This is a genomic window from Streptomyces sp. NPDC093600 (assembly GCF_044764755.1).
Classification (GTDB): domain Bacteria; phylum Actinomycetota; class Actinomycetes; order Streptomycetales; family Streptomycetaceae; genus Streptomyces.
In genome coordinates this window covers 221,613-332,761 of the sequence record NZ_JBIWIU010000001.1, presented here as the reverse complement: position 1 = coordinate 332,761, position 111,149 = coordinate 221,613, and the positions used below count along the sequence as shown (strand labels likewise).

Sequence of the window (111,149 nt, the reverse complement as noted above, 5' to 3'; positions counted from 1 at the left end):
ACTTGGTGAAGATGAGGGCGGCGATGCCCTCGACGTTCCCGCCATGGGCGCTGTTGGCCGGGCCGAGTCCGTTGAACTCGGTGAGCGAGGCACGGCCGATCCCGGCGATCAGCAGGACGCCGAAGCCGAGCCCGCAGGCGACGGCCCACCAGCGCTGCCCCCTGATGGTCTCCTTCAGCGAGTCGGCGGCCGTGACACCGACCAGCATGACGACGAAGAGGAAGAGCATCATGATCGCGCCGGTGTAGACGACGATCTGGACGATGCCGAGGAAGTACGCGCCGTTGGCGAGGTAGAAGACCGCCAGGACGATCATCGTGCCGGCCAGGCACAACGCGCTGTGCACGGCCTTCTTCATCAGGATCGTGCACAGGGCGCCGATGACGGCGACCGTGCCGAGGACCCAGAACTGGAAGGCCTCGCCGCCGGAGGTGGTGTACGCCGCCAGGGTCGTGGCCGCGAGGTCGGCGCTCATGCGTCCACCTCTTCCGGCTCGCCCTTCTCCCCCTTGGACGTGGCGACCTGCCGGACCGTGCCGGGCGCGGCCTCGGTGACCAGACCGCGGTAGTAGTCCTGCTCGTCCATGCCGGGGTAGATGGCGTGCGGGGTGTCGACCATGTCCTCCTCAAGACCGGCGAGCAGCTGCTCCTTGGTGTAGATGAGGTTCTCGCGGGAGGAGTCGGCCAGTTCGAACTCGTTGGTCATCGTCAGCGCCCGGGTCGGGCAGGCCTCGATGCACAGGCCGCACAGGATGCAGCGGGCGTAGTTGATCTGGTAGACCGCGCCGTACCGCTCGCCCGGGGAGTAGCGCTCCTCGTCGGTGTTGTCGGCGCCCTCCACATAGATGGCGTCGGCGGGGCAGGCCCAGGCGCACAGCTCGCAGCCCACGCACTTCTCAAGACCGTCCGGATGACGGTTGAGCTGGTGCCGGCCGTGGAAGCGCGGCGCCGTCGTCTTCTGCTGCTCCGGGTACTGCTCGGTCAGCCGCTTCTTGAACATGGCCTTGAAGGTCACGCCGAAGCCGGCCACCGGATTCTGGAAATCAGACACCGTCCGTCTCCTTTCCATCACTCGCAGTAGCAGTATCGGAGGTGCCACTGACAACCAGCTCCGCCTCGTGGCGGGGCCGGCGCCGGGGCACCGGCGGCAGGGACTGTCCTGGCTTGGGCGGTACGGGGAATCCGCCGGCCATCGGGTCGAACGGCTCCTCGGGAGCGGCCGCCCCGGCCTCGCTCTTCGCCTTCCTGTCGCGGAACATGTCGGCGATGAAGGAGAGCAGCAGCACGGCGAGGACGGCGCCCGCGACGTAGAGCACGATCGTCTGGAAGTCGTAGTTCGCGTTGCGCAGCGCCCGGACGGTGGCGACCAGCATCAGCCAGACCACCGAGACGGGGATGAGGACCTTCCAACCGAGCTTCATCAGCTGGTCGTAGCGGACGCGGGGCAGCGTGCCGCGCAGCCAGATGAAGAAGAACAGCAGCAGCTGCACCTTGAGGACGAACCAGAGCATCGGCCACCAGCCGTGGTTCGCGCCCTCCCAGAAGGTGGAGACCGGGTACGGGGCGCGCCAGCCGCCCAGGAAGAGCGTCACCGACACGGCCGAGACCGTCACCATGTTCACGTACTCGGCGAGCATGAACATCGCGAACTTGATGGAGCTGTACTCGGTGTTGAAACCGCCGACCAGGTCGCCCTCGGACTCCGGCATGTCGAACGGGGCGCGGTTGGTCTCGCCGACCATCGTGACCACGTAGATGATGAAGGAGACCGGCAGCAGGATGATGAACCAGCGGTCCGCCTGCGCCTCGACGATCGCCGACGTCGACATCGACCCGGAGTAGAGGAAGACGGAGGCGAACGCGGCGCCCATCGCGATCTCGTAGGAGATCATCTGCGCGCAGGAGCGCAGCCCGCCGAGGAGCGGGTACGTGGAGCCGGAGGACCAGCCGGCGAGGACGATGCCGTAGATGCCGACGGACGCGATGGCCAGGACGTACAGCATGGCGATCGGCAGGTCGGTGAGCTGCATCGTGGTGCGGTGGCCGAAGATCGAGACCTCGTTGCCGGCCGGGCCGAAGGGGATCACGGCGATCGCCATGAACGCCGGGGCCGCGGCGATGATCGGCGCGAGGATGTAGACGACCTTGTCGGCGCGCTTGACGACGACGTCCTCCTTCAGCATCAGCTTGATGCCGTCCGCGAGGGACTGGAGGAGGCCCCAGGGGCCGTGCCGGTTGGGGCCGACGCGCAGCTGCATCCAGGCGACGACCTTGCGCTCCCACACGATGGAGAAGAGCACGGTGATCATCAGGAAGGCGAAGCAGAAGACGGCCTTGATCAGCACCAGCCACCAGGGGTCGGTGCCGAACATGGACAGGTCCTCGGCAGCGAGCGGCGTGGTCATGCCTGCACCTCCGTGGAAGCCGCGGGGCCGATGCGGACCAGGTCACCCGGGCGGGCGCCGGTGTCGGAGAGGACGCCGCCGCCGGCCGAGTTGAGCGGCAGCCAGACCACCCGGTCGGGCATCTCGGTGACCTGGAGCGGCAGCCGGACGGTGCCCGCCGGGCCGGTCACGGCGAGGACGTCGCCGTCCTTGACGCCGGTCTCGGCCGCGGTGGCCGCCGAGAGCCGGGCGGGCGCCGCGTGCCGGGTGCCCGCCAGGGCCGCGTCGCCCTCCTGGAGCCTGCCCAGGTCGAGCAGGAGCCGGTGCCCGGCGAGGACCGCCTCGCCCTCGCCCGGCCGGGGCGCGGGCTGCGCGGGCTCGACGGGCTCGGTCGCCCGCTCGCCGGTCCAGCCGCCGAGCCGGTCCATCTCAAGGCGCACGGACCGCAGATCGGGCAGGGCCAGATGCGCGTCGAGGGCGTCGGCGAGCATGTGGAGCACGCGCGCGTCGGCGGGTGCCAGGCGCCGGGTCATCTGCTCGGGCTTGAGCGCGGCCTCGAAGAGGCGCGCCCTGCCCTCCCAGTTGAGGAAGGTGCCGGCCTTCTCGGCCACGGCGGCGACCGGGAGGACCACGTCGGCCCGGTCGGTGACCTCGCTCGGCCGCAGCTCCAGGGAGACCACGAAGGCCGCGTCGAGGGCTTCACGCGCGCGTGCCGGGTCGGGCAGGTCGCGGACCTCGACGCCGCCGACGAGCAGCGCGCCGAGTTCGCCGGTTGCGGCGGCCTCCACGATCTGGCCGGTGTCGCGGCCGTAGCCGTGCGGGAGTTCGCGTACGCCCCAGGCGACCGCGACCTCCTCACGCGCGCGGGGGTCGGTCGCGGGGCGGCCACCGGGCAGCAGGGTGGGGATCGCGCCGGCTTCGAGCGCGCCGCGCTCGCCCGCCCGGCGCGGGATCCACACGAGCCGGGCGCCGGTCGCCGTCGCGGTCCGGACCGCCGCGGTGAGCGCGCCCGGCACGGCGGCGAGGCGTTCGCCGACCACGATGACCGCGCCGTCCCGCCGCAGCGCCTCGGCCGCCTCCGTACCGGCCGTGTCGAGGCCGGCCCCGGTCGTGAGGGCGTCCAGCCACTCGGTCTCGGTGCCGGGCGCGGCCGGCAGCAGTGTGCCGCCCGCCTTCACCAGGCCCCGCGTGGCGTACGAGGCGAGGGCGTAGGTCTTCTGGCCCTTCTTCCGCCACGCCTTGCGCAGCCGCAGGAAGACGCCGGGGGCCTCCTCCTCGGCCTCGATGCCGACGAGCAGCACGGCCGGCGCGGCCTCCAGGGAGGTGTACGTGACGCCGCTGCCGTCCAGGTCGCGTCCGCGCCCGGCGACGGTGGAGGCGAGGAAGTCGGCCTCCTCGCTGGAGTGGACGCGGGCCCGGAAGTCGACGTCGTTGGTGTGGAGGGCGACCCGGGCGAACTTGGCGTACGCGTAGGCGTCCTCGACGGTCAGCCGCCCGCCGGCCAGGACGCCGGTGCGGCCGGGCACGAGCCCGCGGGCCGCCGCCTCCAGGGCCTCGGGCCACGACGCCGGTTCGAGGACCCCCTCGGCGTTGCGGACCAGCGGGGTGGTGATCCGGTCACGCTGCTGGGCGTACCGGAACGCGAACCGCCCCTTGTCGCACACCCACTCCTCGTTGACCTCCGGGTCCTCGGCGGCGAGCCGTCGCATGACCTTGCCGCGCCGGTGGTCGGTGCGCGTGGCGCAGCCGCCCGCGCAGTGCTCGCAGACGCTCGGGGAGGACACCAGGTCGAAGGGGCGGGCGCGGAACCGGTAGGCCGCCGAGGTGAGGGCGCCGACCGGGCAGATCTGGATGGTGTTGCCGGAGAAGTACGACTCGAAGGGGTCGCCCTCGCCGGTGCCGACCTGCTGGAGGGCGCCGCGCTCGATCAGCTCGATCATCGGGTCGCCGGCGACCTGGTTGGAGAAGCGGGTGCAGCGGGCGCAGAGCACGCACCGCTCGCGGTCGAGCAGCACCTGGGGGGAGATCGGTACCGGCTTCTCGAAGGTCCGCTTCTTGCCGTCGAAGCGGGACTCGGCCTGCCCGTGGGACAGCGCCTGGTTCTGCAGCGGGCACTCGCCGCCCTTGTCGCAGACCGGGCAGTCCAGCGGGTGGTTGATGAGCAGCAGCTCCATCACGCCGTGCTGGGCCTTCTCGGCGACCGGGCTGGTCAGCTGCGACCGCACCACCATGCCGTCGGTGCAGGTGATGGTGCAGGACGCCATCGGCTTGCGCTGGCCCTCGACCTCGACGATGCACTGCCGGCAGGCGCCGGCCGGGTCGAGGAGCGGGTGGTCGCAGAAGCGGGGGATCTCGATGCCGAGCTGTTCGGCGGCGCGGATGACCAGCGTCCCCTTGGGGACGGAGATCTCGGCGCCGTCGATGGTCAGCGTCACGAGGTCCTCGGGTGGCACGGCCGCGCCGCCGCCCGCGGGGGAGGACGTGGTGACGGTCATGCGGTCACCTCCTTGTGGTGGTCCGCCCAGGCGGTCGACTTGGCCGGGTCGAAGGGGCAGCCCCGGCCGGTGATGTGCTGCTCGTACTCCTCGCGGAAGTACTTCAGGGAGGAGAAGATCGGGGAGGCGGCGCCGTCACCGAGCGCGCAGAACGACTTGCCGTTGATGTTGTCGGCGATGTCGTTCAGCTTGTCGAGGTCGGACATCGCGCCCTTGCCCGCCTCGATGTCGCGGAGCAACTGGACGAGCCAGTAGGTGCCTTCCCGGCACGGCGTGCACTTGCCGCAGGACTCGTGGGCATAGAACTCGGTCCACCGGGTCACCGCGCGCACGACGCACGTGGTCTCGTCGAAGCACTGGAGCGCCTTGGTGCCGAGCATCGAGCCGGCCGCGCCGACGCCTTCGTAGTCCAGCGGCACGTCGAGGTGCTCGTCGGTGAACATCGGGGTGGAGGAGCCGCCGGGGGTCCAGAACTTCAGCCGGTGCCCGGGGCGCATCCCGCCGCTCATGTCGAGGAGCTGGCGCAGCGTGATGCCGAGGGGGGCCTCGTACTGGCCGGGCGAGGCGACGTGCCCGCTGAGCGAGTAGAGCGTGAAGCCGGGTGACTTCTCGCTGCCCATCGACTTGAACCAGTCCTTGCCCCGGTTGAGGATCGCGGGAACGGACGCGATGGACTCGACGTTGTTCACCACGGTGGGGCAGGCGTACAGACCGGCGACCGCGGGGAAGGGGGGACGCAGCCTCGGCTGGCCGCGCCGCCCTTCGAGGGAGTCGAGCAGGGCGGTCTCCTCGCCGCAGATGTAGGCGCCGGCGCCCGCGTGCACGGTGAGTTCGAGGTTCAGTCCGCTGCCGAGGATGTTCTCGCCGAGGTAGCCGGCCTCGTAGGCCTCGCGCACGGCCTCGTGCACCCGGCGCAGGACGGGGACGACCTCGCCGCGCAGATAGATGAAGGCGTGGTTCGACCGGATCGCGTAGCAGGCGATCACGATGCCCTCGATGAGCGAGTGCGGGTTGGCGAAGAGGAGCGGGATGTCCTTGCAGGTCCCCGGCTCGGACTCGTCGGCGTTGACGACGAGGTAGTGCGGCTTGCCGTCGCCCTGCGGGATGAACTGCCACTTCATTCCGGTGGGGAAGCCGGCGCCGCCGCGGCCGCGGAGGCCGGAGTCCTTGACGTACGCGATGAGGTCGTCGGGCGACATCGCGAGGGCCTTCTTCAGCCCTTCGTACCCCTCGTGCCTCTTGTACGTGTCCAGGGTCCAGGAGTTGGGCTGGTCCCAGAACGCCGAAAGGACGGGCGCGAGAAGCTTCTCGGGGCTGCTGTGGTCGATCTCGGCTGCCAAGGTCATCACTCCCCCTCCCCACTGGCCGTTTCGCCGCGCGGGTGGACGATCTTGTGGTGCGGAATCTCGCCCTTGGCCAGGCGCAGTCCGACGAGCGAGGCCGGGCCGGCCCCTCCGGTGGCCTCGACGGCGCCCTCACGCTCGTCGGGGAAGCCGGCCAGGATGCGGGCGGTCTCCTTGAACGTGCACAGCGGGGCGCCACGAGTCGGCTCGACCGGACGGCCGGCTCGCAGGTCGTCGACCATGCGCTTGGCCGACTCGGGCGTCTGGTTGTCGAAGAACTCCCAGTTGACCATCACCACGGGCGCGAAGTCGCAGGCGGCGTTGCACTCGATGTGCTCCAGGGTGATCTTGCCGTCGTCGGTCGTGCCCTGGTTGTCGACTCCGAGGTGCTGCTTCAGCTCCTCGAAGATCGCGTCGCCGCCCATGACCGCGCAGAGCGTGTTGGTACACACCCCGACCTGGTAGTCGCCGGACGGCCGGCGGCGGTACATCGAGTAGAAGGTGGCCACCGCGGTGACCTCGGCCGTGGTCAGGTCGAGGAGCTCGGCGCAGAACCGCATGCCGGTACGGGTGACGTGGCCCTCCTCCGACTGCACGAGGTGCAGCATCGGCAGGAGCGCGGAGCGGGACCCCGGGTAGCGGGCGATGATCTCCTTGGCGTCCGCCTCCAGCCGGGCGCGGACCTCGGCCGGGTAGTCGGGGGCGGGGAGCTGGGGCATCCCGAGACTCGTGTGTCCGTCCGTCATCGGTCGACGCCTCCCATCACGGGGTCGATGGAGGCGACGGCGACGATGACGTCGGCGACCTGGCCGCCCTCGCACATCGCCGCCATGGCCTGCAGGTTGGTGAAGGACGGGTCGCGGAAGTGGACCCGGTAGGGGCGGGTGCCGCCGTCGCTGACGACGTGCGCGCCCAGCTCGCCCTTGGGCGACTCGACGGCGGCGTAGGCCTGTCCGGCGGGGACCCGGAAGCCCTCGGTGACCAGCTTGAAGTGGTGGATCAGGGCCTCCATGGAGGTGCCCATGATCTTCTTGATGTGGTCGAGGGAGTTGCCGAGGCCGTCGGGGCCGAGCGCGAGCTGCGCGGGCCAGGCGATCTTCTTGTCGCCGACCATGACCGGGCCCGGCGCCAGGCGGTCCAGGCACTGCTCGACGATCCGCAGCGACTGCCGCATCTCTTCGAGGCGGATCAGGAAGCGGCCGTACGAGTCGCAGGAGTCGGCAGTCGGGATGTCGAAGTCGTAGTTCTCGTATCCGCAGTACGGGTCGGTCTTGCGCAGGTCGTGCGGGAGGCCCGCCGAGCGCAGGATCGGTCCGGTGGCGCCGAGCGCCATGCAGCCGGTCAGGTCGAGGTAGCCGACGTCCTGCATGCGGGCCTTGAAGATCGGGTTGCCGGTGGCGAGCTTGTCGTACTCCGGCAGGTTCTTCTTCATGGTCTTCACGAACTCGCGCACGGCGTCGACCGCGCCCGGCGGGAGGTCCTGGGCGAGGCCGCCGGGGCGGATGAACGCGTGGTTCATGCGCAGGCCGGTGATCAGTTCGTACAGGTCCAGGATCATCTCGCGGTCCCGGAAGCCGTAGATCATGATCGTGGTCGCGCCGAGCTCCATGCCGCCGGTGGCGATGCACACCAGGTGCGAGGAGAGCCGGTTGAGCTCCATCAGCAGGACGCGGATGACGCTGGCCCGGTCCGGGATCTGGTCGGTGATGCCGAGCAGCTTCTCGACGCCCAGGCAGTACGCCGTCTCGTTGTAGAACGAGGTGAGGTAGTCCATGCGCGTGACGAAGGTCGTGCCCTGCGTCCAGGTCCGGTACTCGAGGTTCTTCTCGATGCCGGTGTGGAGATAGCCGATGCCGCAGCGGGCCTCGGTGACCGTCTCGCCGTCGATCTCCAGGATCAGCCGGAGCACGCCGTGCGTCGACGGGTGCTGCGGACCCATGTTGACGACGATCCGCTCGTCGTCGGCCTTCGCGGCGGACTGGACGACCTCGTCCCAGTCGCCGCCGGTGACCGTGTAGACGGTGCCTTCCGTGGTCTCCCGGGGGGAGGCAGAGGGAGTGTTCACGAGTACGACCTCCGCTGGTCCGGAGCCGGGATCTGGGCGCCCTTGTACTCGACGGGGATTCCGCCGAGGGGGTAGTCCTTGCGCTGCGGGAAGCCCTGCCAGTCGTCCGGCATCATGATCCGGGTGAGGGCGGGGTGGCCGTCGAAGACGATGCCGAAGAAGTCGTACGTCTCGCGCTCGTGCCAGTCGTTGGTCGGGTAGACCTCGACGAGCGACGGGATGTGCGGGTCGGCGTCGGGTGCGGCGACCTCCAGCCGGATCAGCCGGCCGTGGGTGAGCGAACGCAGGTGGTAGACGGCGTGCAGCTCGCGGCCCTTGTCGCCCGGGTAGTGCACGCCGGAGACGCCCGTGCAGAGCTCGAAGCGCAGGGCGGGGTCGTCGCGGAGCGTGCGGGCGACGCGGAGGAGATGCTCGCGGGCGATGTGGAAGGTCAGCTCGCCGCGGTCGACCACCGTCTTCTCGATGGCGTTCTCCGGAAGGAGCCCCTGCTCGTCGAGGGCGCCCTCCAGCTCGTCGGCGACCTCGTCGAACCATCCGCCGTACGGGCGGGCGGCCGGGCCGGGCAGCCGGATGGAGCGGACGAGACCGCCGTAGCCGCTGGTGTCGGCGCCGCTCTGGGCACCGAACATCCCGCGCTGGACCCGGACCTCCTCGCCGTGGTCCCCGCGCTGCCCCGGCAGGTTCTGCGCGCTGAGCTCCTTGTCGGGATTGGGTGTCTCGTCACTCAACGGAGCAGACCCTTCATCTCGATCGTCGGCAGCGCCTTGAGCGCCGCCTCCTCCGCCTCGCGGGCCGCTTCCTCCGCGTTCACGCCCAGCTTGGAGGTCTGGATCTTCTGGTGGAGCTTGAGGATCGCGTCCATCAGCATCTCCGGGCGCGGCGGGCAGCCCGGCAAATAGATGTCAACCGGCACAATGTGATCAACGCCCTGCACAATCGCGTAATTGTTGAACATTCCGCCCGAAGACGCGCACACCCCCATGGAGATGACCCACTTGGGGTTCGGCATCTGGTCATAGACCTGCCGCAGGACGGGCGCCATCTTCTGGCTGACCCGGCCGGCCACGATCATCAGGTCGGCCTGGCGCGGCGAGCCGCGGAAGACCTCCATGCCGAACCGCGCCAGGTCGTAGCGGCCGGCGCCGGTCGTCATCATCTCGATGGCGCAGCAGGCCAGGCCGAAGGTCGCCGGGAAGACGGACGACTTGCGCACCCAGCCCGCGGCCTGTTCGACCGTCGTCAGCAGGAATCCGCTCGGCAGCTTCTCTTCGAGTCCCATAGGTGCCCCTCAGCCCCTCAGTCCCATTCCAGGCCGCCGCGCCGCCACACATAGGCGTAGGCGACGAAGACGGTGAGCACGAAGAGCAGCATCTCCACGAGCCCGAAAAGCCCCAGGGCGTCGAAGGTGACGGCCCAGGGATAGAGGAAGACGATCTCGATGTCGAAAATGATGAAGAGCATCGCCGTCAGGTAGTACTTGATCGGGAAGCGGCCACCTCCGGCCGGAGTGGGCGTCGGTTCGATGCCGCACTCGTACGCCTCAAGCTTCGCCCTGTTGTACCGCTTTGGGCCGATTAGCGTGGCCATGACCACGGAGAAGATCGCAAACCCTGCCCCGAGGGCGCCGAGCACGAGGATGGGCGCGTACGCATTCACGCTCCTCGCTCCTTCCAGTCGTCCTTGACCGTTGGACCGCAGCGGGCATTCGTCTCGCCGCCTCGAAGATCGCGTACATGTGAGGCAGTTCACAAGCCCGTTTGCCACGCATCCTATGCCTGTCGCTCTGTGATCTGCGACACGGGGTACGCCAAGGACTTTGTGATCTCCACCACGAGGCGAACGATCATGAATTCGGATGAACGGTGATCTTCATACGAGAAGTAGCCAAGTGAGCACGAGCCGTGACATCGGAGGGGGTTCTCCCTGGTCGGAGCCGCCTTGCCCTATCAAACGATGGTGACTACAGGCAAATTCGCGGCGGACTCGCACGGGTGATAGAGGGCTCACCCCACCCGGCCGAGGGGTCCCGAGGAGCGAAGTGGACGCGCGGGGACGGCCCCCGAGGGTCCCGGGAGGCCCGGGAGTTGGCCGCTTGTGACCTGCGTCACGATCCAAACGCTCCGTCAACTGCGGGGCTTGGCCAACCGCGTGAAGAGGTGGTAAGCGCCGGTCAATTCGGACCTTTCGCGGAAAACCCGTGATCAAGGCCCTGATGAGGGGTGCCCGAATTGCCCGTTACGGCGTCAATAAGAGGGCCACGGCGGCGGATTGGGTGGTTCCGGTCGTAACTGTGGCGCAACACACGTTTCTTGATGGGAACCGTGAACCCCTGATAGCGGTTGTACTCATGTCCCACACCGCTCACATACCCAGCCACCGGAAGCCCCGCCGCAGCGCTTCCAAGCTCGCGCTCCGTGCCGGAGTTGCCGGTGGCGTCCTCAGCACCATCGCGGTGGCCGGTGCTGCCGGGCCGGCGAATGCCGAGCCGGTGACCGAGACCATCGAGATGCCCACCCTGGGCGCGCTCGACGCCGAACTGGCGAGCGCCGTCTCCGCCTCGGCCGAGGCGTCCCAGCAGGAGGCCCTCGACCTGAGCCTGCGGGCCCAGGAGGAGGCCGCCCACAAGAAGGCCGCCCAGGAGGCCAAGAAGGCCAAGGACGAGGCCGACCGCAAGGCCGAGGCCGAGCGCGCGGAGAAGGCCCGCGAGGAGGCCCGCGAGCGTGCCTCCCGCACCGCCGAGCGCACCACGCTCTCCGCGTCCGCCTCCTCGGACTCCTCCGGCAGCCGCTCGTACAGCGCCGACACCCAGGTCGCCTCCGGCTCCGCCGCCGCGATCGTCGCCTTCGCCCGCGCCCAGGTCGGCGACGCCTACGTCTCCGGCGGTACCGGCCCCAACTCCTGGGACTGCTCCGGTCTCGTCCAGGCCTCGTACCGCCAGGCCGGCATCGACCTGCCCCGGGTCTCCAGCTCGCAGTCGAGCATGGGCACCTCCGTCTCGCTGAGCAACCTCCAGCCGGGCGACATCCTGTACTGGGGCAGCCGCAGCGGCTCGTACCACGTGGCCATCTACGTGGGCGGCGGCATGTACGTCGGCGCGCAGAACCCGTCGACCGGTGTGGTCGAGCGGTCGCTGGACTGGGACACCCCGTCCGGCGCCGTGCGCATCCTCTGATCCCGCTCTCGACCCCGCTCTCGATTCCCGCGCTTCAGCGGTGAAGGGCCGTCACTCCTCAGGGGAGCGACGGCCCTTCGGTATGTCCGTCCGTGGGAGATTACTTCCGGAATGCCTCGATGAGCCGGGCGTAGCTGTCCCCGCCGTGCCCGGCCTCGACCGCGCCGCGCATCAGCTCCAGGTGCAGCCGGGGCAGCCGCCCGTCGACGCCCCGCGCCTCCCCCGCGTGCAGCAGATGCCCGATCGCCGCCACCTGGACGTCGATGGTGGCGTCCTCGCCGGGGTACACGCCCGCGTCGATCTGCTCCGCGTACCCGCTCATGAACCAGGAGACGGTCCCCAGCCAGCGGGTGGCGACCGCCGTGAAGTCGCGGGCCGTCACCCCGTCGGCGCCCGCCAGGGCCGTGGCGTGCAGCCAGCCGCCGAACACCGACCACATGAGCCCGAGCAGTCCGGCGTCGTAGAGCGAGGCGAGCCCGGCGTCCGCGCCGAGGTCGACGGGGTCGCCGAGCACCTTCAGGGTCGGCCGGTGGGCGGCGAGGAGCTCGGGCTCGCCCGCGTACAGGATCATGTTGGCGCTGTCGCCGATCCCCGGTGGGGTCGTCATGATCCCGCCGTCCAGATAGCCGACGCCGTGGCCGGCCGCCCACTCCGCCTCCGCACGGGCCTGCTCGGGAGAGCCGGTGGTGAGGTTGACGAGGGTCTTGCCACGGAGGGCTCCGGCCACCGGGTCGAGCAGCTCGCGTACGGCGGCGTAGTCGAGGACGCAGACCACGACGAGGCCGCTCGCGGCGACCGCCTCCGCAACGGTGGCGGCGCGGGTGGCGCCCTTGTCGGCCAGGGCGTCGGCCTTGGCCTGCGTACGGTTCCAGACGGTGGTGGGGTGCCCTGCGGCGAGGAAGGCGTCGGCGAGGGCGGAGCCCATCTGTCCGAGGCCGATGACGGTGACGTTCGGCTTGTTCATGGGCTCCACGCTCGCAGCGGCGGAATCCGGCCGACAGTGGCAGGACTGACGGCCTCCGCACCATTCCCGCCATAGGCTCGCGGCATGACCGCCGGAACCGTGGCCCTCGCCGTCGTCCCCGACCACCGCGTCGGCGTGACCCTGTGGGAGCTGTACGAACTCTCCATCGCCGCCACGGTCTTCGGCATCCCGCACCCCGACCTCGCCGACCCGTGGTACGACCTGCGGCTGTGCGGGCCGGGCGGGGAGAGCGGGCCCGGCGGGCTCCTCTCGCTCCGTGCGACACACGGCCTCGAAGGGCTCGTCGGCGCGGACACGGTCATCGTGCCGTCCGTCCCGGACGCGGTCGTGGAGGACGGCGAGGAGGTCCCCGCCGAGCTGGTGGAGGCGCTGCGCGCGGCCGCCGCGGCCGGCGCGCGGATGGTCTCCCTGTGCACCGGCGCCTTCGCCCTCGCCGCCGCCGGTCTGCTCGACGGCCGCCGCGCCACCGCCCACTGGCAGCACACCGGCCAGCTCGCCGCCCGCCACCCCGAGGTGATCGTGGACGACTCGGTCCTCTACACGGACGAGGGCTCGGTGTTGACGAGCGCCGGGGCCACCGCCGCGCTCGACCTCTGTCTGCATCTCGTACGCAAGGACCTCGGCGCGACCGTCGCCGGGCAGCTCGCCCGCCGCCTCGTCGTCCCGGCCCACCGCACCGGCGGGCAGGCCCAGTTCATCGAGGCGCCGCTCCCGCCGAGCGACGCCGACAGCCTGGGGCCCGTACTGCAGTGGGCGAGCGAGCACCTGGCCGAGCCGCTGACCGTGGAGGGTCTTGCGCGGCGGGCCCGGATGAGCCCCCGCACCTTCCACCGGCGCGTACAGGAGGCGTACGGAACCACCCCGCTGCAGTGGCTGCTCCAGCAACGGGTGGCGCGTGCCCAGACGCTCCTGGAGTCGACCGACCTGCCCGTGGAGCAGATCGGCGACCGCAGCGGCCTGGGCACGGCGGCGAACCTCCGGCGGCACTTCCTGCGGACGGTCGGGGTCTCGCCGAGCGACTACCGCCGGGCGTTCAGGCCTTCGGGGCCACCTTCGAGAGGCCGTTGATGATGCGGTCCATCGCGTCGCCGCCCGTCGGGTCGGTGAGGTTGGCCAGCATCTTCAGCGTGAACTTCATCAGGACCGGGTGGGTCAGGCCCCGCTGCGTCGCGATCTTCATGATCTTCGGGTTGCCGATGATCTTCACGAAGGCGCGGCCCAGGGTGTAGTACCCGCCGTAGGTGTCCTTGAGGATCTTCGGGTAGTTGTGCAGCGCCAGCTCGCGCTGGGCCGGGGTGGCCCGGGCGTGGGCCTGGACGATGACGTCGGCCGCGATCTGGCCCGATTCCATGGCGTACGCGATGCCCTCGCCGTTGAACGGGTTGACCAGGCCGCCCGCGTCACCGACGAGCAGCAGGCCCTTGGTGTAGTGCGGCTGGCGGTTGAAGGCCATCGGCAGGGCGGCACCGCGGATCGGCGTCGTCATGTTCTCCGGGGTGAAGCCCCAGTCCTCCGGCATGGAGGCGCACCACGCCTTGAGGACCTCGCGCCAGTCCAGCTCCTTGAAGGCGGAGGAGGAGTTGAGGATGCCGAGGCCGACGTTGGAGGTGCCGTCGCCCATGCCGAAGATCCAGCCGTAGCCGGGCAGCAGCCGGTCCTGCGGGCCGCGCCGGTCCCACAGCTCCAGCCAGGACTCCAGATAGTCGTCGTCGTGCCGGGGGCTGGTGAAGTACGTGCGTACGGCCACGCCCATCGGCCGGTCCTCGCGCCGGTGCAGCCCCATGGCGAGGGAGAGCCGGGTGGAGTTGCCGTCGGCGGCGACGACGAGCGGCGCGTGGAAGGTGACCTCGCGCTTCTCCTCGCCGAGCTTGGCGTGCACGCCGGTGATCCGGCCGGTGCGGTCGTCGATGACCGGCGCACCGACGTTGCACCGCTCGTACAGCCGGGCGCCGGCCTTCTGCGCCTGCCGGGCGAGCTGCTCGTCGAAGTCGTCCCGCTTGCGGACCAGTCCGTAGTCCGGGTACGAGGCGAGGTCCGGCCAGTCGAGCTGCAGCCGCGAGCCGCCGCCGATGATCCGCAGGCCCTTGTTGCGCAGCCAGCCGGCCTCTTCGGAGATGTCGATGCCCATGGCGACGAGCTGCTTGGTGGCGCGCGGGGTCAGCCCGTCGCCGCAGACCTTCTCGCGGGGGAACGCGGTCTTCTCCAGGAGCAGGACGTCGAGTCCGGCCTTGGCCAGGTAGTACGCGGTCGTCGATCCGGCCGGGCCTGCCCCGACGACGATCACGTCTGCGCTGTGCTCGGAGAGGGGCTGCTCGGTCACGGCGGGGTCTCCCGAAGACTCGACGGTGCGTACCGGACGGCACGGATCAGGACAGGGGCAGTCTATGGGGCCCGTCCCGGACCGTCCGGAGGGCCACCCTTCGTAGGGAGATGCGCAGGAGATGCGTAGGAGATCATCGGGCGCGTGACCATCACTCGTACATCCGTCCGGCGCGGTTCGCTGATCACAGCGGTCCTCGCCCTCCTCTGCTCGGCGTTTCTCGTCCTGCCCGCGAACGCCGACCCGCTCCCCTTCGACGACTGCCCGGCGAACACCCTGTGCCTCTACTCCGGCACCGGCGGCACCGGTGAGCGCGAGGACTTCACCGACCGGGAGAACCGGGAGACCTACGACGCGGCCTGGGACGACAAGACCCTCTCCGCCAAGAACAACACCGCCCTGTGGGCCTGTGTGTACGTCGAGGCGCGGTACGGCGGCAAGCTCCAGACCATCAAGCCGGGCAACGACGACGAGTACGCGACCGACCCGTCCTTCAACGGCGCCATCAGCTCGCACAAGCTGGTGCCTTCCCGCGCCCACTGCTTCACCGGCTACGAGCGCTGTCCGGACAACCGGGTCTGCACCTTCACGCAGGAGCGCGGCCGCGGCGCGATGTCCGCGCACCTGCCCGCGACCGACCCGGTCACCGGGAACTACGGCAACAGCTACGGCACCGAGGCCGCGCCCAAGTCGGTCTTCAACCGCACCCGGAAGCACGTCTGCTTCTACCCCGAGCCCGGCTACACCGGGACCTGGACCACCGACCCCACCGACCCAGCCGAGCGGACGTACGGCGCGTTCGTCGTCCTGCGGGGCGACAGCACCACCGTGCCCAAGCCGTACACCGGCACCTTCCGCTCGCACGAGCTCGTCAACGGAACCTCGGAGTGCCAGTGACCAGGACCTACCGCCCGCTCGCGGCACTCGCCGCCGCGGCCGCCGCTCTCACCCTGACCACCTCGGCCACCGCCGCCCCCACCGTCGACGAGCCGAAGAGCCCGCTGGGCCTCAACTGGACCCAGGGCACCCCGGTCGCCGTCGCCGCCGGCGTCACCCACACCACCTGGACCGAGACCACCCTCGACAACAGGGCCAAGGCACGGATCCTCCAGGTCGTCGAGATCGACCCGGCCGTCTCGGCGGTCACCCTGGAGAGCATCGTCGGCACGAGCGATGCCGCCCGCGAGACGGTCGCCGCCCAGCTCTCCGGGGTCTCCTCCGTCGCCGACCGTCACCCGTACGCGGGCACCAACGGCGGCCTGTTCCAGCGGGAACCCACTCCGATACGCGGCGAGGAGAACGCGGTGCACACCAGCGTCTCCGCCACCGACGGCGTGCTGCACAGCTCCAGTTGCTGGAGCGGGGGGAAGGGCAGCTCGGGCGCGGTGATCCAGTACGGCATCCCGTACGTCACCAAGCTCCGTACGGAGCTGAGCCTGACCGCGCCGTCCGGCGAGACCGTACGGCTCGACGACATCAACCGAGCGCCCGGCCGCGCCCCGCACTGCGCGCGAGACGAGCGGGACGCGCGGGTGAGCACGACTCCCCCGGTGTACACCGACCCCGACGAGATCATCGCCTTCACGGACGACTACGGCCGTCCCGTCCCGGGGGTGGGCACCGACCCGAGCGTCGAGGCCACCAAGGACCAGGGCTTCGAGGTCGTCGTCGACGCGCACGGCGTGGTCACCGAGGCCCGGGAGGGCCGCGGCGGCACCACCGTCCCGGTCGGCGGCCGCGTCCTCCAGGGCATCGGCACCGGCGCCGACTGGCTCCGCGCCCACCTGGTCCGCGACGACAAGATCACGGTCGGCCAGAAGCTCCACGACGTCACCCTCGGCCGGGAGATCCCGCTGGACGCGTCCGTCGACGTCGTGAGCTCCTTCCACGAGCTGCTGCGCCATGGCCAGATCCCCACGGCGCTGCCCAACTCGTGCAGCGGTAGTGGTACGGAGAAGGGCACGGACGGCACGAACCTGATCTGCACCGACTCGCGCACCGCCCTCGGCACCAACGTCCGCGGCAACCCGGTGCTGATCACCCTCACCGGCCAGGACAACGAGGACGGCGAATACCTGGGCGCCTTCGCCGCGCTCCTGGACTCCCAGGAGCTCGCCCTGGTCGATGTGCTCAACCTCGACGGCGGCGGCTCGACGACGCTGATGACGGGCACGGTGGTCCGTACCCCGCCGACGAACCTGGACGAGGCATCGGCGGACGGCGTGAAGGTCCACCGGCAGGTGGGCGACGCGGTCTACGCGGGCGTCGGCGGCTACGGCATGTACGCGAAGTAACCCCCGGCGGTCAGGCCTTGAACCCCCGGTGCAGGGCGACGATCCCGCCGGTCAGGTTCCGCCAGGCGACCTTGGACCAGCCGGCCTTCCCGAGCATTCCCGCGAGGGTCGGCTGGTCCGGCCAGGACTGGATGGACTCGGCGAGGTAGACGTACGCGTCCGGGTTGGAGGAGACCGCGCGGGCCACGGAGGGCAGGGCGCGCATCAGGTACTCCTCGTAGACCGTGCGGAACGGCGCCCAGGTGGGGTGCGAGAACTCGCAGATCACCACCCGGCCGCCGGGCTTCGTCACCCGGTACAGCTCGCGCAGCGCCGCCTCGGTGTCCTGGATGTTGCGCAGGCCGAAGGAGATCGTCACCGCGTCGAAGACGTCGTCGCGGAACGGCAGTCGCATGCCGTCGCCGGCGGTGAAGGGCATCCAGGGGTGCCGCTTCTTGCCGACCTGGAGCATGCCGAGGGAGAAGTCGCAGGGCACGACGTACGCCCCGGCCCGGGCGAACGGCTGCGAGGAGGTCGCCGTCCCGGCGGCCAGGTCCAGGATCCGCTGGGCGGGCCGGGCGTCGACCGCCTTGGCGACCTCCTTGCGCCAGCGCCGGTCCTGCCCCAGCGAGAGCACGTCGTTGGTCAGGTCGTAGTTCGCCGCCACGTCGTCGAACATCGAGGCGACTTCGTGCGGCTGCTTGTCCAGGGATGCTCGGGTCACTGGCGTTCGGCCTCGCAGAATCGGGGTACGGGCGGGCGCGCCCATTGTCTCAGGCGGACGGCACGACCCACGTGCGGGGCATGCCGGTGCGGCGGGCGGGCAGGGGCACCGGGGAGCGCGGGTGCTGTCAGCGGGCGCGGTAGAGCAGGCGCCCGCCGAGTACGGTCGCGACGCAGGTGGACGCCCCCCGGGCCACGAGGCCGGCCTCGTCCGCGACGTCGAAGACCGCGAGGTCGGCGAGGCCGCCCACGGTCAGCGGTCCGTGCGCGGTGCCGGGCAGGTCGTGCCCCTCGACGAAGGGGTCGAGGTCGGGCCCGTCCCCGACGGGCGGGGCGAGCACGTGCGCCTTCGGCACCTCCCGCAGTCCCGCCCGCGCCACGGCCTGCCGTACCTCCGACGGCCCGGGGCCGAGGCCGACGTGGGTGGTGCCGTGCGCCAGCATCCGCTGGATGCCGCGCCGTACGCTGCCCGCCATCCGGGCCGTGTCGGGTGCGAGCGCGGCGAACGCCGGTCCCGAGAGCGGTGCGGTGCCCAGCTCGTCGGCCTCGCGGGGATCGGGGTGGTACACCCGGGTCAGCAACCACAGCCCGTGCCACTGGCGCAGCCCCGGCGTCAGGACGCCCGGCCAGCGGCGTACCCGCGCGTCGGGACGGTCCGCCGCCACCTCCTCGTACGGGCCGATCGCGGCGATCTCCGTGCCCCGCACGACGACGGCGCCGCCCGGCACGGGCTCCTGCCCGCCGCCGGGCAGGACCAGGTCCGCCGCGTGGATCGTCAGCACGAACGCGTCAGTTGGCGTTCAGGAGCTTCAGCTCCGGGTGCGCCGTGCCGCCTTCGAGCGCCGTGGAGGAGATGTGCGAGACGACGCGCTCGTCGACCGGGTCGTTCGCCGGGTCGTCGTGGACGAGGAGGTGCTCGTACGTCGTCGCGCGCTGCGCCGGGACCCGGCCCGCCTTGCGGATCAGGTCGATGATCTCCATGCGGTTCGAACGGTGCTTGGCACCGGCCGAGGAGACGACGTTCTCCTCCAGCATGATCGAGCCCAGGTCGTCCGCGCCGTAGTGCAGCGACAGCTGGCCGGCCTCCTTGCCGACGGTCAGCCAGGAGCCCTGGATGTGGGCGATGTTGTCCATGAAGAGCCGCGCGACCGCGATCATCCGCAGGTACTCGAAGATCGTCGCCTGCGTACGGCCCTTGAGGTGGTTGTTCTCGGGCTGGTACGTGTACGGGATGAAGGCCCGGAAGCCGCCCGTCCGGTCCTGTACGTCACGGATCATCCGCAGGTGCTCGATCCGCTCGGCGTTCGTCTCGCCGGTGCCCATGAGCATCGTGGACGTGGACTCGACGCCCAGGCCGTGGGCGATCTCCATGATCTCCAGCCACCGCTCGCCGCTCTCCTTGAGCGGGGCGATCGCCTTGCGCGGCCGGGCCGGCAGCAGCTCGGCGCCCGCGCCGGCGAAGGAGTCGAGGCCGGCCGCGTGGATGCGCTGGATGGCCTCCTCGACCGACACCTTGGAGATCCGGGCCATGTGCTCGACCTCGGACGCGCCGAGGGAGTGGATGACCAGCTCCGGGAACTCCTTCTTGATGGCGGAGAAGTGCTGCTCGTAGTACTCGACGCCGTAGTCCGGGTGGTGCCCGCCCTGGAACATGATCTGCGTGCCGCCGAGCTCCACGGTCTCCGCGCAGCGGCGCAGGATGTCGTCGAGGTCGCGGGTCCAGCCCTTGGCGGTGTCCTTCGGTGGGGCGTAGAACGCGCAGAACTTGCACGCCGTGACGCACACGTTGGTGTAGTTGATGTTCCGCTCGATGATGTACGTCGCGATGTGCTCCGTACCGGCGTACCGGCGACGACGTACGGCGTCGGCGGCCGAGCCGAGCGCGTGCAGCGGCGCCGAGCGGTACAGGTCGAGCGCCTCCTCGGGGGTGATCCGGCCACCCTCGGCGGCGCGGTCGAGGACGGACTGAAGGTCGGCCTTCTCGGTCACCGGGTGAGTCCCTTCGGAGGGTTGCTGAGCAGACCGAACCAGCGTACGCCAGCGTTTCTCAGGACTTCCGCAGGGTGCCGGTCGGGCGGCCGGCGGCCTCCTCGTGGGAGCGGTAGGCGAGGGTGCCGTCGGCCGTGAGGGTGAGGGTGAAGGAGGAGGTGCCGCCGGTGCAGAGGCCGGCGGTGCCGGGGCGCTCGGGGTCGGTGCGGTCGGCGATGCGGAGTTCGCGGGCGGTGGCGGAGGTGAGCCTGCCGATGCCGTGGCACTTCACGGTGGTGCCGAGCACGCTGATGACGTGGCTGGTGCGGACGACGTCCTCGCCGGTCCTGCCCTTGCCGATGACGGCGGTGAAGTCGCCGTGCGGGGAGCCGTTGCGCTCGGTGGTGGGGCCGGTCCAGGTGCCGAGGAAGGCGGGGGGCACGGAGCCGGCGGGAGCGGTGGCGGCGGGCGGGCTCGCGCTGGGCGTCTTCCCGGTCTTGTCGGCGTTGGCGTCGGTGCGGCCGCCGGGCATGAGGTCGAAGAGGTACGCGGCGCCGAGGGTGACGCCGACGAGCGCGGCGGTGACGGTGATGGCGGCGGTGCACCCGACCCGCCGCCCGGCGGCGAGGGAGAAGGAGAGCTTCCGCCCGGCGGGCGGGGCGGGGTGACGGGGTGCCGTGGCCGTCGCCGCCTCGGCCATGGGGCCGGCGCCTGCGCCGGGGAGGGGCGCGGGCGGGAGTCCGTGGCTGCCCGGGCCGGACGCTTCGGCGCCGCCTGGCACGGCCGGCGCGGCAGCGTCGCGGGGCGCGGGCAGCGTGCCCGGGGGGCCGCCTGGCACGGCCGGCGCGGCAGCGTCGCGGGGGCCGGGGCCCGTGGCCGCCAGGGCCGCCGGGCCGGTGGCGGAGAGGTCCCGGGGGCTGGGGGACGCGCTCGGGAGCCCGGGGCCGGGGGCGGCCGCGGCGGGCCAAAGGCCGGGGGTCGGCTCCACCGGCGGGCCGAAGCCCGCCACCGGCGCCACGGAAGGCGCGGTGAACGGCACCGGTCCGGAGGCGTACGGATCATCCGCGCGGGCGTCGACCGCGTCGGAAGGCGGAGCCACAGGGCCCGAGAGGTACCCGTCCGCAGACGGCCCCGCCGCACCCGAACCCACCGCCTCCGGAGACGGCGCCGCAGCGCCCGGCCCGGCGCCCGAAAGGCCCCCGCCGGCAGACGGCCCCGCCGCACCCGAACCCACCCCGTCCGCAGCCGGCCCCGCAGCGCCCGCGCGATCCCCGTCCTTGGACGGACCGTCCGCGTCCAGTTCCAGGAGGCGGATCGCCGTGCGGCTGACCTCCTCCACCAGCGGGGCCGGCAGCCAGCCGGTCGTCATCAGGGACGCCGCGCCCGTCGGGGCCAGGCGGGTCGCGACGGCGGCCGGGGTCGGGCGGGAAGCGGGGTCCTTGGACAGGCAGGCCGTCACCAGCTCCCGTAGCTCCCCCACATCGCCCAGCTCCGGCTCCTCGTGGACGACCTTGTAGAGGAGCGCGGCCGAGGTGTCGCCGCGGAAGGGCGGGGTTCCGGTCGCCGCGTACGCGAGGACCGCGCCGAGCGAGAAGACGTCGGCGGCGGCCGTGGCGTCCCGGCCGAGGACCTGCTCGGGCGCCATGTAGCCGGGCGAGCCGATGGACGCGCCGGTCGCGGTGAGGGACGCCGTCCCCTCGATGGCGCGCGCGCTGCCGAAGTCGATGAGCCGGGGCCCGTCGAGGGTGAGCAGCACGTTCGACGGCTTCACGTCACGGTGGACGAGCCCCAGCGCGTGGACGCCCGCCAGCGCCTCGGCGAGTCCGGCGCCCAGGGCCCGTACCGCCGTCTCGGGCAGCGGGCCGATCCGCGCCACGGCCCGGTCGAGCGTCGGACCGGCGACGTAACCGGTCGCCACCCACGGCACGGCCGCCTCCGGGTCGGCGTCCAGGACGGGCGCGGTCCACCGCCCGCCGACCCTCCGCGCGGCCTCCACCTCGCGCCGGAACCGCGCCCTGAACTGCTCGTCGAGCGCGAAGTGCGGGTGGACGATCTTCACGGCCACGGTCCGGCCGCCCTCGTTGCGGGCGAGGTACACGCGCCCCATGCCGCCGGAGCCGAGCCGGCCGAGGATGCGGTAGCCGCCGATGGTCCTCGGTTCCCCTGCTTCGAGCGGCTGCATGTCTTCCCTTCTAGCAGCGCGGAGCGCTTCGTGGGCCGGATCACGACGATTCGGAACGGTACCGAGTCAACCGATCCCCTCTCCCGCCCCTCCTTCCTTCCGTAATCACCCGTCGTGTCCCGAAGCACCCGGAGCCCCACCATGAAACGCCTGCCGACGCGTCCGCCGAAGCGCCTGCCCAGGTTCGTCGCCGCCGCCCTCGCCCTCGGTTCCGCGGCCGCTCTGGTCACCGGCTGTTCCGACGAGGGCGCGCCGCTCACCTTCGACACCCCGAGGGCCACGGCCACGGCCGACAAGCCGGAGCGGCCCCCGAAGCAGACCAAGCGCGCGAGCGGCCCGGAAACGCTGCTCCCCACCGGTCCGGCGGCGAGTTTCACCACCGCCAACACCCTTGAGGACGGCACCAAGATCGGTGTCACCACGCTCGCGGGTGCGAAGTCCGGGTTCACCGGCAAGGTGTGGGTGTGGGCGCCGAAGCAGTATTTCGACCCGAAGTACGCCGACAGCGGCTTCCCGGTGCTCATCGCCCTGCCGGGCGGAAAGGGCTATCCGACGAATTACTGGATGGGTACGGACCTCAAACTCCAGTCGAGCATCAGCCGGTGGTCGGAGGAGGGGAGGAGTCTTCCGTTCATCGTCGTGATGCCCGTGCTCAATCCGGACGACAAGTACTACTACGACGGCAGTGATATCCCGGGCCAGCCGAGGATCGGCACCTGGCTGACCGAGGACGTGCCGGATTTCGTGCGCGCCAATTTCCGTACCTTCACGTCCCGTGACGGCTGGGCCTTCATGGGTTCGTCCTCGGGCGGCTTCGTCGGGCTGAAGTCCGTTCTCCAGCACCCGGACAAGTTCAAGGCCGTGATCGCGTCCGGGCCGGACACCGTCCCCGACTCGCCGCTGTGGGCCGGGCACGAGGCCGAGCGGCAGGCGAACAATCCGGAGAAGCTCGCCAAGGCGCTCGGCGCGAAGCCGGACACCAAGGCCAACGCGACGTATCTCGCGTTCCAGATCGGCACCAAGGAATCCGGCATGGCCCGGCTCAAGGCGTTCATGAAGAACTACACCAAGGGCCCGGTGAAGACCCGCCTCCAGGTCATCCAGGGCGGCGGGCACAACGCCAAGACGTATATGCAGGGCATGGAGGAAGGCTCGATCGCCTGGATCAGCCAGCACATGCAGGGGCCGGTCCCCGCACCGTAGGGGCGAGCCCTACGGGCCGGACTCCCTAGCGGGCGGCGCCGAGCAGTTCCACCCGTACGTCCGCCGGGAAGCCGGTCGTCGGGCCGGTCCGGCGGGCGAACGCGCGGACGCCCGCCAGCTGCTCCGGCCCGAAGCGGAAGTCCAGCGTCCGGAAGTACCGCTCCAGGAGCTCCGCGTCGAAGGACTCCCAGCGGGCCGCCTGCTCGGCGACCTTCGCGACCTCGACCAGCGACAGATCACGCGAGGCGAGGAAGGCCTCGTGCACCTCGCGGACCGTCTCCGGCTCACGGGCGAGATAGTCCTTGCGCACCGCCCACACCGCGAAGACGAACGGAAGGCCCGTCCACTCCTTCCACATCAGCCCCAGGTCGTGGACCTGGAGACCGAGCCGGGGGGCGTCGTGCAGCGAGGCCCGCAGGGCGGCGTCGCCGATCAGGACGGCGGCGTCCGCCTCCTGCATCATCAGCCCCAGGTCGGGCGGGCACGTGTAGTAGTCGGGCTGGACGCCGTACTGCTCGGCGAGCAGCAGCTGCGCCAGGCGTACGGAGGTGCGGGAGGTGGAACCGAGCGCGACCCGCGCCCCGTCCAGGTGCTCCAGCGGACGCTGGGAGACGATCACGCAGGACATCACGGGACCGTCGCACCCCACGGCGATGTCCGGCAGCGCGACGAGATCGTCGGCGTTGCGGAGGTACTCGACGAGCGTGACGGGGCCGATGTCGAGGTCGCCGCGCACCAGCCGCTCGCTGAGCTTCTCCGGGGTGTCCTTCGTCAGGTCCAGATCGAGAAGCGTTCCCGTGCGGGCCAGGCCCCAGTAGAGGGGCAGGCAGTTCAGGAACTGGATGTGTCCGACGCGGGGCCGGCTGCGCTGGTGGTCGTCGTTGGCTCTGTCCACAACGCGAGGCTAGCCCCGTCTCGTACGGTGGACATCGCCGGGGGCGGGGCCTCGGCGCGTCAGCGCATGGGGAGCGTTTCAAACATGCGAGTGACGTGATCTTTCCCTCTAGTGCGTGACGCACCCTGCGTGCTACGCTCGTCGCAAGTTGCAGTTTGGTTTCCCTTGCAGTACAGAGCCTGCGGAGCATGTGACCCGCAGGCTTTTGTAGTTTTCAGACTTCTTTGCAGGTTCTGGAGCAGGGCAACCCTTTGGCCCAAGGAGGGCTTATGGCTACCGGAACCGTCAAGTGGTTCAACGCTGAAAAGGGCTTCGGCTTCATCGCCCAGGACGGCGGCGGCCCGGATGTCTTCGTCCACTACTCCGCGATCAACGCGTCTGGTTTCCGCTCCCTCGAGGAGAACCAGCTCGTGAACTTCGACGTCACGCAGGGTCCGAAGGGCCCGCAGGCGGAGAACGTCACCCCGGCCTAAGTTGCCCGGGTCGGCGGTAATCGCGCACGGCTAGAGAAGTACCCAAGGAGTCCCGCTCCGCGCCTTCGGGCACGAGCGGGGCTCCTGCCTTTTACGCTGGACGTATGACCGAACGCAAACCGCCCGGCGTCAGCTTCGAGTCATTCGTGGACAAGCAGATCCGCGAGGCGGAGGAACGGGGCGAGTTCCAGCGGCTGGCCGGCTTCGGACGGCCCCTCGACGACGACCGCGCTCCCTATGACGAGCTGTGGTGGATCAAGGGAAAGCTCCACCGCGAGGGCGCGTCCGTCCTGCCGCCCTCTCTCGCCCTCCGCAAGGAGGCCGAGGACGCCAAGGAGGCGATCGGCCGGGCCGTCTCGGAGTCCCAGGTCCGCCGCATCGTCAACGAGATCAACAAGAAGATCACCGAGGCGCTGAAGCGCCCGCCTACGGGGCCGCCGCTGCACCTGAAGCCGTTCGACGTCGAGGCCACGGCCGAGGAGTGGCGGGCGGGACGCCGGGACCGGTGACCGGCCCCGGTTCGGATCGCGGGTTGTTCGCCCTTGTGTGCGAGCAGCCCGCACGATCTCGTTCATGACGACAACCAGCGACACGCGATTCCTTCTCGGCGGCGATCTCCCGGTGGCCCGGATGGGCTTCGGCGCCATGCGGCTCCCCGCCCGGGGATGGGAAGGCCCCGCGAACGACCCGGAGACGGCGGTGAAGGTGCTGCGGCGCGCCGTCGATCTCGGCGTGAACCACATCGACACCGCGTGGTTCTACTTCCACGAGGACATCGCCGCCAACGACCTGATCCGCAAGGCGCTCCACCCCTACGCCGACGACCTGGTGATCGCGGCCAAGGTCGGCCCGGGGCGGAACCCGGACGGCAGCTGGATGGACCCTGCCGACGCGCGCAGGCTCCGGGAGGACGTCCACCGCTCGCTGCGCGAGCTGGGCCGGGACCATCTGGACCTGGTCTATCTGCGGCTGCTGCCGTCCCAGCTGGCCGCGAACCCGATGGCCGAGCTGTTCGGCGCGCTCGCCGAGCTGCGCGACGAGGGCCTGATACGGCACCTCGGCATCAGCAACGTGACCACCGCCCATCTCGACGAGGCCCTGCGGATCGCGCCGGTCGCCGCCGTGCAGAACATGTACGCGGTCGCCCACCGCCCCGAGCCGGCGGTCCTCGACGTCTGCACCGAGCGGGGGATCGCCTACGTGCCGTTCTTCTCCCTCGACCCGCTCGGCCGCCCGGAGCCCGTCGACACGCTCGCCCGGATCGCCGCACGGCACGACGCCTCCACCGCCCAGGTGAAACTGGCCTGGCTCCTGGCCCAGTCCCCGGCCGTTCTGCCCATCCCCGGCACCTCATCGGTGGCCCACTTGGAGGAGAACATCGCGGCGGCCGGCCTCCGCCTCGACGACGAGGCCCTGGCCGAGCTGAACGCGCTGACCGATGACCCGATCGACGAGGAGTGACCGACATGAAGAGTGCCGACCTGCTGCTGGATCTGTTCGCACGCGTCCAGGACGCGGTACACGGGGCCGTCGAGGGTCTGTCGGAGGAGGAGCTCGCGGTCCGGGTCGACGAGGAGGCCAACTCGATCGCCTGGCTCGTCTGGCACCTGACCCGCATCCAGGACGACCACATCGCCGGAGCCTTCGGCACCGAGCAGCTGTGGACCGCCGGCGACTGGTCGTCCCGCTTCGGCCTCCCCTTCCCGAAGAACGCGACCGGCTACGGCCACTCCAGCAAGCAGGTCGGCCAGGTCCGCGCCCCGGCGGAGCTGCTGCTCGGCTACTACGACGCCGTGCACGAGCGCTCCCTCGAACACCTCGCCTCGGTGACCAACGCGGACCTGGACCGGATCGTCGACGACTCCTGGGACCCGCCGGTCACCCTGGGCGTCCGCCTCGTGAGCGTGATCTCGGAGGAGAACCAGCACGCGGGCCAGGCGGCGTACGTACGAGGGCTGGTGGAGCGGCGGTAGCCCGAAGCTCCGGGCCTGGTGACGGTCAGACCGACCTGCCCGGAGCGGCCCGCTCGGCATCGTGCCGGGCGGGCCGAGGAGGGGAGAGCGGGAGCGTGGCCCAGACCGTCTTGCCGACGCAGCGGGCCTTGACGCCCCACGCGGTGGCGAGGGCCGAGACCAGCAGCAGTCCGTAGCCACCCTCGTCCGGTACGGAGACGGGCTCGGGCTCCCGCTCGCCCCGGGCGTCGGAGACCTCGACGCGGAGGTGGTCGGCGGCCAGCGCGAGGCGCACCTCGAAGTCGCGGCCGGGGACGCGGCCGTGGGTGACCGCGTTGTTGGCGAACTCGGCGACGACCAGTTCCGCCGCCTCGGTGGCGGTCACGCCCCAGTCGTGGAGCTGCCGCACGGCGAGGAGACGGGCGAGGCGGGCGCCACGGCGGGTGGCCGAGAGACGCTGCGCGAACTCACCGGTTGGAGTGGAGATTTCGGACTTCATGAGGTCGAGCCTGGCGTCCCGGCCGTACGCTGACCAGCGACGACGGCACGACGCTGAGTAGTGGTACGAGCACGCCCAGAAGGCGGTACGGATGTCGGGGAACCGGGAGGAACGGCCGGAACGGCCGTCCGAAGTCGACGGAACGGCGCACCTGTTCAGTGCGCTCGGAAAGATCATCAAGGTCCTGCGGAGAAACGCGGGCCTGAGCCAGGCGGAACTCGCCGAGGCCACGCACTGTAGCGAGGACCTGGTCTCGTCGGTCGAGCGCGGGGTACGCACGCCTCAACCGGACTTCCTCCTCCGGACGGACCGGGCGCTGGGTGCGGGGGGCGTGCTGACGGCGGCGGTGGACGACGTACGGGAGGCACTGGCGCGGGCGAGGACGCGGCACCCGGACTGGTTCCGTGACTTCGCGAAGGCGGAGGCGGAGGCGGTGGCGTTGCACTATTACGAGGTGCAGGCCGTGCCGGGCATTCTGCAGACGGAGGCGTACGCGCGATCGCTCTTCGCTCGCCGCCGTCCCATGCTGGACGAGGAGACGGTCGAGAAGCGGGTGGCCGACCGGCTGGCGCGGCAGGTCATCCTCGACAAGTGGCCTGCGCCGACCATGAGTTTCGTCCTGGAGGCGGCAGTGCTGCTGCGACCGTTCGGCGGCCCGGAGGTCCACCGGGAGCAGTTGCGCCGCATCCGAGAGGTGGCCATGCGCCGGACGATCGACCTCCAGGTGATGCCACAAGATCAGTACGAGCACCCCTACCTGGGAGGCGCGTTCACCCTTCTCACGCCGAGAGGGCGTCGGGAGGTCGCGTACACCGAGATTTACGGGCACGCTCGGCTGATCACCGATCCGGAAGAGACGCGTACCTACGCCGAGCGCTATGGGATCATCCGGGCGCAGGCACTCACGCAACAGGAGTCCCTGGCCTGGATCGAGAAACTGCTGGGAGAGCGATGAACACCACCGAACTGGCCTGGTTCAAGAGCAGCTACAGCGACTCCGAGGGCGGCAACTGCATCGAAGTCGCCTACCACTGGCGCAAGTCCAGCTACAGCAGCGCCGAAGGCGGCAACTGCGTCGAGGTCGCCGCCCACCCCACCACCATCCACGTCCGCGACTCCAAGAACCCCCACGGCCCCCAGCTCGCCGTCGCCCCCTCCGCCTGGGCGGCGTTCGTGGCCGTGGCATCCGCTGCGTGACCGGTAGGAACTTCGTACTCTTCGACGTCGACGGCACCCTCATGGACGCCGTCGACAACCAGCGCCGCGTCTGGCACACCTGGGCCGCGCGGTACGGGCTCGACGGGGACGAGGTGTACGCCGTCGCGCGGCGCACTCGGCCCGTCGAGACGTTCGCCGCCGTCGTGCCGGAGCGCGATCCGGCCGAGTGCCTCGCGCTTCTCCACGAGCTGGAGGACGCGGACGTACGGACGGGCTCGTACGCGGCCTTCGGCGGGGCGGCGGAGTTGCTCGCCGCCCTTCCGGTCGGCCGGTGGGCGCTGGTGACGTCGAACTACGAGCACCGGGTGCGGGGCCGTTTCGAGCGGACCGGGCTGCCGCTCCCCCACCTCGTCGTGGACGCGGCGGCCGTCGCCGAGGGCAAGCCGTCCCCGGCTCCGTACCTGCTGGCCGCCGAGAAGCTGGGCGCGGACCCGGCCGACTGTCTGGTGATCGAGGACGCGCCCTCCGGCGTCCGCTCGGGTCTCGATGCCGGGATGACGGTGTGGACGGTGAACACGCCCCTCCCGGCCGAGGGCTCGCACCGGCACTTCACGACGCTGTCCGACGCGGCGCCCGCCATCCTGGCCTTCGCCGGGTCGGCATCGGAGGCGGCCTACGGGGTGGCGACCGCGCCGTCGTAGACGTTGCCCGGTGTGGCGACCGCTGTGATCGCCCGGGCCAGGAGCGTGGACGGCTCCTGGCCCTGGCTCTCGGCATCCGTGTTGATCATGATGACGAGGGTGGCCTTCTGTGAGGGCAGATAGACGGTGACGGTCTCGTAGCCCGGGATCGAGCCGTTGTGCCCGAGCCATCCGTTGGTCTGGAAGATGCCGAGGCCGTAGGTGGTGCCGGGGGAGCCGGTCGGCAGTGTCTTGAGGCGCTCTGCCTGGATCTCGGGGTTGAGCAGCTCCCCGGTGGCGAGGATCTTGGCCCAGCGGTGCAGGTCCTGCAGATTGGAGATCATCGCCCCGGCCGCCGACGCCCAGCTCGGGTTCCAGTCCGTGGCGTCCGCGACCGCACCGCTGCGGGTCCGGTCGGTGTAGCCACGCACGCGCGGCTCGGGGAACTCGGCGCCCTCCGGGAAGAGCGTGTGGCGCAGCTGGGCCGGGCCGAGCACGCGCTTGCCGATGTAGTCGGCGAGCTTGGTCCCGCTGACCTTCTCGATCACCAGGCCGAGCAGGACGAGGTTGGTGTCGGAGTACTGGAACCGCTTGCCGGGTGCGAAGGCGTTCGGGTGCTTGAAGCCGTACGCGAGCGATTCCCACGGGGTGAAGGTGCGCCGGGGGTCGCTCAGCAGGTCGCGGAGGAAGTCCGGGTCGGAGGTGTACGGGAACAGTCCGCTGCGCATTTCGGCGAGGTGGCGGAGCGTGATCCGGTGGCCGTTCGGCACGCCCAGGATGTACTTCGCGATCGGGTCGTCGAGGCGGACGCGGCGCTCGTCCACGAGCTTGAGGAGCGCGGTGACCGTGAAGGTCTTGGTCTCGCTGCCGATCCGGACGAAGGTGTCGGCGAACATCGGCTTGCGGGTGGCGGTGTCGGCGACGCCGGACGCGCGGACGTAGCACCCCTTGTTCGGCATCCACAGCCCGACGACCGCGCCGGGGATCTTCGCCTGCCGGCGGACGTCCTCGATCGTCTTGTCGAGCCGGGCCATCAGCTCGGCGCTGAACCCGTCCCGGTGGCAGTCGTCGTGGTCGTACCAGTCGGCGGTCGTGGCGGGCGGGGGTGTCGCGGCGAGCGGGGTGGGTGGCGCGGTCGTGGCCTGCGGGGCGGGTGGGGGTGTCGCGGCGTGGACGGGCGTGGCGGGGGCCGCCGTCATCGGCGTCAGCACGGCCGCCGCGAGCAGTGCTGCGGCGAGCGGTCGGCGGTGGGGGCTACGTCGTCGCACGGCGGGGTTGCCTTTCCAGGTCACGGGCGCGGAGGCGGCATGACCACGGGTACCCGTCGCGGAGGCGTCCGCCCGGCGCGTTCCGGCGAGTCCACTCGTTCGGAGCCGCGCGGACGACCGGCCGGCTCTGCGGCGAGCGGGTCACCGTCGTCGCGGTGTGAAGACCGGGATCCGGAATTCGCCCTCCGCGCGGAACGTGACCTCCAGGTCCATCCCGATCCGGAGCTCCCCCTCCGCGCAGTCCACGACCTCGGTCATCATGCGCGGGCCCTCCGCCAGGTCCACCACCGCCGCCACGTAGGGGACCCGTTCGCCGAACGGCGCGAGGTCGTTCCGGTGGACGACCGACCAGGTGTAGAGCGTGGCGCGGCCGCTCGCCCGCTCCCAGCGCACGTCGTCGCTCCAGCAGCGCGGGCAGAACTCGCGGGGGTAGTGGTGCGCCCGGCCGCAGGCGGCGCACCTCCTCAGCAGCAGGCGGCCCTGGGCGGCCGCGTCCCAGTAGGCGCGGGTGAAGGCGTCGACGTCCGGGGTGGCGGCAGTCATCCGAAGAGTCCGATCGCGTGGTCGAGGGACCAGGTCTGCCAGGACATGGCGAAGAGGGCGACCAGCGAGATCAGCGCCATCATCGCGTTCTGCCCCTGCTCGGCCCAGTCGTGGATCATCAGGACGAGGTAGAGCAGATTGAGGAGCAGGCCGCCGGCCAGCGCCACGGGCGTGAGGAAACCGGCGACCAGGCCGAGGCCGAGGGCGAGTTCGGCGTGGACGACGACGTACGCCATCAGCTTCGGGCGCGGGGCGACGACCCTGTCGAAGCCCGTCCGCACGGCCCGCCAGCGGTGGGCGGCCGCCACGTCCGCCGCCCAGGCGATGCCCGTGCCGCGCTCGAACCAGCCCTTCCTGTCCTTGTGGCGCCAGCTCTCCAGCCACCACAGGCCGAGGCCGATCCGGAGGACGGCGAGCCATTCCGCGCCGGTGAGCCAGATGGTCTGCATTTCTGCCGGACTCCTCCCCGACGACATAACTGACGGTACGTCAGTTCAGCCGACTTCACACGGCCCGCGCAAGCCCCTTGCACGCGTGACCATTTCGCAACCGAACCCCCTCTTGACCGAGACCCAACAAGTGAGCACGTCATTACGCTCAGCAGTCATGGACCACACCCCCCACGCCCGACCCGCCCATCCCGTGTACGTCATCGGGGGCGGCCCCGGCGGGCTCGCCGTCGCCGCCGCCCTGCGCCGGCGGGGCGTGCGGGCCGTCGTCCTGGAGCGGTCGGACGCCGTCGGGGCGTCATGGCGCTCCCACTACGACCGGCTGCGGCTGCACACCACCCGCCGGCTGTCCGCGCTCCCGGGTCTCTCGATACCCCGCTCCTTCGGCCGGTGGGTCGCCCGCGCGGACGTCGTGCGGTACCTGGAGAAGTACGCCGAGTTCCATGACCTGGAGATCGTGACGGGCGTCGAGGTCTCCCGCGTCGAGCGCGCCGAGGACGGCGAGAGCTGGCTCCTGCACGCCACCGGCGGACGCCGGCTCACCGGCGCGGCCGTCGTCGTGGCCACCGGCTACAACCACAGCCCGCGCCTGCCCGACTGGCCGGGCCTCCCCTCGTACGCCGGGGAGTTCGCGCACGCGAGCGCGTACCGCGACCCCTCGCCCTACGCGGGCCGGGACGTGCTCGTCGTCGGCGCCGGGAACACCGGCACCGAGATCGCGGCCGACCTCGCCGAGGGCGGGGCGGGGCGGGTGCGGCTCGCGGTGCGCACGGTGCCGCACATCGTCCGCCGCTCCACGGTGGGCTGGCCCGCGCAGCGCACGGGCATCCTGGTGCGCCGGCTGCCGGTGCGCCTGGTGGACCGGGCGTGCGCGCTGGTTGCCCGGATCTCCGTACCGGACCTGTCGGAGCACGGCCTTCCGCGCCCGGACACGGGGCTGTACTCCCGGGTGCGCGAGGGGGCGATCCCGGTGCAGGACGTGGGCCTGATCGACGCCGTACGCGCCGGGAAGGTGGAGGTGGTCGCCGCGGTGGAGTCCTTCGAGGGGGACAAGGTCGTGCTCGCGGACGGGTCCCGGATCGGCCCGGACGCCGTGATCGCCGCGACGGGGTACCGCCGGGCCCTGGAACCCCTCGTCGGCCACCTGGGCGTGCTCGACGACCGGGGGCTGCCGATGACGCACGGCGGCCGGACATCGCGCCAGGCGCCGGGGCTCCACTTCACCGGGTTCACCAATCCCATCAGCGGGATGCTGCGGGAGATGGCGATCGACGCGGAGAAGATCGCCCGGACCATCGCCCGCCGGGCCGCGAAGCCGTCCGCGAGGCCTTGAGCGACGCGGGCACGGCCACGGTCGGCGCCCGCTCCGGCGGACGACGTCCTCGCTCGTTGCCGCACGACTGTTCCTGACGAAGCATCAGACTTGTAATCTGACTGTGCGTCAGGTCAGGACGAGGGACGGGCGGAACGATGCTTGGATCGACTCACGGCACCTTCACCACCGATCTCCGCGCCCGCGTGGTCGCCTGCGGAGAGCACCCGGGCACCCAGGGCACCGCCGTCCACGGCGTCACCGCTGTGGACGGCGACCAGGACGTCAGCGGCCGGCCGCTGCACGCCCCCGTGCCCGATCTCGACCGGTTCTTCCGGCCCCGGTCCGTCGCCGTCGTCGGGGCCTCCGACGCCGAGGGGCGGCCCAACACCGGGATCACCCGCCGGCTCGTCGCCTGGGCCGAGCGGGTCGGCGCCGAGCTGGTGCCCGTGCACCCGACCCGTACCACCGTCTTCGGCATCCCCTGCGTGCCGTCCGTCGGGGCGCTCGCCGCCACCCTCGCCGAGCCCGTCGACCTCGCCGTCCTGCTCGTCGCCGACCCGCTGCCCCTGATCGGGGAACTCGCCGAGGCGAAGGTGCGGTTCGCGGTCGCGTTCGCCTCCGGGTTCGCCGAGACGGGGCCGGAGGGCGCCGCCGCGCAGGAGCGGCTCGCCGAGGCGGTGCGGCGCTCCGGGATCAGGCTCCTGGGGCCGAACACCAATCTCAACGTCTTCGAGCGGTTCCGCGACGACCTCGACGGGCCGGCCATCGCGCTCATCACCCAGTCCGGGCACCAGGGCCGGCCGGTCCACACCCTCCAGGAGCTCGGCATACGGCTCTCCCACTGGGCGCCCACCGGCAACGAGGCCGATCTGGAGACCGCCGACTTCATCTCGTACTTCTCCCAGCGGCCCGAGGTCGGGGCCATCGCCTGCTACGTCGAGGGGCTCAAGGACGGGCGGGCCTTCCTCCTCGCCGCCGACCGGGCCGCGCGCAACGGGGTGCCGGTCGTGGCCGTGAAGGTCGGGCGCACCGAGACCGGGGCGCGGACGGCCGCCTCGCACACCGGCAAACTGACCGGGGCGGACCAGGTGGTCGACGCGGCCATGCGGCAGTTCGGGGTGATCCGGGTCGACGGCCTCGACGAGCTCCAGGACACCGCCGCCCTCCTCGCCCGCGCCCGTAAGCCCGTCGCCGAAGGCGTCGTCGTGTACTCCATCTCGGGGGGCACCGGCGCGCACTTCGCCGACCTGGCCACGGCCGCCGGGCTGCGGCTGCCGACCCTGTCGGAGGCCAGGCAGGCCGAGCTCCACCAGTGGATACCGGAGTATCTGCACGTGGCGAACCCCGTCGACAACGGCGGGCATCCGGTGGGCGACCGGCGCGGCCGGCAGATCATCGACGCGATCCTGGCCGACCCGGCCGTCGGCGTCCTCATCTGCCCGATCACCGGCCCGTTCCCGCCGATGAGCGACAAGCTGGCCCAGGACCTGGTGGACGCGGCCGAGACCACCGACAAGCTGGTGTGCGTGGTGTGGGGCTCGCCGGTGGGGACCGAGGCGGCCTACCGCGAGACGCTGCTCGGCTCCTCGCGCGTCGCCACCTTCCGTACGTTCTCCAACTGCATCGGGGCCGTGAAGGCCTACCTCGACCACCACCGCTTCACCACCGCCTACCGCTCCCCCTTCGACGAGGCCCCGCGCACGCCGTCCCCCTCCTTCCGCAAGGCGCGGGCGCTGCTGCGGCCGGGCCGGCAGCTGAGCGAGCACGCGGCCAAGCAGCTGCTGCGGGCGTACGGGATCCGGGTGCCGCGCGAGCAGTTGGTGACCAGCGCGGCGGCGGCGGTCCGGGCGGCCGGCCTGGTCGGCTATCCGGTGGTGATGAAGGCGTCCGGGGCGCGGCTCGCCCACAAGACCGAGCTGGGTCTGGTGAAGGTGGGGCTGACCTCGGCGAGCCAGGTCCGCGACGCGTACCGCGAGCTGACCGACATCGCCCGCTACGAAGGCGTCGACCTCGACGGCGTCCTGGTCTGCCAGATGGTCGGACGCGGGGTCGAGATGGTGGTGGGGGTGGCCCGCGACCCGCTCTTCGGGCCGACGGTCACCGTGGGCCTGGGGGGCGTCCTGGTCGAGGTCCTGCGGGACACGGCCGTACGCGTGCCGCCCTTCGGGGAGCGGCAGGCCCGGGACATGCTCGACGAGCTGCGCGGGCGGGCGCTGCTCGACGGCGTACGGGGCGCGCCGGCGGCGGACATGGACGCGCTGGTGGAGGTGGTGCTGCGGGTGCAGCGGATGGCGCTCGAACTCGACGGCGACCTGGCCGAGCTGGACATCAACCCGCTGATGGTGCTGGAGCGCGGGCAGGGTGCGGTGGCCCTGGACGCGCTCGCGGTCTGCCGCTGAGGAGGCTTCCGGGTGGACGACGTACTGCACGCCGTCGAGAACGGCGTCTCATGGATCACGCTCAACCGGCCGGAGGCGATGAACGCCGTCACCCGGGACCAGCGGGAGCGGATCATCGCGCTGCTCGGGGACGCCTCCGCCGACCCCGGCGTACGGGCGGTGGTGCTGACGGCGACCGGGCGCGGGTTCTGCGCGGGCGCCGACCTGCGCGGAACGTCCGCCGCCGGGGAGCGCGTGCCCGGTGATGTGGCGCGGACGATCCGGCTCGGGGCGCAGCGCCTGATCGGGGCCGTCCTGGACTGCGAGAAGCCGGTGATCGCGGCGGTGAACGGGACGGCGGCGGGGCTCGGGGCGCATCTGGCGTTCGCCTGTGATCTGGTGCTTGCCGCGGAGCCGGCGCGGTTCATCGAGGTGTTCGTGCGGCGGGGCCTGGTGCCCGACGGCGGCGGGGCCTATCTGCTGCCCCGGCTGGTCGGCCCGCAGCGGGCGAAGGAGCTGATGTTCTTCGGCGACGCCCTTCCGGCGGCGGACGCGCTGGCGCTGGGGCTGGTCAACCGGGTCGTCGTGGCGGAGGAGTTGGAGCAGAGCGCGCGGGAGTGGGCCGAGCGGCTGGCGCGGGGCCCGACGCGGGCGCTGGCGCTCACCAAGCAGCTGGTGAACGCCTCGCTGGACGCGGACCGGGCGTCCGCCTTCGCGGCGGAGGCGGCGGCGCAGGAGATCAACATGGCGACGCGGGACGCGAAGGAGGGCGTGGCGGCCTTCGTGGAGCGGCGGACTCCTCGGTACGAAGGCCGGTAAGGCCCGTTCCCCGCGTGCGGGCGGGCGGGCGGCGACGTAGGTTGTCCCCTCAACGTCTGTGACACGAGGGGAAGATGATGAGCGCTTTCGGTACGGATCCGGTCAGTCGACGAGGGCTCATACGGCTCGGCGGGGGCGCCGCCGCCGCGCTTGTGCTGGGCGCCGCCGCGGCCTCGCCGGCTCAGGCGCGGAGCCTGACCGGGGAAGCCGGTGCCACGGCGCTGCCCGGGTCGCTGTCCTTCGACCTCGCCGACGGATCGAACGCCGTGTTCATGCACAAGCCGGCCTGGTGCCCCACGGTGATGCAGTGCGCGGGCTACGACCACGTCAACAAGCACTGGTACGTCGCCCAGGTCATGTACAACCCGGGTGACGGCGTGTCCTACGCGACGCGCAAGCGCGAGGGCGACATAGCCATCACCAAGCTGAGCGCGGACGGTTCGACCAAGCTCGGCCGGATGTATCTGCGCGGCTTCGGGCACGCCGCCCAGATCGGCATCGAGCCGACGGCCGCCGGCTCCGCTCCGTACATCTGGATCGAGTACGACTCCGAGCCGAACGCGGCGGGCGACACCGGCTTCGGCACCAAGCTGTGCCGGATCAAGTACATGGGCCCGGCGGCCGACCAGCCGCCGCGCAGCTTCCACTGGGACAGTGCCGCGGACCGTACGGCGATGGACTTCAAGGACCGCACGCCCGACCCGCTCAAGCTGCCGGGCGCCGGGACGACGCTGTCCGCGCCGCGGCCGGTCGTCGACATGCACCACCGCCGGGTGATGGTGCGGTTCAACCGCAACGGGCAGCTGCAGTGCGCGGTCTGGGACCTGGACGCGGCGGTCGCCGCCCCGCTGGGCGCGCCGCTGCACCACTTCGCGGACCTGCCCAGGCCGGTGTACTCCTCGCAGGGGTTCTGCCTCTACGGCTCGTACATGTACATGCTGGAGGGCGGGGCGTACACCAGCGGCGGGCCGACCGACACGACGGACGTGGGCACCACGTACATCACCAAGGTCGACCTGAACACCGGCACCTCGGAGCGTGCTCTCACCCGCGCCCTGAAGAGCCTGGTCTATCGGGAGCCGGAGGGCATGAACATCATGCTCCTCCCCGACCCGGCGCGGCCCGGTGGCTATCTGCCCCGGCTGACCTTCGGCTTCGCGTCCGGGGAGTCGGGCGACCGCCGGGTGAACATCGCGTACAAGGACGCGCTGGTCTGACCGCGCGGGTTCCTCCGCACGGGTTTCCATCTGATACTCCGTCAGCTTCAATGGTGAGGTGATGGGACACGCGGGGATGGCGGCCACCGCCGTCCGATACCTCAGGTCGGCCGGGGCGGCCACGGCCGTGGAGCACGGCCCGGGGCCACGGCTCCGGGCCGTACGGGACGACGAGCGGCTGCCGGTCGACCCGGCCGAGTTCCGGCGGGTGCTCGGCCACTTCGCGAGCGGGGTCACGGTCGTGACCGCCCAGGGCCCGGAGGGACCGGCGGGCTTCGCCTGCCAGTCCTTCGCCTCGCTGTCCCTGGACCCGCCGCTGGTCGCGTTCATGGTGGCCCGTACGTCGACGACCTGGCCGCACATCGCCCGGGCCGGCGCCTTCTGCGTGAACATCCTGGGGGCGGAACAGGAGGACCTCTGCCTGGGGTTCGCGAGGAGCGGGGCCGACAAGTTCGCGGGCGTGGCGCACGCCCCGGCCCCGGTGACGGGCTCGCCACGCCTGGACGGCGCCCCGGCCTGGATCGACTGCACGATCGCCCAGGTGCACACGGGCGGGGACCATCTGATCGTGGTGGGGCGGGTGGAGGCCCTGGGGGCCGAGGCCGGGGGTGGGCCGCTGCTCTTCCACCGGGGGCGGTTCGGGCGGTTCACGCCGTAGCCGGTTGGGGCAGTTCATGCCGTGGCCGGTTAGGGCGGTTCACGCCGTGGCCGGCCGCCTCCGGATCACCAGGGCCATCAGGGCGGCCGCCGCGCACAGGCCGCCCGAGGCGTACCAGACGACGTCGTACGAGCCGAAGACGTCCCGGGCGACACCGCCCGCGAAGGCGACCACGGCCGCGCCCACCTGGTGGGAAGCGAGGACCCAGCCGAAGACGATCGCGCTGTCCTCGCCGTAGTGCTCGCGGCACAGGGCGATCGTCGGCGGGACCGTGGCGACCCAGTCGAGGCCGTAGAAGACGATGAAGAACACCATCGGCGGGTGGACCGAGGGCGCGAGCAGCAGGGGCAGGAAGAGCAGGGACACACCGCGCAGCGCGTAGTACACGGCGAGCAGGCGCCGGGACTCGAAGCGGTCGGTGAACCAGCCCGAGGCGATCGTGCCGACGACGTCGAAGACGCCGATGACGGCCAGGAGCGAGGCCGCCGCCGTGATCGGCATGCCGTGGTCGTGGGCGGCGGGCACGAAGTGGGTCTTGACCAGGCCGTTCGTGGAGGCGCCACAGATCGCGAAGGTCCCGGCGAGCAGCCAGAACGGTCCGGTGCGGGCGGCCTTGAGCAGTACGGTCACCGCCCGGCGGGCGGCGCCCGGCACCGGGGCCGGCTTCTCGGTGTACGCGCCGCCGTAGGGCGCGAGGCCGACGTCGGCCGGGTGGTCGCGCAGCAGCAGCCAGACGAAGGGGACGACCACGAGGGCGGCCAGGGAGACGGTCACCGAGGCCGGGCGCCAGCCGTGGTCCTCCACCAGCCAGGCCAGCAGCGGCAGGAAGACGAGCTGGCCGGAGGCACCGGCGGCGGTGAGGATGCCGGTCACCAGGCCGCGCCGGGCGACGAACCACCGGTTGGTCACCGTCGCGGCGAACGCCAGCGCCATCGAGCCGCTCCCGAGACCGACGAGGACGCCCCAGAACAGCACGAGCTGCCAGGCCGCCGTCATCCACACGGTCAGCAGGGAGCCTAGGGAGATCACGCTCAGCGCGACCGCGACGACCCGGCGGATGCCGAACCGGTCCATCAGCGCCGCGGCGAACGGCGCCGTCAGGCCGTACAGCGCGAGGTTCACCGAGACGGCGAAGCCGATCGTGCCCCGCGACCAGGCGAAGTCGCGGTGCAGCGGCTCGATCAGCAGTCCGGGCAGCGAGGCGAAGGCCGCTGCGCCGATGATCGTGACGAAGGTGACGGCCGCGACGAACCAGGCACGGTGCACTCGCGGGGTACGGAGGGGGGCGGGCGGCGAGGAGGTGGTGTCGGTTGTCTGGGTCACGTCACACAGCATCGTGAGCGGCGGCCGCGCGGACCACTGGCCCGGATGACAGCTTTCGCAAGGATCGGGCCATGGCGCGGGGCGGCGACGGATCGGGGGCCGGCCAGGGTCAGGACCGACCCGGGGACCGACCCGCGCCTCACACCCTCGGCAGGGTCCTGATCGGCCGTACCACCAGCAACGCCACCACCACCAGCACCGCGATCCCCGCGCCCGCCAGCAGCACCTCCTCCGTGCCCACCGCCTCGGCCACCGGCCCCGCGAGCGCGCGGCCCGCCGCCATCATCAGCAGCGAACCGGCCACGTCGTACGCGTGCATGCGGTTCAGCGCGTCCTGCGGCACATGCGTCTGGACCGAGGTCGACCACATCACCAGCCAGAACGCGAACGCCGCCCCGCCCAGGAACTGCCCCACGCCGAGGACCGCCACGGACGCGCCCGAACCGAGCAGGGCGAGGTTCACCGGGAGACCGAGCAGCGCCACCGCTCCGGCCGCCAGCGGGCGGCGCGGACGCAGCCGCAGCGCGAGCAGACCGCCGGCCGCGCTGCCCGCGCCGTGGACCGCCATCAGCACGCCGTACGCCGCCGAGCCGTGGTCCCCGGTGACGAGGGTGGCGGTCAGCGGGACCATCGGCCCGGCGACCGTCAGCCCGTACACCGTCCAGATCGCGATCACTCCCCACAGCCAGCTCCGGGCCCTGAACTCCCGCCAGCCGACTGCCATCTCGGCGCCGAGCGAGCCCCGTACCGCCGTGTCGCCGGGGACCGGGGGGATCCGCATCAGGCCGAGGCAGAGGGCGCTGACCGCGAAGGTCAGGCCGTTGGCGGCGAAGGCGGCTCCCGCGCCGGAGAGCGCGACGAGGAGGCCGGCCACGGCCGGTCCCGCCATGGTCATCAGGGACTCGACCACCCGCAGGACGGCGTTGGCGCGCTGCACGTCGGGGGCGACGCGCGGGATCGTGGAGGCGACCCCGGGCTGGAAGAGCGCGGCGCAGACGCCGCTGACGGCGGAGAGCGCGTACACGCTCCACAGGGGCGGGCCGCCGGCGGCGAAGGAGACGGCGAGGACGGCCGCGCCGGGCAACCGCAGCACGTCCGCGAGGATCATCATCCGGCGGGCGGTGAAACGGTCCGCGAGGACGCCGCCGAAGACCACGAAGAGCGCGAACGGGCCGATCCAGGCACCGAGCGCGTATCCGACGGAGGAGCCGGAGTGCCCCGCCCCGAGCAGTCCGGCGGCGAGGGCGACGGGCACCATGCCCTCGCCGAAGACGGCGGCCGCGCGGGCGGTGAAGAAGAGGCGGAAGTTGCGGTTCCAGAGGGCGGGTGCCCCGACCGGCGCGGGAATGGGCGCCCGCACCTCAGACTTGTACGAGCAGTGCTCCGATTGCTTGTCCGTCACGGACCCGACTTGTAGCAGCAACTGGTCTGGACCACCAAGGGAATTTCTTGTGCCGCATCGCGTCGTCGTCCTCGCCCTGCCCGGTCTCCTCCCCTTCGAACTGGGCATTCCCCACCGGATCTTCGGCCGCGCCAAGGACCCGGCGGGCCGTCCGCTGTACACGATCGTGACCTGCGCCCCGGTCGCCGGGCCGGTCCCCACGGACGCGGACTTCGCCATCCACGTCGACCACGGCCCGGAGGCGCTCGCCACGGCGGACACCGTCGTCGTCCCGGCCTCCTACGAACTCGGGCCGGTCTACGAGGAGGGACGGCTGACCGACGAGCTGGCCGCCGCCCTCGCGCACATCCGGCCCGGCACCCGGCTGGTCTCCATCTGCACCGGCGGGTACGTCCTGGCCGCCGCCGGATACCTCGACGGCCGGCCCGCCACCACGCACTGGGCCTCGGCCGAGCACTTCCAGCGGCTCTTCCCGAGCGTGCGGGTCGACGCGGACGTCCTGTTCGTCGACGACGGGGACGTGCTGACCTCGGCGGGCGTGGCCGCCGGGCTCGACCTCTGCCTGCACATCGTGCGCAAGGACCACGGCACGGGCGTCGCCAACGAGGTGGCCCGCAGGACCGTCGTACCGCCGCACCGGGACGGCGGCCAGGCGCAGTACATCGCGCGCCCGCTGCCGGAGCCGGGGACGGCGACCACGACGGGGGCGCGGGCGTGGGCGCTGGCGCGGCTGCACGAGCCGATCCAGCTCCGGGACCTGGCGGCCCGGGAGTCGATGAGCGTACGGACGTTCACCCGCCGCTTCCGGGAGGAGGTGGGGGTCAGCCCGGGGCAGTGGCTGACCCGGCAGCGGGTGGAACGCGCCCGGCACCTCCTGGAGTCGACGGATCTGCCGGTCGACCAGGTCGCGCGAAACGCCGGTTTCGGCACCTCGCAGTCGCTGCGCTCCCATCTCCAGGCGGCGATCGGGGTGACGCCGAGCGCCTACCGCCGGACCTTCCGCGCGGGAGCGGTGGGCTGAGCGGCGGGCGGGGTTGGGGGGCCGGGCTTTAGGCGAACGTCAGCACCCCGCGCGCGACCCGCCCCTGTTCGGCGTCCTCGACCGCCTCGGCGAAGTCCTCCACCGGGTAGGTCGCGGTGACGAGTTCGTCGAGGAGGAGCCGGCCCTGGCGGTACAGCTCGGCGTAGAGCGCGATGTCCTTCTGGGGGCGTGAGGAGCCGTAGCGGCAGCCCAGGATCGACTTGTCCAGGAACAGCGCGGCGGGCGGGAAGCTCGCCTCGGCGGTGGGGGCCGTCATGCCGAGGAGGACGGCCTGGCCGTGCCGGTCGAGCAGGTCGACGGCGGTACGGATGAGGCCGGTGTGGCCGACGCACTCGAAGACGTGGTCGGCGCCGGGGGGCAGGATGTCCCGCACGCCGGCCGCGTCGGGGAGGAAGTGGGTGGCGCCGAACCGGCGGGCGGCCTCCTCCTTGGCGGGGTTGGTGTCGACGGCGACGATGGTGAGCGCGCCGGCGATCCGGGCGCCCTGGAGGACGTTGAGCCCGACGCCGCCGGTGCCGATGACGACGACGGTCTCGCCGCGGTCGACCTTGGCCCGGTTGAGTACGGCTCCGACGCCGGTGAGGACGCCGCAGCCCATGAGGGCGGCGGAGGTGAGGGGTATGTCGGGCGGGATCCGCACGGCCTGGACGGCCTTGACGACGGTCCGTTCGGCGAAGGAGGAGTTCGAGGCGAACTGGAAGAGGCGCTGCCCGCCGGGCCGGGAGAAGGGCTGCCCGGGCCGGCCGATCGCCTTGCGGCACATGGTGGGGCGGCCGCGGTCGCAGTCGGGGCAGGCGCCGCAGTTGGCGAGCGTGGAGAGGGCGACGTGGTCGCCGGGGGCGACATGGGTGACGCCGGGGCCGACGGCTTCGACGACGCCGGCGCCTTCGTGGCCGAGGACGACGGGGGCGGGGAAGGGGATGGTGCCGTCGACGACGGCGAGATCGCTGTGACAGAGCCCGGCGGCGCGTACGGCGACGGCGACTTCCCCGGGCCCGGGCTCCCGCACGACGAGGTCGTGCACGACCTGGACGTCCTTGCCGTCGAACACGACTCCACGCATGTACGTCTCCCTCGTCTCGGGGGCCAGGCGCCTGCCTCACCCCGCCTACCGGTTGTGGGCGGCGGGGCACGGCCCCCCGCGCACCCCTACGCGTTCGGGCGGGCCCCCTTCGCCGCCGCCCTCGCCAGCTCCTCCACGCGCGCCAGCATCGGCATCGGGTCCACCCCCACCGTCCCCGGCAGGAAGTCCGCGATCCGTTCCGGGGTCCAGGAACCCTCCGCGTACCCCGCCCGCAGCTCCCTCGGCTGTGCCCACACCGCGATCTTGGGGCCCGCGATCGTGTACACCTGGCCGGTGATCCTCTCCGCCCGCGCCCGCTCCGAAAGGAGGTAGACGACGAGCGCCGCCACGTCCTCCGGCTCCCCGATCTCCTTCAGCTCCATGGGGACGTTCGCCGACATCCGGGTCCGTGCCACCGGCGCGACCGCGTTCGCCGTGACCCCGTACTTGTGCAGGCCGAGCGCGGCCGAGCGCACCAGCGAGATGATGCCGCCCTTCGCCGCCGCGTAGTTGGCCTGGGCCACCGAGCCCTGGTGGTTGCCGCTGGTGAAGCCGATCAGCGTCCCGGCCCCCTGCCGGCGCATCACCGCCGAGGCCGCCCGGAAGACGGTGAAGGTGCCCTTCAGATGGGTGGCCACGACGGGGTCCCACTCCTCCTCGGACATGTTGAAGAGCATCCGCTCGCGCAGGATCCCGGCCACACACACGACCCCGTCGATCCGCCCGTACTCCGCGAGGGCCACGTCCACCACCCGCTGTCCGCCCGCCATCGTCGCGATGTCGTCGGCGACCGCGACCGCCGAGCCGCCCGCCGCCTCGATCTCCTTGACGACGGAGCGCGCTATCTCCGATGTCGGCTCCTCTCCCTCGATGGAGACGCCGTAGTCGTTGACGACGACCTTCGCGCCCTCCGCCGCGCACGCGAACGCGACCGCCCGGCCGATGCCCCGCCCCGCGCCCGTCACGGCGACGACCTTGCCTGCCAAGAAGTTCCCCACGCCCGGCCCCTTCCCGCACTTTCTGACGGTCCGTTAGATTCACCGCAGATCCGAATTCTACGACCCGTCAGATACCGGAGAACAAGACCCCGGAGGCCCCGATGTCACTTCCCTCCTCCCTCCCGCCGGAGTTCCACGACATCGCCAAGCGCGTGAACAACTGGGGGCGTTGGGGCCGGGACGACGAGATAGGCACCCTCAATCTGATCACCGACGAGGTGGTACGGGAGGCGGTACGGACCGTCGTCTCCGGGCAGCGCGTCCCGCTCGCCCTCGATCTGAAGCAGGACGGCGTCCAGACCGGCATGATCCCCGGCCGGGTCAACCCGCTGCACGTCATGGTGCAGGTCAACCAGGAGCTCTTCGGCCCGGGTACGGTCGCCACCAGCGACGACGCCGTGACCTTCGGGCTCCAGGCGGCCACCCACTGGGACGCGCTCACCCATGTCTCGCACTCGGGCAGGATCTACAACGGCCGCCCGGCCGCCACGATCACCCCGCACGGCCGCTCCGAGTTCAGCGGCATCCACACCGCCCGCCACATCGTCAGCCGGGGCGTGCTGCTGGACGTGGCCGCCGCGAAGGGGCTCGACCGGCTGCCCGGCGACCATGCCGTGACCCCCGAGGACCTGGACGAGGCGGCGGAGTTCGGCCGGGTGACCGTACGGACCGGCGACATCGTTCTCGTACGGACGGGGCAGGTGCGGCAGTACCTCGCCGGCGACAAGCACGCGTACGCGTTCCCCTCCCCCGGGCTCTCGATCCGCACGCCCGAGTGGTTCCACGCCCGCGAGGTCGCCGCCGTCGCCAACGACACGCTCACCTTCGAGATCTTCCCGCCGGAGGTCGAGAACCTCTGGCTGCCCGTGCACGCGCTCGACCTCGTCGAGATGGGGATGCTCCAGGGCCAGAACTGGAATCTGGAGAATCTGTCCACAGCCTGTGGACAGCGCGAGCGGTACGCCTTCCTGCTCTCCGCGATGCCCGAACCGTTCGTCGGCGGCACGGGCACACCGGTGGCCCCGGTCGCGATCCTCTGAACGAGCGCGGTGGCTTCGCGGGTGGCGGCGCGCTCGCGCGCGCCCCGAGCACGGCACGAGGACCGCCACCCCGCCACGACCCGTACTCGCCGAGGGGTTCACACCCTCGACTCCCCTCGCGACGAATCGCTTACCCCAGGGTGAACAAATCGGCACGAACCGTCAACAGCGCGCCGCTCAAGCCGAAACGGAAACGGACGCCGAGGGGGGCGAGACCACCGGCGGCGGCGCCATCGGCGCCCCCCGGTCCACCTCGCACCAGATGCTCTTGCCGATGCCCTCGTGCTGCCAGCCCCACCGGTCGGCGAGGCCGTCCACCAGCTCCAGGCCGCGCCCGTTGGTGTCCTCGCCCTCGGCGTGGCGCGGACGCGGCGGCCGGTCGCTCCGGTCGGCGACCTCGACCCGCACCGTCCCGGCCTCCGGGACGCCCGCGCCGAACAGCATCCGCAGCACGGCCGGACAGCCGGTGTGCACCACGGCGTTGGTCACGAGCTCGGAGATGAGCAGCACCAGCGTCTCGGCCAGTGGCTCGTCATCCTCTATGCCCGATCCCGCGAGCCTCGAACGGGCCCATCGCCGGGCTCGTCCCACCTCTGCCGGGTCGGGCCCGACCTCCAACTGAACCTGAAGCACCTGCACCGCTCACACCATCCGAACCGGCGGACACATCGCCTCGCGCCTCACAGCCATCGACGCCCTTACGGAACGTGAATTCCTTGCGAGACAGCATGGTTGACGTACAGTCACCGCAACAAGCGCTTCAGGCATATTCCAGCGCGAAGGAGTACGCATGGTCCATACTGTGCGACGCACGCTGCGGGTAGTCGAACAAGGGCGCGTACAGCGCCTCCACGGGGCGCGAGCGGCGGGCATTCCCCGCGCCGGAGCCGCCGCACGGGCAACACCGGGACGAACCGGGCTCTCAACCACTCGCATCCCACGGAGGGTACCGGAGCAGGGCCCCGACTCCGGGCCGTGACGGCCATCCCGAAGGACACAACCCGATATCGACGCTCCGTGAGCGCCGGAGGCGCGCCGGGGGCGCAACAGTGGCGCGAGGGTGGCGCGGTGGCGGCCCAGCCCCTACAGGGCGGCCGCCTCCACCTCCTCCAGGCGGGCCCTGGGCAGCCACCGCTCGGCCCGCACCCAGGCCCGCTTCAGGTGCAGATGGACGTCGGACTCCCAGGTGAAGCCCATACCGCCGTGCACCTGGAGGCAGTCCCGGGCGCAGTCGACGGCCGCCTCGTCGGCGAGGAGTTTGGCCCCGGCGATCTCGACGGGGTCGCCAGTCACGGAGGCGGCGTAGACGGCGGCGCGGGCGACCTCCGTTCGTACGAGCATCCGCGCGCACAGATGCTTGACGGCCTGGAACGCCCCGATCGGCTGCCCGAACTGCTCGCGCGTCCGGGCGTACCGCACGGCCGCGTCGGTGCTCCACGTGGCACTCCCGAGCTGCTCGGCGGCGGTGAGCAGACCCACCGCCGCCGCCGCGCCCACGGGCGACGGCAGCCGGTGCAGGGGCGTCAGCGGATCCACCGACCGCACCGGCACGGCGCCCGTCACGTCCCCTCGCACCACGTCCGCCTCCTCCAGCCACTCGACGAGCGCCCCGTCGGGAGCCGTCACGACCACCTCCCCCTCCGCAGCCCCGTCCACCTCGCCCGCCGCCAGGAACGTCGCGATCAGCGGACCCGGCAGCAGCGCTCTGCCCGCCTCCTCGAAGACGAGCACCGCCTCCGGCAGACCGAGGCCGACGCCGCCCGCCTGCTCCGGGAGCCGCAGGGCGAAGAATCCGGCCGCGCCGAGTTCCCGCCACAGCCCGCGGTCCAGTGCGCCGCCGTCGACGGCGGCCCGGAGCGCGTCGCGGTCGAAGCGGCGCTCCAGGAGCGACCGTACGCCCTTCTTGAGGGCCCGTTGATCGTCGGTGAGCCGGAAGTCCATGGGAGGGTTCACCGCCCCTTCGGCAGGCCGAGGATCCGCTCGGCGACGATGTCGTGCTGGATCTGGGAGGTGCCGGCGGCGATCGTGTACGAGAGCGAGGACAGCCGGTCCGGGTTCCATGCGCGCCCCAGGTCGAGGGCGTCGGGGCCGAGGACGGCGGCGGCCGTGTCGTACAGCTCCTGGCGGGCGTGGGAGTAGCGCAGCTTGAAGACGGAGCCGCCGGCCCCGGGCGCGCCGCCCGTCGCCTCCGCCTCGCTGACGTTCCACTGGGTGAGCCGCCACAGCGCCCGGAACTCCGCGCCCAGCCGTCCGAGCGCACGCCGGATCGCCGGGTCGTCCCAGGTGCCGCTGGAGCGTGCCTCGCGGGCGAGTTCGCCGAGGAGGCGGCGGCAGGCGACGACCTCGCCGACGAAGGCGGTACCGCGTTCGAAGGAGAGCGTCACCATCGTCACGCGCCAGCCGTCGTTCTCCTCCCCCACCCGGTTGGCGACCGGCACCCGGACCTCGTCGAGGAACACCTCCGCGAACTCCGTCGACCCGGCGAGCGTCCGCAGCGGCCGTACGGTGATCCCGGGCGCGTCCATCGGCATCGCGAGCCAGGTGATCCCCCGGTGCTTCGGGCTGGACGCGTCCGTCCGTACGAGGAGTTCGCACCAGTCGGCGACCTCGGCGTGCGAGGTCCATGTCTTGGAGCCGGAGACCACGTAGTGGTCGCCGTCCCGGACCGCCCTGGTGCGCAGCGAGGCGAGGTCGGAGCCGGCGTCCGGCTCGCTGAAGCCCTGGCACCACACCTCGTCGCCGCGCAGCACGGGCGGCAGCCAGCGGGCGCGCTGCTCCACGGTCCCCTCGGCGGCGATCGTGGGACCGGCGTGCAGCAGTCCGACGAAGTTGGCGCCGACGTAGGGGGCCCCGGCCCGCTCCGTCTCCTCCAGGAAGATCAGCCGCCGGGTCGGGGAGGCGTCCCAGTGCACGTCGGCGTACCCGGCGTCGTACAGCGTCCGCTGCCAGCCGCAGTCGTACGCGCGCCGGCCCGGCCAGTCCAGCGGGTCGGGCCTCGGTGGCAGCTTCGGCAGGGCGGTGGCGAGCCACTCCCGCAGCCGCGCGCGGAACTCCTCCTCCTCGGCGGTGTACGTGAGGTCCATCAGACGAGATCCAGGCCCAGCATCCGGATGGCGTTGCCGCGCATGAGCTTGTACACGGTCTCGTCGTCGAGCCCTTCGACGTGGTCGAGGGCGACGTCCTTGGTGCGCGGGAAGGTCGAGTCGACGTGCGGGTAGTCGGTCTCGAAGGTGGCGTTGTCCCGGCCGACCACGTCGAGCGAGGCGATGCCGTGCTTGTCGCGGAAGAAGCAGCAGAAGATCTGCCGGTAGTAGTACGTGGACGGCGGCTCGGGGATCAGGTCGCGGACGCCGCCCCAGGCGCGGTGCTCCTCCCACACGTCGTCGGCGCGTTCGAGGGCGTACGGGATCCAGCCCATCTGGCCCTCGCTGTAGGCGAGCTTCAGCGCCGGGAACTTCACGAGCACGCCGCTGAAGAGGAAGTCCATCATCGAGGCCATGGCGTTGTTGAAGCTGAGCGACGCCTGGACGGCGGGCGGGGCGTCGGGGGAGGCGGCGGGCATCTGCGAGGACGACCCGATGTGCATGTTGACGACGGTGCCGGTCTCCTGGCAGACGGCGAAGAAGGGGTCCCAGTAGCCGGAGTGGATCGACGGCAGCCCGAGGTGGGTGGGGATCTCGGAGAAGGTGACGGCCCTGACTCCTCGGGCGGCGTTGCGCCGGATCTCCGCGACGGCCAGGTCGATGTCCCAGAGCGGGATGAGGCAGAGCGGGACGAGCCGGCCGCCGCTGTCGCCGCACCACTCCTCGACCATCCAGTCGTTGTAGGCGCGGACGCAGGCGAGGGCGACCTCCTTGTCGTGCGCCTCGGCGAAGGTCTGACCGCAGAAGCGCGGGAAGGTGGGGAAGCAGAGGGACGCCTCGACGTGGTTGAGGTCCATGTCCTTCAGACGCTCGGCGGGGTCCCAGCAGCCGGGGCGCATCTCGGCGCGGGTGATGCCCTCCAGGGTCATGTCGTCGCGGTCGAAGCCGACCGCGGCGATGTTGCGCTTGTACGGGAACTTCAGGTCCTCGTAGATCCACCAGTCGGCCGGCGGGCCGTCGGGGTCCATCGTGATCTCGTACTTCCCGCCGACATAGGCGAGCTGTCCGATCCCGGCGGTCAGGGGCTTCGGTCCGCGGTCGCGGTACTTGGCGGGGAGCCAGGTCTCGAAGAGGTGAGCGGGCTCGATCACGTGGTCGTCGACGCTGATGATGCGGGGCAGTTCGGTCATGAACCCACTCCCATTTCTGATGACCCGTCAGATTGCGATCGGATCTCAGGCTAGCCCCGCGCCTCTGGACCGACAAGGACCGGCCCTCTACGCTCTCCGCACGATCTGACATACCGTCAGCTAGGGGAGTCGTCGTGACCGACACCGCACACGCCCTGGGCGAGTCCCGCACCCTCTGGGAGCTCCTCGACCGCCGCGCCGCCCTCACCCCCGGCCGGCCCGTCCTCCTCCAGGGCGACCGGACCCTCACCTTCGGCGAGCTGCGCGACCGCGCCGAGCGCTGCGCCGCCGGCCTGTACGGGAGGGGCGTCCGGCCCGGCACCGTCGTCGCCTGGCAGCTGCCCACCCGGATCGAGACCGCGGTGCTGACCTTCGCCCTGGCCCGCCTGGGGGCCGTCCAGTCACCGGTCATCCCCTTCTACCGGGACCGCGAGGTCGGCTTCGCGCTGAGCGCGTCCCGGGCGGAGTTCTTCGCCGTACCCGGCGTGTGGCGCGGCTTCGACCACACGGAGATGGCACGGCGGCTCGGGGCGCGCGGTGTCTTCGAGGCGTACGACTCCCTGCCCGACGGCGACCCCGCCGTCCTGCCGCCCCCGCCCGCGTCGGGGACGGACGTGCGCTGGATCTACTGGACCTCGGGCACCACCTCCGACCCCAAGGGCGTCCTGCACACCGACCGCTCCCTGATCGCGGGCGGCTCCTGCCTCGCGCACGCGCTGCGGCCGACCGGCGACGACGTGGGCTCCATCGCCTTCCCGTACGCGCACATCGGCGGCCCCGACTACACCGTGATGCTGCTGCTGTACGGCTTCCCGGCGGTCCTGTTCGAGCATTTCGCGCTGCCGGACGCGCTGGAGGAGTACCGCCGGCACGGGGTGACCGTGGCCGGCGGCTCCACCGCCTTCTACTCCATGTTCCTGGCCGAGCAGCGCAAGCAACCCGGCGAGCCGATCATCCCGACCCTCCGGCTCCTGGCGGGCGGCGGAGCACCCAAGCCGCCGGAGCTGCACCACGCGGTGGTGCGGGAGCTCGGCTGCCGGCTCACCCACGGCTACGGCATGACCGAGGTCCCCATGATCACGATGGGGTCGCCGGACGACACCGCGGAGAACCTGGCGACGACGGAGGGCCGGCCACCGGCGGGCATGGAGATACGGATCACGGAGGGAGGCGAGGTGCGCCTGCGCGGCGAGGCGGTCTGCCAGGGCTATCTCGACCCGGCGCAGACGGCGGCCGCCTTCGACGAGGACGGCTTCCTGATCACCGGCGACCTCGGGCACCTGACCGCGAGCGGGCACCTGGTGCTCACCGGCCGGCTCAAGGACGTCATCATCCGCAAGGGCGAGAACATCTCCGCGAAGGAGATCGAGGACCTTCTCCACCGGCATCCGGAGGTCGGCGACGTGGCCGTCATCGGCCTCCCGGACCCCGAACGCGGCGAGCGGGTGTGCGCGGTCGTCGAACAGCCACCGGGGGCCCGGCCGCTGGCCCTCGCGACGCTGACGGACTTCCTGCGCGCCGAGGGCCTCTCCGTGCACAAGCTGCCGGAACAACTGGAGCTGGTGGAGGCCCTGCCGCGCAACGAGACCCTGCGCAAGGTCCTGAAGTACCGACTACGGGAGCGGTACGGCGCCCAGGGCTTTCGGAGCCCTAGGAGGCGTCCGGCCGGTCCTCGGTCATGAAGTAGCGGGCGAACGCGGACACGGCCGCCTCCTCCTCGACCCGTCCCGCGTCGTCGGTCGACAGCGACCGGGCGCTGAGCGCCGCCGCCTCCGGGGCGATGCCGAGCGCGCGCAGCGCGCGCTCCACCTCGGCCGGGGTGGGGGCGAGGACCAGCAGGGCGCGCAGGAAGGGGCGGGCGATCTCGGCGAAGCGGTCAGGGTGGTCGTGCAGCCGCTTGATCGCGCCGCCGACGAACTCCTGCTGGCTCACCCGCTGGTCCCCGTCGACGTCCGCGATCCCCGCCATGCCCTGCCAGAACGCCTCGGCGCCGGTGACCAGCGCTTGGCCCTTGTCGGAGCGGAAGGACGTGTCGAACTCCGTGAGGAGCCGTTTCGCCGCCGTACTGAAGTCCTCGCGCGAGATGGTCCCGTCACCGTCCTGATCGAACGCGGCGAAGCGGGAGGCGATCCGGCGCTGGTGGAGATGCTGCACAGGTTGCTGCTCGGGTTCCATGGGCTGCATGTGCGGACCTTACGACGGGGTGGGCCGCTATGCCGAGAGGGGCGGCGCGGCCAGCCGCCGTGACGGGGAGGACTGTTCGGGCACGGAGGCGGTCTGTCCGGCGAGGGAGTCCACGGGGAGGGGGCGCGCCCGCTCGTCGACCGCGTCGGCGGCGTCCGCGTACACATCGAAGAGGCGCCGGACGCCGAGCGCTGCCATGACCCGGTTGACGTGCGAGCCTTCCAGCTCACCGCGCGCGGGGAGCACCATGCGCAGCCGGCCGCCGCAGGAACGCATCAGCCGGCGGGAGGCGATCAGCACACCCACCCCGCTGGAGTCGCAGAACAGCACGCCGGACAGGTCCAGGACGACGTGGTGCCGCCCACCCGCGACGGCGTCATGCACATGTCTGCGGACCTGCGGCGAGGTGACCAGGTCCAGTTCGCCCTGGACGCGCAGCACGGTCCACGGGCCTTGCTCGTCTTCGTCGACATGGAGCGTCACGCATCGCGCCCTTCAAGCGGAGGCAGGCCTTCCTATCCCCTCCCGCTGCCCTGCCTCGACGCCCCGAAACCCCTTGGTCCCGGCTTGACGGTTTCCTTACCATCCCAGCCCCGCCAGGGGGCGCACTTGCCGCAAAGGGGGGTGCACAACGGCGCAGCCCATTACTTTGGACGGTGAACTCGGGTCGGGAGGGCAGCCGAAGAGCTCCGGAGGGCTTCGTATGGCGAAGGACACACCACCGCGCTGGGACCGCAGGATGCAGCAGCGGCTGGCGCGCGGTGAGGCGGCCGCGCTCGGAGAGCTGTACGACCGGTTCGCCTCCCTGGTGCACAGCCTCGCCCACCGGGTGCTCGACGACGACGCGGCCGCCGACCAGGTCACCCGCGAGGTCTTCGGCTACATCTGGGAGAACCCCGACGCGTACGACCCCAGGCAGGGCAACATGCGCTCCTGGGTGGCCAAGCTGACCCAGCGGCAGGCCGTGCACCGGCTGCGGCAGACGGAGGCGACGGCGTACGCGGAGACGGGCGAGGGTTCGGCGGAGGAGCTGGAACAGAAGGTGCGGCGGGCCTCGGTCGCGGCCCGCGCGGACTACATCGTCACGTCGATGCCGGCTCCCTTGCGCGCCGCGCTGGAACTGGCCTATTTCCAGCGGCGCGACTACCGCCAGACGGCCGCCGACCTCGGGGTCACGGAGGACGAGGCGCGGCGCCGGCTGCGGCTGGGCCTGCAGCTGCTGTCGACGGCTAACACCCGCCCGCTGGAGGGGTCCTCGCCGCCCGGTTACGGACGCTCGCTGTGAACGGGGCGAACGACGACCCGGACGAGGTCGCACGCGCTCCACGGATACCGGGCCCGCGGTGGGCGGCGGACGACCACGCGGACCTGTCGGGCGCGGTACGGACGGGGCCGGAGGCGGACGTACGGCCGGAGGCCGAGGCCGTGGTCGAGCCGGTGACCGAGGCGGGACCCGACACCGAGGCCGAGCCGGTGACCGAGGCCGTCGCGCCCCCGCCTCCGCCCCCTCCACCACCGCCGCCGTCCCCGCCGCCGTCCCTGCTGACGCACGCCGTGCTCAAGTCCCTCCTCGGGGCGTGGGCGCTGTCCGCGTGTTCGGCGGAGGAGACCCAGGCCGTGGAGGAGCACCTGACCGAGTGCGCCCCGTGCGCGGACGAGGCGCTGCGCCTGCGTGACGCGGTCGGCCTGCTGCACGCCGAGCGGGACCTGGACCTCGATCCGCTGCTGCGCTCCCGGGTCCTGGAGAACTGCCTCGGCCGCCGCCCCGCCCGTATCCCGGTGCCCGTCTGGGCGACTCCGTACGACGCGGAGTCGGCCCGGCTGGACGCGCTGCTTCGGGACATCGGTGAATCGGAGTGGCACGCTCCGGTGCGCCTGAAGTGGTTCGAGGGCGACGGCCCGGTGAGCCGCAGGACGACCGTGGCCGGAGTGATCGGACATCTGCTGACCGTGGACGGCCTGGTGTCGACGGCGCTGGGCCTGGACGACCCGCTGGGCGTGGCAGGCCGGGATCTGACGCCGACGGAGCGCACGGAGGCGTACTGGCGGGGCGCGTACCACCCGCCGACGCGCCGGATCCGCGAGCCGTGGCGGGAGCAGACGCACACCCTGATCCGCACGGTGTCGTTCGCGGGCCGGGGCGTCGCGGACCTGACGGTGACGTACGGGGATTTCGCGCTGCCCCTGCGGGACTCGCTGCTGGAGCGGGCCTTCGAGTGCTGGGTGCACGCGGACGACATCGCGAACGCGGTGGACTATCCGTACGAGCCGCCCAGCGGGGCGCATCTGCACGGCATGATCGACCTGGCGGCCCGGCTGCTTCCGGCGGCCCTGGCCGACCGCCGCCGCTCGGGCCTGGCCGGACCGCCCCGCCATCTGGTGGCGGCGGGCGCTCCGGGCCGCTCGCTCCATCTGGAGGTCGAGGGAGCGGGCGGCGGCCACTGGTACATCGCCCTGGACTCCCCGGCGGCCGTCGGCTCACCGGACCACGCGGTGGCACAGGTGGCGATGGACGGCGTCGAGTTCTGCCAGCTCGTGGCGGGCCACGTCCCTCCGGAAGAGGCGGCGGCGGGCCAGGACGGCGACCGGGAGGCGATCCGCGACGTCCTGTTCGCCGCCGCCAACCTGAGCCGCCTCTAGGTGGTGTCCGGCAGAACGCTCGATGTCACGGTGCCCGAGGTCCCGCGTCGGGCACCGTGACATCGTGCGTCAGCGGATGTACCAGTTCTGGTCGGCGTAGTCCTCGCAGTCGTACTGGAACACCCGGCTGCCGTAGTCGTAGCCCTGCACGACCAGGCACTTGCGGCTGTTGAGGTTCCGCAACTTGAAGGTGTCTTCCGTGACGGCGATCTTCTGCCACAGCTGGTCGCGCCACTCGCCGCAGTCGTACTGCATGGCCGCGTTGCCGTTCTCCATGCCCTGGACGACCAGGCACTTGCCGCTGTTGACGTTCTTGAGGCGGTAGCCGCCGGGGTGCTCGACATAGGTCTCGTCGAGCACCCACTTCTGATCGGCCCAGTCGCCGCACTCGTACTGCACGGCGGTGTTTCCGTTCTCCAAGCCCTGGACCAGCAGGCACTGCCCGCTGTTGGCGTTCCTGACACCGAACGCCGGCTCCTCCGCGGCGGAGGCGCCTCCGGAGGCCCCGACGACGGTCGTGGCCGCCAGCGCGGCGGTGGCCAGGGCGGAACCTATGGTGCGCGTTCCAATCATGTGGTCCCCCTCAGGTATAAGCGATCTTGAGGGGAACGATAGCGCCGCCGAGGGCAGGGCGAGAGAGGGGAACCGGAGCGGAGGGCCCGGTCCCCGCCACCGGGCGGCGGGCTACGCGAAGACCACCGTGCGGCGGCCGTTCAGGAGGATTCTCCGCTCCGCGTGCCACTTCACCGCGCGCGCCAGCGCCTGGCACTCCACGTCGCGGCCGACCGCCACCAGCTGGTCCGGCGTGACCTCGTGGCCCACGCGCTCGACCTCCTGCTCGATGATCGGGCCCTCGTCGAGGTCCGCCGTCACGTAGTGGGCGGTCGCGCCGATCAGCTTCACGCCGCGCGCGTGCGCCTGGTGGTACGGCTTCGCGCCCTTGAAGCTCGGCAGGAAGGAGTGGTGGATGTTGATGATCCGGCCCGACAGCTGCTTGCACAGGTCGTCGGAGAGCACCTGCATGTAGCGGGCGAGCACCACCAGCTCGACCTCCTCGGAGCGGACCAGCTCCAGGAGCTCCGCCTCCGCCTGCGGCTTGTTGTCCTTCGTGACCGGAATGTGCCGGAACGGAATGTCGTACGAGCCCACCAGCTCCGCGAAGTCGGTGTGGTTGGAGACGACCGCCACGATCTCGACGGGCAGCGCCCCGATCCGCGAGCGGAAAAGGAGGTCGTTCAGGCAGTGCCCGAACTTCGACACCATCAGCACGACCCGCATGCGCTGGTCGGCCCGGTTGATCTGCCAGTCCATCCCGAACGAGTCGCCCACCGCCGCGAAGCTCGCCCGCAGCTTGTCCACCGTGACCGGCGCCTCCGCCGAGAAGTGGACCCGCATGAAGAAGAGACCCGTGTCCCGGTCTCCGAACTGCTGACTGTCCTCGATGTTGCAACCCGTGATGAAGAGGTAGCTCGACACGGCGTGCACGATGCCCTGTTTGTCGGGGCAGGAAAGAGTGAGGACGTACTGGTCGGTCATCCCATTAGCCTGCCACACGGCGCGGGGCCGCCCGGGACGGCGTCCGTCAGGCGGACCGCGTCATGATGCGGAGCACGTCCAGGGAGCGCGGCGGTACGTCAGGGTCCTCGCCGTCCGCCGACGCCATCCGTACGTGTGCCTCGCGGGCCGCGCGGACCGCCTCCGGCCAGCCGTGGTGCTCCATGTACGCCGAGACCGGGGCGTCCGGGCCCACCTGGTGCATGATCCGCAGCACGCGCAGCACGGCCACGTCCACCAGCGCGGCCTCACCGGAGTCGCGGAAGATCGTCCCGACGTACCTCTCGGCGGACCAGTTGTCCAGCCAGGTGTCCTCGACCAGGCGGTAGACGGCGTCGGTGACGTCGCCGTACCCCTCGTGGCCGGCCAGCCAGGTCGTCTCGTGGAACCCGGGGTCGGAGAGCATGTGCAGCGCCGAGCGCACATTGCTGCGCCAGCGCCACCACGGCATGTCATTGAGCGGCATGCCGCCCATGGTGGAGGAGCGACGGCCGCGACGGGAAGAGTTCACCGAACTGGAGAGTGGACTGGACACGTTTCGATCGTACGTTCCCCACCCCCACGGACGGACCGGCCCCCGTAATTCACCTTCACGTCACCGACCGTTGAACCATGCTCACTCCCGCGTTACCCGTGAGGCGGAATTGTGCATGCCCATGACCGGTAGGCGACTGACCTCACTCCTCGCGTATGTCACGACGGCAGCGGCCGGGGCGTCGCTGCTCGCCGGCTGTGGCGTGCTCCCTGGGACCACGGGGGGCTCCAGGGAGCCCGTCACGGTGATGACATGGGCCCCCGACGGAACCCGCGCCACCAATATGCCCGGAATGCCCGCCATGGCGCAGGCGTACGCACGCTGGGCGAACGCCCACGGCGGCATCGACGGCCACGAGCTGCGCATCCTCACCTGCAACGAGCAGAACACCTCCGCCGGCGCCGCGGCCTGCGCGCGCCGGGCCGTCCGCGAGAAGGTCGTCGCCGTGGTCGGCTCCTACAGCCAGAACGGGCGCGCCTTCATGGCCCCCCTGGAGGCGGCCGGAATCCCGTACATCGGCGGTTACGGCATCTCCGAGGACGAGTTCACCAGCCCGCTCTCCTACCCCGTCAACGGCGGCCAGGCGTCCCTCCTCGCCGGCCACGGCATGCAACTCGCCGAGTCCTGCCGCAAGGTCTCGCTCGTCCGCCCCGACACCATCGCCGGCGACAAGCTGCCCGACCTCCTCAACTCCGGCCTGCGCACGGCCCGGCACGCCAGCGCCACGGACATCCCGGCGCTGGAGGACGCCGCCGAGTACACCCAGCCGGCCGGGCGCGCCCGCAGCAAGGCAGGGGGGAAGAACGGCTGCGTCGCCGCCGTGCTCGGCGAGCGCACCCAGACGTTCTTCGACTCCTTCCGCCGGCTGCCCTCGGACGACGACGGGGAGGGCCAGGGGGGACAGGCCAGTCAGGGCGGCCAGGGCTACGAGAACACGCCTCGCGTACGGATCTCCTCGGTGCTCGGCAGTGTCAGCCAGCCGGTCATCGACCGCACGGGCGGCGCGCGCAGCCCCTTCGAGGGGGCGTACGTCACCGGCTGGTACCCGGAGGCGAACGACGCCCGCTGGACGCCGATGCGCAAGGTCATCCAGGAGCACGCCTTCGCCGACAACCGCGTGGACCCGGCCGACGCGGGCGTCCAGACGACCTGGATCGCCTACACCGTCCTGCGGCAGGTGATCGAGTCGCTCGACAGCGAATCGGTCTCGGCGAGCGCCGTCTCGCACGCCCTCGACCGGGGGGTACGGATCGACACCGGCGGCCTGACGCCCGAACTGCGCTGGCACTACGAGGACATGCTCGGCGCCCCCGGCTTCCCGCGGATCGTCAACGGCGAGGTGACGTTCCAAGTGGTCCGCCAGGGGCGGCTCGTGGCGCAGAAGCCGGGTTTCGTCGATGTCGGCGAGACCGTGCTCAGCGCGCCTTAGCGCCTTAGCGCGGGCCGGCCCGGTCAGAGCTGGGTGGGCGTCCGCTCCGACAGTCCGTACTTCTTGGCGGTCGGGTTCCACAGCCCGGCCGCCTGGCGCTTGGCGATAGTGGCCTCGCTGCTCTTCTTGCCCGCCGCGGCCGTCTGCCTGGTCCTGCGGGCCTCGCCTTCCTTGCAGGCCTTCTTGTCCTTCGTCTCGACCGCCCAGGCGGCGTAGTGGTCGTCGGCGGAGGCCGACGCCTGCCACGCCTTGGTGAGGGCGGTGGTCAGCGCCGCGTTGTTCGGCAGCTTGTCGACGGACAGGCCCTGAAGCCGGGTCACCAGCTCGCGGCGCTGGGCGGCGGCCCCGCGCAGATCGGTGGCGGCCTGGTCGAGGTTCTTGCACTGCTTGATGGACTCGACCGAACGGATCACCGCGTCCCGGCTGTTGCTGCTGTCCGCCAGCAGCTTGTCGAGCGCCTGCGCCTGCGTCTCGGCCGGGTCGACGGGCTCCTCGGTCGGGGCGGTGGACGGGGCGCTCGAACTGGCGGCCACGGTCTGTCCGGGGCCCTGCTTCTTCTCCTCGTCGCCACCGCTGAGCAGCGCTCCGGCGCCGAGACCGACGATCGCGCAGCCGACGACGACGGCGGTGATGAGGGCGACGGGCGACTTGCGGCGCGGCGCGGGCTCGTCGCCGTCGTCGTAGTAGGCGTCCTGGAAGCCGTATCCCTGCTGCTGAGGCGGTGCGGGCGGCTGGGGGGCCTGGGGCTGGGGCGCGTACTGGGGCTGGCGGTGCTGCGGGTGGGGCGGCTGGGGCAGGTGCCGCGTCGAGTCGCTGCGGAAGAGGTTGTCGAACTCGGCGGGCGGCTGCCGCTCACCGGGGGTCTGCGACGGTACGGGAGCGATGTACTGGGTCGCGTCGGAGGCGCCCGCCGGCTGAGCGGGCGCGCCCGGCTGCCGGCTCAGCGGCCCGGTGCCGAGGAACTGCGTGTCCGAGCCGCCGCCCTGGGGCGCGACCGGCGGGATATGCTGGGTGGCCTGCATGTCGGCGGCGGAGGCGACCGGCGGATAGCCGTAACCGCCCTGCGGCGGCAGCGGAGCCGGCAGGGGATGCGCCCCCGGTATCTGCCCGGGAGCCCCCGGCATCGGCCCCGGAGCCTGTGCCTGCCCGGGGTGGTGCCCCTGGCCCTGACTCTGGCTCTGCCCGGGGAACTGCCCCTGACCCTGACCCGGGTACTGGCCCCCCTGGCCCTGACTCTGCCCCGGGAACTGGCCCTGCGCCTGGCCCGGGTACTGGCCCTGACCCTGCCCCTGACTCTGGCCCGGGTACGGCCCCTGACCCTGCCCCGGGTACTGACCCGGCATCGGGCCCGGGCCGCCCTGCGTCGGCGGGACCGGGGCGAGGTACTGCGTCGCCTGCATGTCCGCGGCTCCGCCCGGTACCGCCTCCGGCGGCAGCGGCTGCGCCGGCGGCAGGGGCTGCGCACCGCCCGGCTGTCCACCGCCGGGGCCCCACGCGCCGCCCCACGGCTGGCCACCGGCCGGGCCTGCGGCGGGGCCGCCCTCCGCGCTGCCCTCGGCGGGCAGCACGACACCTTCGTGCGCGGGCCGAACCGCCGGCGGATACTGCGGCTCCGGACCCTGTCCGCTTTGCGTCACCGGGACTCCTACTGATGGACCTACGGAATCGTCGGCTCACGCTACCGGGTACGTCCAGCGCTCCGCACACGCGTGTGAGACCCGTGACAACGGCGTCCGCCCGCCCGCGTCACGCCGCGAGCGTCTCCAGGCGCGCCCCGAACTCCCGTACCGCCGTCTCCCGCGCGAAGGGCGACAGACGCTCCTTGAGATCGTCCAGGTACTCCGCGCCCCGCGAGGACCGCAGCGTGGCCAGCAGCTCCAGCGCGCGCGTGCCCGTGTGGCAGGCCTGCTCCACCTCACGCCGCTGGACCTGCGCCGACGCGAGGAGCACCAGTCCGATCGCCCGCCGCCGCGCCCGGGTCTCCGGATGCCCGTCGAGCGACTCCCGTGCCGCCCGGGCCGCCTCGTCGGGCCGGCCCAGGTCGCGGTAGCAGTGCGCCAGTTCGTCCGCGAGGTAGGCGTGGTCGAAGTGCGCGATCCAGTCCGGGTCGTCGCCCGACTCCGGGTCCGCCTGCTCCAGGGCGCGTACGGCCCGTCCCGCCACCACCTCGAAGGTGCGGGCGTCCCCGAGCAGCGCGTGGCCCCGGGCCTCCGCCGCGTAGAACATCGCCTCCGCCCTCGGCGTCACCCGCCCCCGCGCCCCCTCCTGCGCCGCCCGCGCCAACTGGGCGATCTCGCGCGGGGTCCCGAGCTGCGCCGCGAGATGACTCATCGAGGCCGCGAGCACATAGCCGCCGTACCCCCGGTCGCCCGCCGCCTGCGCGAGCCGCAGCGCCTGGATGTAGTAGCGCTGGGCGAGCCCCGGCTGACCGGTGTCCACCGCCATGTACCCGGCCAGTTCCGTGAGTCGGGCGACCGCCGCGAACAGCTGCCGCCCCACCGTCTCCCGGTACGACCCCGAGAGCAGCCCCGACACCACGCTGTTGAGGTAGTGCACCACCACCGGCCGTACGTGCCCGCTGCCGAAGCGGCGGTCGAGGTCGACCAGCGCCGCCGTCATCGCCCGGACCGCCTCCACGTCGGCCGTGCCGACCCGGGCCCCGGCCGACCGGGCCACCTGCGCGTCCGCGCCGGTGATCAGCCAGTCCCGGCTCGGCTCGACAAGGGCGGAGGCCGCCACCGTCGACCCCGACAGGAAGTCGCGGCGGCCCACGTCGCTGCGCCACAGCTCGCAGACCTGCTCGATCGCGCCCAGCACGGTGGGCGAGAACTGGAGCCCGACGCCGGACGCGAGGTTCCTGCCGTTCGCCATGCCGATCTCGTCGATCGTGACCGTGCGCCCCAGTTTGCGGCCCAGCGCTTCGGCGATGACGCCCGGTGCCCGGCCGCGCGGCTGCTGCCCGCGCAGCCAGCGCGCCACCGACGTCTTGTCGTACCGCAGGTCGAGGCCGCGTTCGGCTCCGACCATGTTCACTCTGCGAGCGAGGCCGGCGTTGGAACACCCGGCCTCCTGAATGAGTGCCTGCAGCCGTTCGTTCGGCTGACGGGCAACGAGTGGCCTGGCTGCCATGACTACCCCCTGAGGCCGTGAGCGATCAGTGGAACTGGACTGAATCGCACTGATCACTGCCCGACGGATATCCGGTCAATGCCGATGTGAACACGCGAAACCGGACGCGTCGGCGATGTCACCATTGCCGATGCCCCCGCCCCTGGCTACCCCGCCTCCGCTCCCCGGCCCCCCGCGCGCCCCCGCCCGTGCACCCATGCGCCCCGCATGCAGGATCGATGCTCCACACCGCTCTTCGCGCACGCCCGTAACCCCCGGTGACGGCGGGAGTTGAGTTCAGCGTGGAAGAGACCATCGGAGTCACGGAAGCCGCACACATCCCCAAGCAGCGAGGCGAGCAGCTGCTGGACTGCGCCGTGCGGTACGCGGAAGAGCGGCACTGGGACGTGTTCCCCGGGACCTGGCTGGAGGCTGTGGAGGGCAGGGAACGCTGCTCCTGCGGCGTCGAGAGCTGTGCCACTCCCGGCGCCCACCCGGCGCGGCCCGACTGGTCGACCCAGGCGACCGGCAGCGCCGTCGGGGCGCGGCGGATGTGGTCGAAGCAGCCGAAGGCGTCGATCCTGCTGCCGACCGGACGCACCTTCGACGCGATCGACGTGCCCGAGTCGGCCGGTTTCCTGGCCCTGGCCCGGATGGAGCGCATGGACCTCACGCTCGGCCCGGTGACCTGCGCCCCGGACCGGCGGATGTTCTTCTTCGTCCTGCCGGGCGCCGCGGCCAAGGTGCCCGATCTGGTCCGCAAGCTGGGCTGGGCCCCGACCTCGATCGACCTGGTCACGCGCGGCGAGGGGCACTACGTGGCGGCGCCGCCCACCCGGGTCGGCGGGCACGGGGCCGTGCAGTGGGCGCGGCGGCCCACCCCGGCCAACCGCTGGCTGCCCGACGCCGAGGAGCTGATCAGCCCGCTCGCGTACGCGTGTGGCCGGGAAGCGGCGGCGGCGCGGGCCCGGCGCCCGTGACGGGGCGGCTCCCAGGGCCGCGGCCGTAAGGTTGTTCCCCTAGGTACGGGGACAACCGAAGGGTTGAAGGGATATGCCTGACCAGGCATTTGACGGAGCGTTCGAACAGGCGGGCAGCGCACCGGACGGTGGTGCGACGCCCGCCGTTCGTGTCGAGGGGCTGTGGAAGCGTTTCGGCCAGCAGATCGCGGTGAACGGCATCGATCTCGTGCTGCCCGCCGGGAAGTTCATCGGCCTCGTCGGGCCGAACGGCGCCGGCAAGACCACCACCCTCTCCATGATCACCGGTCTGCTCCGGCCCGATCAGGGGCGCGTCCTGGTCGCCGGACACGACGTCTGGGCCGACGCCGAATCGGTGGCCGAGGTCAAGGCCCGGATCGGCATCCTGCCGGAGGGGCTGCGGCTCTTCGAGCGGCTCTCGGGGCGCGAGCTCCTGGCGTACAGCGGGCGGCTGCGGGGGCTGCCCGGTGCGGAGGTCGACAAGCGGGCCACGCAGCTCCTCGACGTACTGGACCTGGCGGGCGCGCAGCACAAGCTGGTCGTCGACTACTCCACCGGCATGCGCAAGAAGATCGGGCTCGCGGCGGCGCTGCTGCACAACCCCGAAGTGCTCTTCCTCGACGAGCCGTTCGAAGGCGTCGACCCGGTGTCCGCGCAGACCATTCGGGGCGTCCTGGAGCGGTACACCTCCTCGGGCGCGACCGTCGTCTTCTCCAGCCATGTCATGGAGCTGGTGGAGTCGCTGTGCGACTGGGTCGCGGTGATGGCCGCCGGCCAGATCCGCGCACAGGGCCCGCTGGCCGCCGTACGGGGTGAGGCGCCGTCCCTGCAAGCCGCGTTCCTGGAGCTGGTCGGGGCGAACGGGCGGGACACCGGGGACTCGCTGGACTGGCTGGGCGGGGGGACGGACCGATGACGGCCACGGCTCCCGCGCCCGAATCCCTCACCTCGGTCTTCGTACGGCTCAAGCTGTCGCTGCTGCGCAACGGACTGCGGCAGTCGGCCGGGCGGACCGCCGCCTATGTGTCCTCGATCGTCGTCTCCGTCCTCTTCGGCGCGGCGGTGCTGCTCGCGTTCGTCCTGCTGCGGGGCCACGCGGACGCCGGCTCGGTCGCCGTCCTGCTGACGGGGTTCCTCGCCCTGTCGTGGGCCGTCATGCCGCTCTTCGTGCCGGGCGGTGACGAGACGCTCGACCCGTCGCGGCTCGTGATGCTGCCGCTGCGCCCGCGCCCGCTGGTGCGGTCGCTGCTCGTGGCCTCGCTGGTGGGCACCGGCCCCGCGTTCACCCTGATCGTCGCCGTGGGCGCGGCGCTCGCGCTGGCGCACGGCGCGGCGGGTGTCGTGGCGTCGGTCCTCGCCGTGCCGCTGCTGGTCCTGGTGTGCGTGGCGCTCTCGCGGGCGGTCGCCGCCGCCAACGTACGGCTGCTGACCTCGCGCAAGGGCCGTGACCTGGCGGTGCTGAGCGGTCTGCTGATCGCCGTCGGGATCCAGGTGGTCAACTTCGGCGCGCAGCGGCTGAGCCGTGCCGGGGGCCTGGAGGTGCTCGAACCGGTGGCGGCGGTGGTGAGCTGGCTGCCGCCCGCCTCGGCGGTCGCGGCGGTGGACTCGGCGAGCCGGGGTGACCACGCGCTCGCGGCGGGTCGGCTGCTGCTGACGGTCGTCGTCCTCGGGGGGCTGCTGTACTGGTGGCAGCGGAGCCTGGTGAAGCTGATGACGACGCCGGACGGTTCGACGATCGGCGCGGCCCCGGAGCCGGGCCGGGACCGGGCGGGTACGGGCCTCCTCGGGCGGCTGCTGCCGGGCGGGCGTACGGGAACGGTGATGGAGCGCAGTCTGCGCTACATCTGGCGCGACCCGAAGACGAAGGCGGCGTGGACGACGTCGCTGGTGATCGGCGCGATCGTGCCGATGTTCAACGCGCTCCAGGGCACGGGCTCCGTCTACTGGGCCAGCTTCGCCTCGTGGATGCTCGGCATGCTGATGTACAACCAGTTCGGTCAGGACACCTCGGCGTTCTGGATGGTCGCGCAGACGATCTCCACGCCCGCCGACGCGTACGCCGAACTGCGGGCGCGGGCGCTGGCGCTGCTGCTGATCACCGTTCCGTTCACGGTCCTGGTGACGTCGGGGACGGCGGCGGTCTCGGGCGACTGGGCGGCGCTGCCGGAGGCGCTGGGCCTCGCGCTGGCGCTGCTCGGCGCGATGGTGGCGGTCGGTGCCCTGGCCTCGGCGATGTTCCCGTACTCGATCCCGCAGGACGGCGCCTTCAAGAACGTGGCACCGGGGCAGGGCGGTCTCGCCTGGATCTCGATCTTCGGCGGGGTGATCGTGGCGGCGCTGATGTGCGCCCCGCTGATCGGGACCGCGATCTACCTCCACGTGGCGGACGAGCGGTCCTTGGCGTGGCTGCTGCTGCCGGCCGGGGCGGTGTACGGCGCCCTGATCGCCTGGGGCGGCCTGAAGCTGGCGGCGCCTCGCACGGCGGCGCGGCTGCCGGAGATCCTGGCGGCGGTCAGCAAAGGCTGAGGCGGCTCAGCCGGGGGGAGACCGCCGCTTCCCGGGAGGTAGCGGCGGTCTGTCTTCGTCCCGTCCCTACGACGCGTCGTTCACCCAGAGCTGCCACTTGCCGCTGCTGGTCTGCTTGCAGTCCCACTCGGAGTAGGGGACGTTGACGCCGTCGTTGTAGCACGCCCTGTGCGTGCTGTAGGTGCCGTAGTAGACCCACGTGTTGGCGATCGGCGCGACGGTGGCCGTGCCGGTTCCGGAGGGCGCGGGTGCCGCCTGGGCGGTGGCGACGGTCCCGCCGGTCAGCAGGGCGGCTCCCATCGTGGCACTGGCGAGCACGAGTCGAGTACGCATGATTCCCCTTCAGGTCGGAGCGTTTGCTCTCGGCCCGACCGATCCTGCGGCGGGAGGGAGCCGAGGGGAACGGTGATCGGGTGTCCCGGACGTCCGGGACGGGCTCGGGGGTGTCCCGGACTGTCCGGGACCGCGACCCTGACCCTGACCGTGAGCGTGTGATCGAGCCGTCGCCCGGCGTCCGGGGGCAGCGTTATTGGCGGGGATCGCCGTTGTCCCCGCTCGGCGTCCGCCATGAGGATCAACGGCATGGAGAATCAGGGCAGTTGGGGACCGGGCGAGGCCGAAGACCTGACCGCGTTCATGGAGTCGCTGCGCCGGCTGAAGCGGGAGTCGGGGCTCTCGTACCGGCAACTGGAGGAGCGCGCGGCGGCCGTGCGGGACGTCCTGCCGCGCAGCACCGCCTCCGGCATGCTGAGCCGGAACGTCGTCCCCCGGCCCGACCAACTGGCCGCCTTCGTCACGGCCTGCGGGGAGGGCGAGCGGGTGGCGGCGTGGCTGGAGGCCCGGGACAGAATCGCCGACGGGCAGCCGGCCGGGCCCGGGACGGAGCCGGTGGGCCCGGGGGCGGTCTCGGAGCCGGGGGCGGTCTCGGAGCCGGGGGCGGTCTCGGCGGTCCCGGGAGCGGGCCCGGCCCCTCAAGCCGCGCGGAAAAGCCCCCTCTTCAGGCCGCCCCGCCGAAGCGCGGTGCTCGCCGTGGCCGTGGCGGCCCCCCTGCTGGCCGCCGCCGGTGTCTGGATGCTGGCCACCGCCGACGCACCGGAGGCCCGCCAAGCACAGGGGGCCGCGGCCACCGCCTCCGCCGTGGTGCCGGAGCCACCGACCGGCTGGATACGCATCCGGCCGGTCACCGCTCCCGAGCTGTGCCTGACCGACGGAAGGGTCCGGGACCGCCGGTACACCCCGCTGGTGGCGGTGCAGCGGCCGTGCGCCGATGTGGCGCCGCAGGGCACCCGGCTTGAGCCGATGGGCGGGGACACGTACAGGATCCAGTGGCACCACCCCGACTACGGCAAGGGCTGCCTCAAGGCCCTCGCCGAGGGCGACGGCACGCGGCTGCTGGAGCCGTACGACGACTGCGCGCAGGGCAGCCGGTTCCACCTGGAGCCGTCCGGTTCGTACACGGGCGGGAGGTACGTCCTGCGCGTGGACGGCCAGGGATGCGTGGGCATCAGGGGCTCGGACACGTCCGAAGGCACGGAAGCCGTGATGGAACGGTGCGTGGGCAAGGGCGGTCAGGTGTTCGTCATCGAGCCCGCGCCTTGACGCGACACGCGGTGGGAGCGGAGTCTTCCGGTCGACCAGGCGGCACCGCGAGTACTCCAAGACAGAACCATTTTCACGACTCCGCAGGTCAGAGGGTCGTTTCGCATTGAACGGCCGTCAGCTCACCTCGCCCCGGGCCCCCTTCGGGAAGGGTGCGCATACGCCCCGAACTGCCCGAACGACCGATCGGTCAGTCGCTTATACGTGTATGCGGCCGGAAAACGGCGGCGGATGTGCGATCACGGTGCGCTCCGACAAGACTCCATTCCGCAATCGCACCTCTATCCGAAAAGGAGTCATTCGTGCGTTACCTCCGCAAGACCCTCGGCGCCATCGCCGTCGCCACCGGCCTCGCCTGCGTCGGCACGGCGACCTCGGGCATCGCGTACGCCGGGGCCGCCCAGCCTGCCTCCCTCTACTCGCCGTCGGCCCTCGTGCTGACGGTCGCCAGGGGCGAGGCCGCCGGGACGGCCACCGTCGAGCGGGCGGTGACCCTGCACTGCGCACCCGTCCCCGGAGGCAGCCACCCCTCCCCCGCCGCCGCCTGTGAGGAACTGGCCGCGGCCAACGGTGACCTGGACCGGCTGACGGCCTTACCGGGCGACCGCCCCTGCACCCGCGAGTGGGACCCGGTCACGGTGACCGGTGACGGCGTGTGGCAGGGCAAGCGCGTCAGCTGGTCGGCCACGTACTCCAACACGTGCGAGATGCGCACGCGGGTGGCCGAAAGCGCCGTCCTCTCGTTCTGAGCCTCCTCCCGGGCGGCGGGACCGCACCCCCGGCGCGTCGGCTCCAGGCCCCCACCTCCCGGTGGGGGCCTGCGCGTTGTACGGGGGTTGGCCCTGGGCGGCTTGGGCGGGCCGGTTCTTCGGTACGCTCTCGCTCGACTCCGGGGCGTCGGCAGGGCGTCGGCAGCCTCCGGATCACCGCTAGCAGGGGGATGATTCCAGATGAGCAATGTGCCTTCGGCCGACCTTTTCCAGCCTCTCCAGCAAGACGACCCGGCCGTCGTGGGCGGTTACCGCCTCGCGGCCGTGCTCGGCACCGGCGGCATGGGCAAGGTGTACCTCTCGTACACGCCGGGCGGCCGGCCCATCGCCATCAAGGTGATCCGCCCCGAGTTCAGCGGCGACCCCGAGTTCCGGCGGCGCTTCCAGCAGGAGGTGCGGGCCGCGGAGCGGGTGCAGGGCCTGTACACGGCGCCCGTCATCGACTCGGACACCGACGGTTCGCAGCCCTGGCTGGCCACGGCCTACGTGCCGGGTCCGTCCCTCGCGCTCGCGGTGGCCCAGCACGGCGGACTGCCGCTGCGGAGCGTCCTGCTGCTGACCGTCGGGGTGGCCGAGGCCCTCCATGTCATCCACGGCGCGGGCATCGTCCACCGCGACCTGAAGCCCGCCAACGTCCTGCTGGCCTCCGACGGCCCGCGCGTGATCGACTTCGGCATCGCCCGCGCCGCCGACACCACCTCTCTGACCAGCACCGGCGTCAGCGTCGGTACGCCCGCGTTCATGGCGCCCGAGCAGGCGTCTGTCGGTACGGTCACGGCGGCCACGGACATCTTCGCCCTCGGCCAGATCGCGGCCTACGCGGCGATCGGCGCCCCCGCCTTCGGTGACGGTCCCTCGCATGCCGTGCTCTACCGCATCGTGCACGAGGACCCGGACCTCAGCAGGCTGCCGGAGGAGCTGCGGCCGCTGGTGACGCGGTGCCTCAGCCGGGACCCGGCCGATCGCCCGGCGCTGAGCGAGGTCATCGAGCTGTGCCACGCCGTCTCGCCCGTCCCGCTGCGCCAGGGCGAGGACTGGCTGCCCCGGGCCATCGCCGGTTCCATCACCGAGCGTCTTGTCCTGCCGGAGCCGGCGAAGACCCCGCCGCCGACGGCGCCCGCCACGCAGCCGCCCGCGCCGACGGCCCCGCCGACCGCGACACCGACCGAGCGCTCCCCGCAGGCTCCGACGCCGCCGGGGGGCGTCCACCCGTACGCGCCCACCAGCGCCGGTGTGTCCCACGCCCCGACGCAGGCCGCTCCGGGCGTCCCCGGTGGGATGCCGCCCCGCGGATACCCGGGCGCCCCCGGCATGATGCCGCCCCGAGCCCCCGGCGCTCCCGGCGCGATGCCGCCCGGTTACCGGACTCCGGCGCCCGGCTACGTGCCGCCGGGCTACCACACGCCGCCTCCGTTCCACCCCGGCGGCTTCGCGCCCGCCCCGCCGAAGCCGAAGCGGACGGGGCTGATCGTCGGCGGTTCCATCGCGGCAGGCGTGATCGGCCTGGTGATCATCGGATCGCTGCTGCCCGAGACTCCGGACGGCAAGAACTCGGCGTCGTCCAGCGGCAGTACGAGCGCCGGCGCTTCGAGCGGTTCGAGTGGTTCGAGCGGCTCCTCGGGCAAGGCCCAGCCGAGGACCGACCCGAAGCCGGTCTCGTACAAGAACGTCGACGTGACGGGGAACTACTCCCTCATGCTCGCCGACAACCCGCCGCGCCCGGCCGAGGACACCGGCAGCGGCGTGGCCTACGGCAACGGCGACCTGTACTACTACCACGACACGCTGTTCGATGACGACAGGGTCGGCACGGCCAACGGCAAGCTGGTCCTGCTCAACAACACGCAGAAGGGCTCGCTGGAGACCTGCCGCAGCGAGACGCGCTTCACCGAGAAGATCCGCCTCGACCAGCTGACGAACGGCTCGGAGGTCTGCGTTCTGAGCGACGCGGGCCACATCGCGGTCGCGACCTTCCGCGGCAAGTCCGGCGTGAAGGACCCGAGCACGTACATCACCGTCGACCTCACGATCTGGCGCAACGCCGAGGACCCGAAGGACAGCTCCTCGTAGGAAGGAGAGCTCCTCGTAGACCGGTTGGCCGGCCGCGCCATTGCTTCAGTTTGTCGACAGGCATTGACAGACCAGGAGCGGCCAGGTCTAACCTCCGAGCTGTACTGCGCCAAAGGAGCCGACACCCACGGGGTCATACGGGTGCGGCTCTCCACGGGGGGAACGTTTGTATGGCGATGTGTGCTGCCCTGACCGCAGCCTCGACAAGCCGGCACCGGATGCGGCTTCACATGAAACCCACTGCCCTGGCCGACCGGGGCGGCCACCCACACGCGCGCTGAACGGGTTCCCGGCAACTGCCCTGAGTACGACGTCCACTGATGTGACGTCGCATGACCGGCAGTGGGCCGCCCGTACGGGGAAATCGCGCAACTGAGCCTGGAAAAGCCAGTACTCGGCCACTCGGCCTCATGACATGTACCGGACACCCGCATGCCCGAGCGGGCGGTTCGTCATACCTCGACAGAGAAAGAAGACACGATGCTCAGACAGAGGCTGAGGCCGGCGCTCACCGCGCTGGTCGGCATCTTGATGGCCGGCGGTCTTGTGGCGACGACGCCACAGGTCGCACAGGCCGATCCACCACCCCTGCCGTTCCCGGTCCCCTCCTGTGAACCGGGCCCTTGGTATGTGAGCAAGCACTACGAGGAGTTCGCACCGGCCGACGGACCCTGGCGGGTGGCGCCCGGCGACAACCTCGAGGTGACCGTCACCAAGTCCCGCACCATCGAGGTGGGCGCCCAGTTCACCGCCGGCATATCGGCCGAGAAGCTCGTAGCCAAGATCAACGCCGAGATCAGCATCAGCGCGAAGGCCCAGTGGACGAGCTCGGTGGGTCTGAAGACCAACACCGTGTCCCCGGCCCACGAGATCACCTACGTCTCCTACGGCGTTTTCACCGAGCGCGTCTTCATGATGCGCAACTGGTCCCCGGCCGGGTGCAACGTGGGATGGCCGTACACGCTTCAGAGCTTCGCGAGCTCCATGTGGGTGCAGCTCCCGAAGAGCGAGGGATTCAAGAAGGAGACCCGGGCCCCGGGCCGGGGCGGCCTCGGGACACCCGGCGCGACCAACCCGCCCGCCCCGCCGCAGCCGCAGCCGGTGACCTCGGTCCACGGCCTGGCCGACGGAACGATCCTGCACACCACGGACACCAAGCGCATCTACAAGATGGTGGGCGGCGCGCCGGTCTGGCAGGCCACGTGCGACAGCGGCATCTGCGACTCCACGCCCCGTCCCACGTACCAGTCGGTCATCGACGCGGGTCCGAAGGCACCGCGCAACGGCTCGTCGGCCATCGACCAGCGCGGCCGTATCTACATCTTCGTCGGCGGTGCGCCACTGCATCAGTCGCACTGCAACTCGCCGGTCAACTGCGGCCGGCCGCCGAAGATCTCGGACTGGTCGATCGACGCCCGTGACCACATGAACCTGGCCCCGGCCGACGGCAGCCTCGTGCAGGGCTGGAACGCCGGCAACGCGACACCGGTCGCTCAGACCGTCGGTGGGGCGCGGATCAACTTCGCCTCCCCGCAGGAGGTCGTCGACACGGGCTACGGCACGGACTGGCCCTCCAAGGTCGTCATCGTGTCGGACTACTCGTTCAACAACCTCGGGACGATCCCGAAGGACGGCACGCTCGTCCAGGGCACGGGCGGCGGCTCCTCGACGCCGGTCGCCATGTTCGTGGCCGGGTCGCGGATCAACTTCTTCTCGCCGGAGGAAGTGGTCGAGACCGGATACGGGACCAACTGGCGTGAGAAGGTGCGCGCGATCCCGAGCCGCGCCTTCAACGAGTTCCACGCGGACATCCCGCCGGACGGCTCGCTCATCCAGGGCATCGCGAACGGCGTGCCGACACCGGTGGCGATGATGCTCGGTGGCGCCCGGATCAACTTCGCCTCCCCGCAGGAGGTCATCGACGCCGGCTTCGGCACCGACTGGGCGAGCAAGGTCCGCACGGTCCCGACGCGCGCGTTCAACATGATCCGGGCCGACGTGCCCGACGACGGCATCCTGATCCAGGGCACCGGCGGCAGCACGCCGGTCGCCGCGATGATCGGCGGTGCGCGGGTCAACTTCGCCTCACCGCAGGAAGTCATCGACTCCGGCTTCGGTACGGACTGGGCGTCGAAGGTCCGCGCGCTGCCGGGACGGGCGTTCAGCCTCATCCCGGACCGGATCTCGGACGGCACGCGCGTGAAGAAGGCGGGCAGCAGCTCGCAGGCCGGCATCGTCGGGGGGGCGAAGGTGCCGTTCATGTCGATGGACGAGCTGATCGCCTGCGGGTACGGCGAGAAGCGGATGTGGACCATCCCCGACCGCGTTTGGGACGCGCTCCCGAACAAGATCGCCGACGGTACCCGGATCGCCAAGAGCGGGTCCCCGTCGGAGGCCGCCGTGGTCGGCGGAGCCCGGGTCGACTTCCACAGCGAGGCCGAGCGCAACGACGCCGGTTACGGCGGCAAGGCGCGCGAGGTGATCCCGGTACGGGTCTGGGACGCCATGACCACGAAGATCGCGGACGGCACCAGGATCGCCAAGAGCGGCTGGTCGTCGGAGGCGGCGGTGGTCGGCGGAGCCCGGGTCGACTTCCACACCGAGGCCGAGCGCAACGACGCCGGTTACGGCGGCAAGCCGCGCGAGGTCATCCCCGTACGGGTCTGGGACGCCATGACCACGAAGATCGCCGACGGGACCCGGATCGCCAAGAGCGGGGCTTCGTCGGAGGCCGCCGTGGTCGGCGGAGCGCGCGTCGACTTCTACACGGAGGCCGAGCGCAACGAGGCGGGCTACGGCGCCAAGCCGCGCCTGGTCATCCCCGTCCGCGTCTGGGACGGCATGACGACGAAGATCGCGGACGGGACCCGGATCGCCAAGAGCGGGGCCACGTCCGAGGCGGCGGTGGTCGGCGGAGCACGCGTCGACTTCCACTCCATGGACGAACTCCAGGCCGCCGGTTACGGCGCCAAGCCGCGCCTGGTCATCCCCGTCCGCGTCTGGGACGGCATGACCACGAAGATCGCGGACGGCACCCGGATCAAGGACGCCGGCTCGCTGAGCCAGGCGGCGGTCGTGGGCGGGGCGAAGGTCCCGTTCCACAGCATGGAGGAGCTGACGGCAAGCGGGTACGCGGACGATCCCATGCAGGTGGTGCCGAACCGTGTCTGGCAGTCGCTGTCCACAGAGTTCGCCGACGGCACCCGTCTGAAGTCCCCGGACTCGCCGGACCTCTGGTTGATCACCGAGGGCCGTCGGACCCCGACGGACGTGACCACCGGAGTGTGGACGGTCCCGCAGCGGGTGATCGACGCCGTACCTCTGGTCTGACCCGGTGCGGTGACACCGCACACCCACACGGAGGCCGCCCGGACCCACCGGGCGGCCTTCCGCCGTCCGGAGCTCGTGGCGGCTCTCCGCGTCCGGCGCTAAAGCCGTTGCGGGCCCGGCCGGGGTATCGGTCCCGAGCGAGCGGGGCCTCGGGTCACTTCCGCCAGAACAGGTGGTGCGTCACTCCGCTCGGGCTGGGCACGACGTCGAGGTGGAACCGGTCGAGCAGTTCCTCGGGAGACTCCCAGAGCCGAAGCCCGGACCCGAGCTTCTCCGGCGAGACGGCCACGTGGAGGGTGTCGACGAGGTCGGCGTCGAGGAACTCCCGGACGGTGGTGACCCCGCCGCCGAGCCGGACGTCCTTGCCCCGCGCCGCCTCCCGCGCCTGTTCGAGAACGGTGGCCGGGTCGCCGTCGACGAAGTGGAACGTCGTGTCGGAGAGCGTGAACGACGGACGCCCGTGGTGGGTCATGACGAACACCGGGGTGTGGAACGGCGGCTCGTCCCCCCACCAGCCCTGCCACTCATGGTCCTGCCACGGCCCGCGCTGGGGACCGAACTTGTTGCGGCCCATGATCTCGGCGCCGATGTTGTGAGTGAAGTCCCGCGTGAAGTAGTCGTCGAGGCCCCGGCTGCCGCCGGGGTCGGTGCGCATGGGCCAGCTCGCCGTGGCACCGGCCCAGGCGAACATCTTCCCGGGATCCACATGGCCGAACGGCCTCTCCAGGGTCTGGTCCTCACCAGCGCCGATTCCGTCACTGGAGACGTTGAAGTTCTGGACCCGCAGGAGCTGAGCCACGTGTTCCTCCTCTGTTGTCACCGACAAGCGACAAAGGGAAGACTCCCGGGACCCGCGGAAGTCATCGCTAAAGCCGTTGCGGGCCCGGGCACACCCGAACGACCATGGCGCGCATGAGCGACCGACCCGCGCGATGGACCCAGGCCACCGTCTACCCCGACATGTGGGCCGACCCCGACGACGACCCCCGCCACAGAGAGGGAGACGGCCCCGACGGCGAGCTCGCGACGCTGCTGGAGTTCCAGACGGACTACCGCACGACCCTGCTGATGAAGTGCGAGGGCCTGGACCCGGAGCAAATGGCCCGTCGCTCCGTCCCGCCGTCGACGATGTCGCTGCTCGGCCTGATCCGGCACCTCGCCGAGGTGGAGCGGGACTGGCGCAACTGGATCAGCGACGACGAACCGCTGCCGACGCTGTACGGCGAGGACGACGGCGACTTCGACGGAGCCGTGGCCGACCAGGCCGTGGTCGACGAGGCGTACTCCGCCCTGGCCCGCGAGCAGGCCGAGGTCGACGCCGTACTGGCCGAACACCCCGACCTGGGTGAGCGCCTGGGCAGGGAACGGATCGCGGTCCGGGAGCTGATGGTGCACCGGATCGAGGAGTACGCCCGTCACTGCGGCCACGCCGACCTGCTGCGCGAGTGCGTCGACGGGCGGGTCGGCCAGTGACGAGGATGCGGGCGTAACCCTCACAGCCCGGCCACGAGGGCGCGCCAGGAGGGCCGGTCGGTAGCCGGCCGGGGCTCGGCTGTCCGGGGCCGGGCGGCTTCGGTACGGCAACGGCGGCAGCGGGTCTCGCCCGCGACCGGCCGGAACACGTGGTCGTCACCGGGCCCGTCGCAGATGACCAGCGCCCCCGGGGCGGGAGCGGCGGCGGAGGCGTCCGGTTCGACCGGCGCGGGCGGTGGCACCGGCGCGGGGAGCTTCACGGTCAGGCGGTGGCGCAGGAAGCCCACCGCCGAGCGGATGGCGGGCGGCGGGGAGTTCGTCAGCGCATGCCTCAGATCGGCCACGGAGACCCCGCGCCGCAGCCACTCCGCCGCCACCTCGGCGAGACCGCGCGCCTCCCGGGCCCCGAGGAGCAGATCCCGGTTGTGGTGGCGCAGCTCCAGCAACACGCGCTCGGCGAGGACGACTTCGGACGCGGGAGCCGGTTCCGGTGCCGCGTCGGGTACGGCGGGTACGGCCACCGGGTCCGGTGCCGGAGCCGGTGCCTGGTCGGGCTCCGGTTCCAGCTCCGGCTCCGGCTTTTCGGGGGGTGGGTGGGGAAGGTTCTTCTTCCCACCGTCTTTCTCTTCCGGAGGAGGACAGCCGAGACATGGGCCGCTCGGAGAACCGACCGTCGGATCCACGGCAGTCGGCGACCGGCCGTCACGAGTGGCGCTCGCCTCCTCACGCGTGAGGGTGACGTTGGAGAGCAGCTGGTCGGTGATCCAGTGCCCGCGCCCGCCCTGCCACCTCCACTCGTGGAGGAAGCCGCAGGCGGTCAGGGACTCCTTGGCCCGCTGGTACGCCCGGGGCTTCATCCCCAGGGCTGTGGCGTGTTCGCCGAGCGGCTTGGCGGCCAGGCTCTCGGGGAGCCCCTGCACGTAGATGATCAGGAGCTTGGCGTCGCTGTTGAGCCGCGGATGGCGCACGACATCGTGCGAGACCTTCGTGAAGCAGCGAGCAGGCGCGATAGCATGCCGGAGCATTTCTGGTGGACTCCTAGTTTATCCACTAGAGGTGAAGGCCCTCGGTACCGGTGTTGGCGCACCGCCGGGGGCCGCCCCATTTCTCACGGAGCGTGATGACGCGGTCACCGTACCGCATGGATGACCATCCTGTGCAACAAGTCCGGCTCCACGAAGGGGCCTTCGGCCGTGGGCCGTGAGCGCCAGTCCAGGGGCCAGGTCAGGCCGTCGAGCGCGGGGATGCCGACGAAGGCCGCACTCCGCCCCTCCCGGCTCAGCGCCCGCGCGGGGGCCGGCCAGGCGTACGCGGCGGCGGTCTTCGGGGGCAGTAGGAAGTACGAGTTCCGCTCCCCCGTCAGCTGACGGACGATCGGCCCCGCCTGGAAGTCCGTGAACTCCATGAGCCGGTACGCCACGTCCTCGCCGAGGAACCCCCCGATCCGTACGGCGTCGAAGTGCACGCCCGCGTGACGCAGGGCATGCCCGGTCGCTGGCACCCAAGAGGGAACGCTGTCAAGTGACTTGCGCGAATTCATGACACCAGCTTTCCGGCCCCGCTCTACTGTGACCAGCGCCACAGACTGTTTGTGGCGGACTGTGCACTGGGGGAGGTCAGGTGTGAAGGTCGGAAACAGCAGAATGCCTGGGGCGGCGAAGGCCTTCGGGAGGCTCTTGCGCTTCTACCGCGAGCGGGCGGCTGTCTCGCAGGAGACGCTGGGCAAGGAGACTGGATACTCCAAGTCCCAGGTGGCGATGATCGAGCGTGGCCAACGCCGGCCAAGGGGCAAGTTCGTCGAGATCGCGGACGCGTGGCTGGGTGCACAAGGTGCACTTCTGGAGGTCGCGGAGGAGCTCACGGCCAGCGCGGTTGCCGCGTGGTTCGAGGATTACCTGGAGGAGGAGGCCGAGGCAGCCGGCATCTATTCGTACGAGAACCACCTCATCCCCGGTTTGCTCCAGACGCCGGACTACGCGCGCGCAGTGTTCCGTTGCGCCAGCCCTCCGTGGGAAGACGATGTGCTCGAAGCCATGGTGGCGGCACGTATGGCCAGGCACGCGGTGTTCCACCGCAAGCCCGCACCCCTCATCGGATTCGTCCTGGAGAAGATCGCGCTCACCCGTCCCATCGGAGGGCCTGAGGTCCTCAAGAGCAACCTGCTGCACATCCTCGACGTCGCCAGCCTCCGCAACGTCGAGATCCAGGTCATGCCGGAGGACCGCACGTCTCATGCCGGTCTCAGCGGTCCGTTCATCTTGCTGGAGACCGCCAAGCGTCGCAGCCAGCTCGTCTACGTCGAAGGCTTGAGCGGCCGGTACTTTCTCAGCGAACAGCCCGAGCTGGGCGACGCGTTCGCGCGATATGGCACTCTGCGCGCGCAGGCCCTTACCCCGGAAGACTCCGCACGACTCATCGAACAGGTGGCACGAGAGCTATGAGCAACGATCTCAACTGGTTCAAGAGCAGCTACAGCAGCGAGCAGGGCGGCAACTGCATCGAGGTCGCCGTCGCCTGGACGAAGTCCACGTACAGCGGCCCCCAGGGCGGCGACTGCGTCGAAATCGCCGCCTGCCCCCACACCGTCCACGTCCGCGACTCCAAGGACACCACCCTCCCCCCCTTCACCGTCTCCCCCACCGCCTGGTCCGCCTTCCTCTCGGCGATGTGAGGAGCCGGCGACCGTCAGGACGTCAGGACGCCGTTCAGGAACGGCTCGATGGCCTCCCGCCAGGCTTCCGGGTGGTCGTAGTGGAGGAGGTGGCCCGCGTCCGGGATCTCGGCGTAGGCGCCGTGGGGGAGGACGCGGACCATCTCCTGGGCCTCCGCGCGGCCCAGTTCGCCGTCCAGGCCGCGGACGACGAGGGTCGGGCAGCGGACCTGGGCGAGCGACTCCCAGTGGGCGTCGTGCACCCAGGTCTCGCGCGAGGTCAGCATCTGGGCCGGGTCGAAGACCGGGTACCAGCCGTCGGGGCGTTCGGTCATCACCTCGGCGAAGAACTCGCCCCGGGCGGGGTTGGGCCGCTCGACCCAGGGATCGTCCTGGCCGAACCAGGTGCGGACGTCCGCTAGCGAGGCGAAGGGAACCGGCCAGCGGCGGAACCAGTCCTGCCACTCCCGCTGGGTGGCCGCGCCGAGGGCCGAGGCCCGCATGTCGCAGATGACCAGGGCGTGGACGAGGTCCGGGCGTTCGGCGGCGAGCTGCCAGGCGGTGAGGGCGCCCATGGAGTGGCCTATGAGCGTGACGGGCCCCAGGCCGAGCTGTTCGACGGCGGCGGCCGCGTCGGCGACGTACGCCTCCCGTGTGAAGGGGCCGGCCGGGGGCTTGTCGCTGAGGCCGTGGCCTCGCTGGTCGAGGGCGACCGTGCGGTGACGGTCCGCCAGCCAGCGGGCGGTCGGGGCCCAGTGGGAGGCGCGTCCCATCAGGCCGTGGAGCAGTAACACTCCGGGCTCGGGGGCGTGCGGAGCCTGCTCGCGCCGCTCCCCCCGCGCCCGCTCATTCGTGAACTCCCAGGCAGCCAGGCGTACGCCGGCGGCTCCGGTGACGTCCAGACGTCGCACCATGTTCCCTGGCACCCCCTCTTTCCCATCGAGCGTGTCGAGCCCCGCCAGACTATCGAACCTGTATTCGAAAATCGGGTTCTGCCGCGTAACACCCCTCGTTCGAGTGACGGGCTTCAAGGGTTGACGCGCGCTGCCGGGGGGAGATCTTCAGCGGGAGGCGGACCGCTCGGGGAAAACGGTCCGAGGGGAATGACCCTGAGAGCTCGGGGCTCCGGGTCAGCACAGGGGAGGACAGGCCCCGGCGCCCATGGGCGCCGGGGCCCTCTGTCTTCTGTCGCACCGCCCCCGACGCCCGCATCGCACACCCCTCCCGGCCTCGCACGGCTGACCCCAGCGTGGCACGGCGAGAGTCCGGCCGTGGTGATTCCGACGTAAATCGGGCCGACAGGTTCCGGGGGCGAGGGGGGTGGGGCTCAGCGCTTGGCGACGAAGACGTGCGCCGCGACGTCCGCGTCCAGCTCGGCCGCCTCGCCGCTGCTGCCGACCAGGACACCGCCCGCCGACTCCGTCACGCTCACCACGGAGCCGGGCTGCACGCCCGCCCGCCGCAGCGTGTACATCAGCTGGGCGTCCGTCTGGATCGGCTCGCCGATCCGGCGGACGATCACCGTCTTGCCCTCCTGGCCCGCGTCCAGGTCGGCCAGCGAGACCATCGAGTCGTCCAGGAAGGACTCCGCCTCCGCCTTCTCGCCCAGCTCCTCCAGACCCGGGATCGGGTTGCCGTACGGCGACTCCGTCGGGTGCCGCAGCAGCTCCAGGACGCGCCGCTCCACGGCCTCGCTCATCACGTGCTCCCAGCGGCACGCCTCCGCGTGGACCTGCTCCCACTCCAGGCCGATCACGTCGACGAGCAGGCACTCGGCGAGGCGGTGCTTGCGCATGACGCGGGTGGCCAGACGGCGACCCTCGTCCGTGAGTTCCAGATGGCGGTCGCTCGCCACGGCCACCAGGCCGTCGCGCTCCATACGGGCCACCGTCTGGCTCACCGTCGGGCCGCTCTGGTCGAGCCGCTCGGCGATCCGGGCGCGCATAGGGACCACACCTTCCTCCTCCAGCTCGAGGATGGTGCGGAGATACATCTCCGTTGTGTCGATCAGTCCGGACATACGTGCCCCTCGATGAGTCGTGCGCTGGCCCTGACCCAATTCTGACGCATCGCGACGACAACCGGGTCGTGCCGAGGCAAGGCGGTATTGACAGCGCAATGGTCCAGACCGCAACGTGATCCGCGACACGACGACAAGGAGCTTCGGGAATGGGCGACAGCGCGCGCGAGGGCAGCCGCGAGAGCAAGCTGGCCGGGCAGTTCTTCGACGCCGCGATCGGCCTGCTGCGACGTGTCCGCGACGAGGACGCCGAGGACATCGCCGCGGCCGGCACCGCCATCGCCGAAGCCGTCGCCGCGGGCGGCCGCCTCTTCGCCTTCGGCGCCGGACACTCCTCGCTGGCCGCCCAGGACGTCGTCTACCGGGCGGGCGGCCTGGCCCTGATGAACCTGCTCACGGTGCCCGGCGTCGTCGGCGTCGACGTCATGCCGGCCACCCTCGGCTCGGCCCTGGAACGGGTCGACGGCCTGGCGGGCGCGGTCCTCGACTCCTCCCCCGCCACCTCGGGCGACGTCCTGATCATCATCTCCCTCTCCGGGCGCAACGCCCTGCCCGTCGAGATGGCGATGAACGCGCGGGCGCTCGGCCTCACCGTGATCGGTGTGACGTCGGTGGCGTACGCGAGCGAGACGAAGTCCCGGCACGTCTCGGGCACGTATCTGAAGGACCACTGCGACATCGTCCTCGACTCCAAGATCGCCGTCGGCGACGCCGAACTCACCCACGAGTCCATCGAGGCGCCCTTCGCCCCGACCTCGACGGTCGTCACGAGCGCCCTGATGCAGGCCACGATGGCCGCGGCCGCCGAGGAGCTGGTCCGCCTCGGCATCGAGCCGCCGCTGCTGCGGTCGGGGAACGTCGACGGCGGGCACGAGTGGAACGGCCGCGTGATGACGGAGTACCGGGACCGGATCTTCTACCGGCACTGAACCCCGTACGCCCACCCAGCCACCAGCTACCGCTCTTCGTCGAAGCGGACCCGGACCGTCAGGCCGCCGCCCTCCGTGTTGGCGGACGCGGTGGTCGTGGCGCCGTGGGCGCGGGCGATGGAGTCGACGATCGAGAGGCCCAGGCCCGCCCCCTCCCCCGGCACGTGGGTGCGTTCGGTGAGACGGCGGAAGGGTTCGAAGAGCAGCGGGACGGTGGCGGCCGGGACCACGGGGCCGGTGTTCGACACCCCCACACCGCCGGGGCCCGTACGGACCTCCACACGGCCGCCCGGAACGTTGTGCCGTACCGCGTTCGCGAGCAGGTTGTGGACCAGCCGGTCCAGGAGGACCGCGTCGCCGGAGACCGTCAGGGGCCGGGCCCGTACGGAGACCGTCACCTCGCGCTCCGCCGCCTCGGCCGCCAGCGCCTCCACCGCCCGCCGGACGACCTCGTGGACCGCCACCGGCCGCCGCTCCCGCAGGCCCTGGTCGGAGGCGGCGAGCAGCAGCAGCCCCTCGATGATCCGTTCGCTGCCGTCGGCGACCTCGATGAGCTTCGACCGGATCCGGGCGACCCGCTCCGGGCCCGGCTCCCCCGCGAGCCCGATCTCGGCCGCGGCCCGCTGCACGGCGACCGGGGTCCGCAGCTCGTGCGCCGCGTTCGCGGCGAACCGCTGCTGCGCCGTCACCAGTTGCTCCATGCGCCCGAGCATCGCGTCGAAGGTGTCCGCGAGCCGCTTCAGCTCCCCGGGCGGCCCGTCCAGGGCGATCCGCTCGTGCAGGTTCTCCCCGGACAGCCGACGGGCCGTCTCGGTGATCACGGCGACCGGGCGCAGCACGCGGCCCGCCATCCACCAGGCGAGGACGACGGAGAGGACGACGTACACCGCGAGGACGATCACGGAGACCGTGAGGAGCCGCTCCAGGGCGGCGCTCTCGGCCGCGTCGCTCACCCGGGTGGTGATCGCGAGTCCGCGGTCCATCCCGGGCGGCAGCGGGCCCGGGCTCGTCGTCGCGGCCGGCGACCAGGTCGGGAGGGGGGTCTGCGACGGCAGTCCGTCCATCCGCCGGGCGGGTACGGCGCTGGTGACCGCGCCGCTGATCGACGAGTACAGGCCCTCCTTGACCAGCAGGTACACCACTCCCGTGAGCAGTCCGCCCGCCAGGACCAGAAGGCCGCCGTACAGCCCCGTCAGCCGGGCCCGTTCGCTGTTCAGGAGGTTCACGAGGTGCACGCGATTCACGAGGTTCACGAGGTTCACGAGGCGATCCGGTAGCCCGCGCCCGGCACCGTCTCCACCACCGGCGGGTCGCCCAGCTTCGCGCGGAGCTTGCTCAGGGTCACCCGTACCGCGTTCGTGCGATAGCTGGTGTGCTCCTCCCACACCTGCTCGATGAGGTCCTCGCCGCTGACGACGGCTCCCTCCGCCCGCAGCAGCGCCTCCAGGACCGCGAACTCCTTCCGGGACAGGTGCAGGTGCCGCCCGTCACGGTCGGCCTGGCGGCGGGCGGTGTCCAGGACGATGCCGGCCCGTTCGAGCACGGGAGGGAGCGCGGGCCGGGCTCGCCGCCCGAGGGCCAGGACGCGGGCCAGCAGCTCGTCGTAGGCGAACGGCTTGGTCAGATAGTCGTCGGCGCCCAGGCCCAGACCGTCGACCCGGTCGCGTACCGTTCCCGCCGCCGTCAGCATGAGGACCCGGGTCAGCAGCCGCTGCGCCACGACCTGCCGGCACACGTCGTCGCCGTGCATCCCGGGCAGGTCACGGTCCAGGATCATGACGTCGTACTCCCCGAACCGGAGCTTCCGCAGGGCCTCCGGGCCGTCGCCGGCGACGTCCACGGCGAGCGCGTCACGGCGCAGGCCCTCGGCGATCATCTCGGCGAGAAACGCCTCGTCCTCCACCACCAGTACGCGCATGGGCCCTGTGTACCGGACGGCGGCTTTCGTCTCTGTTAACCGATCCGCTGAGAGAGACGAAACACCCGCTCCCGGCACGCTCGCGCCATGACGACCCGACAGAAGATCGAACTGGCCGCCGCGACCGGCCTTGCCGCCCTCACCCTCCTCCTCACCTCCGCCTGCTCCGGCTCCGGCTCCGGCGAGAAGCCGGAAGCCACGGGCGTGAGCGACGAGGGGAAGAAGGCCGACCAGGCCCTTGAGCACCGGAAGTGTCTGCGCGAGCAGGGCCTCGACGTGCCCGAGCCCGAGCCGGGCCAGGACGGGCGCGGAATGGCCATCGGCGGCGACGTGTCCAAGGAGAAGCTGGAGAAGGCGTTCAAGGCCTGCCGCGGCAAGGGCGGCGCCGGCATGGGCGAGGAGATGACCCAGGCCGACAAGGACAAGATGATCAAGTACGCGCAGTGCATGCGCAAGAACGGCGTCGACATGCCCGACCCGACGTTCGAGGGCGGCGGCGCGATGGCGCCCGCGCGGCCGATGCCGCAGGGCGCGGAGAAGGAGAAGTTCGAGAAGGCCAACAAGGCCTGCGAGAGCGTGTCGCGATGAGCCGGCGCAGGCTGGTGTTCGCCCTGGCGGCGATCGTCGCCGTCGCCGGAGCGGGCGCGGCCGTCACCTCCGTGACCGCCATGACCGGGCCCGAGAAGCAGCGGGTCGTGGCGGATCAGGGGCTGCCGCCCGCCACCGCCTCCCTCACGCGCGGCGATCTCAGCGACAGCTCCCAGCGGGAGGGCACGCTCGGCCACCTCGGCGAGCGGAAGATCAACGCGGGCGCGGCCGGAACCCTCAACTGGATCGCTCCCACCGGCTCCACCGTCGAGCGGGACGAGCGGCTGTACGAGGTCGACGGCCGGCCCGTCCGCCTGATGTACGGCGCGGAGCCCATGTACCGGACCCTGAAGGCCGGCGACGAGGGCAAGGACGTCCGGCAGGTGGAGGAGAACCTCGCCGCCCTCGGGTACACCGGTTTCACCGTCGACGAGGAGTACACGGAGAAGACCGCCGCCGCCGTGAAACGCTGGCAGAAGTCGCACGACCTGAAGCGGACCGGCACCATCGGCCCGGACGCGATCGCCTTCGCGGGCAGCGCGCTGCGGGTGAAGGAGGCGGGCGCCGCGACCGGCGACCAGGTGGGCCCGGGGCGTCCGGTGCTCACCGTCACGGGCTCGGAGCGGGTCGTACGGTTCAAGCTCCCGGTCGCGGAAGCCGGGACGGTGAAGACCGGAACCCGGGTCTCCGTACAGCTTCCGGACGGGGCCCGGGCGGCGGGGAAGGTGTCGTCGGTCGGCAGGACCGCCTCCCCGGGCGACGATCCGCAGGACACCAGCCCGAAGATCGACATCACGGTCTCCTTCGACGCCCCGGAGAAGGTCAAGGGCGTCGACCAGTCGCCCGTCACCGTCGACCTCACCGGCGAGACGCGCAGGAACGTTCTCTCCGTGCCGGTCAACGCGCTGCTCGCCCTGCCCGGCGGCGGCTTCGGCATCCAGGTCGTCGAGAACGGGAAGGCCAGGGACGTCGAGGTCGAACTCGGCATGTTCGGCCAGGGCCGCGTGGAGGTCAGCGGCGACGGGCTGCGCGAGGGCATGAAGGTCGGGGTGCCGTCCGCATGACCACGGTCGTACGACTCTCCGGGGTCACCAAGGAGTACGCGGGTGGCGTCCGGGCGCTCGACGGGGTCGACCTCCTCGTCAGCGAGGGAGAACTCCTCGGCATCGTCGGCCCATCCGGCTCCGGCAAGTCCACCCTGCTGCACATCGTCGGCACCCTGGACCGGCCCAGTACCGGGACGGTGGAGATCGCCGGGCACGACGTGGCCTCGCTGACGGACCGCCGGCTGTCCGCGCTGCGCGCCCGGCACATCGGCTTCGTCTTCCAGGCGTTCCATCTGGTGCCGGGGGTCGGCGCGCTGGAGAACGTCGCCGAAGGGCTGCTGTACTCCGGGCTGCCCCGGGCCAGGCGGCTGTCGATGGCCGCCGACGCGCTCGCCCGGGTCGGGCTCGCCGACCGGATGCGGCACCGGCCGCACGAACTGTCCGGCGGGCAGAAGCAGCGCGTCGCCATCGCGCGCGCGGTGATCGGCGAACCGGACCTGCTGCTCGCCGACGAGCCGACCGGCGCGCTGGACTCGGCGTCGGGGGAGGCCGTGATGGACCTGCTGCGGGAACTCAACGCGCAGGGCGCGACGATCGCGGTCATCACGCACGACACGGAGATCGCGGGACGGCTGCCACGGCAGGTCCGCCTCCGCGACGGCCGGGTCGTCGCGGACACGGCGCTCGGAAAGGTCGCCGCCTGATGCCCCGTACACGCGCACGCGCCCTGAGGGCGGCGCGGCTCGGGCCGCGTGACGTCGTGCATGTCGGCTCGGCCGGGCTGCGCAGCCGTCCCGTGCGGGTCGTGCTGTCGGCGCTCGGGATCGCCATCGGGATCGCCACGATGATCGCGGTCGTGGGCATCTCGGCGTCCAGCCAGGCGCAGTTGCTCCGGCAGCTCGACGCCCTCGGCACGAACATGCTGGTCGCCAAGCCCGGCGAGGGGATGTTCAGCGGTCAGGAGGTGAAGCTGCCCAAGGACGCGGTGGGGATGGTCGGGCGGATCGACGGCGTCGAGGACGTCGGCGCGACCGGCGACCTCAAGCGCTCGGTCCGGCGCTCGGAGAAGATCCCCGAGGGCGAGACCGGCGGCATCGCGGTGAAAGCCGCCACCGAGGGCATGCTCGACGTCCTGCGGGGCGGCATGGCCGCCGGCACCTGGCTGAACCGGGCCAACGGCCGCTATCCGTCCGTCGTCCTCGGCCATGTGGCGGCCGAGCGGCTCGGCATCACCGAACCGGGCCGGCAGGTCTGGATCGACGACCGGTACTTCACCGTCGTCGGCATCCTCGACCCGCTCCCGCTCGCGCCGGAGATCGAACGCGCGGCGCTGGTGGGGTGGGAGGGGGCGCGGAAGCTGCTGGGCTTCGACGGGCATCCGACGGCGGTGTACGAGAGGTCCACGGACGCGTCCGTCCACACCGTGCGCAAGCTCCTCGCCTCCACGATCGACCCGCGGAACCCGCAGAACGTGGCGGTCGGCGACCCGTCCTCGGCCCTCCAGGCCAAGGCGGCGACCGAGGGGGCGTTCTCGTCGCTGCTGCTCGGGCTCGGGGGGATCGCGCTCCTGGTGGGCGGCGTCGGCGTCGCCAACACCATGATCATCTCGGTCCTGGAGCGCCGCCACGAGATCGGCCTGCGCCGCTCCCTCGGCGCGACCAGGGGCCAGATCAGGATCCAGTTCGTCACGGAGTCCCTGATGCTCTCCGGCCTCGGCGGCCTGGCGGGCGTGGCGCTCGGCGGAGCGGCGACGGCGGTGTACGCGTACGCGGGCGGGCTGCCGTGGGTGATCCCGCCGTGGGCGGTGGCCGGCGGCTTCGCCGCGACGCTGCTGATCGGCACGGTGGCCGGCCTCTACCCGGCGGTCCGGGCGTCCCGGCTGTCCCCGACGCTGGCACTGCAGGCGTAGGGAGGCGGGCGGCGGGGCGGGCGGTGGGGGCGCGTCGGAAGACGACGGGCTCCCCGGGGGTCTTCGGTCCGCGTCCCGGGACGGCGGTCTCCGGGTGTCGGCTCAGTCCCCGTCAGCGACCGCCCCCGCCCCGCTCGCCAGGTCCAGCGATGCCGCCACGCGGACCGCCACCGTCTCCGCGTACACCGCGTCCGGGCGCTCGAACGGAGGGCGAGAGGCCGAGCGGAGGAAGGTCGCCACGCCCACCGTGCGGCCACGGCTGCGCAGCGGCATGCACAGGGCGTGGACGGCGTCGCGCGGCCAGTGGCGTTCGGCGGCCCACTCCTCGGCGGCCTGCCGGGACGCCGTCGCCGAGGCGCGGACCGGGCCCGTGCGGGAGAGGGCCTGGAGGGCGGGGTGGCCGGAGGGGTAGCGGAGCGGGATGCCGCCGCCCGCGACCGCGGCGACCGGGCCCGGGGCGCCCTCCGGGGTCGCCGCCGCGCGCGTCAGGCGCCGCTCCCCCGCCGCCGCGTCGATCAGCGCGTGGTCGGCGAAACCCGCCAGGGCGAAGTCCAGCAGCACCGTCGCCGCCTCCATCGGGTCCTCGCACTCCGCCGCCGCCGCGCCCGCCCGGTGCAGCTGGCTGTACCGGAAGCGCAGGCGGTCCGCCTCCTGCTCCGCCAGCCGCTCCTGTGTCACGTCCTGGAACAGCCATCCCACGCCCAGCGGTACGGGCTCCTCCGCCAGCGGCGACGCCAGCCGTACGAACCCGCTGCGCCAGCACCTCCGCTCGCCCGCCGCCGTCCGCAGCGTCACCCACACATCGGCCGCCGCCCGCGGCGCCCCCTCCGCCAGCACGTGCTGGAGCGCGCCCTCCAACTCCTCCACGCCCTGGCCGACCAGCTCCCCGAGCGGCCGACCGAGCGGGGCCCTGGGGCCCACGCCCATCGCCCGCGCCGCGTGCGCGTTGACCACGGCCGGCCGCAGATCGACGTCGACGACGACGACCCCCCAGGGCGCGTCCTCGAACAGCGCCTCGCTCAGCGCGATCGACCGCTCCAGGTCGATCTGCGCGTGCACCTCGCTGAAGGCGCAGTACACCCCGGCCGGCGCGCCGTCCGGTCCGCGCACGCCCGCCGACTGGGTCCGTACGAGTACCCGGCCGCCGTCCTTGCGGAGCAGCGCGAACTCGTGCACCTGCCGGCCCGGAGCCCCCATCGCCCCCATCAGCCGCCCGAGCGCCTCCGCCCCGTCCGCGCTCCGGGCCGCCCATCCCGCCAATCCGCGCCGCCCGACGGCCTCCTCGGCCGACCAGCCGAGGATCCGCTCGGCCTCGCGGTTCCAGTGCGTGACGATGCCGTCGGCGTCGAAGGCGCAGAGCGCCGCGTCCATCCCGTCGAGCAGCGCGGCCAGCAGATCCGACCCGGGCCCGTGCCCGTCGGCCGCCCGTTCCGCGGTCTCGCTCGTGGAAGCACTCATCCCGGACCCCCTGGCAGGACGGTGTAAGCGCGTGCTACCCGCACGCCCCGGCCCAATTCAACTGGAACGTGACGCAGGACACACCCCCTTCGCTGAAATCTTCGCGCCCCGGAAACATCAGCCCGGGAAAAACACTTGAGCGCGCGCGACGGGGTTCCTAGGGTGTGGGTACACGCGAAAGGAGGTGATCCGAAAAAATGGTTTCTTTTCGGACTCGTGAGGTGACTGCGGGCTAACGCCTGCCGTCGCACTCTGTGCCTCGGCAGGTCAGCTGCCGAAACCCAAGCAGTCACCCGACCCGTGGGCCGCCGGTAAGTCCGGCCGGCTCTCGTCCGAACTCGAGCGGACGGGACCAAGGCCCACGGGTCGTTCGCGTTCTCGGGGCCATGGGCGCTCCCGACCTCGGGGCGCGGCGGCCTCAGGGGGACAGGCGCTCCACCCGCCAGCCCTCCCCGGCCCTCACGTACCGCAGCCGGTCGTGCAGGCGGTTCTCGTGCCCCTGCCAGAACTCGACCGTCTCCGGGACCACCCGGAAGCCGCCCCACTCCGGCGGCACCGGCACCGGCACCTGCTCGTGCTCCGGGTAGCGCGCGGCCAACTCCGCGTACCGCGCGAGAAGTTCCTCGCGCGACTCGATCACCGACGACTGGTGGCTGGCCCACGCCCCGAGCTGGGAGCCGTGCGGGCGGGTGCGGAAGTACGCCTCCGTCTCGTCGCGGCCGGTGCGGGCCGCCCGGCCCGTGACGATGACCTGGCGGGCCAGCGGATGCCAGGGGAAGAGCAGCGCGACGTTCGGGTTGGCGGCCAGCTCGCCGCCCTTGCGGGAGCCGTAGTTGGTGTAGAAGACGAATCCGGCCTCGTCGAAGTGCTTGAGCAGGACGGTCCGGGCGGACGGGCGGCCGTCGGGGGTGGCGGTCGAGACGACCATGGCGTTCGGCTCGTGGATCGCCGGGTTGGTGGCGGTCTCCTTGAACCAGCGCGCGAACTGTTCGATCGGTTCGGGGGCGAGGTCGGCCACGGACAACTGCGGCGTCCGGTACTGCTCGCGCATGTCGGCGGGATCGAGAGCGTCGGTCACGGGTTCATCCTGCCGTAGCGACGGAGTTTGCCCGGCACCGCGTGCCGTTAATCCTTCCTCGCCGGATCGGCGGAGTGTGCCGGATGTCACGCTTCCCCGCATCATCGGAACCGTACAGACTCTTCGGCTGGATGACTGTTACTTCCCGCCATGCCGTCCCAACTGGATGATTGATCATCGATAGAGGAGCCGCCTGATGTCCGACTTCGTACCCGGACTCGAGGGAGTCGTCGCGTTCGAAACGGAGATCGCCGAACCCGACAAGGAAGGCGGCGCTCTTCGGTACCGCGGCGTCGACATCGAGGATCTGGTCGGTCACGTCTCGTTCGGCAACGTCTGGGGCCTGCTGGTCGACGGGGCGTTCAACCCCGGTCTGCCGCCGGCCGAGCCGTTCCCGATCCCCGTGCACTCCGGCGACATCCGCGTGGACGTGCAGTCCGCGCTCGCCATGCTCGCGCCGGTGTGGGGCCTCAAACCGCTCCTCGACATCGATGCCGAGCAGGCCCGCCACGACCTCGCCCGGGCCGCCGTCATGGCGCTGTCGTACGTCGCCCAGTCGGCGCGCGGGCAGGGCCTGCCGATGGTGCCGCAGAGCGAGATCGACAAGGCGCAGTCGGTGGTCGAGCGGTTCATGATCCGCTGGCGCGGCGAGCCGGACCCGAAGCACGTCAAGGCCGTCGACGCGTACTGGACGTCGGCCGCCGAGCACGGCATGAACGCCTCCACCTTCACCGCGCGCGTGATCGCCTCGACGGGCGCGGACGTGGCCGCGGCGCTTTCCGGCGCGGTGGGCGCCATGTCCGGGCCGCTGCACGGCGGGGCCCCGTCCCGCGTCCTCGGCATGATCGAGGAGATCGAGAGGACCGGCGACGCCACCGCGTACGTCAAGCAGGCCCTGGACAAGGGCGAGCGGCTGATGGGCTTCGGCCACCGCGTCTACCGCGCCGAGGACCCGCGCGCCCGCGTCCTGCGCCGTACGGCCAAGGAGCTGGCCGCGCCGCGCTTCGAGGTCGCGGAGGCGCTGGAGAAGGCGGCCCTGGAAGAGCTGCACAACCGGCGCCCGGACCGCGTCCTGGCGACGAACGTGGAGTTCTGGGCCGCGATCGTCCTCGACTTCGCCGAGGTCCCGGCGCACATGTTCACCTCGATGTTCACCTGTGCCCGTACGGCGGGCTGGTCGGCGCACATCCTGGAGCAGAAGCGCACGGGCCGCCTGGTGCGCCCCTCGGCGCGCTACATCGGCCCTGGCCAGCGCGACCCGCGGGACATCGAGGGCTACGCCGACATCGTGGGCTGAGCCCACCGGCTCTCGTCGCGCAGCAGGTCCGCGTGGTGGCGGGCCGCCGCCAGGGGGTGGGCGCGCAGCTTGCCCTTGAGCTCGTTGCGGCCGTACTCGGCGAACAGGGGGTTCGCCGGGTCGGCCGTCACGCCGGGCGCGTACGGGGCGTACGGGAAGGGCAGCGGGGCGATGCGGGCGTCGAGCCGCGGGTTGTAGAAGAACGGGACGGAGAAGCGTTCCGTCGCTCCGGGCGGGGAGACGACCCGGTGGTGGGTGGCGCGGAGGTAGCCGTTCGTGGCCACTTCGAGGAGTTCGCCGAGGTTGACGACGAACGCGCCGGGCAGCGGGGGTACGTCGTGGAAGACGCCGTCCTCCCGCTCGACCTGGAGCCCGCCGACGTGGTCCTGGAGGAGCAGGGTGAGGAAGCCGTAGTCCTTGTGGGCTCCGACGCCCTGGTCGTCGCCGTCGCCGCTGCTGCCCGGGTAGCGCACCAGCTTGAGGTGCGGGTGGGCTCGGGCGCCGAAGATGTCGTCGTAGAAGTCGGCGGGGGCGCCGATGGAGGCGAGCAGTTCGTGCAGCAGCCGCTCGGCGACGCCGCTGAGCCGCTCGACCCAGTTGAGGGCGGCGAGGCGCAGTTCGGGGAGCGCGGCGGGCCACTGGTTGGGGCCCTGGAGCCACCAGTAGGGGGCTTCGCCGGGGGCGGGGATGTGCGCGGGGCGCTCGGCTCCGATGTCGAGCTGGTCGCGCCAGTCGCGGGTGCCGCCGGTGCGTTCGTCGCCGACGCGGGTGTAGCCGCGGAAGTGCGGCGAGAGCGTGGTGTCGATGGCGAGCCGGTCGGCCTCGGGCAGCGCGAAGAAGGCCCGCATGGCGGAGGTGAGCGCCTGGGTGTCGGCCTCGGTGACGCCGTGCCCGACCAGCTGGAAGAAGCCGACGTCGTGGGCGGCGGAGTGCAGCTGGGCGTGGAGCAGACGTCGGGCCTGGGGGCCGCGACGGGCGGCGGCGAGGTCGACGATGGGGAGCTGGGAGTAGTACGACATGGGTGCGTCCGCGGGGTCGTGTACGGGGCCCGTGGGGGCGGGGTCGCCGCCGGTCCACCGGGAGGGGGCGTCGGGGTCAGAGCGCGGACCGACAGCCCATGCCGGCGACACGGAGGAGGTCCACGTGACGGCGGCGTACGAGCGCGAGCATGTGCCCAGCGTACTGCGGGGCGGCCGGCACGGACGTGGCGGCGGTCACAGCGGCAGGAGCCGCACCTTGTCGCCGCACAGGCGGGACATGTCGTCCACGTCCGAGGTGAGCATCACCACCGGGCCGGGCTGGCGCAGCGCCATCTCGGCGACGGTGGCGTCGATGGCGTGCTTGTGGCCGTGAAGGCCGGTGTTCTTGAGCAGCTTGGCCGCCGCCCGGGCGGACTTTTCGGTGACCGGTTCGACCTTGACCCGGGAGAGGATCCAGTCCAGTCGGGGCAGCCTCACCTTGTCGTGCATGACCTCGACGATGGTGTTGGCGCACACGACGAATTCGGCCCCGATCGCGTCGAACGCCTTGAGGACGGCGGTCGTTTCGACGTTCTTGGCGTCGATCCAGGCGGAGAGCCCTTCGGAATCGAGGACGAGCGTTTCGACGCTCATGTTCCGCTTCACGCGGCGCGCTCCATCCGGACGTCGGGGTTCAGGGCTTCCTCGATGCGTGCGTAGGCGGCGGCCATCTCCTCCTCGGTGAAGGCGCCGTGCTCGTCCTCGTACCGCTGGAATTCCTCTTCGCGGAGCTGGTGCCTGATGTGCCGGGCCACCGCCTCCGCCACGTACGCGGACACGTTGTCCGTCAGCTTCTTCATCGCCTCCACGTGCTCCGTGGGGATCGTCACCGTGATGCGGGTCGTCTCGGCCATGTGAAAAGCGTACCGCCATCATGCATACCTGGAGTATGCAGAGACGTTTCAGCCCAGCGCTTCATCCAGAAGAGCCGCCCACTGCGCCACCACCCGTTCCCGTCGCGCCCGGTCGTCCGTCAGGAGCGTCGCGAGGCCCAGGCCGCGGGCCATGTCGAGGAGGCCCTGGACCGTTTCGCGGACGCCCGGGACGGACTCGTCGGCGCGCAGGAGCTCCACGGCGATGCGGTGGGACTCGCGGCCGACGCGGGCCTCCAGGTCCGTGACGCGGGCGCGGAGCTGGTCCTCGTCCGAGGCCGCGACCCACAGGTGGAGCGCGGCGCGGAACAGCGGGCCCGTATAGAGGTCCACGAGCGCGGCGACGACCTCGCGGCGGTCGCGGGCCGCGAGGGTGCGCAGGGCCTGGGAGCGTTCCTCGGCGACGTACTCGACGGCCGCCGTGAAGAGGTCCTCCCGGGTCGGGAAGTGGTGCTGGGCCGCGCCGCGCGAGACCCCCGCGCGTTCGGCCACGACGGAGACGGTGGAGCCCGCCCAGCCGTGTTCGGCCAGGCAGGCCACCGCCGCTTCCAGGAGCCGCTGCCGGGTGGCCCGGCTGCGGTCCTGCTTGGGAGCGGTCACAACGCCCATTCGGGTTCCCGTCGTTCGAGAAAGGCCGTCATCCCTTCGCGCGCCTCGGCGGAGGCGAACAGCGACGCCGAGCGCTGCACCAGCTCCTCCGCGTGCTGTTCGAAGGTCTCCAGGACTTTAGCCGTGACCAGGCGCTTGGACTCCGCCAGGCCCTGCGGCGAGCCCCGGCGCAGCCCGTCCAGGATCGCCTCCAGGCGGTCCTCCCCCGCCGTGACGAGACCGATCCGCACCGCCTCCTCCGTACCGAAACGCTCACCCGTCAGGTAGTAGCGCGCCGCCGCGCGCGGCTCCAGCTTCGGCAGCAGCGTCAGCGAGATCACGGCCGGGGCCACCCCGATCCGTACCTCCGTCAGGGCGAAGTCCGCCTCCGGGGACGCGACCACCATGTCGCAGGCGCCAAGGAGCCCCAGACCCCCCGCCCGTACATGGCCGCGCACGGCACCCACCACCGGTTTCGGCAGCTCCACGATCTGCCGCAGCAGCGACACGAAGGTGTACGGGTTGGGCGGCGCCTTCAGGTCCGCGCCCGCGCTGAACGTGGCACCGGCGTGGGTCAGCACCACCGCCCGTACACCCGGATCCTTCCCGCACGCCTTCAGCGCCTCGGCGAGCTCGGCGACCAGGGCCGCCGAGAGCGCGTTGCGATTCCCCGGGGAGTCCAGGGTCAGGGTGGTGATGCCGCGTTCCTCGGCGACGGAGACCAGGGTCATGAGCCTTCTCGCTCCCTCAACTCGCGGCGCAGGATCTTCCCCGACGCGGCCCTCGGCACCCCGTCGACGAACTCCACCCGCCGGATCTTCTTGTACGGAGCAACCTGCCCGGCCACGAAGCCGATGATGTCCTCGGCGGACAGACCGCTCGCGTGCGGCTGCCGGACGACGTACGCCTTGGGCACCTCGTTGCCGTCCTCGTCGTACACGCCGATCACCGCCGCGTCCGCCACCCCCTCGTGGGTGAGCAGCAGCGCCTCCAGCTCGGCCGGGGCGACCTGGAAGCCCTTGTACTTGATCAGCTCCTTGACCCGGTCGACGACGAACAGCCAGCCGTTCTCGTCGACCCGGCCGATGTCGCCGGTGCGCAGCCACCCGTCGGAGTCGATCATGGCGGCGGTCGCGTCGGGGCGGCCCAGGTACCCCTTCATGACCTGCGGCCCCCGGATCGCCACCTCGCCCTCCGCGCCCGGTGCGGCGTCCTTCTCCGGGTCGTCCAGGGACAGGATCCGCATCTCGGTGCTCGGCAGGAGTTTCCCGACCGCGCCGGGCGGGGGGTTCACGGCGTCGAGGGGGACGACGTGCGTGCCCGGGGACAGCTCGGTCATGCCGTACGCCTGCCGGACCGGCGGCAGCTTCAGCCGGGCCGAGCACGCCTCGGCGAGGGAGGCGTCGAGCGGGGCCGCGGCGCTGACGATGTACTCCAGGGAGGACAGGTCGTGGTCGGCGACCGCCGGGTGCTTGGCGAGGGCGAGGACGATCGGTGGCGCCACGTACAGGCCGTTGATGCGGTGCTCCTCGATGGCGGCGAGGAACTGGTCGAGCTCGAAGCGGGGCAGCACGACGACGGTGGCGCCCTGCCTCAGCGGGGCGTTCATCAGGGCGGTGAGGCCGTAGATGTGGAAGAACGGCAGCACGGCCAGGATGCGGTCGCCGGGACCCATCGGGATGAACGGTTCGAGCTGGGCGAGGTTGGTGGCGATGGAGGTGTGGGTGAGCATCACGCCCTTGGGGACGCCGGTGGTGCCGGAGGAGTACGGGAGGGCGGCGATGTCCTCGTCCGGGTCGATGGCGGGGGCCGGCTCGGGGGCCGTGGTGGCGAGCATCGACCGCAGCGAGCGGTGGCCCCCGGCCGCCTCGTCGCAGACGAGGATCTCCTCGACGCCGCCGGCCAGTTCGGCGGCCCGGCGCGCCACCGCGAGCAGCGGGGAGACGGTGACGATCCAGCGGGCGCGGGAGTCGCGGAGCTGCTTGGCGAACTCCTCAGGGGTGGCGAGCGGATGGACGGTGGTGACCGACGCCCCGGCCCGCGTGGCGGCGTAGAACGCGATCGGGAACAGGACGGTGTTGGGGCTGTGCAGGGCGAGGACGTCGCCCTTGCGGACACCGGTCTCCGCCAGCCCGGCGGCGACCCGCCGGTGGAACGCGTCGACCTGCGCGTACGTGAGGGTGAGCCCGCCGGCCCCGTCGATCAGGGCCGGGGTGTCGCCGCGCTCGGCCGCCCTGCCGAGGACGGCGTCGTGGATGGGGAGGGAGACGGGCCGGACATCCGCGTACTCGCTGTGAAACACCATGCGTGCCCCCTGGAGAGGTGGAAGGTGGTCGCCAGAATCCTCCGGTCAGTACGACTTGGGGAGACCCAGGGACTGGTGGGACACGTAGTTCAGGATCATCTCCCGGCTGACGGGCGCGATCCGGGCGACGCGGGAGGCGGTGACGAGCCGGGCGAGGCCGAACTCGCGGGTGAGGCCGTTGCCGCCGAGGGTGTGGACGGACTGGTCGACGGCCTTCACACACGCCTCACCGGCCGCGTACTTCGCCATGTTGGCGGCCTCGCCCGCGCCGATGTCGTCGCCGGCGTCGTAGAGATGGGCGGCCTTCAGCATCATCAGCTTCGCGAGTTCGAGCTCGATGTGGGCCTGGGCGAGGGGGTGGGCGATGGCCTGGTGGGCGCCGATCGGGCTCTTCCAGACCTGGCGCTCCTTGGCGTAGGCCACCGCCTGGGCGAGGGCGTAGCGGCCCATGCCGATGGCGAACGCGGCGGTCATGATCCGCTCGGGGTTGAGGCCGGCGAAGAGCTGGAGGAGCCCGGCGTCCTCGTCACCGACCAGGGCGTCCGCCGGGAGGCGGACGTCGTCGAGGGTCAGCTCGAACTGCTTCTCCTGGGCGGCGAGTTCCATCTCGATGACCTGACGCCCGAAGCCGGGGGCGTCGCGCGGGACGATGAAGAGGCACGGCTTGAGGCTGCCGGTGCGCGCGTCGGAGGTGCGGCCGACGATGAGGGTGGCGTCGGCGATGTCGACGCCCGAGACGAAGACCTTGCGGCCGTTGAGGACCCAGCCGTCCCCGGTCCTGGTGGCGGTGGTGGTGATGCGGTGGGAGTTGGACCCCGCGTCGGGCTCGGTGATGCCGAAGGCCATGGTGCGGGTGCCGTCGGCGAGGCCCGGCAGCCACTCCCGCTTCTGCCCCTCTGTGCCGAACCGGGCGATGACGGTGCCGCAGATCGCCGGGGAGACGATCATCATCAGCAGGGGCGCGCCGGCCGCGCCCGCCTCCTCCAGGACGATGGAGAGTTCGGCGATGCCGCCGCCCCCGCCGCCGTACTCCTCGGGCAGGTTCACGCCGAGGTAGCCGAGCTTCCCGGCCTCGGCCCAGAGGGCGGCCCGGTCGAAGTCGCGGCCGTGGCGGTGGCCGAGGGCGGCGACGGCGGCACGCAGGGCGGTGTGTTCCGGAGACTCGATGAGGGTGCTCATGCGGACTGTTCCTCCTGTGCGTGGGTGGGTGCGTCGCTCTGTACGGCGTGCGGGGCTGCGGCCGGTGCGTCGTCCCGTACGTCGGCCGTTGGGCCGCCCGGTGCGTCTGCCGGGGCGTCGCCGGGTGCTTCGGCCGTTACGACGGCGAGCAGGGCGCCGACCTCGACCTGGCGGCCGGGGGCGGCGTGGAGCGCGGTGAGCGTGCCGGAGGCGGGGGCGGTGATGCGGTGCTCCATCTTCATGGCCTCCAGCCAGAGGAGCGGCTGCCCGGCGGTGACCGCGTCGCCGACCGCCAGACCGTCCGCGACCCGGACGACGGTGCCCGGCATCGGCGCGAGCAGCGAGCCGGGAGCGGCCTGGTCGCGAGGGTCGGGGAACCGGGGGCGGGCGGTCAGCCGGTGGGCGCCGACATGGACGGTGTCGCCGTACCGGGCGACGTCGAAGTCCCGTACGACTCCGTCGACTTCGAGCCGGACGCGGTGCGGGGTGACGGCGACGGCACGGACGCCCTCGGGCGCGGTGACGGTGTAGCCGCCGTCCTTCGCGGGCCGGTAGCGCACCTCATGCTCTCCGTAGGCCCGGCTCTGGTCCTGCGAGCGCACATTGCGCCACCCGCCGCCGAAGCGGCTCGTCCGCGCGGCCGCCTCGGCGAGCGCGGCGGCGACGGCGGCGTACGCCTCCCCGGGCGCGGGGAGGGTCAGATCGACCAGGTTCCGCTCGTAGAAACCGGTGTCCAACCGCCCCGGATCAGTGAACTCCGCGTGCCGCAGGGAGGCGACGAGCAGATCCCGGTTGGTGACGGGCCCGTGCACCCGGGCCCGGGCGAGGGTGTGCGCGAGCCTGCGGACGGCCTCGGCGCGGGTGGGCGCGTGGACGACGACCTTGGCGATCATCGGGTCGTAGTGGACGCCGACGGTGTCACCGGAGACGTACCCCGTGTCGACGCGGAGCCCCGGCCCGCCGTCCGGGAACTCCAGCGCGTGCAGGCGGCCCGTCTGCGGGGTCCATCCCCGGGACGGGTCCTCCGCGTAGAGGCGGGCCTCGATCGCGTGGCCCCGGTCGGCGGGGGGCTCGGCGGGCAGCGGCGTGCCTTCCGCCACCGCCAGCTGCAGGGCGACCAGGTCGACGCCGAAGACCGCCTCGGTCACCGGGTGCTCGACCTGGAGGCGGGTGTTCATCTCCAGGAAGTGCGTCCGGCCGTCCGCGACCAGGAACTCGACGGTGCCCGCCCCCGCATAGCCGACGGCCTTCGCCACCGCCACGGACCGCTCGTACAGCGAGTCGACGAGCCCGGCCGGCAGATCCGGCGCCGGGGCCTCCTCGATCACCTTCTGGTGGCGGCGCTGGAGCGAGCAGTCGCGCGTCCCCAGCGCCCACACCGTCCCGTACGCGTCGGCCATGATCTGGACCTCGACATGGCGGCCGTTCTCGACGTACGGCTCGACGAACACCTCGCCGTCGCCGAACGCGCTCGCCGCCTCCGCCGAGGCCGCCGCCAGCTCCCCGGGGAGCGCGGCCAGGTCGCGGACGACCCGCATGCCCCGGCCGCCGCCGCCCGCCGCCGCCTTCACCAGGACCGGCAGATCCGCCTCCGTGACCTCCCCCGGCGGGGCGACCCCCATCAGCTCCTTGGCCCGCGTCTTCGAGGCCATCGCCTCGATGGCGGCCGGAGGCGGCCCGATCCACACCAGGCCCGCGCCCTCGACGGCCCGCGCGAACTCCGCGTTCTCCGACAGGAAGCCGTACCCGGGGTGGACCGCGTCCGCCCCGGCCGCCAGCGCCGCCTTCACCACCAGATCACCGCGCAGATACGTCTCGGCGGGCGCGGCTCCCGGCAGCCGTACCGCCGCGTCCGCCTCCCGTACGTGCAGCGCGCCGGCGTCCGCGTCCGAGTACACCGCGACCGTCCCGATGCCGAGCTCCCGGCACGTACGGAACACCCGGCAGGCGATCTCGCCCCGGTTGGCGACCAGCACAGTCGAAATCATCGAAGTGGCCTCACATTCGGAAGACGCCGAAGCCGCCGCGCGCGCCTTCGACCGGTGCCGTGTGGATGGCGGACAGGCACAGCCCGAGGACCGTGCGGGTGTCGCGGGGGTCGATCACGCCGTCGTCGTACAGCCGCCCCGACAGGAACATCGGCAGCGACTCCGACTCGATCTGCGCCTCGACCATGGCGCGCAGCCCGGCGTCCGCCTCGGCGGCCTTGTCGTCGTACGGCCGCCCCTTCGCGGCGGCCGAGGCGCGCGCCACGATCGACAGCACTCCGGCGAGCTGCTGCGGGCCCATGACGGCCGACTTGGCGCTCGGCCAGGCGAAGAGGAAGCGGGGGTCGTAGGCCCGGCCGCACATGCCGTAGTGCCCGGCGCCGTACGAGGCGCCCATGAGGACGGAGAGGTGCGGCACGCGGCTGTTCGCCACCGCGTTGATCATCATCGCGCCGTGCTTGATGATGCCGCCCTGCTCGTACTCCCTGCCGACCATGTAACCGGTGGTGTTGTGCAGGAAGACCAGCGGGATGTCGCGCTGGTTGGCGAGCTGGATGAACTGCGCCGCCTTCTGCGACTCGGCCGAGAACAGCACCCCCCGCGCGTTGGCGAGGATGCCGACCGGATAGCCGTGCAGCGCGGCCCAGCCGGTCACCAGACTCGGCCCGTACAGCGGCTTGAACTCGTCGAAGTCCGATCCGTCCACGACCCGGGCGATCACCTCGCGCGGGTCGAACGGGGTCTTCAGGTCGCCCGGCACGATCCCGAGCAGCTCGTCCTCGGCGTACTTCGGGGGCTCCGCGAGACCGACCGGATCGGGGTGCGCCTTGCGGTGGTTGAGACGGGCGACGATCCGCCGCGCCTGGCGCAGCGCGTCCGCCTCGTCGACGGCGTAGTGGTCGGCGAGCCCGGACGTACGGGCGTGCATCTCGGCGCCGCCGAGCGACTCGTCGTCGCTCTCCTCCCCCGTCGCCATCTTCACCAGCGGCGGACCGCCGAGGAAGACCTTCGACCGCTCCTTGATCATCACCGTGTGGTCGGACATGCCGGGGACGTACGCGCCGCCAGCCGTGGAATTGCCGAAGACGACCGCGATGGTGGGAATCCCGGCGGCGGACAGCCGCGTGAGGTCGCGGAACAGCGCCCCGCCCGGGATGAAGATCTCCTTCTGCGAGGGCAGATCGGCGCCGCCGGACTCCACGAGCGAGACGACCGGCAGCCGGTTGGCGTACGCGATCTCGTTGGCGCGCAGGGCCTTCTTCAGCGTCCACGGGTTGGAGGCGCCGCCGCGTACGGTCGGGTCGTTGGCGGTGATCAGGCACTCGACGCCCTCGACCACCCCGATGCCGGTGACGATCGACGCTCCCACCGGGTAGTCGCTGCCCCAGGCGGCGAGCGGCGACAGTTCGAGGAACGGAGTGTCGGGGTCGACCAGCAGCTCGATCCGCTCGCGGGCGAGCAACTTGCCGCGCCGGCGGTGCCGTTCGACGTACTTCTCGCCGCCGCCCGCGAGCGCTTTGGCGTGCTCGGCGTCGAGGGCGGCCAGCTTGTCCAGCATGGCGGCGCGGTGGGCGGCGTAGTCGGGCCCGCCCGTGTCGAGGGCGGAGGCGAGGACGGTCACAGCAGTTCCTCCGGGATGGTCACAACAGTTCCTCCGGGATGTCCAGGTGCCGGGAGCGGAGCCATTCGCCGAGGGCCTTGGCCTGGGGGTCGAAGCGGGCCTGGGAGGCGACGCCCTCGCCGAGGAGTCCGGTGACGACGAAGTTCACCGCCCGCAGTCCGGGCAGGTCGTGCCGTACGACGGGCAGGGCGGCTGTCTCCGGAAGGAGCTGCCGGAACCGCTCCACGGTGAGGGTGTGGGCGAGCCAGCGCCAGGCCGCGTCGGTACGGACCCACACGCCGACGTTCGCGTCGCCGCCCTTGTCGCCGCTGCGGGCCCCGGCGACCAGCCCGAGCGGGGCGCGCCGGACCGGGCCCGGCGGCAGCGGGTCGGGGAGCGGCGGCGCGGGCAGCGGCTCCAGGGGTCGTGTCCGTGGGGGTACGGGGAGGGCGCGCCGGGTCCCGTCGGGGAGGACGGCCACGTGCGGCACCTCGGCGGTGGGCACGTGGGCGGCCTCGAAGACGCCGTACGGCGCGCCCTTGCCCGGTGGCGCGGTGACGTGGAAGCCGGGGTAGGAGGCGAGGGCCAGTTCCACGGCGGCGCCGGTGAGGGCGCGGCCGACCGGCTCCGGGGCGGGGTCGCGTACGACGAGCCGGAGCAGCGCGCTCGCGGTCTCCTCGGTGCCGGCGTCGGCGCGGTCGGTGCGGGTCAGCTCCCAACGGACGTCGGCCGGGCGGGACGTGGCGCGGTCGAGGGCGTCCTCGATCTGGTCCCGTACGAGCCGGGCCTTGGCGTCGATGTCGAGGCCGGTGAGGACGAAGACGACCTCGTTGCGGAAGCCGCCCAGCCGGGTGAGCCCGGCCTTGAGGGTGGGCGGCGGGGCCTCCCCTCGTACGCCGTCGATCCTGACCCGGTCCGAGCCCTGCGGGGTGAGCCGTACGGTGTCGAGCCGGGCGGTCACGTCGGGCCCGGGGTAGCGGGCGCCGGCCGTCTCGTAGAGGAGCTGGGCGGTGACGGTACCGACGTCGACGACGCCGCCGGTGCCGGGGTGCTTGGTGATGACGCAGCTGCCGTCGGGGTGGATCTCGGCGAGGGGGAAGCCGGGGCGGCGTACGTCGTGGCCGGTGAAGAAGGCGTAGTTGCCGCCGGTGGCCTGGGTGCCGCACTCCAGGACGTGCCCGGCGACGACCGCGCCGGCGAGCTCGTCGTACTGTTCCGGCCCCCATCCGAACCGCCACTGCGCGGGCCCGGTGACGAGGGCGGCGTCGGTGACACGGCCGGTGACGACGATGTCGGCTCCGGCCTCCAGGCAGGCGGCGATCCCGGCGCCGCCGAGGTAGGCGTTCGCCGTGAGTACGCCGTCGGGGGCGGGGAGTTGATCGCCCTCGACGTGAGCGATCCGGGCGGGGACGCCGAGCCGCTCGGCCAGGGCACGCAGGGCGTCGGCGAGCCCGGCGGGGTTGAGGCCGCCCGCGTTGGTGACGACCCGGACTCCGCGCTCGTGGGCGAGGCCGAGGCTCTCTTCCATCTGGCGCAGGAAGGTCTTGGCGTATCCGGCGGCCGGGTCCTTGAGGCGGTCCCGGCCGAGGATGAGCATGGTCAGTTCGGCGAGGTAGTCGCCGGTGAGGACGTCGAGTTCGCCACAGGTGAGCATTTCGCGGACGGCGTCGAAGCGGTCACCGTAGAAGCCGGAGGCGTTGCCGATACGGAGGACCATCAGGGGCCCTGGGGGGCGGGGGCAGCGGATTCGTGGTCGGGGGCGGCGGGGCTGGGGCCGGTGGACTCGCCGTCGGTGGCTGCGGGTGGACGGCCGGGGCCGGTGGATTCGTGGCCGGTGGCTGCGGGCGCGCGGCCGGGGCCGGGTGGGCCGGCGAAGGCCTGGGCGAGGGAGAGCCAGCGCTCGGCGTCCTCGCCTTCGGCGGTGAGCGCGGTGTCGTCGCGGTGGACGCGCTGGGTGACGAGGAGGCAGAAGTCGAGGGCGGGTCCGGTGATCCGCTGTGCGGCGCCGGGCGGGCCGTAGGCCCACTCCTCGCCGTCCGGGGCGACGAGCTCGACCCGGAACGGCTCGGCCGGCGCCTGGATCCCCCGTACGAGATAGGCGTAGTCACGGGCCCGGACGCCGATCCAGGCCACGTGCCGCAGGCGGGCGGTCGGTGCGCGCACGACGCCGAGGGTGTCGGCGATGTCCTGCCCGTGCGCCCAGGTCTCCATGAGCCGGGCGGTCCCCATGGAGGCCGCGCTCATGGGCGGCCCGTACCAGGGGAAGCGGGCGCCGGGCGGGGCCTCGCGAAGGGCGCGCTGGAGCCGCTCCCGCCCGTCGCGCCAGCGTTCGAGGAGCACGGCGGGCGCGAGCGCGGCGCCCTCCGCCGCGCCCTCGTCGACGAAGCGGTCGGGGGCGGCGAGGGCCTTCTCGGCCTCGGCGGCGAAGGCGCCCGGGTCGGTGACGGCGAGCAGCGCGGCCCGGTCGGTCCAGGCGAGATGGGCGATCTGGTGGGCGACGGTCCAGCCGGCGGCGGGGGTGGGAGCCGCCCACCCCTCGCCGCTCAACCCCCTGACGAGCCGGTCGACTTCTTCGCTCTCACTGCGCAGATCGTCGAGGACGACGACGGGGTCGGACACGGTGCGCTCCCCTCGGGGGACGGGCGGGCCACGGGCGTGTGCCGAGGAGCATGGCAGCGCACAACAAAACAAGCAAGCATGCTTGCTTGGAAAGTTGGAATGGGGAGGGATCTCGCCTGACAGGGCGACTGGGCGGCTGGGCGGCTGTCAGCGTTCGGCGCGCTTCATCTGGGTGCGGACCGCCCCCATGCTGGCCGCGATGACGAGCGCGATGGCGAGTGCGTCCGTCAGCGACAGCGCCTGGCTCAGCAGCAGGAAGCCGGCGGTCGCGGCGATCGCCGGTTCCAGGCTCATGAGGATCGCGAAGGTGGGGGCGGGCAGGCGGCGCAGGGCGAGGAGTTCGAGGGTGTAGGGCAGGACGGAGGACATCAGCGCGACGGCGAGGCCGAGGCCGATCGTCGACGGTACGAAGAGCTTGTCCCCGGCCTCCGCGAGGCCGAGCGGCAGGCTGAGGACGGCACCGAAGGCCATCGCGAGCGCGAGGCCGTCCGCCTGGGGGAAGCGACGGCCGGTACGGGCACTGAAGACGATGTACGCCGCCCACATCGCACCGGCGGCGAGCGCGAACGCCGCGCCCACGGGGTCGAGCCGGTCGAAGCCGCCGCCGCTGAGCAGGACGACGCCGCCGAGGGCGAGGCCGGCCCACAGGAGGTTGACCAGGCGACGGGAGGCGACCACGGAGAGGGCCAGGGGGCCGAGGACCTCCAGGGTCACGGCGGCGCCGAGCGGGATCCGGTCGGCCGCCTGGTAGAAGAGGACGTTCATGCCCGCCATCGCGGTGCCGAAGGCGACGACGGTGCCCCAGTCGGCGCGGCCGTAGCCGCGGACCTTGGGGCGGCAGAGGATCAGCAGGACGGCGGCGGCGAGCACCAGCCGCAGGGTCACGACACCGAGGGCACCGGCCCGTGGCATCAGCAGGACGGCGAGGGCGGACCCGAACTGGACGGACAGGCCACCGGCGACGACGAGCGCGACGGGGCCGAGACGGTTCGCGCGCGTGGGGCCGCCGGGGGTCGGCGCGGCCGCGGATTCGGATATGGAGACCGCTTCCGGCGCCGTGGCGGCTTCCGGTACCGCGACGGCTTCGGGTACCGAGACGGCGGCGATGTCCTTGACCGGGCTGTCCACCGGCTCACTCCCTGCTTGCATGGTTCATTGTGCTGTACTTTCAGTACAGGATAGTGCACTTGCCGCGTGGCGGCCCGCAATTAACGCTACGAGCCCGTGCGCGGCTCCGGAAATGCCGACTGCGCTGCCGTTATGCTCCGCACGCATGAGCATCGAGCTACGCCACCTCCGCGCCTTCCTCGCCATCGCCGAGGAGGGCAACGTGACGAGGGCCGCCGCCCGGCTCCATCTCACCCAGCCCGCCGTCTCCCGTACGCTCGCCGCCCTGGAGAAGCACCTCGGCGTCCGGCTCGTCGACCGCTCCACCCACCACCTCGCGCTCACCTCCGAGGGCCGCGCCTTCCACGACCGGGCGGCGGCCGCCGTCGCCGCCTTCGACGCCGCGCTGGACGCGGAGCACCTGCGCCACCGGCCCCTGCGGCTCGGCCACGCCTGGTCGGCGTTCGGCCCGTACACCACTCCGCTGCTCCGGCGCTGGCAGCGCGAGCACCCCGAGACGCCGCTCGAACTCCTCCGCGTCGACGACCGCACGGCCGGTCTCGTACGGGGCGAGGTGGACGCGGCGCTGCTGCGCGGGCCGGTGGACGCGCCGGGGCTGGCGACGGAGGAGCTGACGACGGAGGGCCGGGTCGCCGCCGTGCCGACGGACAGCCCGCTGGCCGGGCGGCCGGCCCTGCTGCTCGCGGACCTCGCCGGCGAGACGGTGGTGCTCAACACCGTCTCCGGTACGACGACCCTCGACCTCTGGCCGCCCGCACCCCGGCCGACCGGCACGCTGACCGTCGGCAACACCGATGACTGGCTCACCGCGATCGCCGCGGGCCGGGGCGTCGGCGTCTCGTCCGCGTCGACGGCGGACATGCACCCGCACCCGGGGGTGACCTACCGCCCTCTGACCGACGCCCCGCCCGTCCACGTGGTCCTGGCCTGGCGGGCGACGGCCCCGCACCCGGCGACGGGGGCGCTGGTGGCCTTGGCACACGAGGTCACGGGCGGGGCGGGTTCTTCGGGTTCTTCGGGTTCTTCGGGTTCTTCGGGTTCTTCGGGTTCTTCGGGTTCTTCGGGTTCTTCCGGTACGTGAGGGAATCTGGCACCCGGTACCTGGAGAGGTCCTTGTGCGCGGCCGGTCTCCGCGAGTGTCTGGTGCGGACCGCCCTTCCTAGGAGCGCTCTTTACCGGCCGGCGCAGGGCGCCACACTCGGAGAGAGGGCGGCCACGCGCCAGACACCGACAAGCAACGCCCACCCCAAGACCCTCAAGGCGCCAGCCCCTCCGCGAGGACCTCCGCCAGGTGCCGCCCCCGCCGGTTCGTCAGGTGGCTGATCTGCGTACGGCACGAGAAGCCGTCCGCGAGCACGACCGCGTCCTCGCCCGCCCCCCGGAGCGCCGGGAGCAGTTGGTCCTCGGCGCAGGCCACCGACACCTCGTAGTGGCCGGGCTCGAAGCCGAAGTTGCCCGCCAGGCCGCAGCAGCCGCCGCTCAGCTCCCCCGTCAGCCCCGCCCGTCCCCGCAGGCGCCGCTCGGCCGCGTCGCCCAGGACCGCGTGCTGGTGGCAGTGGGTCTGTCCGACCACCTCGCGGTCCAGGCGCGGCGGGGCCCACTCCGGCGCGAACTCCTCCACGGCCTGGGCGAAGGTGCGAACGGACGAGGCCAGGCGGGCCGCGCGCGGGTCGTCGGCGAGCAGTTCGGGCAGATCGGTCCGCAGCGCCGCCGCGCAGGACGGCTCCAGGACGACCACCGGCCGCCCCAGCACCGGCGCCATCACGTCCAGGGTCCGGCGCATCGTCTTGCGTGCCCGGTCGAGCTGGCCCGTCGAGACGTACGTCAGGCCGCAGCACACGCGTCCCGGCGGCAGGCTGAGGCTCACCCCCGCCGCGCCCAGGACCCGCACGGCCGCCTTGCCCACCTCCGGCGCCAGGTGGTTGGTGAAGGTGTCCGGCCACAGCACCACGTCCGACGCCGCCCCGAGCCTCGCCCCGAACCACGAGACGAACGTCCGGGCCGCCACACGCGGCAGCTCCCGCTCGGGGGTCACCCCCGCCAGGCGGGCGGCGAAGGGCAGCGCCCGGCCGATGTTCAGCGCCGGCCCGAACCACCGCAGCCACTGCGGCAGCCGGCCCATCGACACATGCGACCACGGCCTCCGCCGCCTCCTGCCCCTGCCGCCCGTCTCTCCCTCCCCGTCCCCGCCGCCACCCCCGTAGTACCGGTCCAGGAACTCCGCCTTGTACGCGGCCATGTCGACGCCCACCGGGCAGTCGCTCCGGCACCCCTTGCACGACAGGCACAGGTCCAGCGCCTCCCTGACCTCCTCCGACCCCCAGCCGTCGGTGATAACCTCGCCGAGCGCCATCTCGTGCAGCAGCCGCGCCCGCCCTCGCGTGGAGTGCCGCTCCTCCCCCGTCGCGCGGTACGAGGGACACATCACGCCCGGCCCCGAACTCGGCCCCTCCCCCCGGCACTTGGCGACCCCCACACACCGCGCCACGGCCGGCACCAGCGCCGGAGCCGTGGGCAGCCCGGTGAACCTCAGGTTCTCGTCCAGCCGGCCCGGCCGCACCAGCGTCCCCGGGTTCAGGCCGCCGTCCGGGTCCCACACGTCCTTGACCCGCCCGAAGAGGCCGACCAGTTCGGGGCCGTACATCCTCGGCAGCAGCTCGGCGCGCGCCTGCCCGTCCCCGTGCTCCCCCGACAGCGAGCCGCCGTGCGCGACGACCAGGTCCGCGACCTCCTCCGAGAACGCCCGGAAGCGCCCGACGCCCGCGTCCGTCCACAGGTCGAAGTCGATACGGACGTGGATGCAGCCGTCGCCGAAGTGCCCGTACGGCGTCCCGCGCAGCCCGTGCTCGGCGAGCAGCGCCCGGAAGTCCCGCAGGTACGCGCCGAGGCGAGCGGGCGGCACCGCGCAGTCCTCCCAGCCGGGCCAGGCCGCGCTGCCGTCCGGCATCCGGGTGGCCGTCCCGGCGGCGTCCTCGCGGATCCGCCACAGCATCCGCTGCCCGGCCGGGTCGGCCACCACCGCCGCGTCCAGCGCGTCCGCCGCCCGGAGCATGGCCCGCGCCGCCGCCTCCCCGTCCGTCTCGACGAAGAGCCACGCCCCGCCCCGGGGCAGCCCCACCGCGTCCGGCACCAGGTCGGCCGCCATGCCCTCCACCGTCAGCGGACCGTGGACGAGCAGCCCCGCCGCCGCGTCGGCCGCCGCGCTCTCGTCCGGGTACCCGAGCACGGCCAGGACGGGTGAGGACGGTGCCGCCACGAGCCGTACGGTCGCCTCGGTCAAGATCCCCAGCGTGCCCTCGCTGCCGCAGAACGACCGGGCCACGTCCGCGCCCCGCTCGGGCAGCAGCGCGTCGAGGGCGTAGCCGGAGATGCGGCGCGGCAGGCCCGCCGGGTAGCCGGTCCGCAGCGCCGCGAGGTTCGCTCCGACCAGCTCCCGCAGCCCTTCCGGCGCCCCCGCCCAGTCCCGGCCGAGGCGCAGTGTCTCTCCGCCGTACGTGAGGACGTCGAGGCCCAGCACGTTGTCGGCGGTCGTCCCCCAGGCCACGGAGTGGGCTCCGCACGCGTTGTTGCCGATCATGCCGCCGAGGGTGCAGCGGCTGTGGGTGGACGGGTCGGGCCCGAAGGTGAGCCCGTGCGGGCGTGCCGCCTCCCGCAGCCGGTCGAGGACGACGCCCGGCTGGACGACGGCCGTCCGCGCCTCGGGGTCGACGGACACGATCGCGCGCATGTGACGGGTGAAGTCGAGGACGACGCCCGTGCCGGTCGCCTGTCCGGCGATCGACGTGCCGCCGCCGCGCGCCACGACCGGCACCTCGAAGTCCCGGCAGACGGCCAGCGCGGCGGCCACCTCCGCCGCGTCGCGCGGGGCGACCACACCGAGCGGCACGCGCCGGTAGTTGGACGCGTCCATCGTCGTCAGGGCGCGTGCCGTGGTGCTGAAGTCGACGTCTCCCGACCCCGCCGCGCGCAGGGCCGCTTCCAGTGCCTCGTCTTTTCCCACCAGTCCAGGATGGATCACTCGTCGTCTCATCCGGCGGACATCGTCTGACGCGACCGTTCCGACCGGATACGCTCCGCCTCGTGGCTGAGATCCAGATTCCCGCTGACATCAAGCCCGCCGACGGCCGTTTCGGCGCGGGCCCCTCCAAGGTGCGTACGGAGGCGCTGGACGCCCTGGCCGCCACCGGCACCTCTCTCCTCGGTACGTCCCACCGCCAGGCCCCGGTCAAGAACCTGGTCGGCGAGGTACGTGCCGGAGTGCGTGACCTCTTCTCGCTGCCCGAAGGCTACGAGGTGATCCTGGGCAACGGCGGTTCGACCGCCTTCTGGGACATCGCGACCCACGGGCTGATCGAGTCGAAGTCCCAGCACCTCAACTTCGGCGAGTTCTCCTCCAAGTTCGCGAAGGCCGCGAAGCTGGCCCCCTGGCTGGCCGAGCCGACCGTGATCTCCTCCGACCCGGGCACGCACCCGGAGCCGGAGGCCGAGGCGGGCGTCGACGTCTACGCGTTCACCCACAACGAGACCTCCACCGGTGTCGCCGCCCCCGTCAAGCGGGTCGCGGGCGCCGACGAGGGCGCGCTCGTGCTGGTCGACGCGACCTCCGGCGCGGGCGGCCTCCCGGTCGACATCACCGAGTCGGACGTCTACTACTTCGCCCCGCAGAAGTCCTTCGCCGCCGACGGCGGTCTGTGGCTGGCGGCGTTCTCGCCGGCCGCGCTGGAGCGGGCGAAGAAGATCCACGAGTCCGGCCGGCACATCCCGGAGTTCTTCTCGCTGCCGACGGCGATCGACAACTCGCTGAAGAACCAGACGTACAACACCCCGGCTCTCGCGACCCTCTTCCTGCTGAACGAGCAGCTGAAGTGGATCAACGGCCAGGGCGGTCTCGACTGGGCCGTGGCCCGTACGAAGCAGTCCTCGCAGAACCTGTACGGCTGGGCCGAGGAGTCCAAGTACGCGACGCCGTTCGTGACGGACCCGGCGAAGCGCTCTCAGGTCATCGGCACGATCGACTTCTCGGAGGAGATCGACGCGGCGGCCGTCGCGAAGGCGCTGCGCGCCAACGGCATCGTGGACACCGAGCCGTACCGCAAGCTGGGCCGCAACCAGCTGCGGGTGGCGATGTTCCCGGCGATCGACCCGGCGGACGTGCAGGCGCTGACGGCCTGCGTCGACTACGTGATCGAGAAGCTCTAGCGGTCTCGGCGACGAGGGGCCCGGCATCGGATGTCCGATGCCGGGCCCTTCGCGTGGCTCAGCCGGCCTGTGCCTTCACGTGGTCGATCACCGCGTTGAACTCGGCGGTCGGTGAGAACTCCACGAGGTCGGTGTCCTCCAGGGCCTCGGGGGCGTGGCCTGGCCCCCAGTAGTAGGCCTGTCCGCCCTCGTAGAACTCGTCACCCGAAGCCGTCCGCATCCGGAGGCGGCCCTTCAGCACGTACCCCCAGTGGGGGCACTGGCACAGATCGCCTTCCAGGCCCTTGAGGGCGGGGGCCATGTCGGCGCCCTGCGGAAGGTGCATGAAGGAGACGGTCATGTCGCCTCCGGCCTCCTGCATACGGAAGTCCAGGCCGTCGCCTTCCATGGCGACGGGGGTGTCCTCGCGCGTGAATCCGGTCATGACTCCTCCACTCGTCCGGCCCCCTTCCAGTCTCGACCCGGATCGTCGCCCGGTCGACGCGGGCACGTTCGGGACGCTGGTCGGTCAGCCGCGCCGCAGGAGGCGCTTTCCGCCGACGACGAGGGCCGTGGCGAGGCCGAGGACGACCACACCGAGGGTGAAGTCGCCCTCCTCGCCCTGGCCCTTCCCCTCCCCCTTCCCCGGTGGCGCGGTCGCCGTGCCGGACGCCGACGGAGCCGGTCCACCGCTCTCGGGGGACGGTTTCTCCACAGCCACCCGTACCACCCGGCTCTCCTTCCCCTCCGAGCCGAACATCAGGGCCGAGCCGTCCTTCGTGTACGTCACCGACTCCGCCTGCCCCTGGAAGGGCGCGCCCACGGACCGCCCCTCGCCGTCCGCGAGGCGCCCGTCCTTCCACGCGTAGGACTTGGCCGAGAAGTAGCCGCGCAGGACGAGGGTCCCGCCGTCCGGGGAGAAGGCCCCGTCCGTCACCCACGGCACATCGCCGATCCGCCGGAAGACGTTCGTCCCGGCCGACGAGAGCCGCTCGGGGCCGGCGTACAGCCCGCCGCCGTCCTCGTTCTTGCTGGCGATGTAGACCCGGCCGGTCTTCGGATGGACCATCAGGGCCTCGGCGTTGCGGGGCCCGTCGGCGTACTTCACGTCATACTGCCGCGCCTGGACGGTCTGGTCATTCAGCCGCTTCGGCTCGGGGAAGCGGTAGATCCACACGTGGTCCCACGAGCCGTCGAGGTTGTCGCCGATGTCGCCGACGTAGATGTTCCCGTCCGGGCCGACGGAGACGGCCTCCATGTCCCGGGGGGTGCCGACGCCCTTCATGGTGAGCGTCGCGACCGTCTCACCGGTGCGGGAGTCGATGCCGTAGATCCGTGCGGCGTCCTGGTCGTTGTGCGTCCAGTAGACGCCGGGGTGGGCGCGGCTGGCGGCGAGACCGCTGGACTCGGTGATCCGGGGGTCCTTGATCGTGAAGTCCTGGTCCGCTTCGGCCGCTCCGGCCGGAGCGGCGGCCATGAGCAGGACGAGGGCCGCGGCACCGGAGGCGTACAGGAACGAGCGCATGGGCCCAAGCGTGCCACGGGCGCGGGAGGAACCGGCCGGGCGGGGCGCGGGGTTCGGCCTCGGCGGGAGCGGGGCGCTGGGCCGTGTCCGGGATCACGTCGCAGGCGGCGGCGAGCGTCGGTGATGATGGTCGCCATGCGTTTCATGTTCGTCGGTGACAGTTGCACGATCGGCAGCGCCGGCGACTGCACGTGGCGGTACCGGATGTGGCAGCACCTGGAGTCCGGCTTCGACGGCGCGTACGCGATCGTCGGCCCGCGCACGGAGCTGTACGACAAGGAGACGGGCGCGGCCGGCTCGGACGCGTACGCGGACCCGGCCTTCCCGGTGGCCGCCCGGCGCCATCTGGCGGGCTGGGGAGAGGGCTGGCTGCACATGGCGCCGCTGATCGGCGATGCGGTGACCGCGTCGAGGGCGGACGTGCTGCTGGTCTTCCTGGGCCTGATCGATCTGGGCTTCTACACGAACAGCGACCAGACGGCCGCCAACGTCCGCGCCTTCGTGTCCGCGGCCCGGGCGGCGAACCCGCGCGTCCGGGCCGTGATGATGCCGGTCATCCCCAACGTCCGCGCGGAGTCCGACGCCCCCTTCGCCGCCGAGTGCGACCGCTTCAACGAACTGCTCGCGAAGACGATCGCCGACCTGGACACGGCGGCGTCCCCGCTGCTGCTGGCGACGACCCCGGAGACGTACGACATCCACACGGACACCTACGACGGCACCCACCCCGCCCCCTCGGGCGAACACAAACTGGCGGCCGCCTTCGCGGACGCGATGCACCAGGCGTGGGGGCTCGGCTCGGCGTACGGGAGCGTCGCGGCCTCCCCGTGAGGGGTGCCTGGCCGACGGGCGGCGTCCACACGCCGCCGGCCGGCCCCGCAGCGACCGCCCCCTACGCCGGTCCTCGGCCGTACATCGCCGCGATCGACTGCGCCACCGTGTCCCCGTTGCCGTCCCGGCCCGTCTCGTTCGCCCGGAGGAACCACGGGAAGGTCTGATGGTGCAACGTCACCCCCGAGGGCTCCAGCAGGCCTCCCACGGCGCGGTCCGTGCCGTCGCACGCCGTCGCCGCGCCCGTCGTCGCGTAGAGGTCCACGAAGCGGGCCCCGTGCCGCCTGGCCTTCGCCGCCATCAGGGTGTTCAGCCGGGCCTGGACCTTGTCGTCGAGCACCGGCCACGCCGCCTCCGGTACGTCCGCCAGGGGGCGTCCAGCGCCTCCCGGGAGCTCCGTACGGCAGCGTTCACGGTCCTCGGGAACCAGCCGGGGGTAGCCCACCATCACGACATCCGCCGAAGGGGACTCGCTGCCGATCTCGGAGAACAGCTTGTCCAGGTCCTTGGCCGTCTCCTCGAACCGCGCCTCCAGCCACGCGGCGCCCGCGCCGTTCGAGAAGTACGCGGCGCACTCCCCCGCCGGTGACTTCGCGTCCACCGGAGCGTCCGGCAGCAGCGCACCCTCCGGCCCGCGCAGCCGGACCGAGCACTGGCTGAGCACCCGGTCGAGCCCCGCCGTCTCCGCGCCCAGGCCCACCACCACAAGCCGGGTGTCCTTCGTCAGGGCGCGCTTCTGGGGTGCGGCCGTGAGGCCGCCGCCGAGGTCCTGCTCCTCCCACACGTGGTTCAGCCGTGCGCCCGCGCAGGAGACGTCCGCCGTGATGTCGAGCAGGATCGCCTGGTCGGCGAGCTGGTCCTCGACCACGTCCGGCAGGTTCTCCGCGGCCCGTACGCACAGCAGCGCGTCCCCGTCGACGGGGGCGATGCCGAAGCTTCCGATCGACGCGTCACCGAGGAAGACCGTCGGCACCTTCCCGGCCGCCCCCGTCGACTCCACCCCCGAAACGCCCGCTCCCACCACCGCCGTCAGCGACGCCGCCGCCGTCCACGCCCAGCTCCTCAGCCCCATGCCCGCATTGAAGCGCTCCCGCCGCACCGGCTCACCGCACTCGGGCACCGCTCACCCTCGCGAGCGAGGTGACCGGATCCAAACCCTTGCTTCGAGCGCACTCCAACGCCTTGGCTGTACGACCATGAAGTACACGCAGCTCGGACGCACCGGACTCAAGGTCAGCCGACTCGTCCTCGGCACTATGAACTTCGGACCCCAGACCGACGAGGCCGACAGCCACGCGATCATGGATGCCGCGCTCGGCGCGGGGATCAACTTCTTCGACACCGCCAATGTCTACGGCTGGGGCGAGAACAAGGGCCGCACCGAGGAGATCATCGGCAGCTGGTTCGACCAGGGCGGCGGCCGCCGCGACAAGACCGTGCTCGCCACCAAGGTGTACGGCAACATGTCCGCCGACGCCGACCATGTCTGGCCCAACCACGACCGGCTCTCCGCCCTCAACATCCGCCGGGCCGTCGAGGCGAGCCTCAAGCGGCTGCGGACGGACTACATCGACGTCTACCAGTTCCACCACATCGACCGCCGGACCCCCTTCGACGAGATCTGGCAGGCGATCGACGTCCTGATCCAGCAGGGCAAGATCCTCTACGCCGGTTCGTCGAACTTCCCCGGCTACAAGATCGCCCAGGCCAACGAGGCCGCCGCCCGGCGCGGGATGGTCGGGCTCGTCAGCGAGCAGTGCCTCTACAACCTCGCCGAGCGGCGCGCCGAGATGGAGGTGATCCCGGCCGCCCAGGAGTACGGCCTCGGGGTGATCCCCTGGTCGCCGCTGCACGGCGGACTGCTCGGCGGGGTCCTGAAGAAGGAGAGCGAGGGCAAGCGGCGGGCGGCGGGACGGTCGGCTGACTCGCTGGCCAACACCTCCGTACGCGCGCAGGTGCAGGCGTACGAGGATCTCCTCGACAAGCACGGGCTCGAGCCCGGCGAGACGGCCCTCGCCTGGCTGCTCACCCGGCCCGGCGTGACCGGCCCGATCGTCGGCCCGCGCACGGCCGAGCAGTTGGAGAGCGCCCTGCGGGCCGTCGAGCTGGAGCTGTCGCCGGAGGTACTGGCCGGGCTCGACGAGGTCTTCCCGGGGCCGGGGCCGTCCCCGGAGGCGTTCGCCTGGTAGGCGGCGGCCAGGGGGCCCACTAACCGACCACGGAGGCCACCGCGATCATCAGGAACATCAGTACGAGCACGCCGGCCATGATCCGGTTACGGGTTTTCGGGTCCACCCTTCGAGGTTAACCCGCCCCGTCGAGCGGCCAGGCGCCGACCGTCTCGTACCGCGGCTGCTCTCCCGGCACACCGCCAGCCGGGAGGCGGCTGCGGACGAGGACCAGCTCCGGCACCTGCCAGCGAGCGCCTTCGAAGGGTGCGAGCCCGTCGACGAACGGGCGCAGGTCGGTGTCCGCGCGGGGCCGGGCGATGGTCAGGTGCGCCTGGTAGCGGCGGTGCTCGCCCATCGCCACCCCCGCCCGCCGGGCGGCGGCGTCGGCGCGCTCGGCGAGCAGCCGCAGCTCGTCGAGCCCGCCCGCGGCCCCCACCCACAGCGCGCGCCGGCCGAAGTGTCCGCCGCCGTGGAGGCGGAGGGGGAACGCCTCGGTGC

106 protein-coding genes and 1 pseudogene (2 of these 107 cut by a window edge) are annotated in these 111,149 nt (G+C 72.1%); 44 read left to right on the top strand and 63 right to left on the bottom strand.

Annotated elements, in window-relative coordinates; translation table 11 throughout:
* The 10 genes in view from ACIRB4_RS01660 to ACIRB4_RS01615 are tightly spaced (at most 17 nt apart) and all read right to left on the bottom strand, a layout consistent with a single transcriptional unit that may run on beyond the window.
* Positions 1–475 carry the 5' portion of an NADH-quinone oxidoreductase subunit J gene (locus ACIRB4_RS01660; protein ID WP_403287810.1) on the bottom strand. 368 nt of this gene lie to the left of the window's left edge, so only the first 475 of its 843 coding nucleotides appear in the window; its start codon is at positions 473–475; its stop codon lies off the left edge, out of view.
* Positions 472–1,068 carry an NADH-quinone oxidoreductase subunit NuoI gene (nuoI, locus tag ACIRB4_RS01655; protein WP_403287808.1) on the bottom strand — a complete coding sequence of 199 codons (597 nt, stop codon included), beginning with the start codon at positions 1,066–1,068 and terminating at the stop codon, positions 472–474. The genes ACIRB4_RS01660 and nuoI overlap by 4 nt, the downstream gene beginning before the upstream one ends.
* Positions 1,043–2,404 carry an NADH-quinone oxidoreductase subunit NuoH gene (gene nuoH / locus ACIRB4_RS01650; protein ID WP_403287807.1) on the bottom strand — a complete coding sequence of 454 codons (1,362 nt, stop codon included), beginning with the start codon at positions 2,402–2,404 and terminating at the stop codon, positions 1,043–1,045. Before nuoH ends, nuoI begins: the two co-directional genes overlap by 26 nt.
* Positions 2,401–4,878 (bottom strand): NADH-quinone oxidoreductase subunit G, encoded by a 2,478-nt coding sequence (locus ACIRB4_RS01645; protein WP_403287806.1) that lies wholly within the window; start codon positions 4,876–4,878, stop codon positions 2,401–2,403. Before ACIRB4_RS01645 ends, nuoH begins: the two co-directional genes overlap by 4 nt.
* On the bottom strand, positions 4,875–6,224 hold the full coding sequence (gene nuoF / locus ACIRB4_RS01640) for an NADH-quinone oxidoreductase subunit NuoF (RefSeq protein ID WP_403287805.1): 1,350 nt from the start codon (positions 6,222–6,224) through the stop codon (positions 4,875–4,877). Before nuoF ends, ACIRB4_RS01645 begins: the two co-directional genes overlap by 4 nt.
* Positions 6,224–6,967, bottom strand: coding sequence for an NADH-quinone oxidoreductase subunit NuoE (gene nuoE, locus ACIRB4_RS01635; protein ID WP_403287804.1), 744 nt, complete (start codon positions 6,965–6,967; stop codon positions 6,224–6,226). Before nuoE ends, nuoF begins: the two co-directional genes overlap by 1 nt.
* Complete coding sequence (locus tag ACIRB4_RS01630; RefSeq protein ID WP_403287803.1) at positions 6,964–8,286, bottom strand: NADH-quinone oxidoreductase subunit D; 1,323 nt, start codon at positions 8,284–8,286, stop codon at positions 6,964–6,966. Before ACIRB4_RS01630 ends, nuoE begins: the two co-directional genes overlap by 4 nt.
* A complete protein-coding gene (locus tag ACIRB4_RS01625) occupies positions 8,283–9,014 on the bottom strand; it encodes an NADH-quinone oxidoreductase subunit C (RefSeq protein ID WP_403287802.1) in 732 nt (243 codons plus the stop codon). Before ACIRB4_RS01625 ends, ACIRB4_RS01630 begins: the two co-directional genes overlap by 4 nt.
* Positions 9,011–9,565: an NADH-quinone oxidoreductase subunit B family protein gene (locus ACIRB4_RS01620; RefSeq protein WP_010041554.1), complete on the bottom strand. Its 555-nt coding sequence runs from the start codon at positions 9,563–9,565 to the stop codon at positions 9,011–9,013. The genes ACIRB4_RS01625 and ACIRB4_RS01620 overlap by 4 nt, the downstream gene beginning before the upstream one ends.
* Before the next feature lie 17 nt (positions 9,566–9,582).
* Complete coding sequence (locus ACIRB4_RS01615) at positions 9,583–9,942, bottom strand: NADH-quinone oxidoreductase subunit A (protein ID WP_007490928.1); 360 nt, start codon at positions 9,940–9,942, stop codon at positions 9,583–9,585.
* 691 nt (positions 9,943–10,633) lie between these two features.
* On the opposite strand from ACIRB4_RS01615, the gene ACIRB4_RS01610 reads away from it, so the two are divergent.
* On the top strand, positions 10,634–11,458 hold the full coding sequence (locus tag ACIRB4_RS01610) for a C40 family peptidase (protein ID WP_403287801.1): 825 nt from the start codon (positions 10,634–10,636) through the stop codon (positions 11,456–11,458).
* Positions 11,459–11,558: 100 nt separating this feature from the next.
* Here the strand turns inward: ACIRB4_RS01610 and ACIRB4_RS01605 are convergent, their stop codons facing one another.
* On the bottom strand, positions 11,559–12,431 hold the full coding sequence (locus ACIRB4_RS01605; protein WP_403287799.1) for an NAD(P)-dependent oxidoreductase: 873 nt from the start codon (positions 12,429–12,431) through the stop codon (positions 11,559–11,561).
* A 75-nt stretch (positions 12,432–12,506) separates the two neighbouring features.
* Here ACIRB4_RS01605 and ACIRB4_RS01600 point away from each other — a divergent pair, with 75 nt between their 5' ends.
* A complete protein-coding gene (locus ACIRB4_RS01600) occupies positions 12,507–13,511 on the top strand; it encodes a helix-turn-helix domain-containing protein (protein WP_403287798.1) in 1,005 nt (334 codons plus the stop codon).
* On the opposite strand, the gene ACIRB4_RS01595 is transcribed toward ACIRB4_RS01600, so the two are convergent.
* A complete protein-coding gene (locus tag ACIRB4_RS01595) occupies positions 13,477–14,829 on the bottom strand; it encodes a geranylgeranyl reductase family protein (RefSeq protein ID WP_403288638.1) in 1,353 nt (450 codons plus the stop codon). The two genes, ACIRB4_RS01600 and ACIRB4_RS01595, sit on opposite strands and share 35 nt — an antisense overlap.
* Before the next feature lie 78 nt (positions 14,830–14,907).
* On the opposite strand from ACIRB4_RS01595, the gene ACIRB4_RS01590 reads away from it, so the two are divergent.
* Positions 14,908–15,660, top strand: a complete 753-nt coding sequence (locus ACIRB4_RS01590) for a peptidase inhibitor family I36 protein (RefSeq protein ID WP_403287797.1) — start codon at positions 14,908–14,910, stop codon at positions 15,658–15,660.
* Positions 15,657–17,057 carry a phosphodiester glycosidase family protein gene (locus ACIRB4_RS01585; protein ID WP_403287796.1) on the top strand — a complete coding sequence of 467 codons (1,401 nt, stop codon included), beginning with the start codon at positions 15,657–15,659 and terminating at the stop codon, positions 17,055–17,057. The genes ACIRB4_RS01590 and ACIRB4_RS01585 overlap by 4 nt, the downstream gene beginning before the upstream one ends.
* A gap of 10 nt (positions 17,058–17,067) precedes the next feature.
* Here ACIRB4_RS01585 and ACIRB4_RS01580 read toward each other — a convergent pair whose 3' ends face one another.
* The 4 genes from ACIRB4_RS01580 to ACIRB4_RS01565 all read right to left on the bottom strand — a co-directional run bounded on the left by ACIRB4_RS01580 (position 17,068) and on the right by ACIRB4_RS01565 (position 21,909).
* Complete coding sequence (locus tag ACIRB4_RS01580) at positions 17,068–17,760, bottom strand: demethylmenaquinone methyltransferase (RefSeq protein ID WP_403287795.1); 693 nt, start codon at positions 17,758–17,760, stop codon at positions 17,068–17,070.
* Between the two features lie 127 nt (positions 17,761–17,887).
* Complete coding sequence (locus tag ACIRB4_RS01575) at positions 17,888–18,541, bottom strand: hypothetical protein (protein ID WP_403287794.1); 654 nt, start codon at positions 18,539–18,541, stop codon at positions 17,888–17,890.
* A gap of 7 nt (positions 18,542–18,548) precedes the next feature.
* Positions 18,549–19,748, bottom strand: a complete 1,200-nt coding sequence (gene mqnC, locus ACIRB4_RS01570) for a cyclic dehypoxanthinyl futalosine synthase (protein ID WP_403287793.1) — start codon at positions 19,746–19,748, stop codon at positions 18,549–18,551.
* A 58-nt stretch (positions 19,749–19,806) separates the two neighbouring features.
* On the bottom strand, positions 19,807–21,909 hold the full coding sequence (locus ACIRB4_RS01565; RefSeq protein ID WP_403287792.1) for a protein kinase: 2,103 nt from the start codon (positions 21,907–21,909) through the stop codon (positions 19,807–19,809).
* A 141-nt stretch (positions 21,910–22,050) separates the two neighbouring features.
* On the opposite strand from ACIRB4_RS01565, the gene ACIRB4_RS01560 reads away from it, so the two are divergent.
* Entirely contained in the window at positions 22,051–23,112 is a 1,062-nt protein-coding gene (locus tag ACIRB4_RS01560; protein ID WP_403287791.1) for an alpha/beta hydrolase, read from the top strand.
* A 25-nt stretch (positions 23,113–23,137) separates the two neighbouring features.
* On the opposite strand, the gene ACIRB4_RS01555 is transcribed toward ACIRB4_RS01560, so the two are convergent.
* Entirely contained in the window at positions 23,138–24,007 is an 870-nt protein-coding gene (locus ACIRB4_RS01555) for a menaquinone biosynthetic enzyme MqnA/MqnD family protein (protein WP_403287790.1), read from the bottom strand.
* Between the two features lie 269 nt (positions 24,008–24,276).
* On the opposite strand from ACIRB4_RS01555, the gene ACIRB4_RS01550 reads away from it, so the two are divergent.
* The 4 genes from ACIRB4_RS01550 (at position 24,277) to ACIRB4_RS01535 (ending at position 26,453) form a co-directional block, all read left to right on the top strand.
* The gene (locus ACIRB4_RS01550) at positions 24,277–24,480 is read left to right on the top strand and encodes a cold-shock protein (protein ID WP_008738468.1); all 204 of its coding nucleotides are present in this window, start codon (positions 24,277–24,279) and stop codon (positions 24,478–24,480) included.
* A 104-nt stretch (positions 24,481–24,584) separates the two neighbouring features.
* The gene (locus ACIRB4_RS01545; protein ID WP_403287789.1) at positions 24,585–24,989 is read left to right on the top strand and encodes a DUF1992 domain-containing protein; all 405 of its coding nucleotides are present in this window, start codon (positions 24,585–24,587) and stop codon (positions 24,987–24,989) included.
* Between the two features lie 64 nt (positions 24,990–25,053).
* On the top strand, positions 25,054–25,941 hold the full coding sequence (locus ACIRB4_RS01540) for an aldo/keto reductase (RefSeq protein ID WP_403287788.1): 888 nt from the start codon (positions 25,054–25,056) through the stop codon (positions 25,939–25,941).
* Positions 25,942–25,946: 5 nt separating this feature from the next.
* Positions 25,947–26,453, top strand: a complete 507-nt coding sequence (locus ACIRB4_RS01535; protein ID WP_403287787.1) for a DinB family protein — start codon at positions 25,947–25,949, stop codon at positions 26,451–26,453.
* Positions 26,454–26,478: 25 nt separating this feature from the next.
* Here ACIRB4_RS01535 and ACIRB4_RS01530 read toward each other — a convergent pair whose 3' ends face one another.
* Complete coding sequence (locus ACIRB4_RS01530; RefSeq protein WP_403287786.1) at positions 26,479–26,931, bottom strand: ATP-binding protein; 453 nt, start codon at positions 26,929–26,931, stop codon at positions 26,479–26,481.
* 91 nt (positions 26,932–27,022) lie between these two features.
* Between ACIRB4_RS01530 and ACIRB4_RS01525 the strand changes: the two genes are divergently transcribed.
* From ACIRB4_RS01525 to ACIRB4_RS01515, 3 genes are read left to right on the top strand one after another with little or no spacing between them, the layout of a single operon-like run.
* A complete protein-coding gene (locus ACIRB4_RS01525; RefSeq protein WP_403287785.1) occupies positions 27,023–27,886 on the top strand; it encodes a Scr1 family TA system antitoxin-like transcriptional regulator in 864 nt (287 codons plus the stop codon).
* Entirely contained in the window at positions 27,883–28,128 is a 246-nt protein-coding gene (locus tag ACIRB4_RS01520; RefSeq protein WP_403287784.1) for a DUF397 domain-containing protein, read from the top strand. Before ACIRB4_RS01525 ends, ACIRB4_RS01520 begins: the two co-directional genes overlap by 4 nt.
* Positions 28,125–28,790, top strand: coding sequence for an HAD family hydrolase (locus ACIRB4_RS01515; RefSeq protein ID WP_403287782.1), 666 nt, complete (start codon positions 28,125–28,127; stop codon positions 28,788–28,790). The genes ACIRB4_RS01520 and ACIRB4_RS01515 overlap by 4 nt, the downstream gene beginning before the upstream one ends.
* On the opposite strand, the gene ACIRB4_RS01510 is transcribed toward ACIRB4_RS01515, so the two are convergent.
* From ACIRB4_RS01510 to ACIRB4_RS01500, 3 genes are all read right to left on the bottom strand, one after another.
* Positions 28,763–30,037 (bottom strand): serine hydrolase domain-containing protein, encoded by a 1,275-nt coding sequence (locus ACIRB4_RS01510; RefSeq protein WP_403287781.1) that lies wholly within the window; start codon positions 30,035–30,037, stop codon positions 28,763–28,765. The two genes, ACIRB4_RS01515 and ACIRB4_RS01510, sit on opposite strands and share 28 nt — an antisense overlap.
* A gap of 141 nt (positions 30,038–30,178) precedes the next feature.
* Positions 30,179–30,580 carry a Zn-ribbon domain-containing OB-fold protein gene (locus ACIRB4_RS01505; protein WP_403287780.1) on the bottom strand — a complete coding sequence of 134 codons (402 nt, stop codon included), beginning with the start codon at positions 30,578–30,580 and terminating at the stop codon, positions 30,179–30,181.
* The gene (locus ACIRB4_RS01500; RefSeq protein ID WP_403287779.1) at positions 30,577–31,029 is read right to left on the bottom strand and encodes a DoxX family protein; all 453 of its coding nucleotides are present in this window, start codon (positions 31,027–31,029) and stop codon (positions 30,577–30,579) included. Before ACIRB4_RS01500 ends, ACIRB4_RS01505 begins: the two co-directional genes overlap by 4 nt.
* A 157-nt stretch (positions 31,030–31,186) precedes the next feature.
* Here ACIRB4_RS01500 and ACIRB4_RS01495 point away from each other — a divergent pair, with 157 nt between their 5' ends.
* The 5 genes from ACIRB4_RS01495 to ACIRB4_RS01475 all read left to right on the top strand — a co-directional run bounded on the left by ACIRB4_RS01495 (position 31,187) and on the right by ACIRB4_RS01475 (position 37,416).
* Positions 31,187–32,362: a flavin-containing monooxygenase gene (locus ACIRB4_RS01495; protein WP_403287778.1), complete on the top strand. Its 1,176-nt coding sequence runs from the start codon at positions 31,187–31,189 to the stop codon at positions 32,360–32,362.
* Positions 32,363–32,499: 137 nt separating this feature from the next.
* Entirely contained in the window at positions 32,500–34,743 is a 2,244-nt protein-coding gene (locus ACIRB4_RS01490) for an acetate--CoA ligase family protein (protein ID WP_403287777.1), read from the top strand.
* Positions 34,744–34,821: 78 nt separating this feature from the next.
* Positions 34,822–35,541, top strand: coding sequence for an enoyl-CoA hydratase/isomerase family protein (locus ACIRB4_RS01485; RefSeq protein WP_403288637.1), 720 nt, complete (start codon positions 34,822–34,824; stop codon positions 35,539–35,541).
* Positions 35,542–35,618: 77 nt separating this feature from the next.
* Complete coding sequence (locus ACIRB4_RS01480; RefSeq protein ID WP_403287776.1) at positions 35,619–36,758, top strand: hypothetical protein; 1,140 nt, start codon at positions 35,619–35,621, stop codon at positions 36,756–36,758.
* A gap of 76 nt (positions 36,759–36,834) precedes the next feature.
* On the top strand, positions 36,835–37,416 hold the full coding sequence (locus ACIRB4_RS01475) for a flavin reductase family protein (protein ID WP_403288636.1): 582 nt from the start codon (positions 36,835–36,837) through the stop codon (positions 37,414–37,416).
* A gap of 39 nt (positions 37,417–37,455) precedes the next feature.
* Here the strand turns inward: ACIRB4_RS01475 and ACIRB4_RS01470 are convergent, their stop codons facing one another.
* Together ACIRB4_RS01470 and ACIRB4_RS01465 are read right to left on the bottom strand one after the other, a co-directional pair.
* Positions 37,456–38,751 carry an MFS transporter gene (locus tag ACIRB4_RS01470; protein ID WP_403287775.1) on the bottom strand — a complete coding sequence of 432 codons (1,296 nt, stop codon included), beginning with the start codon at positions 38,749–38,751 and terminating at the stop codon, positions 37,456–37,458.
* Positions 38,752–38,878: 127 nt separating this feature from the next.
* Positions 38,879–40,099 carry an MFS transporter gene (locus tag ACIRB4_RS01465; RefSeq protein WP_403288635.1) on the bottom strand — a complete coding sequence of 407 codons (1,221 nt, stop codon included), beginning with the start codon at positions 40,097–40,099 and terminating at the stop codon, positions 38,879–38,881.
* 91 nt (positions 40,100–40,190) lie between these two features.
* Between ACIRB4_RS01465 and ACIRB4_RS01460 the strand changes: the two genes are divergently transcribed.
* Positions 40,191–41,162 carry a GlxA family transcriptional regulator gene (locus ACIRB4_RS01460; protein WP_403287773.1) on the top strand — a complete coding sequence of 324 codons (972 nt, stop codon included), beginning with the start codon at positions 40,191–40,193 and terminating at the stop codon, positions 41,160–41,162.
* A 28-nt stretch (positions 41,163–41,190) separates the two neighbouring features.
* Here ACIRB4_RS01460 and ACIRB4_RS01455 read toward each other — a convergent pair whose 3' ends face one another.
* Both ACIRB4_RS01455 and ACIRB4_RS01450 read right to left on the bottom strand, forming a co-directional pair.
* Entirely contained in the window at positions 41,191–42,246 is a 1,056-nt protein-coding gene (locus ACIRB4_RS01455) for an alcohol dehydrogenase catalytic domain-containing protein (protein ID WP_403287772.1), read from the bottom strand.
* An 86-nt stretch (positions 42,247–42,332) separates the two neighbouring features.
* Positions 42,333–43,244 (bottom strand): SDR family NAD(P)-dependent oxidoreductase, encoded by a 912-nt coding sequence (locus ACIRB4_RS01450; protein ID WP_403287771.1) that lies wholly within the window; start codon positions 43,242–43,244, stop codon positions 42,333–42,335.
* A 101-nt stretch (positions 43,245–43,345) separates the two neighbouring features.
* Here ACIRB4_RS01450 and ACIRB4_RS01445 point away from each other — a divergent pair, with 101 nt between their 5' ends.
* A complete protein-coding gene (locus tag ACIRB4_RS01445; protein WP_403287770.1) occupies positions 43,346–44,284 on the top strand; it encodes a cyclase family protein in 939 nt (312 codons plus the stop codon).
* A gap of 177 nt (positions 44,285–44,461) precedes the next feature.
* On the opposite strand, the gene ACIRB4_RS01440 is transcribed toward ACIRB4_RS01445, so the two are convergent.
* The 4 genes from ACIRB4_RS01440 to ACIRB4_RS01425 all read right to left on the bottom strand — a co-directional run bounded on the left by ACIRB4_RS01440 (position 44,462) and on the right by ACIRB4_RS01425 (position 48,557).
* The gene (locus tag ACIRB4_RS01440; RefSeq protein WP_403287769.1) at positions 44,462–44,923 is read right to left on the bottom strand and encodes an ATP-binding protein; all 462 of its coding nucleotides are present in this window, start codon (positions 44,921–44,923) and stop codon (positions 44,462–44,464) included.
* A 444-nt stretch (positions 44,924–45,367) separates the two neighbouring features.
* Complete coding sequence (locus tag ACIRB4_RS01435) at positions 45,368–46,225, bottom strand: acyl-CoA dehydrogenase family protein (RefSeq protein ID WP_403288634.1); 858 nt, start codon at positions 46,223–46,225, stop codon at positions 45,368–45,370.
* A gap of 8 nt (positions 46,226–46,233) precedes the next feature.
* Positions 46,234–47,367, bottom strand: a complete 1,134-nt coding sequence (locus tag ACIRB4_RS01430; RefSeq protein WP_403287768.1) for an acyl-CoA dehydrogenase family protein — start codon at positions 47,365–47,367, stop codon at positions 46,234–46,236.
* Positions 47,367–48,557 carry an amidohydrolase family protein gene (locus tag ACIRB4_RS01425; protein WP_403287767.1) on the bottom strand — a complete coding sequence of 397 codons (1,191 nt, stop codon included), beginning with the start codon at positions 48,555–48,557 and terminating at the stop codon, positions 47,367–47,369. The genes ACIRB4_RS01430 and ACIRB4_RS01425 overlap by 1 nt, the downstream gene beginning before the upstream one ends.
* 134 nt (positions 48,558–48,691) lie before the next feature.
* Here ACIRB4_RS01425 and ACIRB4_RS01420 point away from each other — a divergent pair, with 134 nt between their 5' ends.
* On the top strand, positions 48,692–50,239 hold the full coding sequence (locus ACIRB4_RS01420; RefSeq protein ID WP_403287766.1) for a class I adenylate-forming enzyme family protein: 1,548 nt from the start codon (positions 48,692–48,694) through the stop codon (positions 50,237–50,239).
* Here ACIRB4_RS01420 and ACIRB4_RS01415 read toward each other — a convergent pair.
* Together ACIRB4_RS01415 and ACIRB4_RS01410 are read right to left on the bottom strand one after the other, a co-directional pair.
* Positions 50,208–50,741, bottom strand: coding sequence for an EF-hand domain-containing protein (locus tag ACIRB4_RS01415; protein ID WP_403287765.1), 534 nt, complete (start codon positions 50,739–50,741; stop codon positions 50,208–50,210). The genes ACIRB4_RS01420 and ACIRB4_RS01415 overlap by 32 nt on opposite strands.
* A 117-nt stretch (positions 50,742–50,858) precedes the next feature.
* Positions 50,859–51,224: pseudogene (locus ACIRB4_RS01410) on the bottom strand (STAS domain-containing protein); the annotation flags it as partial.
* Between the two features lie 220 nt (positions 51,225–51,444).
* Here ACIRB4_RS01410 and ACIRB4_RS01405 point away from each other — a divergent pair.
* Together ACIRB4_RS01405 and ACIRB4_RS01400 are read left to right on the top strand one after the other, a co-directional pair.
* Positions 51,445–52,026: a sigma-70 family RNA polymerase sigma factor gene (locus ACIRB4_RS01405; protein ID WP_403287764.1), complete on the top strand. Its 582-nt coding sequence runs from the start codon at positions 51,445–51,447 to the stop codon at positions 52,024–52,026.
* Positions 52,023–53,381 (top strand): zf-HC2 domain-containing protein, encoded by a 1,359-nt coding sequence (locus tag ACIRB4_RS01400; RefSeq protein WP_403287763.1) that lies wholly within the window; start codon positions 52,023–52,025, stop codon positions 53,379–53,381. The genes ACIRB4_RS01405 and ACIRB4_RS01400 overlap by 4 nt, the downstream gene beginning before the upstream one ends.
* Before the next feature lie 69 nt (positions 53,382–53,450).
* Here ACIRB4_RS01400 and ACIRB4_RS01395 read toward each other — a convergent pair whose 3' ends face one another.
* The 3 genes from ACIRB4_RS01395 to ACIRB4_RS01385 all read right to left on the bottom strand — a co-directional run bounded on the left by ACIRB4_RS01395 (position 53,451) and on the right by ACIRB4_RS01385 (position 55,410).
* Entirely contained in the window at positions 53,451–53,954 is a 504-nt protein-coding gene (locus ACIRB4_RS01395) for an RICIN domain-containing protein (protein ID WP_403287762.1), read from the bottom strand.
* Between the two features lie 111 nt (positions 53,955–54,065).
* Positions 54,066–54,917, bottom strand: a complete 852-nt coding sequence (gene purU, locus ACIRB4_RS01390) for a formyltetrahydrofolate deformylase (RefSeq protein WP_403287761.1) — start codon at positions 54,915–54,917, stop codon at positions 54,066–54,068.
* A gap of 46 nt (positions 54,918–54,963) precedes the next feature.
* Positions 54,964–55,410, bottom strand: a complete 447-nt coding sequence (locus ACIRB4_RS01385) for a hypothetical protein (protein WP_403288632.1) — start codon at positions 55,408–55,410, stop codon at positions 54,964–54,966.
* Positions 55,411–55,591: 181 nt separating this feature from the next.
* Here ACIRB4_RS01385 and ACIRB4_RS01380 point away from each other — a divergent pair, with 181 nt between their 5' ends.
* On the top strand, positions 55,592–56,899 hold the full coding sequence (locus ACIRB4_RS01380; RefSeq protein WP_403287760.1) for an ABC transporter substrate-binding protein: 1,308 nt from the start codon (positions 55,592–55,594) through the stop codon (positions 56,897–56,899).
* A gap of 23 nt (positions 56,900–56,922) precedes the next feature.
* Here the strand turns inward: ACIRB4_RS01380 and ACIRB4_RS01375 are convergent, their stop codons facing one another.
* A complete protein-coding gene (locus ACIRB4_RS01375) occupies positions 56,923–58,023 on the bottom strand; it encodes a hypothetical protein (RefSeq protein ID WP_403287759.1) in 1,101 nt (366 codons plus the stop codon).
* 27 nt (positions 58,024–58,050) lie between these two features.
* Between ACIRB4_RS01375 and ACIRB4_RS01370 the strand changes: the two genes are divergently transcribed.
* Positions 58,051–58,551, top strand: a complete 501-nt coding sequence (locus ACIRB4_RS01370) for a hypothetical protein (protein WP_403287758.1) — start codon at positions 58,051–58,053, stop codon at positions 58,549–58,551.
* 94 nt (positions 58,552–58,645) lie between these two features.
* Here ACIRB4_RS01370 and ACIRB4_RS01365 read toward each other — a convergent pair whose 3' ends face one another.
* Positions 58,646–60,028 (bottom strand): transcriptional regulator, encoded by a 1,383-nt coding sequence (locus ACIRB4_RS01365; RefSeq protein ID WP_403287757.1) that lies wholly within the window; start codon positions 60,026–60,028, stop codon positions 58,646–58,648.
* Positions 60,029–60,309: 281 nt separating this feature from the next.
* On the opposite strand from ACIRB4_RS01365, the gene ACIRB4_RS01360 reads away from it, so the two are divergent.
* The 3 genes from ACIRB4_RS01360 to ACIRB4_RS01350 all read left to right on the top strand — a co-directional run bounded on the left by ACIRB4_RS01360 (position 60,310) and on the right by ACIRB4_RS01350 (position 63,513).
* Positions 60,310–60,987, top strand: coding sequence for a bifunctional DNA primase/polymerase (locus tag ACIRB4_RS01360; RefSeq protein WP_403287755.1), 678 nt, complete (start codon positions 60,310–60,312; stop codon positions 60,985–60,987).
* 73 nt (positions 60,988–61,060) lie between these two features.
* Entirely contained in the window at positions 61,061–61,903 is an 843-nt protein-coding gene (locus tag ACIRB4_RS01355; protein WP_403287754.1) for an ABC transporter ATP-binding protein, read from the top strand.
* The gene (locus ACIRB4_RS01350; RefSeq protein WP_403287753.1) at positions 61,900–63,513 is read left to right on the top strand and encodes a transporter; all 1,614 of its coding nucleotides are present in this window, start codon (positions 61,900–61,902) and stop codon (positions 63,511–63,513) included. Before ACIRB4_RS01355 ends, ACIRB4_RS01350 begins: the two co-directional genes overlap by 4 nt.
* Before the next feature lie 66 nt (positions 63,514–63,579).
* Here the strand turns inward: ACIRB4_RS01350 and ACIRB4_RS01345 are convergent, their stop codons facing one another.
* The gene (locus ACIRB4_RS01345) at positions 63,580–63,846 is read right to left on the bottom strand and encodes a hypothetical protein (RefSeq protein WP_403287752.1); all 267 of its coding nucleotides are present in this window, start codon (positions 63,844–63,846) and stop codon (positions 63,580–63,582) included.
* Positions 63,847–64,095: 249 nt separating this feature from the next.
* Here ACIRB4_RS01345 and ACIRB4_RS01340 point away from each other — a divergent pair, with 249 nt between their 5' ends.
* The 4 genes from ACIRB4_RS01340 to ACIRB4_RS01325 all read left to right on the top strand — a co-directional run bounded on the left by ACIRB4_RS01340 (position 64,096) and on the right by ACIRB4_RS01325 (position 71,282).
* On the top strand, positions 64,096–65,112 hold the full coding sequence (locus ACIRB4_RS01340; RefSeq protein ID WP_403287751.1) for a hypothetical protein: 1,017 nt from the start codon (positions 64,096–64,098) through the stop codon (positions 65,110–65,112).
* A gap of 302 nt (positions 65,113–65,414) precedes the next feature.
* A complete protein-coding gene (locus ACIRB4_RS01335) occupies positions 65,415–65,861 on the top strand; it encodes a subtilase-type protease inhibitor (RefSeq protein WP_403287750.1) in 447 nt (148 codons plus the stop codon).
* 201 nt (positions 65,862–66,062) lie between these two features.
* Entirely contained in the window at positions 66,063–67,952 is a 1,890-nt protein-coding gene (locus ACIRB4_RS01330) for a protein kinase (RefSeq protein ID WP_403287749.1), read from the top strand.
* 480 nt (positions 67,953–68,432) lie between these two features.
* Entirely contained in the window at positions 68,433–71,282 is a 2,850-nt protein-coding gene (locus ACIRB4_RS01325; RefSeq protein ID WP_403287747.1) for a hypothetical protein, read from the top strand.
* Positions 71,283–71,436: 154 nt separating this feature from the next.
* Here the strand turns inward: ACIRB4_RS01325 and ACIRB4_RS01320 are convergent, their stop codons facing one another.
* Entirely contained in the window at positions 71,437–72,081 is a 645-nt protein-coding gene (locus tag ACIRB4_RS01320) for a dihydrofolate reductase family protein (protein ID WP_403287746.1), read from the bottom strand.
* A 104-nt stretch (positions 72,082–72,185) separates the two neighbouring features.
* Between ACIRB4_RS01320 and ACIRB4_RS01315 the strand changes: the two genes are divergently transcribed.
* Positions 72,186–72,755: a DinB family protein gene (locus tag ACIRB4_RS01315; RefSeq protein ID WP_403287744.1), complete on the top strand. Its 570-nt coding sequence runs from the start codon at positions 72,186–72,188 to the stop codon at positions 72,753–72,755.
* Between the two features lie 20 nt (positions 72,756–72,775).
* Here ACIRB4_RS01315 and ACIRB4_RS01310 read toward each other — a convergent pair whose 3' ends face one another.
* Positions 72,776–73,780 (bottom strand): hypothetical protein, encoded by a 1,005-nt coding sequence (locus ACIRB4_RS01310; RefSeq protein WP_403287743.1) that lies wholly within the window; start codon positions 73,778–73,780, stop codon positions 72,776–72,778.
* 104 nt (positions 73,781–73,884) lie between these two features.
* Positions 73,885–74,295 carry a hypothetical protein gene (locus tag ACIRB4_RS01305; protein ID WP_403287742.1) on the bottom strand — a complete coding sequence of 137 codons (411 nt, stop codon included), beginning with the start codon at positions 74,293–74,295 and terminating at the stop codon, positions 73,885–73,887.
* An 82-nt stretch (positions 74,296–74,377) separates the two neighbouring features.
* Here ACIRB4_RS01305 and ACIRB4_RS01300 point away from each other — a divergent pair, with 82 nt between their 5' ends.
* Together ACIRB4_RS01300 and ACIRB4_RS01295 are read left to right on the top strand one after the other, a co-directional pair.
* Positions 74,378–75,196, top strand: a complete 819-nt coding sequence (locus ACIRB4_RS01300) for a helix-turn-helix domain-containing protein (protein WP_403287741.1) — start codon at positions 74,378–74,380, stop codon at positions 75,194–75,196.
* Positions 75,193–75,426 (top strand): DUF397 domain-containing protein, encoded by a 234-nt coding sequence (locus ACIRB4_RS01295; protein WP_403287740.1) that lies wholly within the window; start codon positions 75,193–75,195, stop codon positions 75,424–75,426. Before ACIRB4_RS01300 ends, ACIRB4_RS01295 begins: the two co-directional genes overlap by 4 nt.
* A 14-nt stretch (positions 75,427–75,440) precedes the next feature.
* On the opposite strand, the gene ACIRB4_RS01290 is transcribed toward ACIRB4_RS01295, so the two are convergent.
* Positions 75,441–76,319: an alpha/beta fold hydrolase gene (locus ACIRB4_RS01290; protein WP_403287739.1), complete on the bottom strand. Its 879-nt coding sequence runs from the start codon at positions 76,317–76,319 to the stop codon at positions 75,441–75,443.
* Positions 76,320–76,732: 413 nt separating this feature from the next.
* Positions 76,733–77,425, bottom strand: a complete 693-nt coding sequence (locus ACIRB4_RS01285; RefSeq protein ID WP_356891665.1) for a metal-dependent transcriptional regulator — start codon at positions 77,423–77,425, stop codon at positions 76,733–76,735.
* Between the two features lie 149 nt (positions 77,426–77,574).
* Here ACIRB4_RS01285 and ACIRB4_RS01280 point away from each other — a divergent pair, with 149 nt between their 5' ends.
* Entirely contained in the window at positions 77,575–78,354 is a 780-nt protein-coding gene (locus tag ACIRB4_RS01280; RefSeq protein ID WP_403287738.1) for an SIS domain-containing protein, read from the top strand.
* Between the two features lie 26 nt (positions 78,355–78,380).
* Here the strand turns inward: ACIRB4_RS01280 and ACIRB4_RS01275 are convergent, their stop codons facing one another.
* The gene (locus tag ACIRB4_RS01275) at positions 78,381–79,616 is read right to left on the bottom strand and encodes an ATP-binding protein (RefSeq protein WP_403287736.1); all 1,236 of its coding nucleotides are present in this window, start codon (positions 79,614–79,616) and stop codon (positions 78,381–78,383) included.
* Positions 79,613–80,272 carry a response regulator transcription factor gene (locus ACIRB4_RS01270; protein WP_403287735.1) on the bottom strand — a complete coding sequence of 220 codons (660 nt, stop codon included), beginning with the start codon at positions 80,270–80,272 and terminating at the stop codon, positions 79,613–79,615. Before ACIRB4_RS01270 ends, ACIRB4_RS01275 begins: the two co-directional genes overlap by 4 nt.
* A gap of 87 nt (positions 80,273–80,359) precedes the next feature.
* Here ACIRB4_RS01270 and ACIRB4_RS01265 point away from each other — a divergent pair, with 87 nt between their 5' ends.
* From ACIRB4_RS01265 to ACIRB4_RS01250, 4 genes are read left to right on the top strand one after another with little or no spacing between them, the layout of a single operon-like run.
* Positions 80,360–80,860, top strand: coding sequence for a hypothetical protein (locus ACIRB4_RS01265; RefSeq protein WP_403287734.1), 501 nt, complete (start codon positions 80,360–80,362; stop codon positions 80,858–80,860).
* Positions 80,857–81,924 carry an efflux RND transporter periplasmic adaptor subunit gene (locus ACIRB4_RS01260; RefSeq protein WP_403287733.1) on the top strand — a complete coding sequence of 356 codons (1,068 nt, stop codon included), beginning with the start codon at positions 80,857–80,859 and terminating at the stop codon, positions 81,922–81,924. Before ACIRB4_RS01265 ends, ACIRB4_RS01260 begins: the two co-directional genes overlap by 4 nt.
* A complete protein-coding gene (locus tag ACIRB4_RS01255; RefSeq protein ID WP_403287731.1) occupies positions 81,921–82,610 on the top strand; it encodes an ABC transporter ATP-binding protein in 690 nt (229 codons plus the stop codon). Before ACIRB4_RS01260 ends, ACIRB4_RS01255 begins: the two co-directional genes overlap by 4 nt.
* Positions 82,610–83,815 carry an ABC transporter permease gene (locus ACIRB4_RS01250; protein ID WP_403287730.1) on the top strand — a complete coding sequence of 402 codons (1,206 nt, stop codon included), beginning with the start codon at positions 82,610–82,612 and terminating at the stop codon, positions 83,813–83,815. The genes ACIRB4_RS01255 and ACIRB4_RS01250 overlap by 1 nt, the downstream gene beginning before the upstream one ends.
* A gap of 102 nt (positions 83,816–83,917) precedes the next feature.
* Here the strand turns inward: ACIRB4_RS01250 and ACIRB4_RS01245 are convergent, their stop codons facing one another.
* The gene (locus tag ACIRB4_RS01245; protein WP_403287729.1) at positions 83,918–85,273 is read right to left on the bottom strand and encodes a PAS domain-containing protein; all 1,356 of its coding nucleotides are present in this window, start codon (positions 85,271–85,273) and stop codon (positions 83,918–83,920) included.
* A gap of 418 nt (positions 85,274–85,691) precedes the next feature.
* Positions 85,692–86,324, bottom strand: coding sequence for a pyridoxamine 5'-phosphate oxidase (pdxH, locus tag ACIRB4_RS01240; RefSeq protein WP_403288631.1), 633 nt, complete (start codon positions 86,322–86,324; stop codon positions 85,692–85,694).
* Between the two features lie 223 nt (positions 86,325–86,547).
* Between pdxH and ACIRB4_RS01235 the strand changes: the two genes are divergently transcribed.
* Entirely contained in the window at positions 86,548–87,648 is a 1,101-nt protein-coding gene (locus tag ACIRB4_RS01235) for a citrate synthase 2 (protein WP_403287728.1), read from the top strand.
* On the opposite strand, the gene ACIRB4_RS01230 is transcribed toward ACIRB4_RS01235, so the two are convergent.
* The 12 genes from ACIRB4_RS01230 to ACIRB4_RS01175 form a co-directional block, all read right to left on the bottom strand.
* Complete coding sequence (locus ACIRB4_RS01230; RefSeq protein WP_403287727.1) at positions 87,627–88,667, bottom strand: isopenicillin N synthase family dioxygenase; 1,041 nt, start codon at positions 88,665–88,667, stop codon at positions 87,627–87,629. The genes ACIRB4_RS01235 and ACIRB4_RS01230 overlap by 22 nt on opposite strands.
* A 195-nt stretch (positions 88,668–88,862) precedes the next feature.
* Positions 88,863–89,261 carry a PIN domain-containing protein gene (locus ACIRB4_RS01225; RefSeq protein ID WP_403287726.1) on the bottom strand — a complete coding sequence of 133 codons (399 nt, stop codon included), beginning with the start codon at positions 89,259–89,261 and terminating at the stop codon, positions 88,863–88,865.
* Positions 89,262–89,269: 8 nt separating this feature from the next.
* Positions 89,270–89,521 (bottom strand): hypothetical protein, encoded by a 252-nt coding sequence (locus ACIRB4_RS01220; RefSeq protein ID WP_403287725.1) that lies wholly within the window; start codon positions 89,519–89,521, stop codon positions 89,270–89,272.
* Between the two features lie 48 nt (positions 89,522–89,569).
* Entirely contained in the window at positions 89,570–90,148 is a 579-nt protein-coding gene (locus tag ACIRB4_RS01215; protein ID WP_403287724.1) for a TetR/AcrR family transcriptional regulator, read from the bottom strand.
* On the bottom strand, positions 90,136–90,858 hold the full coding sequence (locus ACIRB4_RS01210; protein WP_403287723.1) for an enoyl-CoA hydratase family protein: 723 nt from the start codon (positions 90,856–90,858) through the stop codon (positions 90,136–90,138). The genes ACIRB4_RS01215 and ACIRB4_RS01210 overlap by 13 nt, the downstream gene beginning before the upstream one ends.
* Positions 90,855–92,432: a 4-coumarate--CoA ligase family protein gene (locus ACIRB4_RS01205; RefSeq protein ID WP_403287721.1), complete on the bottom strand. Its 1,578-nt coding sequence runs from the start codon at positions 92,430–92,432 to the stop codon at positions 90,855–90,857. The genes ACIRB4_RS01210 and ACIRB4_RS01205 overlap by 4 nt, the downstream gene beginning before the upstream one ends.
* A gap of 45 nt (positions 92,433–92,477) precedes the next feature.
* A complete protein-coding gene (locus tag ACIRB4_RS01200; protein WP_403287720.1) occupies positions 92,478–93,611 on the bottom strand; it encodes an acyl-CoA dehydrogenase family protein in 1,134 nt (377 codons plus the stop codon).
* Positions 93,608–95,599 (bottom strand): acetyl/propionyl/methylcrotonyl-CoA carboxylase subunit alpha, encoded by a 1,992-nt coding sequence (locus tag ACIRB4_RS01195; protein WP_403287719.1) that lies wholly within the window; start codon positions 95,597–95,599, stop codon positions 93,608–93,610. Before ACIRB4_RS01195 ends, ACIRB4_RS01200 begins: the two co-directional genes overlap by 4 nt.
* Positions 95,600–95,609: 10 nt before the next feature.
* A complete protein-coding gene (locus ACIRB4_RS01190) occupies positions 95,610–97,220 on the bottom strand; it encodes an acyl-CoA carboxylase subunit beta (protein ID WP_403287718.1) in 1,611 nt (536 codons plus the stop codon).
* A gap of 19 nt (positions 97,221–97,239) precedes the next feature.
* Positions 97,240–98,916 (bottom strand): acyclic terpene utilization AtuA family protein, encoded by a 1,677-nt coding sequence (locus tag ACIRB4_RS01185; RefSeq protein WP_403287717.1) that lies wholly within the window; start codon positions 98,914–98,916, stop codon positions 97,240–97,242.
* The gene (locus ACIRB4_RS01180) at positions 98,916–99,818 is read right to left on the bottom strand and encodes a TIGR03084 family metal-binding protein (RefSeq protein ID WP_403287716.1); all 903 of its coding nucleotides are present in this window, start codon (positions 99,816–99,818) and stop codon (positions 98,916–98,918) included. Before ACIRB4_RS01180 ends, ACIRB4_RS01185 begins: the two co-directional genes overlap by 1 nt.
* Positions 99,819–99,965: 147 nt before the next feature.
* Positions 99,966–100,967: an EamA family transporter gene (locus ACIRB4_RS01175; protein WP_403287715.1), complete on the bottom strand. Its 1,002-nt coding sequence runs from the start codon at positions 100,965–100,967 to the stop codon at positions 99,966–99,968.
* Between the two features lie 124 nt (positions 100,968–101,091).
* Here ACIRB4_RS01175 and ACIRB4_RS01170 point away from each other — a divergent pair, with 124 nt between their 5' ends.
* Positions 101,092–102,027 carry a LysR family transcriptional regulator gene (locus ACIRB4_RS01170; protein WP_403287714.1) on the top strand — a complete coding sequence of 312 codons (936 nt, stop codon included), beginning with the start codon at positions 101,092–101,094 and terminating at the stop codon, positions 102,025–102,027.
* A gap of 174 nt (positions 102,028–102,201) precedes the next feature.
* On the opposite strand, the gene ACIRB4_RS01165 is transcribed toward ACIRB4_RS01170, so the two are convergent.
* Positions 102,202–104,976: an FAD-binding and (Fe-S)-binding domain-containing protein gene (locus ACIRB4_RS01165; protein ID WP_403287713.1), complete on the bottom strand. Its 2,775-nt coding sequence runs from the start codon at positions 104,974–104,976 to the stop codon at positions 102,202–102,204.
* Between the two features lie 50 nt (positions 104,977–105,026).
* On the opposite strand from ACIRB4_RS01165, the gene serC reads away from it, so the two are divergent.
* A complete protein-coding gene (serC, locus tag ACIRB4_RS01160; RefSeq protein WP_403287712.1) occupies positions 105,027–106,145 on the top strand; it encodes a phosphoserine transaminase in 1,119 nt (372 codons plus the stop codon).
* A gap of 58 nt (positions 106,146–106,203) precedes the next feature.
* Here serC and ACIRB4_RS01155 read toward each other — a convergent pair whose 3' ends face one another.
* Entirely contained in the window at positions 106,204–106,569 is a 366-nt protein-coding gene (locus tag ACIRB4_RS01155; protein ID WP_403287711.1) for a hypothetical protein, read from the bottom strand.
* Between the two features lie 84 nt (positions 106,570–106,653).
* Positions 106,654–107,649, bottom strand: a complete 996-nt coding sequence (locus tag ACIRB4_RS01150; RefSeq protein ID WP_403287710.1) for a WD40 repeat domain-containing protein — start codon at positions 107,647–107,649, stop codon at positions 106,654–106,656.
* A 135-nt stretch (positions 107,650–107,784) separates the two neighbouring features.
* On the opposite strand from ACIRB4_RS01150, the gene ACIRB4_RS01145 reads away from it, so the two are divergent.
* Positions 107,785–108,480 (top strand): GDSL-type esterase/lipase family protein, encoded by a 696-nt coding sequence (locus ACIRB4_RS01145; protein WP_403287709.1) that lies wholly within the window; start codon positions 107,785–107,787, stop codon positions 108,478–108,480.
* A 61-nt stretch (positions 108,481–108,541) separates the two neighbouring features.
* Here ACIRB4_RS01145 and ACIRB4_RS01140 read toward each other — a convergent pair whose 3' ends face one another.
* Positions 108,542–109,552 carry an SGNH/GDSL hydrolase family protein gene (locus ACIRB4_RS01140; RefSeq protein ID WP_403287708.1) on the bottom strand — a complete coding sequence of 337 codons (1,011 nt, stop codon included), beginning with the start codon at positions 109,550–109,552 and terminating at the stop codon, positions 108,542–108,544.
* Positions 109,553–109,676: 124 nt separating this feature from the next.
* Between ACIRB4_RS01140 and ACIRB4_RS01135 the strand changes: the two genes are divergently transcribed.
* Positions 109,677–110,669, top strand: a complete 993-nt coding sequence (locus tag ACIRB4_RS01135; protein ID WP_403287706.1) for an aldo/keto reductase — start codon at positions 109,677–109,679, stop codon at positions 110,667–110,669.
* A 115-nt stretch (positions 110,670–110,784) separates the two neighbouring features.
* Here the strand turns inward: ACIRB4_RS01135 and thpR are convergent, their stop codons facing one another.
* A protein-coding gene (thpR, locus tag ACIRB4_RS01130; protein WP_403287705.1) for an RNA 2',3'-cyclic phosphodiesterase crosses the window boundary here: on the bottom strand, positions 110,785–111,149 show its 3' portion. The gene runs 205 nt beyond the window's last position; the window shows 365 of its 570 coding nt (coding positions 206–570); its start codon lies beyond the right edge, outside the window; it ends in the stop codon at positions 110,785–110,787.

Excerpts from the sequence above, each read along its gene's own strand:
- ACIRB4_RS01345 (WP_403287752.1), bottom strand. The coding sequence starts at position 63,846 with ATGCGTACTCGACTCGTGCTCGCCAGTGCCACGATGGGAGCCGCCCTG.
- ACIRB4_RS01325 (WP_403287747.1), top strand. The coding sequence starts at position 68,433 with ATGCTCAGACAGAGGCTGAGGCCGGCGCTCACCGCGCTGGTCGGCATC.
- ACIRB4_RS01375 (WP_403287759.1), bottom strand. The coding sequence starts at position 58,023 with ATGCCGGGGGCTCCCGGGCAGATACCGGGGGCGCATCCCCTGCCGGCT.
- ACIRB4_RS01170 (WP_403287714.1), top strand. The coding sequence starts at position 101,092 with ATGAGCATCGAGCTACGCCACCTCCGCGCCTTCCTCGCCATCGCCGAG.
- ACIRB4_RS01295 (WP_403287740.1), top strand. The coding sequence starts at position 75,193 with ATGAGCAACGATCTCAACTGGTTCAAGAGCAGCTACAGCAGCGAGCAG.
- ACIRB4_RS01550 (WP_008738468.1), top strand. The coding sequence starts at position 24,277 with ATGGCTACCGGAACCGTCAAGTGGTTCAACGCTGAAAAGGGCTTCGGC.
- ACIRB4_RS01290 (WP_403287739.1), bottom strand. The coding sequence starts at position 76,319 with ATGGTGCGACGTCTGGACGTCACCGGAGCCGCCGGCGTACGCCTGGCT.
- ACIRB4_RS01250 (WP_403287730.1), top strand. The coding sequence starts at position 82,610 with ATGCCCCGTACACGCGCACGCGCCCTGAGGGCGGCGCGGCTCGGGCCG.
- nuoH (WP_403287807.1), bottom strand. The coding sequence starts at position 2,404 with ATGACCACGCCGCTCGCTGCCGAGGACCTGTCCATGTTCGGCACCGAC.
- ACIRB4_RS01480 (WP_403287776.1), top strand. The coding sequence starts at position 35,619 with ATGAGCGCTTTCGGTACGGATCCGGTCAGTCGACGAGGGCTCATACGG.
- ACIRB4_RS01230 (WP_403287727.1), bottom strand. The coding sequence starts at position 88,667 with ATGTCGTACTACTCCCAGCTCCCCATCGTCGACCTCGCCGCCGCCCGT.
- ACIRB4_RS01305 (WP_403287742.1), bottom strand. The coding sequence starts at position 74,295 with ATGAATTCGCGCAAGTCACTTGACAGCGTTCCCTCTTGGGTGCCAGCG.
- ACIRB4_RS01435 (WP_403288634.1), bottom strand. The coding sequence starts at position 46,225 with ATGGACTTCCGGCTCACCGACGATCAACGGGCCCTCAAGAAGGGCGTA.
- ACIRB4_RS01310 (WP_403287743.1), bottom strand. The coding sequence starts at position 73,780 with ATGCTCCGGCATGCTATCGCGCCTGCTCGCTGCTTCACGAAGGTCTCG.
- ACIRB4_RS01395 (WP_403287762.1), bottom strand. The coding sequence starts at position 53,954 with ATGATTGGAACGCGCACCATAGGTTCCGCCCTGGCCACCGCCGCGCTG.
- ACIRB4_RS01560 (WP_403287791.1), top strand. The coding sequence starts at position 22,051 with ATGAAACGCCTGCCGACGCGTCCGCCGAAGCGCCTGCCCAGGTTCGTC.
- purU (WP_403287761.1), bottom strand. The coding sequence starts at position 54,917 with ATGACCGACCAGTACGTCCTCACTCTTTCCTGCCCCGACAAACAGGGC.
- ACIRB4_RS01520 (WP_403287784.1), top strand. The coding sequence starts at position 27,883 with ATGAACACCACCGAACTGGCCTGGTTCAAGAGCAGCTACAGCGACTCC.
- ACIRB4_RS01330 (WP_403287749.1), top strand. The coding sequence starts at position 66,063 with ATGAGCAATGTGCCTTCGGCCGACCTTTTCCAGCCTCTCCAGCAAGAC.
- ACIRB4_RS01255 (WP_403287731.1), top strand. The coding sequence starts at position 81,921 with ATGACCACGGTCGTACGACTCTCCGGGGTCACCAAGGAGTACGCGGGT.
- ACIRB4_RS01135 (WP_403287706.1), top strand. The coding sequence starts at position 109,677 with ATGAAGTACACGCAGCTCGGACGCACCGGACTCAAGGTCAGCCGACTC.
- ACIRB4_RS01610 (WP_403287801.1), top strand. The coding sequence starts at position 10,634 with ATGTCCCACACCGCTCACATACCCAGCCACCGGAAGCCCCGCCGCAGC.
- ACIRB4_RS01490 (WP_403287777.1), top strand. The coding sequence starts at position 32,500 with ATGCTTGGATCGACTCACGGCACCTTCACCACCGATCTCCGCGCCCGC.
- ACIRB4_RS01475 (WP_403288636.1), top strand. The coding sequence starts at position 36,835 with ATGGCGGCCACCGCCGTCCGATACCTCAGGTCGGCCGGGGCGGCCACG.
- ACIRB4_RS01455 (WP_403287772.1), bottom strand. The coding sequence starts at position 42,246 with ATGCGTGGAGTCGTGTTCGACGGCAAGGACGTCCAGGTCGTGCACGAC.
- ACIRB4_RS01495 (WP_403287778.1), top strand. The coding sequence starts at position 31,187 with ATGGACCACACCCCCCACGCCCGACCCGCCCATCCCGTGTACGTCATC.
- ACIRB4_RS01505 (WP_403287780.1), bottom strand. The coding sequence starts at position 30,580 with ATGACTGCCGCCACCCCGGACGTCGACGCCTTCACCCGCGCCTACTGG.
- ACIRB4_RS01620 (WP_010041554.1), bottom strand. The coding sequence starts at position 9,565 with ATGGGACTCGAAGAGAAGCTGCCGAGCGGATTCCTGCTGACGACGGTC.
- pdxH (WP_403288631.1), bottom strand. The coding sequence starts at position 86,324 with ATGCGCGAGCAGTACCGGACGCCGCAGTTGTCCGTGGCCGACCTCGCC.
- ACIRB4_RS01600 (WP_403287798.1), top strand. The coding sequence starts at position 12,507 with ATGACCGCCGGAACCGTGGCCCTCGCCGTCGTCCCCGACCACCGCGTC.
- ACIRB4_RS01315 (WP_403287744.1), top strand. The coding sequence starts at position 72,186 with ATGGCGCGCATGAGCGACCGACCCGCGCGATGGACCCAGGCCACCGTC.
- ACIRB4_RS01645 (WP_403287806.1), bottom strand. The coding sequence starts at position 4,878 with ATGACCGTCACCACGTCCTCCCCCGCGGGCGGCGGCGCGGCCGTGCCA.
- ACIRB4_RS01500 (WP_403287779.1), bottom strand. The coding sequence starts at position 31,029 with ATGCAGACCATCTGGCTCACCGGCGCGGAATGGCTCGCCGTCCTCCGG.
- ACIRB4_RS01205 (WP_403287721.1), bottom strand. The coding sequence starts at position 92,432 with ATGGTGTTTCACAGCGAGTACGCGGATGTCCGGCCCGTCTCCCTCCCC.
- ACIRB4_RS01380 (WP_403287760.1), top strand. The coding sequence starts at position 55,592 with ATGACCGGTAGGCGACTGACCTCACTCCTCGCGTATGTCACGACGGCA.
- ACIRB4_RS01235 (WP_403287728.1), top strand. The coding sequence starts at position 86,548 with ATGTCCGACTTCGTACCCGGACTCGAGGGAGTCGTCGCGTTCGAAACG.
- ACIRB4_RS01280 (WP_403287738.1), top strand. The coding sequence starts at position 77,575 with ATGGGCGACAGCGCGCGCGAGGGCAGCCGCGAGAGCAAGCTGGCCGGG.
- ACIRB4_RS01270 (WP_403287735.1), bottom strand. The coding sequence starts at position 80,272 with ATGCGCGTACTGGTGGTGGAGGACGAGGCGTTTCTCGCCGAGATGATC.
- ACIRB4_RS01195 (WP_403287719.1), bottom strand. The coding sequence starts at position 95,599 with ATGATTTCGACTGTGCTGGTCGCCAACCGGGGCGAGATCGCCTGCCGG.
- ACIRB4_RS01425 (WP_403287767.1), bottom strand. The coding sequence starts at position 48,557 with ATGACCGAACTGCCCCGCATCATCAGCGTCGACGACCACGTGATCGAG.
- ACIRB4_RS01140 (WP_403287708.1), bottom strand. The coding sequence starts at position 109,552 with ATGGGGCTGAGGAGCTGGGCGTGGACGGCGGCGGCGTCGCTGACGGCG.
- ACIRB4_RS01405 (WP_403287764.1), top strand. The coding sequence starts at position 51,445 with ATGGCGAAGGACACACCACCGCGCTGGGACCGCAGGATGCAGCAGCGG.
- ACIRB4_RS01150 (WP_403287710.1), bottom strand. The coding sequence starts at position 107,649 with ATGCGCTCGTTCCTGTACGCCTCCGGTGCCGCGGCCCTCGTCCTGCTC.
- ACIRB4_RS01175 (WP_403287715.1), bottom strand. The coding sequence starts at position 100,967 with ATGCAAGCAGGGAGTGAGCCGGTGGACAGCCCGGTCAAGGACATCGCC.
- ACIRB4_RS01445 (WP_403287770.1), top strand. The coding sequence starts at position 43,346 with ATGTCACTTCCCTCCTCCCTCCCGCCGGAGTTCCACGACATCGCCAAG.
- ACIRB4_RS01165 (WP_403287713.1), bottom strand. The coding sequence starts at position 104,976 with ATGAGACGACGAGTGATCCATCCTGGACTGGTGGGAAAAGACGAGGCA.
- ACIRB4_RS01285 (WP_356891665.1), bottom strand. The coding sequence starts at position 77,425 with ATGTCCGGACTGATCGACACAACGGAGATGTATCTCCGCACCATCCTC.
- ACIRB4_RS01215 (WP_403287724.1), bottom strand. The coding sequence starts at position 90,148 with ATGGGCGTTGTGACCGCTCCCAAGCAGGACCGCAGCCGGGCCACCCGG.
- ACIRB4_RS01340 (WP_403287751.1), top strand. The coding sequence starts at position 64,096 with ATGGAGAATCAGGGCAGTTGGGGACCGGGCGAGGCCGAAGACCTGACC.
- ACIRB4_RS01385 (WP_403288632.1), bottom strand. The coding sequence starts at position 55,410 with ATGGGCGGCATGCCGCTCAATGACATGCCGTGGTGGCGCTGGCGCAGC.
- ACIRB4_RS01155 (WP_403287711.1), bottom strand. The coding sequence starts at position 106,569 with ATGACCGGATTCACGCGCGAGGACACCCCCGTCGCCATGGAAGGCGAC.
- ACIRB4_RS01530 (WP_403287786.1), bottom strand. The coding sequence starts at position 26,931 with ATGAAGTCCGAAATCTCCACTCCAACCGGTGAGTTCGCGCAGCGTCTC.
- ACIRB4_RS01525 (WP_403287785.1), top strand. The coding sequence starts at position 27,023 with ATGTCGGGGAACCGGGAGGAACGGCCGGAACGGCCGTCCGAAGTCGAC.
- ACIRB4_RS01470 (WP_403287775.1), bottom strand. The coding sequence starts at position 38,751 with ATGCTGTGTGACGTGACCCAGACAACCGACACCACCTCCTCGCCGCCC.
- ACIRB4_RS01265 (WP_403287734.1), top strand. The coding sequence starts at position 80,360 with ATGACGACCCGACAGAAGATCGAACTGGCCGCCGCGACCGGCCTTGCC.
- nuoE (WP_403287804.1), bottom strand. The coding sequence starts at position 6,967 with ATGACGGACGGACACACGAGTCTCGGGATGCCCCAGCTCCCCGCCCCC.
- ACIRB4_RS01415 (WP_403287765.1), bottom strand. The coding sequence starts at position 50,741 with ATGCAGCCCATGGAACCCGAGCAGCAACCTGTGCAGCATCTCCACCAG.
- ACIRB4_RS01260 (WP_403287733.1), top strand. The coding sequence starts at position 80,857 with ATGAGCCGGCGCAGGCTGGTGTTCGCCCTGGCGGCGATCGTCGCCGTC.
- ACIRB4_RS01485 (WP_403288637.1), top strand. The coding sequence starts at position 34,822 with ATGAACGCCGTCACCCGGGACCAGCGGGAGCGGATCATCGCGCTGCTC.
- nuoF (WP_403287805.1), bottom strand. The coding sequence starts at position 6,224 with ATGACCTTGGCAGCCGAGATCGACCACAGCAGCCCCGAGAAGCTTCTC.
- ACIRB4_RS01355 (WP_403287754.1), top strand. The coding sequence starts at position 61,061 with ATGCCTGACCAGGCATTTGACGGAGCGTTCGAACAGGCGGGCAGCGCA.
- ACIRB4_RS01565 (WP_403287792.1), bottom strand. The coding sequence starts at position 21,909 with ATGCAGCCGCTCGAAGCAGGGGAACCGAGGACCATCGGCGGCTACCGC.
- ACIRB4_RS01545 (WP_403287789.1), top strand. The coding sequence starts at position 24,585 with ATGACCGAACGCAAACCGCCCGGCGTCAGCTTCGAGTCATTCGTGGAC.
- ACIRB4_RS01210 (WP_403287723.1), bottom strand. The coding sequence starts at position 90,858 with ATGACCCTGGTCTCCGTCGCCGAGGAACGCGGCATCACCACCCTGACC.
- ACIRB4_RS01365 (WP_403287757.1), bottom strand. The coding sequence starts at position 60,028 with ATGGCAGCCAGGCCACTCGTTGCCCGTCAGCCGAACGAACGGCTGCAG.
- ACIRB4_RS01225 (WP_403287726.1), bottom strand. The coding sequence starts at position 89,261 with ATGAGCGTCGAAACGCTCGTCCTCGATTCCGAAGGGCTCTCCGCCTGG.
- nuoI (WP_403287808.1), bottom strand. The coding sequence starts at position 1,068 with ATGGAAAGGAGACGGACGGTGTCTGATTTCCAGAATCCGGTGGCCGGC.
- ACIRB4_RS01200 (WP_403287720.1), bottom strand. The coding sequence starts at position 93,611 with ATGAGCACCCTCATCGAGTCTCCGGAACACACCGCCCTGCGTGCCGCC.
- ACIRB4_RS01535 (WP_403287787.1), top strand. The coding sequence starts at position 25,947 with ATGAAGAGTGCCGACCTGCTGCTGGATCTGTTCGCACGCGTCCAGGAC.
- ACIRB4_RS01220 (WP_403287725.1), bottom strand. The coding sequence starts at position 89,521 with ATGGCCGAGACGACCCGCATCACGGTGACGATCCCCACGGAGCACGTG.
- ACIRB4_RS01185 (WP_403287717.1), bottom strand. The coding sequence starts at position 98,916 with ATGGTCCTCCGTATCGGCAACGCCTCCGGCTTCTACGGTGACCGCTTC.
- ACIRB4_RS01145 (WP_403287709.1), top strand. The coding sequence starts at position 107,785 with ATGCGTTTCATGTTCGTCGGTGACAGTTGCACGATCGGCAGCGCCGGC.
- ACIRB4_RS01245 (WP_403287729.1), bottom strand. The coding sequence starts at position 85,273 with ATGAGTGCTTCCACGAGCGAGACCGCGGAACGGGCGGCCGACGGGCAC.
- ACIRB4_RS01350 (WP_403287753.1), top strand. The coding sequence starts at position 61,900 with ATGACGGCCACGGCTCCCGCGCCCGAATCCCTCACCTCGGTCTTCGTA.
- ACIRB4_RS01540 (WP_403287788.1), top strand. The coding sequence starts at position 25,054 with ATGACGACAACCAGCGACACGCGATTCCTTCTCGGCGGCGATCTCCCG.
- ACIRB4_RS01430 (WP_403287768.1), bottom strand. The coding sequence starts at position 47,367 with ATGGACCTCACGTACACCGCCGAGGAGGAGGAGTTCCGCGCGCGGCTG.